The following is a 115,343-nucleotide window of genomic DNA, read 5'->3' as shown; positions in this document are numbered from 1 at the left end:
CAGATTGGTTATACGTACATGATTAACAGCTCCACGTTTGCCAAAAGATACAAGGACGCCCTGAGTAACTTCGAGACGTGGGAGCAGAAGGATCACGCATCCAAGTGGATTCTTATTCCGCAAAACGTAGGTAAGGAGCAAGGCATAGACGAGACCTCCCTCCAGGGCGAACTGTACACTATCGTTCACAACAAGGATGCCCATGGTCGCAAGGGTGCAATCATAGCAGTAGTCAAGGGAACGAATCCTGCTGACGTACTGAAGGTTCTCATGCAACTACCTGCAGATAAGCGTGAAATGGTTGAGAATATCACGATGGATCTCTCAGATTGCATGCGTGTCATAGCCCGAGAGGCATTCCCTAAAGCCACAGTCATACGTGACTGCTTCCATGTCGTAAAACGCGGTGGAGAGGGCTGCGAAGAGATACGCCTGCGCCTGAAACGAAAAGCCGTAAAGGAGGCGAACAGACAGAAGGCAGAGTTTCGCAAATACCTCGAAAATCTGGCAGCGCAGAGAAAGGCTTACCGCGAGCGAATGAGGAAAAGGCATGGGAAGAACTGGAAGAAGAGCAAGCGCGGAAGAAAGCCTATGAGGCTGAACACTCGCTTTGAACCCAAAAGGCTTGAAAATGGCGAGACTCTTGTAGAGGCACAGACACGATGTCGCAAGCAATTGTCCATGAGCCGAGAGAAGTGGAGCGCAACGCAGAAAAAGCGTGCGAAGATACTTTTCGCACTCTACCCAAAACTTGAAGAAGCATACAATCTGATCAACTCCCTTAGAGCCATATTCAGAAACAAGAAACTCACAAAGGAGACTGCCAAACAGAATTTCAAGGGGTGGTATGAGAAAGTGGCTTCCTGCACTCTGCGTGAAATCAAGTCCGTACGCGATACCATCAGATTCTATGAGGATGAAATCCTGAACTACTTTGACGGACGTAAGACTAACGCTTCAGCTGAATCGTTGAACTCAAAGATCAAATGCTTTCGTGCACAAGTAAAAGGAGTCATAGACATACCATTCTTCATGTATCGTTTAGCAACAGTTTTGGGTTAGCATCTGCACGGCCTACTCCACAGGGTTTGTCGGGTGCGCCNNNTGGGCGCACCCGACAAACCCTGTGGAGGGCTGTGCAGATGCTAACCCAAAAACTGAGTTGCCAAACGATACATGATTGCCCAAAAGTAGTACCTTTGCACTATGAATCAGAATGGCAATAAAAATATGTATGAGGGCCTCGCCTCATATTTCCTCCCCGAAGGAGTTCTTAAATATTTCGAGGTGACAGACTTTGCAACACAGCGTACTCTGGACAAGGATGTTCTTTACACAACAGAGCTTCACATCTATCTGGATGAGCGCGACAATCGCACACCAGACATGAAGGATTCCGTGAGCAATGGTTTTGGGGAAGAATCATGTTTACTTGACTATCCAGCCCGAGACAAGAAGGCGGTACTTCACATACGAAGAAGGCGTTGGACAATGCCGGATGGCACAACAAGAAGTGTTGACCTTGACAAGGAGTTTGAACTGAAGCATAAGGGCACTCGATACGCGAAGGACTTCGCGCTTTTTTTAAAGAGGGCGAATGGACTCTGAGACGATAACCGCTCGTCAGATTGGTTATACGTACATGATTAACAGCTCCACGTTTGCCAAAAGATACAAGGACGCCCTGAGTAACTTCGAGACGTGGGAGCAGAAGGATCACGCATCCAAGTGGATTCTTATTCCGCAAAACGTAGGTAAGGAGCAAGGCATAGACGAGACCTCCCTCCAGGGCGAACTGTACACTATCGTTCACAACAAGGATGCCCATGGTCGCAAGGGTGCAATCATAGCAGTAGTCAAGGGAACGAATCCTGCTGACGTACTGAAGGTTCTCATGCAACTACCTGCAGATAAGCGTGAAATGGTTGAGAATATCACGATGGATCTCTCAGATTGCATGCGTGTCATAGCCCGAGAGGCATTCCCTAAAGCCACAGTCATACGTGACTGCTTCCATGTCGTAAAACGCGGTGGAGAGGGCTGCGAAGAGATACGCCTGCGCCTGAAACGAAAAGCCGTAAAGGAGGCGAACAGACAGAAGGCAGAGTTTCGCAAATACCTCGAAAATCTGGCAGCGCAGAGAAAGGCTTACCGCGAGCGAATGAGGAAAAGGCATGGGAAGAACTGGAAGAAGAGCAAGCGCGGAAGAAAGCCTATGAGGCTGAACACTCGCTTTGAACCCAAAAGGCTTGAAAATGGCGAGACTCTTGTAGAGGCACAGACACGATGTCGCAAGCAATTGTCCATGAGCCGAGAGAAGTGGAGCGCAACGCAGAAAAAGCGTGCGAAGATACTTTTCGCACTCTACCCAAAACTTGAAGAAGCATACAATCTGATCAACTCCCTTAGAGCCATATTCAGAAACAAGAAACTCACAAAGGAGACTGCCAAACAGAATTTCAAGGGGTGGTATGAGAAAGTGGCTTCCTGCACTCTGCGTGAAATCAAGTCCGTACGCGATACCATCAGATTCTATGAGGATGAAATCCTGAACTACTTTGACGGACGTAAGACTAACGCTTCAGCTGAATCGTTGAACTCAAAGATCAAATGCTTTCGTGCACAAGTAAAAGGAGTCATAGACATACCATTCTTCATGTATCGTTTAGCAACAGTTTTGGGTTAGCATCTGCACGGCCTACTCCACAGGGTTTGTCGGGTGCGCCATATAGTGCCGTTTCTTTGTTTGTAAGTTATGAAATCTGCCGCTAACGCGGAGGACATAAGAACAAAAGAACATAAGAACAGAAGTGTTTCAAGACATACGGGCATGGACTTGCGTCCATGTGCCCTCAAGAACAGAAGGGCTACGCCTTAGCGTTTAATGCAATTGTTTTCTTGTTTATGACGCTTAAGGTTGTAACGGCGTAGCCCTTCTGTTCTTGAGGGCACATGGACGCAAGTCCATGCCCGTATGTCTTGAAGCACTTATGTTCTTATGTTCTTTTGTTCTTATGTTCTCCGCGTTAGCGGCTCGCTACGGCGTCAGCCCTTATGTTTTACCAGAAAGCAATATATTACTATAGCACTAAGTTTGCAGTTGAAAGCGGCGAAGCGAAGCTGAGCCTGAGCCGCTAAAATGCAAACTTAGTGCTATAATATCAGAGTGGTTTTACCGGACGGCAATAAAATCATATAGGCTTCTCACATCTAATCGAATACACCAATGATGTTACCAAATAAAATACACATCACTTCTTCTTTTACAATAAGCAACAGCCACATCACGTGCCGCTTTTATTCTAGTTTTTTCAAGATCCGCCTCACGTTGTGATTGCCTTTCGATGAGTTCAACTGCCCGCCGAGCTTCTGCATCTTTAGTTTGCTTGATTTGCATGCATAGTTGTTTGGCTTCAGTAGCACAAGAGCTTGTCATGTCTATTTGTTGCAGATATTCGACTGCTGCATCAAAATTACCATTAGAGAATTCAGCCCGAGCTTTCTGAATGACATTATTACATTCCTGCGTTTGGTATTGACGATAAATTGTAGTTATCTCGTTATTGACTTTTGTGTAGCCTGAGATTGTCGCAGGACAAGAAAACAACAGAGCCAGTCCCTCACCATATTGTTGAATATTGGCAAAAGTGCGAGCACGTGATATAACAGAATTAAGATTATGCTGATAGTAATCTATGATTTTATCTTTTGCCTTATTCACAAAGTCTGTTAGACGTTTGTCTTGGGCAGACAATTTAGAAATGGCATTTTTTATTGCGTCATCATCAGAGAATCCTTCCCCACGTACTGTAACGACACAACTTGCAAAAGTTGTACTTGTGGCAAGATTGGTACAGACAAAATTGAATTGTATGTCGCTTGTATGTATATTCCTCATACCGCCTTCAACAACTTGTTTGTTAACGAAACTAATCTCTGGCTTTATGGCAATGGTACTTACTTCGGCTGTTTCAACTCCACTTTCAGTCATGGCTGGCAAGAACTTGCTCCTCAGCATCTTTGCCGTATTATCACTTAATTGGCAATTACCAACAGGAAGAGCAAAGGCTATTTCTATTCCTTGTGCGAAAATAGTTGCATAAGAAGTCAACAAGATTGTCAATGTAAGCAAGACTTTTCTCATAATACACACTCCCGTTATTTAATGGTTACAATTAGCATATTGTTGCTTGTAGTTCTCTCAATCTTGATTCCAAGATTCCTGAAAAATGTCAACAACTTCAATCCAAACTTATTGATATTATACGTTCTTCCGTTCTCGTCTTTTAGCGGTATGCGAATATCGTCGAAGAGCATCTGCTTGTCGGTTGTTCCCTGGATATGGTAATTGCCTTTATAGGCATTTTCTTCCACCCACATTTCCAAGGCATCGGACAAAGCAAGACCGTCTGCGCCAACCTCTTGCGACATAGAGCGAGATGATGCCTCGTCAATGCCGACTGTTACCGCTATGGATTGTCCGTTTTCAGCTATGTCTATCAGTTTCTCCTGCATGGTGTTCAAGAATTTGTCCATCCCTGCCTCGACAGCTCTTGATGTAAGTTTACCATAGTCATCGGTGTAAAACTTACCGCTTTCGCAAACTGCATTGGCAAGCGAATTTGCAGTAGAGGTTTCATAACCAGACAGGATTACTTTCATGGCATTGCCAGAAGGAGATTCCAACAGGTTTATTTCCGCTTCGACATAAACATCTGCATCAGACTGTTGTATAATCATAGTCTTGACATCCTGTTGTTGGGTATTGCCTAATGCGGTTGCTTTTGACAAGGCTTTTACCTTTGCAAAAAAATCAACTGTAGTATACCCCCTTTGATCGAATGCTTCCTTTATTTTGGTTAAAGCGATACGCTTATTCACGTCATTCTCCAAAACGGTACGTATGTCTTCACCTTGCATTGTATATGGTATGACCATAATTTTGGGGCGTGCCGTAGGCAATGAAGTGACTTGTGACTCTATGCTTTGTGCCCATGTGCAGCAGAAAGCACACAGTCCCAATAATATTATTGCTATTCTTTTCAGACTCATTTTTTGATAATTAAGTTACAACGAACTAAATTGTGAGAAGCTTTACTATTATCAATAGCGATAATGACTTTGCGTGACACGCTGCATTCGGCGAATGACTCTCCAGAGAGTTTTGTCACCTTGGCTTTTCCAAGTTCAGACGGATAAGGTTTGCCATCAAGCATCTCTACTGATTCTATCGTAAACGTATCACCGACCTTGATTCCAGCTTCCTTGCCAACGTTGAGAAGTATCGTGCTTTTATCTATCGTTTTCAAGACTTTTCCCTTGACGGGGAAATTGATACGGAAATATTCATATATGTCGGATTGCAGGTTTTGCATGGCTGCTGTAACAGCACTCTCTGGCGACAGCATTTCCTTACTGCATTTTCCATCAAAACTCTGTGCCTCATTGCTTACGCCTGTCTCTACGTCAACAACTTTCAACTGAAATGCTACACTTGCTTTATAACCACGTGTGCTTCCGTCACTGTTCTTCATGCGATAAACTGGTATCTTAACAATATGTCCTGTTACCAACTGTTCGGCAGCAACAGCCGCACCTTGTTCTGCAAGATTATGGCTGTCGAGAAAAGCCTCGCTCTTCTGTAGTTCAAGTTCATCAACTACTTTATCGCGACTTGTTCTGTCAACTACAACAAAGCGGTGAGTGTTAGTCAGCATTTCCACAACTTTCTCTGTTACAAGTCCTGTGTATGGACTATCTTCATCGCAGGTAAACTGAGTTACGCCTACGACAGGGCGGTCATCGGCTGCTAATGAAACTTGCGTATACCCACAAAGGATACACGCAAGTATGACCGCATATAAAATGCGATAATTTCCCATTACAGATTCTTTGCAGTTTTTGCTGTTTCAATCATCTGCTTGATGGCTGCGATCTTCGCCTTTGACTCTTCAAGCAAGACAGGGTAAGCATCTTTTGTAAAGGCGAGAGCTGATGCTATCTTAGCTAATTTCATTGGATTCTTGTTAGTAGAAGATGCCTTGGCTGCAGCTTCTGCACCTTTCGCAGCCTTAGCGATAGAAACACCTTCTGCAGTTAGAGTTGCGCTCAACGCAACAAGTTCTTCTACAGTAGGTTTCTTGATGCTTACGTCTGTAACACCATCCTTCGTCTCGCCAATCTGACGATAATAAAGGTCTTGGAGTTGAGCTGATGACGCAGCGGAACACTTGGCTGCATTGTAAACATCCTGTACATAGGTGTCAACCTCTGCAACTCCAGTTTGCTTTGGCTGCTTAGAGCAAAGTTTCTCCAATTTTGCACAACGGTCGATACTTGCCTTAATGTCCTCTCTGGACTGACCGAAACAGAATGATACCGACATTACGAGCAATGCTGCGGTAACGAATAAAAATCTCTTCATCTTGTGTTATTTTAAAAGATGACTGCCTGGCTACCACAGCAGGGTTAATTTTTTATTGGCGAATATACAAAATAAAAGAACGTGGAGCCAGTCTGTCACTCGTTCCACGATTCGTAGGCCTTCGCATTGCCCTGTCAGTCCGAAACGAGCAACACCGAAAGCCCCACGTATGTGTAAGTATATAAATACCCTTTCTTGGCAACGGATGCGAAATGCAACCGAAGCCAATAAGGGCTGTATACAATACACCCATGAGACGTTTCTTGTTGCTTTGTTCTTGACTGACAAATGAGTTTGCGAAGTTCACGAATCGTCAAAACCAAAGCGTCAGATACGCCTTTTACTATGTATATGTCTGCCCAACCTCTACCCATCAGGGCTTCCGGTATGGATATAGACGTCACAAATGTAACACTTTTATCTCGGAAACCACTTTGGTTGCTTGGTAAAGTATGGTTTTAAGCTAAGATTTAACATTGTTAAATATAAATATGTCAAAGATATTCCACTTTTACGTGATTCCTCCTGCTGAAAAGCTTGCATTATCAATGATTATTCGTATCTTTGCAACACGAGAACCCGCCAAGCCTCTCAACGATGCTCAAATGTGCGGGTCGTTTTTGTTTTTATGGGTATATGGCAACAAGAATTCCGTTTATAAAAACATATGCCACACCCCATGAGTTAGTGCAGCTACTCAAAACAAGAGGTATGGAGATAACCGATGAGGAAAAGGCTCTGCATTATCTTTCCCACATCGGTTACTACCGTTTGTCTGCCTATATGTACCCATTGCTTTCTATTCCCAAGGAACAACATCTATTCAAGCAAGGAGTAACTTTTGGTAAGGTTATGTTTAGAGCGTATAATACTGATAATCAAATAATAATAGATACAGTGCTTGTAAGTTATGAAATCTGCCGCTAACGCGGAGAACATAAGGACATAAGAACAGAAGAGTTTCAAAACATACGGGCATGGACTTGCGTCCTTATCTTCTCCGCGTTAGCGGCTCGCTACGGCGTCAGCCCTTATGTTTCTTGGGCCACGCGGACGTTAGTCCGTGGCCAGCCGCGCAGCGGCCTTTTGTGTATCTTGTGTAAATTAAGATGAGAATTTCCAATCACATGCCCACGAGATAAAAAAGGGACCGCAGCAAAACATAAATCAAGCCCGCTTCAGTTTCCTATATTGGCAAATGTTGCCAAAATCCCGTATATTTGTGGGAAAACAGGCTCTAACGCCTAATTAAATTAAAAGCTTATGAAAACTGTAGCAGGGCTTGATGTGCACAAAGATAGTGTATATCTCTGTATTTTGCGAGAAAACGGGGAGAAAATAGAACGCGTATACGGCGTTTTGACTCCACAACTCGATTCCATGCGCGATTTTATGGCAGAAAACGAAGTCAGCGAAGTCGCAATGGAAAGCACAAGTGTGTATTGGATTCCCATCTGGCGCGTACTTGTTGATTCATTTGAACTCAAGTTGGTTAATCCTTACTTTATTAAGCAACTTCCTGGGCGTAAAAGTGATGTCAAGGATGCTCAATGGATTGCGGAATGCGTCATGAAGGAACTAATTCGTGGAAGCTTTATTCCACCTCCTTTAATCCAACAACTCCGCTTGTACGACAGACGAATATTCGAGTTGAATGCGGAATTAGTAAGAAAGTATTCCAAGATTGATGCGATATTGCAGCGCTGTAATATTCGTTTGAGTAACTATGTGTCCAATACAGATTGCAAGAGTTACAAAAATGTTGTCAAGCGTATATCTGAAGGTGTAACTTCACCGCAAGAACTACTTATGCTCGTACACAAACGCATTATAAACAAGCATGGCGAGGATACGATACTGGCAGCACTTACAGGTGTCGTTTCCGAAGCTGAAATAGACATGCTTGCACAATATGTTGCAGAATCAGCCTTATTGGAGGATAACAAGAACAAATGCATTGAAAAAATGCGGGAAATCTGCAACAGGGAGTTTGAGGAACAGATGAAGAACCTTCAGACAATCCCGGGTGTAAGCGAGCGTTCCGCCCTGACAGTCCTTGCCGAGATAGGTCCAGACGTAAATGCGTTCCCGAGTGCCAAACATCTCGTCTCTTGGTGCGGTTTCAACCCAAGAAATGACGAAAGTAACAAGAAAATCAAATCGAACAAGATTACTCACGGGAACAGATTCATCAGAATTGCCAGTGTTCAATGCGCATGGGCTGCATCAAGAACGAAAGATTGTTACTTCTCTAAGTTTTACGCATTTCACACACAAGTGAGGAAGAAATTCAAGTTGAAAGTAGTGGTAGCTGTGGCCAGAAAAATACTTGTGTGCATTTGGCACATTCTGAAATTCAATGTTTCATACAAGGACTTTGAACCCCAAAAGTCTGTTGCTAAAGATTGTACTCAGCTTGCTTAGTGCAAGCTGTAACAATAAGTTTCCATTGCAAGGCTATTAAGTTTCTGGTAGTTCGACTCCGTCCTTGTAAATTAGCCAAAGCCTTGGATACTTGTGGATGCCCACGTATAGCTTCGAGCTAGAAGAGAAAAATACCTTTTTACATACGTGTCGTCTCTTCAATTTTGGAGAGACTGGATATTTGCGCTGTATAGAAAACGAATATTGGGATTTCGTGTGTTACTTAGGATACTCATAATCCTTTTTTAGAGAAAACTTATGTTGCTTATGTTTTCCGCGGTAAGCGGCTAACACAAGCGTTATATCTTTTGTTCTTCTGTCCTTTTGTCCTTATGTTCTCCGCGTTAGCGGCAAATCTCACAGAGCACCACAATATCCTGATTCCATCACTTTCTGCGCCGTTGAATGACGCGGTCACCATGGTGTTGCGCACCAGTTTGTTCACGAGCACAAACCCTTTGTCCGCCTGGTCGCGCCGTTGCACTTCGGGCGTGCGGTCAAGCACATTATAGCTAATGTCGCACTGTTCGTCCATAAGCGTAATGGCTTGTTCTGTCAGACCGCAGTCAGTGTTGTTGCCCATGCGTTTTTGCGGCTGGGGTGTTTCGGTGTTTTTAGTTTGTGGTTCCGGGTTATGCGCGATAGTGTCAATCAGTTTGTCAACGCCACGTTTCACAATGGCATCGGCATAGCGCAGCATTTTGTTAAGCATTCGTTTCATGGTAGTCAATACAATTTGGTTTGAAACAAAAGTAAAGTGCTGCAAAGGTAACACCAAGACATTGCTCCCATCAAAAAAAGTGTACAATTTGTACACAAATATTTGCCCCCTTGCCCTCACCCCTCTTGTAAAAGGGTGCGTGTGTTTTTACTGCCATCTTACACTTTTTGTACGTAACAAGTTGATATACAGACGTTTCAAGAGTGTAAGATGATTTCAAAGTATCTTACACTCCCCTGCATACATCTTACACACTCCCCCCGCTGCCTCACAGTCGGTTTGGACGTATGCGGTGGGGTTTACGCCACAGGGACGTAGAGAATTCTGTCGGAGCAACAGACTTTTCTGTTCCCCTATTCTGTGATATCGTCCTCCCGTGCTTGTGCTGTGTGGCAGCATGTAGGCTGTGTAGGTTGTGTGTAGGTAGAATTTGTAGTATCTTACACTAATCAAAGTATTGATAATCAATAAGTTGCAGTGTGTTAGTGTAAGATGCAAGATACTCGGTGTGTAAGTTGTTGTAGTATAGTAAAAGCCCCCCAAGTGCAACTTTCTCGTCTTGGCCTTTTTATAAATTGTTGCTGTTCAGTGAAACGTAGCCATGCGAATGGATTCAAGCACCAAGCGCTATCACTCAACGCTACCACCAAACGCAAGCTCTAATGGGGGCGACGCGTCTCGCGTCGGGATAATGAAAGAATACAATACGAACTCTACTAAATAATAGCAGCATATTTCCCCGACGCGAGACGCGTCGCCCCCATTAGTGTTTGTAATTCTTCAGAGTGCAGCCCATAACAAACAATGTGCGAGTGCAAACGTAGTCTGCACTCGCACATAAAAATACTATATAATTCTCAACAGAATGATGCACGAACAAGCCCTGACGAGACTAATACGTGTTCATTCATGAGCATTTACTGCAGTTTCTGCTTAACCTCAATTTCCTGGAAGGTTTCAATCATGTCACCCTCCTTAATATCGTTGCAGTTGGTGAGAGATATACCACACTCAAAGTTGGTGCTAACCTCCTTCACATCGTCCTTAAAGCGTTTCAACGCATTGATTTCGCCGGTAAAGATTACAATACCATCGCGAATGACGCGGGCCTTGTCGCTGCGCTTCACCTTGCCATCGATCACGTAGCAACCTGCCACATAACCAACCTTGCTGATGTGGTAAACCTGGCGCACCTCGATGTTGGCAGTAACCTCCTCCTTGATAACAGGTTCGAGCATACCCTCCATGGCCACCTTGACGTCCTCAATGGCATCGTAGATGACTGAGTACTGACGGATTTCGACACCGTCGCGCTCGGCCAATTTGCGGGCCTGCTGTGACGGACGCACCTGGAAACCAATGATAATGGCCTCTGAGGCAGCTGCAAGTGTTACATCGTTCTCGCTTATCTGGCCCACACCCTTGTTGATAACCTTCACCACAATATTCTCGGTAGAAAGCTTGATAAACGAGTCGGCCAAAGCTTCGACCGAACCGTCCACGTCGGCCTTGACAATGATGTTGAGCTCGTGATATGAACCCATCTTGAGGCGTTTGCCAATCTTTTCGAGCGTGAGCACCTCACGGGTACGCAAGTCTTGCTCGCGCTGCAGTTGTTCGCGCTTGTTGGCAATTTCGCGGGCCTCCTGTTCAGTCTCCATCACGTGGAACTGGTCACCGGCCTGCGGAGCGCCATTGAAGCCGAGCAATGTGGCAGCCATTGAGGGACCTACATTGTCGATGCGCTGGCCACGCTCGTTGAAGAGGGCCTTCACACGACCATAGTTGGTACCTGCCAGCACGATGTCGCCCTGGTGGAGCGTACCGTTCGACACCAAGATAGTGGCCACATAACCACGACCCTTGTCGAGTGACGACTCGATAACCGTACCCGTAGCCTTGCGGTTGGGGTTGGCCTTGAGTTCAAGCATATCTGCCTCGAGCAGCACCTTTTCGAGCAGTTCCTTCACACCCGTACCCTTCTTGGCACTGATGTCCTGGCTCTGGTACTTACCGCCCCACTCCTCAACTAGGAAGTTCATGGCAGCCAGTCCCTCCTTAATTTTGTCGGGGTTGGCGTGCGGTTTGTCCACCTTGTTGATGGCAAACACGATGGGCACATTGGCTGCGGTGGCGTGTGCAATAGCCTCCTTGGTCTGGGGCATGATGTCGTCATCGGCAGCAATGATAATGATGGCGATATCCGTCACCTGTGCACCACGGGCACGCATGGCGGTAAATGCCTCGTGACCCGGTGTGTCGAGGAAGGTGATGTGGCGACCGTTGTCGAGTGTGACATTGTAGGCACCAATGTGCTGGGTGATACCGCCAGCCTCGCCGGCAATGACATTCGACTTGCGAATGTGGTCGAGCAACGATGTCTTACCGTGGTCAACGTGACCCATGACGGTAACAATCGGTGCGCGTGGTTCGAGGTCTTCGGGGCTATCCTCCTCCTCGGCAATGGCCTCTTGCACGTCGGCGGCCACATATTCTGTTTTGAAACCGAACTCTTCGGCCACGAGGTCGATGGTTTCGGCGTCCATACGCTGGTTGATGCTCACCATGATGCCAATGCTCATGCAGGTAGCAATAACCTTTGTCACAGGCACGTCCATCATTTGCGCCAGCTCGTTGGCAGTTACAAATTCGGTGAGTTTGAGCACTTTGCTCTCGGCCTTGGCCTCGCGGCGTTCCTCCTCAGCACGCTGGTGCTGCTGTTCGCGTTTTTCCTTACGGTACTTGGCGCCCTTGCCACCCTTTTGCTTGCTGGTGAGGCGTGCCAGTGTCTCCTTTACCTGCTTGGCCACGTCCTCTTCGCTCACCTCAACCTTTTGCTGCTCCTTGGCGCGGCGGTTGCGGTTCTTGTTGGCACTCTTGCCATTGGCAGCGCCCTGTTGGTTGTTGCGGTTGTTCTGTCCGTTCTGACCGTTGGCACCCTGCTGGTTGCGCTTCTTGCCATTGTTGTTGCCATTCTGCTTGGGCTGGTTGGCAGCATTGTTCACATCGACACGTTCGCTGCCAATGCGGTTACGCTTTTTGCGCTGTCCGCCGGCCTGTGCCTGCCCGTTCTGTCCGGCAGCCCCCTGCTTGTTGTTGCGTTCGCGGCGGCGCTCCTCCTTCGACTTCTTTTTGGGTCGTGTAGTAGAGTTAATGGCACTGAGATCAATGGTGCCGAGCACCTTGGGACCAGTAATTTCAACCTGGGGGTGGAGTTTGAACACACCGTCTTCCTCCTCGCCAATGGCTTTGGCGCGCTCTTCGCGTTGTACTTTGGTGTTTTCGGTAGTGCTTTGGTTCATGTTTTGGGGGTTGGAAGTAGTTTGCTTGTTGGCATGTGCCGGCACTGCTTCCTCGGCCTCAGTCTTTTGGGCAGGGGCTGCGGGGGTGTTTGCAGCAGTGGCTGCGTTAGCCTGGGGCTTATTTATGCTTTTAGCCGGAGCTTTTGGAGCCTCGGCTTTTGTGTTGTTGGCAGATTGTGTGTTGCTCTGTGCCTTGGCGGGTTTGGCATCGAGGTCGATGTGGCCCACAATGTGTGGTCCCTTTACTTCGGGCACCACCGTTTCAACCATGGTTTCCTCGGCCTTGCGCGTTTTGGCAGAGCGTTTCTTTTCCTGACGGTCCTGCATACGTTCCTCAGCCTTGTCGCGCAGCGTTTTGTCGGCGCTGAAGGCATTCTTAAGTAGTTCGTACTGCTTGTCGTCAAGCTTTTGGTTAGGGTCGTTGCTTGCCACGGGTGCTCCTTTTTCCTTCAGGAGGTCGGTGATTGACTGCAAGCCGACGCCAAATTCTTTGATAGCTTTATTTAATCTGATACTCATGCAATAATGTTAGTAAGGTTTGCTAATGCGATTGTCTCAACATAGGTAAGTGAGCTGGCATGCCCCACAGCGGCCATAGCGCGCCGCACGGGGGTGGAGTTTTCAAGGCTCAGGCCTTGCTGGCTGATTATGCTTTGCCTTAAAAAGACTCCACACCGGCTGCGTGATTATGTGCTTTAGCATGTGTGCGCCGCCCGACTTACGCGTTGTGCATTAGCTCTCCTCGCCTGCCGGCTCTGCAGCAGGCTCGTTAGCGTCGGCCGGAGCCTCAGCAGTTGGTTGGGCAGCGGGTGCCTGGGGTGCGTCGTTCTCAAACTCGGCACGCAGCACGCGCAATACTTCGTCGACGGTAGACTCTTCGAGGTCGGCCTTTTCGATGAGCATTTCGCGGGGTGCGTTGAGCACGTCCTTGGCGGTTTCGAGACCGATGCCCTTGATGGCGTCAATCACCCACTGGTCTATTTCGTCGGCAAACTCGTCGAGGTAGATATCCTCGGTCATTTCTTCGCCCTCAACCTCACGGAACACGTCGATGGTGTACTCGGTGAGCATCGAGGCCAGCTTGATGTTCATACCACCCTTACCAATAGCCAGACTTACCTCGGCAGGACGCAGGTACACCTCGGCTTTACGCTCCTCTTCATGCAGCACAACGTTCGACACCTGTGCGGGGTTCAAGGCACGCTGTATGAACAGGGCTGTGTTGTTGGTAAAGTTGATCACATCGATATTTTCGTTGTGCAACTCGCGCACCACACCGTGTATACGGCTGCCGCGCACACCAACACAGGCGCCCACGGGGTCGATGCGGTCGTCGTAGCTTTCAACGGCTATCTTGGCGCGTTCGCCCGGAATGCGGGCAATGCGGCAGAGGCGGATGGCACCGTCGGCAATTTCGGGTATCTCGTTCTCGAGCAAACGGCGCAAGAAATCGTTCGATGTGCGCGAGAGGTAGATTTTAGGATTGCCATTGGTGTTGTCCACACGGTCGATAACGGCTGTCACGGCGTCGCCCTTGTGGAAGAAGTCACGGGGTATTTGCTGCGATTTGGGCAGGTAGAGCTCGTTCTTCTCCTCGTCCATGAGCAGTGTCTCGCTCTTCCAGGTTTGGTACACCTCGGCAGTGATAAGCTCGCCCACGCGGTCCTTATATTTATTATAGAGGGCATCGTGTTCCAGCTCGAGAATTTTGCTGGCCAAAGTTTGGCGCAGCGTCAGTATGGCACGGCGTCCGAAGTCGGCAAAATGAATCTCTTCAGACACATCTTCGCCCACCTCGTAGGTGGCATCAATCTTTTGTGCCTCGCTCAATGATATTTGCTTGTTGGGGTCTTCCACCTCGTCGTCGTTCACCACCACGCGGTTGCGGTAAATTTCGCAATCGCCCTTGTCGGGGTTTACAATCACGTCAAAGTTCTCGTCAGAGCCAAAGATTTTGGCTATCACGCTGCGGAAGCTCTCCTCGAGCACACCCACCATGGTGGTGAGGTCAATATTTTTGTTTTGCTTAAACTCAGCAAAGGTTTCTATCAAGCTTGCTGTTTCTTGTTTCTTCTTAGCCATATATTGAGCGGTATTGTGTATTGTCTTATTTATTCAACTTTCGGATTCAGCCCGTTCAAGTTAAAACCGAAACTTGAGTTATTTATATATGCGTGCGCGCGGCACGTCGGGCAGGCGTTCAAGCTTTTGTTACGAAGGTGCGCCCGCCAGAGTTCTTACTTAAAGTCGATGACGTACTTGGTGCTTTTTACTTGGTCGAAGCTGAAGGGCACTTCGCGTTCTACCAGTTTGGGGCGCTTGGCACCCTCTTCGCGCACTTTTTCCTCGATGGTGAGCGTAAAGCCCTCGGGTGTTACACCGCCCAAGGTTCCCTGCAACTTTTTGCCCTCAGTGGTGATCACCTCGACACGCTCGCCTTGGTGAATTTCGTACTGGCGCAACACCTTGAAGGGCTGTCCTATGCCGGCGCTGCCCACTTCGAGTTCAAAGTCCTCCTGCTCGCGGTCGAGATGGCTCTCGATGTAGCGGCTGAGTTCTACGCAGTCTTCAATCCACACGCCCTCTTCGTGGTCTATCTCTACCACGATGCGGTCGTCGGTACTGATGGTGAGGTCGGTCAGGAAGTAGTCCTTACCCTCCAACCACTGTTCCACCAGACTTTTTACAAAACTTTTGTCAATCATTCGTTATGCTTTCAGATGTATTTTAACACCTGCAAGGTGGCCAATATTCCTCCTTGCCCCCTTGCCTTTGGTTATGCTTTATAGCGTGTTGTAAAAACAAGTGAGGAACTTCTTTCGAAAGCCCCTCACTCAATCTTGCTGCAAAGATACAAATATTTATGTGTGTTTGCCAATAGTTTGGCGTTATTTTTTATGGCAATATGCTAATGCTAATTATGTTGTGATGCCGCCCCCACATAGCAAAACGGGCTGCGCGAATCACTTCGAACAGCCCGTATAATGAAAAAAATTACTTTAACTCGCAGGGCTACCTATTCCCTGCAAGGGGGTAAAGGCCAGGAGCGCAAGGTACAGTTGTTACGCCGCTCTTGCCTCCGGCCTTTATGCTTGTGTACATGTGAGATGCTTGTTATACGCACATCTCACACGGTGAGATTAGTCTTCGTCAGCCGACCAGTCCTCACTGTTCCAACCCTTTTCGTTTGACCACACAGCATCGGTCTTCTTTGCGTGTGTAGCTTCGGTTGAACCGCAGAGAGGCTGCAATGCTTCAAGATAGCAGATTGAAGTGCTTGCGGGAGCTATATACTGTTTCTTCATTGTTACAAACGTTTTAATGTATTTCAGTTAATTACTTTACGATATACTTCTTGCCATTCTGAATGTACAAGCCACCCTTAACAGCCTTCACTACACGACGGCCGGTGAGGTCGAAGATGGGTGCATTGACGTTGGCATTACCAGCAACTACATTGTTTACAGCTGTTACATTGCCAAAGTTCAAAGCGATAGCTGAACCCTCGGCATCAGCAAAGAATGCGCGGTTGGCAGGGATTGATGTAACCGCAGTTGAAGGTTCGAAGAAACCTACCTCTGTTTCATTGGCATTGTTCTTACCGAATACCAAGTACTTAGTCTGTGCGCCGTTGATATCCTTGGCGAGCAAAGTACCCTTCAGAGCGCTTGAATTAGCAGCACCTTCAGCATCGCCAATAGTCAAAACGGCCTTGGCAGCAGCCTCATCGCTAACGAGGAGCACACCAGTTTCCTTGGCAAAGTTTGCAGTCTCAGTCATTACTGTTTGACCGTTAGCAGGAGTAGCAGCAGTGTAAGCCTTAGCACCATTTACTGCGCTTACGCCGAAGGGAAGATAGGCAGTAGCGTATGACTTGCTTTCTACAGTATTGAGAGCTACCTCAAATTCTGTAGCGACATCAATGGTCCATGTTACTTGATTGTAATAACCTTGTTGACCTTCCCATTTGTCAATGCCACCTTTTGATTCCAAATTCATACGGCCATTATTGCCATCACGCAATACGAAGCCCTCTACCGAACCATTTGTATTAACACTGATGCTATACAAACCGCCTTGAGCCAGTTCTGCAGCCATGGGTGTTACAGGTTCCTGAACGGGGGCAGCCAAAGCACCAAGATATGCTTGGGCATTAACATTGTAAAGTTTTACGCCATATTGGCCAGTAGCCTCCTTTACAGCAGGAACGAACTTCCACACGGTAGAGGCATTTCCCATCTTTTCGGCTGCAGCAACACAAGCGGCGCTGGTGGCATCAGCAGCAAGCACAGATTTCGCTCTTGAAGTGTTGCAGTTGGTAATTCTGTAATAGGTTTTGCCAAGATAAGCCTTAGCTGCTTCAGTAAAAGCGTCATCAGTCGCCTGGTTTTTATTTGCCTCCCATGTGGCAAGTTCGCTCGAACAAGCAGCTGATACACCTGGAATGTAGCGGAAAGCTTCCACATTTGTAGTACCCAAGAACATTTTAGCTTCATACTCAGCGTTCGCCAAATCACTCACAGGAATAAAATAAAAGGCATTACCTGTTGTTCCAGTTGTCGATGCGGCATTTTTCCAAAATGACAAATGGCAGCCACCTCCATCAGAATTATTCCACCAATAGTCACCGTCTGATTTGCCATGGAATTTAACGCAATAAGCTGTTGACTTTGCAGTTGAGCTGGCAATGTCAAAACTCATAGCAACATCTTCTGTACTTGAGGCATCATACATTTTTGACCAATTAGATACACCAAGCACTTTAGAGGTTCCTTCGCCCTTATTGTAGAATTTATAACCATTAGTCTCATCGCCTACAATACACCACAGACCTTTGTCGGTTGTGGGAACAGCGTCATTGTTAAGCAATAATCCGTTGCCGTTAGTATAGCCGTCTTCTGTGTTGAGATAACCAGCCTTTGGGTGATAGCCATCTGTAAGAGCGACTCTAATAAGATACCATTGGGTGTTGCTGGCCCAGGTTCCATCACTTGGTGCATCAGAGAACTTAAGACTCTGCGCACTTGCCGTTACTCCCACAAATGCGAGGAGAAGCGACAGCAAGAAAGTAAATTTCTTCATGCTTTTGTTGTTTTTATTAGGTTAATAATGAGTTGTGTTTCTTATTATGTTCTGCGCCTGATACGTATCACCTTGTTGTGGCCATGGTGCAAACTAATGCAGGACTGCGACATACAGAGGTTTACATTATCCAAATGTTTTATACGTATATTTGCGTAATAAGTCCCGTTTGTGGCGCAAATATACGCGCAGTTTGTAAAATTACCAAACGGGTGGGTAAAAGTATGTTAATAGACTAACATTTGTCGCATTTTGCAGTAATTGTGTACCTAATTATGCAACAAGGGCGTGCAACAAAACGATTGCACGCCCTTGTTATTAAGGTTTGGTGAAACAAAAATTAGCTGATGCGGACAGGGAAGGCTGGGACAAACTCTAAACTAATGCAGTCTGGTAAAACGCCAAAGCATAAAAAAGGTTGTAATAGACAACGTAGGGGCGTTATCGTATTCCATGCCTGCTTTTACGTCAATAATAGTTTCTGCAGCCATGTATAGTTGACTTAAGGTGTTTGCTCTTTGCGATAAATCGTCCTAATTATAAAGGGATTTAGACGAAGAAGTAACGCCTCTAACGTTATGATGAATAGTAATGCCTTGATTTATAAGTACTTACGTCGCAAAGTTACACTTTTTCGAGGATAGTTTGTGTAAAATACTACACTTTTTCGAGGATAAAATGCGTGTATTACTACACTTTTTCGAGGATAGTTTGTATAAAATACCACACTTTTTCGAGGATAAGATACGCAGATTGCTACACTTTTCCGAGGATAAAGCGCATTATCTTATTGCGGCATGGTAAAACTGTTTCGATACGATTATCAAATACACCTGACTTCATCATTTTTTTGTGTGATGGAATAGCGCGTATTGAAAATCAATGAGTAGCGTCGTTTGATTGGGTGACGCATTGATGAAGTTAGGAGGAGATAAAGCACTAATGCCCTAACACAAAACGCTACCACCAAACGCAAGCACAAAACACAAGCACAAAACGCTACCACTAATGGGAGCGACGCGTCTCGCGTCGGGGTAGAGAAAGGTACTCTATTAAATGATAGCTGCATCTTTTCCCGACGCGAGACGCGTCGCCCCCATTAGTGGTAGCGTTTTGTGCTTGCGTTTTGTGCTTGCGATACCTTTACCATACTACAAAAACTTTACTTGCCGAGTATCTTACATCTTACACTAAGTTGTTGCAACTCATTGATTGTCAATGCTTTACTCAGTGTAAGATGCTACCAATGCCACCTACACGCGACCTACACAACCCACACACTGCCACACGGCACAAGCACGGGAGGGCGATATCACGGCATAGGGGGGCAGAAAAGTCTGTTGCTCCGACAGATTTCTCTACGTCCCTGTGGCGTAAAACCCGCCGCATACGTCCAAACGGACTGTGAGACAGAGGGGAGGGGCGTGTAAGATGTGTGCAGGAGTGTGTAAGATACTTTGAAATCATCTTACACTCTTGAAACCTCTGTGTACCAACTTGTTACGTACAAAAAGTGTAAGATGGCAGTAAAAGCGCATACATTCATTTATAAGTAGGCAGATGGGGAGGGTGCAAATATTTGTGTACAAGTATGTACACTTTTTTTGTGCCATTGAATGGCGCATGTTGAAAAACGATGCGTTGCGTCATTTGATTGGGTGACGCATTGACGAAGTCAGGAAACACAGAACACGCTGATTGCACGTGGCACGTAGCGAAAAAATCCGTGCGATTGGTACGATCCGTGAACTATAATATCAGAATTGTTTTATCAAGCTGCAATAAATGATATCGCATTTTTTACGAGAGCGTTTACACCAATTATGCGGGCAAAAGCTTAACTTTGCATCAATTCTTCTAACAAACAACCTTTGCCTAAGCAGATGTTCGGTAAAAGGCCTGGAAAGAATTGGCGTAATGCGTTGTTGTGAAACATGAAAATGATGAACGGGCACAGCGGCTGCGCGAGCAGTATGACCCGTAATAATGCGCCATGACATACCAGCAATATAGGAACATGACTTTATCGTTCGTCGAATGTCTGCTTACACCGGCGTACACAGTTCTCCCCCTTATGAAGAGGCATATACTCAACTTTGTGCTCGTGGCGCTTGTGCTGCTCGTGGCAGCATGCAAGGGCCATGAGGCCGACACGTTCAAAATAGGTGTGTCGCAGTGCAGCCAAGATGCGTGGCGTGAGCAGATGAACCGCGAAATGCAGCGTGAAACAATGTTTTACAACAAAAATGTAAAACTCGACATACGTTCGGCTCACGATGACAATGCACTGCAAATAAAACAGATAGACAGTTTGGTAAACGAGGGCATCAACCTGCTGGTGGTGTCCCCCAACGAGGCGCGCGCGTTCACCCCCGTGGTGGAGCGTGTGATGCGCCGTGGCATACCGGTGATAGTGGTTGACCGTAAAACACTCTCCGACAAATATACGGCCTTTATCGGGGCCGACAACCGCAGCATAGGCAAGGATATGGCCGCTTGTGTGGTGCAGGAACTCAAGGGGCATGGCACTGTGGTAGAGCTGACTGCCAACATGGCTGGCACGGCAGCACGCGAGCGTCATGCCGGACTGACCCACATGCTGGCACAAGCGCCGGGCATAAAGGTGCTGGCCAGTGTTGAAGTGGGGTGGGAGGGGGCACGTGTGCCACAGCAAGTTGACAGTTTGATTGCGGCCGGCGTTGTGCCACAAATCATTACAGCCCCCAACGATCGCACTGGCGTGAAGGTGCACCAGGCTTTGGTGGCAGCCGGACACCCCGAGGTGAAGGTGATTGGCGTTGACGGTCTGTCGACCAAGGGTGGCGGACTTGACAATGTGGAGCAGGGTGTGCTCACAGCCACATTCGTCTATCCCACAGGCGGCGACAAGGTGATACAAACGGCCATGCGCATATTGCGGCACGAGCCTTTCAAGCGCGACACGCGGCTGCACTCTGCTGTAATCAATGCCACCACGGCACGCCTGTTCCGCATACAGAGCGACCAGGTGCATGAGAGCGAGCAGCGCATTGACCAGCTTGGCACGCAGATGGACAAATTTCTGTCGCGCTACTCCATGCAAAAGATGCTGCTCTTTGCCTGCATAGCCATTATAGTGCTGATTGGGCTCGTGATGGCCATGGGTATACGCTCGTATTATGTGACCATACGCCGCAACGAGGAGCTTGACAGCCAAAAGCACAAGCTTGAGGCGCAGCGCGACCAGTTGGTAAAAATGTCGAAGGAACTGGAGGAGACCACGCAGAGCAAACTCACCTTCTTTACCGAGGTGTCGCACGACTTGCGCACACCACTCACCCTCATATTGGCGCCTGTTGAGCAACTGCTGGGGGCGGACAACTTGACCGACGAGCAGCGCGGACTGCTGCAAGTGGTGCGCACCAATGCCGACATATTGCTGCGGCTGGTGGGGCAGACGCTCGACTTCCGCAAGTTTGAGACGGGCCAGTTGAGGCTCAATGTCAAGACGGTGCAGCTGAACGAGACCCTCAAGCAGTGGTGCGACCCCTTCCGTGCCCTGGCACGTAAAAAGATGGTGCGCTACCATGTGCAGCAGGCCGATGTGCCCGATGCGGCATGGCTCGACGTGATGCTCGACGATAAAAAGATGGAGAGTGTGTTGTACAATTTGTTGTCTAACGCTTTCAAATATACGCCCGAAGGGGGTAAAATAACGGTTACGCCAAGCATAACCGATGATGCCGAACAGGGCCGGTGGCTCAGCATTGTGGTTGAGGACAGCGGACAGGGCATTGACCGTGACAAGTTGCCCCACATATTCGACCGCTTTTATCAGGCCGACGCGAGCCACGATGGTTCGGGCATAGGGTTGGCCACAGTAAAGGCGTTTGTCGAACTGCATGGCGGCACGGTGAGTGCCGAGAGTATGCGCGGCAGCGGCACGCGCTTTGTGGTGCGCATACCTTGTCAGCACGATGTGGCTGCGGCTCTTGTGTATGAACAACCTGACGCTATGCAACCCGACGGAGCTGGTGTGGTGGCACCGCACATTGATGCCATTGCAGGCGAGGGGGTGCACACGGTGCCAAACGCGTTGGCTGCCTCGGCAGACGCCGCACAGGCGATGGGCGATGCTTCCGAACCGCGTCCCACAGTGCTCGTGATTGACGATAACGAGGACATACGTTCATATCTGCGCTTGCTGCTTGCGGACGGCTATGTGGTAGAGACGGCTGCCGACGGACAGGAGGGCCTGGCCAAGGCGCGCCAACTCATACCCGATGCGGTGGTGTGTGATGTGATGATGCCTGTGATGGACGGCTGGGAGTGTTGCCGCAGATTGAAGGACGAGTGGCAAACTTCGCACATTCCGGTGATGATGCTGACGGCCTGCACCCTCGATGAGCAACGTGTGGCAGGATTTGACTGCGGTGCCGACTCTTATATAGCCAAGCCGTTCAGTCCGGATATGTTTAAGGCCCGATTGCGCAATCTTATTGATAACCGCCGCCGTTTGAAGGCTTTCTTTGGCGACAAGACATCGCTCAAGGCCTCGAACGTGAGTGAGCTTGACAAGGGTTTTGCTGCGCGATTGCGCGACATGATAGAGAAGAATATGTCGAGCGAGAATTTCTCGGTTGAAGACATGGCGGCGCAGATGGGCGTAGGGCGCACGCAGCTTTATCGTAAGGTTAAGTCGCTCATGGGCTTTTCGCCGGTAGAGTTGTTGCGCATAGCACGTCTTAAAAAGGCTGCCGAATTGTTGCGCCGCACGGAGATGACTGTGGCCGAGGTGGCTTATGAGGTAGGATTCGCATCGCCCAGCTACATGGCCAAATGCTTTAAGGAGTATTTTGGTGTTAATCCTACGGAGTATAAGTAGTTATTGCTTCTATATAACAAAGATGATATTTGAACTTTGTTATATAGAAGCAATGGCTGCACGCATACAACGAATAAAGCCGTTGATTATAAGTGAATGTACTTAATAATCAACGGCTTTATTACTTGTCGGGGCGACGGGATTCGAACCCACGACCCCCTGCTCCCAAAGCAGGTGCGCTAACCGGACTGCGCTACGCCCCGTGCAAGATTAGTGCAGAAGTGACTGCTCTTAATCGTTTTGCGAGTGCAAAGGTAACAATATTTATGTAAATGCAAAATAGTTTGCCTGCTTTTTTGTGGTAATGTAGTGGTAATGCCTTTACACTTTGCCATGATTGGGCACGGAAGTGCCGTTTTGCTGCGTGGCAAGGGTGGGGAGGTGGTAAAAAGAAAAAGCTACCACGCCAAAGCGATTGCCAGGTGAGGCATCGCTCGGGAGTGATAGCTTTTTACCTGAACAAGCAGGTAGGAATTTCTGATTAGTTGACGCCAGCAGCAAGTTCGGCACCAGCCTTGAACTTAACCACCTTCTTGGCAGCGATCGTGATCTTTTCCTTTGTTGCGGGATTGATACCCTCGCGGGCAGGACGCTCGTTGATAGAGAATGTGCCAAAGCCGAGGATTGCAACCTTGTCACCCTCCTTGAGAGCACCTGAAATGGCATCGAGCACTGCGTCGAGTGCTTTCTTAGAATCTGCCTTGCTCAAGCCCTGGGCTGCAATGGCATTTACGAGATCAGTCTTATTCATACTGTGTAAAATTATTTAATGATTTTATCTGTTCGTTGGACTTGCGCGTGATGGCATTTCCACTATTAAAAATGCCCACTTGCCGTGTGTTAATGGGGCTTTGTGCGCATTTTCATGGCAAATATAGGGCATGGAGGTTAATGGTGCAAGCAATTCGGTGCTTTTTTTATAAAAATGAGTCAAAATGGCGTGTTTATGCGGTGTGTGAGTGCATGCAAGTGCGCTTTTGGGGACCTTTAGGCCCTTTTTAAGTCCCCTTACTATTCAGGCTTTAAGTAATGTATGGCAAACTTACTTGTCAACCTGTTACCCCGTTAACCAAGAATCCTGTCAAAGGCAGGTCTCGTGGCTTGTTTTATGCGACATTTGCTCAAAATAAGGCCGCACGCTTTGGCCATTTGGCGCCGAATTGCTACCTTTGCGGCCACATACCGATATCCAGATTTCGGGCCAGATTGGATTTGACAGCGGGTTGGAGTGGTATGTAAGCACGCAGTGCGCCTGGAGGTGGGCACTTAAATATCGGCCTTCGACAATTTAACTGGCGAAAACAAGTTTGCTCTCGCTGCCTAATCGAAGTACAGTAGATAGGCTTTATTCCGGCACAAGGTGCTGGAACGAGACATCACCCAAGAGCTGTTGCTCCGAAGCGTCTTGACAAGGTGGTGCAGGTAAATCGGCGCTGGTCAGAGTTGGCCTTGCAACTCTGGCGAGATTTTTAGAGGATAAGGTGCTGGTTGGTGGCACTGGTCTTGCCAGCACTCGAAAATCAAGTCAGTGATAAGCGTGTAGAAAGCATATTATTTCCCCGTTTGGACGAGGGTTCGAGCCCCTCCTGGTCCACAAAGAAACACTGATAATCAGCGGTTTGGGAATATCGCGTGCTAAAATGCGTGCGACAAATTAAAGGTATTAAGGCCATGGCTTTGTTCTGTTGAGCAATGCCATGGCCGTTTTCTTTATGTGGCGGTACCATTCTTTCAGCCAGCATTTTGTGCTTGATGAGTAAGTTATATAAGTAAGTGTACTATATATTTACTGAAGTTTCGGATTTAGCAAATGCGGGCTGAAAGCCCAATGTAATCCATAGCCCAGGGCAACACCCTGGGTGGATTTGAACAAGGAAGTGACGCCCTGTAAGGGCAGAAGTAAAGCCACTTCATCATACTTTTGCCCTTACAGGGCGTAACGTTTCTTCTTGCGGACGACCCAGGGCGTTGCCCCGGGCTATGGATTACATTGGGCTTTCAGCCCGCCTTGGCCAAATCCGAAACTTGAGTATATTTATTATGTTGTATGTTGTTTGATACGTGTGTCTTTTTGTCTTACCTTTGCATACATGTAACGTTACTTGTAATAAAAATACGAATTATGGCTACTTTGACATTTCCTCAAATAACATTGTCTCCAAGCATATTGGAGAGGTTGTCTCAAAAGGCCGCGTGTAGCGGCAAGTCTTTGAAAGCTTACATAGAGGACATTCTTTCTGATAATGCAAAGGAAAGCCCATCGCCATCTGGCGACCCTTGGTTTGATGACCCAGAGAATATTCGTATGGTAGAACAGGGTATAGCGCAGTACAAGAGGGGTAATTGTAGGACCTACTCTTTAGATGAAATTACGAATAAGCTTGGGTTGTGATTTACGAAATATCATATACGCAGATAAATGTGTATATTTGCAAGCCGTTAGTGTGGCATGGTAGTAAGAATGCCACATTGCGCAGTTAAATATGCTAAAATAACGTCATGCTTAACATACCTATTATATATAAAGCCCTTGGCACACTGTTGCTGCTCGAGGCACTGCTCCTTGGCTTGTGCTTCGGCATGGGTTTCTATTTTGGTGAGGTAAACCACCTTACATTCGGTCTGCCCTCGGCCCTGGCTGCAGTGATAGGCGCCTTGTTGCTCTACTTTGGGCGCCATGCCGAAAACCGCATGGGGCGGCGCGACGGGTTTCTGATAGTGTCGCTCACCTGGGTGGTGTTTTCATTAGTCGGCATGCTGCCGTTTATAGTCAGCGGCTATCAGCCTCGTGTGGCGGCCGCCTTTTTCGAGACCATGTCCGGCTTCACTACCACGGGCGCCACAGCCTTTACCGACATTGACGCCCTGCCGCACTCCATCTTGCTATGGCGCTCCATCACCCACTGGATAGGCGGTATGGGTATCGTGTTCTTTACCATAGCCGTGTTGCCCAACATGGGCGGGGGCGATGTAAAGCTCTTTTCGGCAGAGGCCACAGGCTTGAAAATAGGCAAACTCCACCCCCGCATCAGCACCACCGCGCGCTGGTTGTGGAGCATTTACTCGTTGCTCACCATCACGTGCATGGCAGCCTATTTCTTTGGTGGCATGGGACTGTTCGATGCGTTGTGCCATGGCCTGTCAACCATTGGCACGGGCGGCTTCTCCACCCACACCGCCAGCATAGCATGGTTCCAGTCGCCGCGTTTGCAATGGATAGCCACCCTCTTCATGTTCCTGGCCAGTGTCAACAGCACGTTGCTTTATTTGTTCTTTATCAAGCGCCGTGTGCGCGATGTGTTGCACGACGACGAGCTGCGTTGCTTCCTGGTAATATTCTTTGTAGCCGCATTCAGCATAATGGGCATTCTCATGTATGCCGACCACATGGACTTTGCCACCGCTCTGCGCAGCGCATTCTTCAACACCGCGTCATTGCAGAGCACCACCGGTTTTAGTGATGAGGACTTTATGAAATGGCACCCAACCATCTGGCTCATACTCTCGCTGATAAGCATCATTGGAGCTTGTGCCGGTTCAACCAGTGGCGGCTTGAAGAGTGTGCGTGTGCTCATGGTGTGGCGCCTGACCAAGGCCGAGTTCAAAAAGATGCTGCACCCGCATGCTGTGCTGCCGGTGCGCATCAACAATACGGTCATCACATCGCAAACCGCCCGCACCGTGTTCGTGTTCTTTGTAGTCTACTTCATGCTCATCATGCTATCCACCTTTGCCATGGTGGCCATGGGCTTGTCGCTGCTCGATGCCTTCGGGCTGGCCATATCCTCGTTCAGCAATGTAGGTCCGAGCATCGGCCACCTGATAGGCCCGTTGGGCTCGTGGGGAGTGCTTAACGACGCCATTTTGTGGATAAACTCCTTTCTGATGCTTGCCGGACGCCTTGAAATATTCTCACTATTGTTGCCGCTCACACCCGCCTTTTGGCGCGACGAATAGTTCAGAAAGTGCGCAAAATGGCTCCATCATGTTTGTTGGAACCAACCTAAAATTAAACTTACAGGTAACACTTAGAGTGCCACAAACGAAAGTTTTCAGACTTTTGTTTGTGGCATATATATATTTGAGCTATTTTTGCACAATAAAAGACACATTGGCTGCGCTACCTGTTCGCAGCCAAACCTATCTTGAGTTAAAGCGTAATCTCCCAATGTTGCTGACAACCTGCGCCAAGTGGGGAGATTATTCGTCATAAAGTACCAACTATGTGCCATATAGTGCCATAATAGTTACTACACACTATATAGTAATTGAAAAACAAGTAACAATAACATGGAGACAAAATCCATCAATCCGCAAGAGCAACAGGACGAGGAGATGCAGCTTATTCCCTTGTTGAAGTTGTGCTACCACCAATTTATCAACCATTGGGCATGGTTCGCTTTATCGGCCGTTGTGTGCGGTTGCATAGGGTGGTACTATCAGCAGTGCCAGCCCCGCGTTTACCAGCGTCAAGCCGTCATGCTTATCGAGGACTCCAACGGGTCGTCGACAGGCGGTCTGCGCCGTACATCAAAGAACAGCGGCATGAACACCCTGCTCGAGCTTAATGGCGTGAGCGTAGGCGACAACCTTAAAAACGAAATATTCATTATTTCGTCAAAGCGCCTCATGTCGCGTGTGGTTGACAAACTCAATCTTGATGTAGACTACACCACCAAGGAAAAATTGCACAGCATCACGCTGTATGGCAAGGAACTGCCATTCCAGGTATTATTTCAAAAGCAATACAAGGGCAAACGCGGGCAGCATATCGATGTGGTGAAGAAAGGCAGCAACACCGTCACCCTTAAAGGCATGACCGACCGCATGGGCAACGATGTGCCCGATGTTGATGTGCAACTCGGCCAGATGACACAAACGCCCTACGGTCCATTGTGCGTAGTGCGCGGCCCAGGGTTCGGCCGTTGGACAGACGAAACCATCGAGGTAGACCGCTTGTCGAAGGAAAAGGCCGCAGCGCGTTTCTTAAAAATGCTCTCTGCCAGCGAGTACGACAAAGAGACATCGCTCATTGTGCTCAACTGCAACGACACCAACGTAGAGCGTGCCGACCAGGTGCTGGCCACACTCTATGACACGTATAAGGAAGACGTGGTTGAAAACAAAAACCGCGTGGCACTCAACACTGCCAAGTTTATCGACGACCGCATACAAATTATTGGCCGCGAACTCAGCAGCGTCGAAAATCAACTGGCAAGTTTCAAAAAGCGCAACCAGCTTGTCGATTTCGACAAGACACCGCAGGCCATGATCGACGAGAGTTCGACCGCCCGCCAGCAGAGCCTGCAGGCTGAAACGCAGCTCAATGTGGCCAAATACCTTGACGAGTACCTGCACACACACTCCAACAGCCACGACCTCATACCCGCCCTCAATGTGGGAGATGCTTCGTTCAACACCCAGATTGCGGCCTACAACGACCAAATGAACAAGCGCAACACCATGGTGGCCAACTCAAGCGAAAACCAGGCCGTGGTGCGCGAAATGGACCGCCAGCTTGCACAGATGCGTCAAGCCATAGCCTCGTCGTTGCGCAGTTATGTTAATTCGCTCGAAGTGCGCTTGCAGGCTGCACGTGCCAACGAAAACATGCTCACAGGTCGCATGGCAGGTGCTCCCGAACAGGAGAAGCAGGGCCTCGACATACAGCGCCAGCAGTCGCTCAAGGAGGCACTCTACACCTATTTGCTCAACAAGCGTGAGGAGGTAGCCTTGCAGCAAGCCATCAACGAGGCCAATGTGCGATTGGTTGAGGGCCCCATTGGCAATCAGCAAGTCAGCCCCCGCAGCCTTGTCATTCTGCTCGTGAGCCTTATTATCGGACTCTGCATACCGGCCTTCGTGTTGTGGCTCCGCTATATGCTCGATGTAGCCATACATGGCCGCAAGGACATTGAAAACGCAACCACCATACCGGTGCTTGGCGAGGTGCCCCGCATGAAGAATGCCAACAACAACAAGTCGCTCATTACCGACCTCAGCAGCGACGACCCCGTGGTAGAGGCATTCCGCATCATACGTTTCAGCCTTGGCTACATGCGCCATTCAACGCAGGTGATGATGACCACCTCAACCACTCCCGGTCAGGGCAAGAGTTTCGTTGCGCGCAATATGGCCGCCATCTTGGCCATGGCAGGCAAACGGGTGCTTGTAATCGACGGCGACATTCGCAAGCGCACGCTGAGCGAGAGTTTTGGCCACACATTCGGCCTTACCACCTACCTTTCTGACGACCACACACAGGTGGCAGACCTCATTCGCACCGATGCCGTTGTAAAGGGAGTAGACTTCTTGCCGTCGGGCCCAACACCGCCCAACCCCACAGAGTTGCTCATGAGCGACCGTCTGCACCAACTCATGCAGCAGTTGCGTCAGATGTACGACCACATCATCATCGACTCAACTCCAATGTTCTCAGTGGCCGATGCCAGCATCGTCAACCGCGAGTCAGACATCACCATCTTTGTGTTGCGTGCCGGAGTGCAAAATCGCGATTTCCTGCCCGACTTCGAACGCATGTATCAGGAACACCGTTTCAACAACCTTACCGTTGTGGTTAACGATGTCAATGTCGACAAGCGTTACGGCTATGGTTATGGCTACGGCTACGGTTATGGCTACGGACAAAACAAGAAGAAGGGTCGTGTGAAGCGCATCATAAACCGCTTGCACAAGTAATAAATTCAAGACATAAAAGAGAGAAGAGCAAGGTTAGCACAACAACGTAATGTGCCCGCCTTGCTCTTCTCTTTTTTATGCAAAAGTCCAGGCTGAGGCCGGTGTGCAGAAAACCTTGTTCTGTGCTTTAAGGGCTGTTCGCCCTTGTGGTGCTTACCGTTAAGACATAAGTGCAGATGAAAAGCAATGAAGTCAAGAAAAGCGCAAGCTCTAAACGCAAGCTCTAAACGCAAGCACTAAATGCAAGCAACAAACGCTACCTCTAATGGGGGCGACGCGTCTCGCGTCGGGATTTTAAGGCAAAAGTTCACAGACAAGCGTGTAATTAGCGCTGCGTGTGAGCCTGTGTGTATGAACCTTTGCCTTAATGCCCGACGCGAGACGAGGCTGCTGACAAAATAGCGGTTTATAGAGTTAAATCTTCCATTTCGAGCCTATTTTAGGCTCGTATGGGAGACTTTAATCGATGCCTCTGAAATATGAAATTGGGAAAAACATGGCCTTATATGGCTTTGTATGCATTCCTGTAGTTCATATTTGTAATATGTTACTTCTATCCTGTCATTTCCTTATTTTTTGGCGTTAATCAGGCGTAAAATGGTCTTTATATTGCATGCAAAAACAGACAATGCTGTTTGCATCGTCAAACAATGTTTGCCAAATGATTCGGCACGCTCTAAATTGCAGTTGTGCTTGAGGTCTGAGTTCTTTGCTTCAATCTTATATCGTTGCCGCATTTTCTCTTTGAACTCATCTGTCTTCTGGAATTTTATATATTCCCTGTGAAGATCTGACAGCTCTCTCACACTGTACGTGCGTTTCTTAGATCCAGCCTTAAAGCACTTCTCACGCAATGGACATTCCTTGCATTTGTTTATATCAAAGCTGTACTCCCATGCCGCACTACGCCCTCTGCGTTTTTTCTTATACCTCTTGCTTTTTGCCAAGTGCCCGTTGGGACACACTACGGTGTCTGCATCTTTGTTGAATGTGAATCCGTCATCCTTGCGTATGCCGTAGGTTATGTTATTGTGGAGTCGCGAATAAAGGGTGAACTCACCCGCTGGATTTTCTTCTTTGCGTTTCTTTGACATTTCAAGGTTCTCTGTAGAACTGTATGCCTTGTCGCCTACAACCTCCTTGACTTCCATTCCATTCTTTCGGCTTTGTTCCACCACCTCGCCCAGACATTTCTCATCGGGCCTGTCTCCGGAGGTGATATGTGCAGCCGTTATCAGCCTTGTTTCGCTCTCCACTCCCATATGCACTTTTGAGCCAAAGAAGGGCTTTTCCGTTGACTTGTGTCCGACTTTTGCATCACGGTCCATTGAAAGATAGCTGCTCTCCTCAGCGTCTTCCATTGCCTCCTCCAGAAGTTCATACAAATTCATGACAACCGAAACACTGCGTAACGCAGGCTGTTCCTTTATATATGCGACAAGCGCCTTTCCTGCCTGAATCCAGGCAGCAGTGTCGGCATCCTTCTCAGGTCGTGGGGGGAGGTCCTCCACTTTCCAGTCGTGGACTTTTACGAGATGGCGGACAAGCGTGTTCACTCTGTGTATGATATAATCCTTGCTGTCATAACGTACAGCCCTGGCAGTAACATGGGTGGCATCCACAAGGATTGTATTCCCTTTCAGAAGTCCATTATCCTTGGCTATTTTTAGAGTCTTTGCAATCAGGACATTGAGGACATCAACATCTTCAAAGCGAAGTTTGCGAAACTTTGAGAGTGTACTTGCATCTATTATGTTTGTCTCTTCCGGCCTTAATCTGAGAAACCTCTTGAGTGACAGATTTACGAGTGTATTTGCAACTACGCGCCTGTCTGAGAGTTTATCAATAATCTTAATCAGCAAGTACTTGAACATACGGACAGGGTCTTCTGCAAAGCGCCCTTTCTTCCATGAATAGTTTTTGCCTATTTCTTTATAAACGAAAGAGAAATCGACCAGCCTGTCAAGCTGTCGATATATGTCATCTTGCGGTACTACTATATCATAAAGCCCTGCATACGGACTCAGTGGTATTTCTAGTTGCTGCTGTATCATAGAGTATTGTTTGACGTAAAGCTACTCATTTTCAATGAGATACGAAAATATTTATAGCAGTTTCCCTTGCCCAGCATCGGGGCATTTTTCAGCAGCCTCGAGACGCGTCGCCCCCATTAGAGGTAGCGTTTGTTGCTTGCTTGCATTTAGTGCTTGCATTTAGTGCTTGAGTATGTCCCGCGGAAATCAAGTCATAGGCTTACAGACCTCAAGTTTCGGATTTACAGACATGTGTGTAATATTTGCCCCCTCCCCGTCAGCCCCCCCTTATAAATGAGTGTGTGTACTTTTACTGCCATCTTACACTTTTTGCACGTAACAAGTTGATACACAAAGGTTTCAAGAGTGTAAGATGTGTTCAAAACATCTTACACACCCCTGCACACATCTTACGCATCACACCCCGCTGCCTCGCAGTCGGTATGCACGTATGTGGTGGGTTATACGCCACAGGGACGTAGAACAATCTATCGGAGCAACAAACTTTTCTGCTCCCCTATGCCGTAATATCCTCCTCCCGTGCTTGTGTCGTGTGGCAGTATGTGCGGTGTGCAGGTTGTGTAAGTTGCGTGTAGGTAACATTAGTAGTATCCTACACTAAGTAAAGTGTTGATATCCAATGAGTTGTAATGTGTTTGTGTAAGATGCAAGATACTCGGTTAGTAAAGTTATTGTAGTATAGAAGAAGCCCCAAATGCAACATTTCTCGTCTTGATTCTTTTATAAATTAGCGCTGTCCGATGAAATGTAACCATGCGAACGGACTTAACCATCAAACGCAAGCACTAAACGCTAACACCAAACGCTAACACTAATGGGGGCGACGCGTCTCGCGTCGGGAAAATGCAATGCCTATACACGAAATAGCCTTTGCCTTAATGCCCGACGCGAGACGCGTCGCCCCCATTAGTGTTAGCGTTTAGTGTTAGCGCTTGTTGTTTGCGTTTAGTGTTAGCGTTTAGAGGTTGCGTTTAGTGTTAGCGTTTATTGCTTGCGTTTGGTGTTAGCGTTTAGTGCTTGCGTTTGAAGTAGCATTTGGTGCTTGCGTTTTTGCAGTGCGTTTCAGGTAACTTAGAATTCCCCCAAACTATCTCGTTTTAATGTCTATTTTGAACACCCTGCCTCACAACGCGCGATTGCCCCAACACGTGGTATCCGCGGTGTCCCATCGCCTGCTTTGGGTAACATCTATTACAAAAAACACTTCCAGCGCAGCAACTCATACAATAAACGCACATTTTGTACAATCAACGCCAATATGCTTGTGACAGAGTGCGAAGAGTTGTATTTTTGCACCCTGAAGTTACGAAAAGAGTGTAATTTATTGAAAATGAGCGTAGGTTAATTGCTCTTGATAGTAATAGGTTACGATTTAGTTAGTTATCTACTGCATTATCCTTCTGCGCGTCGCGTAACCTTCAAAGAACTCTTTGTATGCAAAAGTAGCTATTTTATCCGAGATTTTGATATAAACTCCCGGATTTTTTATCACCTCATTCATTAGTTTTTCCGTAAAAGCGGTATTGTTCGTCGGAACACCATTGCCCAAAACGAGTTTAGAACAAACGTGTGCCGACTACCGCATAGCCAGAGAAAAGGGCATTGCCTCACGCCTAAACGATGTTTAGACTGATGAAGCAATGCCCCTTTCTTTTGCGTCTATGCCAAGAGGTGCTTTTACGGGCTACCAGATGATTTTTCTTTTTTAGCTGTTTTTTGTGCCGGAAGCGGAAAGTGAATGCAGAGAGTGTCAGCCTGCCCCATAAATGAAACAAGCGGCCACACACAGCGGGCAATCCGGGAAGAATGATTGTTGCCACCCGGCTGGACAAGTCCCGTCGGATCGGAAAACAATCATACTCCCTTTGTTGTGGTTTGCCCTTTTCACGCTTCCGGTGATGTCTTTTTCCTTTTGGTGATTCCTTTTTTACGGATTTTCCCCTGAAGTTTTTTCTACCCAATCTGCCTCTGGTTTCGTTTACCTCCATTTTGCGCCTTTCAGTGAGCCGCATCAGTCAGTCATTTTCGTTCAGGGCGCAAAGGTAATTCCGGGATTGGACGGGAAAGCAAGGTCAAGCCTCCTGTTTTCTGCGGAAATCTCCAGCCCTTCGGGTAGTATTTCCCCGAAAAACCTTGCATTCCCTAATCCCTACCTTTTCAAGCACCCGAAACGAAAACGACCGATGCGACAGAAAGACGCATAAAAAAAATGTCGGATAAACGAGAGGCAGATAAGATAGTTTGAAACTCAACTCCCTCAGCTCTTGAATCCGCATAAAAAACAAAAAAATCAAAAACAGCGAAGATATGACGGCAACGGCAAATTTCAGACAAGTGGCGCAATACATCGGGTTGGCGATATGCGGCTTGATGATGCGCACCGCCTTCGGGGTGTTCGGCATCCTTTGGGACATCATCAGAGAGATTATAAACGGAGTGTTCCGAGTGGCGATAGGTGTAATCGTGGCTATCCTTTCCACCATTGCCTACTTCGGCTTCATCCTTTGGTTATTCACCCTTTAACCCTTACCGACATGGCAAAGAGAAACAGCAAGACGGTAGCGCAGCAGTGCAGATATTACGAGGTGGACAACATCTTCGTGTATATGGTGGAAACGTACATCAACGGTAATTTTGAAACTTTCCGAAGATTGTACCACGAACTGAACAAGGACACACGGAGGGACTTCATGGACTTCCTTCTCAGCGAGGTAGAGCCGACCTATTGGAGAGAGAGACTTAAACAGACAATCTAAAAACGACAGCGATATGAAAGGAACAGACCATTTCAAAAGAACGATACAAATGTATCTGGAACAGCGGGCGGAGGAAGATACGCTCTTTGCGAAGAAGTACCGCAACCCTGCCAAAAACATAGACGAGTGCGTGACCCACATTCTGAACTATGTGCAGAAAAGCGGTTGCAGCGGCTTCACGGACGGAGAGATATTCGGGCAAGCCATCCACTACTATGAGGAAAACGAGATAGAGGTGGGCAAACCTATGAACTGCCAAGTGGTGGTGAACCATGTTGTGGAACTCACGGAAGAGGAAAAGGCGGAGGCACGTCAGAACGCAGCTCGCAGATACCAAGAGGAGGAACTCCGCAAGTTGCAAAACCGCAACAGACCGCCAGCGAGAAAAGTAACCCAATCCCAACCCTCATTATTTGATTTAGGCTTATGAAACCGAAGACCAAGATACAGAAAAAGGTGGCAAGACTTTCAGCCAACCTTCGCCCCATATCAGCGACACAAATAGATTGGGCATACCGCCACTGTATTGAACATATCGGCTACCGCACCAAGAAAGGGAACATTACCTGCTCCGACTGCGGTCACGAGTGGTACAGCAACAGCGTACTGTGCGACACCCTTGAAGGCTGTACCTGCCCCAAATGCTATGCCAAACTCAAAGTGCAGGACACACGCAAACGTATCTACAAGGAAACGCAGTATTTCAGCGTGATAACCACCTGCAAAGGCTATCAGGTAATCCGTGTGGCGCAGGTCAGATGCGAGAGCAGGAAAGGCGAGCCGATGCACTTCTATTGCCACGAGGTTGTGCAGCGTTGGATTTCACCCGACGGTAAGGTTACGGACATGGCGTTGCTCCGTGGCTTCACATTCTATTACTGCGATGTATGGGCATTGTGCAGCGCGATGGAGATAAGACCGCACAACAGCCTATACGATGATGTTGTGGCAAGAAGCTGTGCATATCCTAAGATGAGGGTATTACCCCAACTCAGACGCAACGGCTTCAAGGGCGATTTCCACGGCATTTCCCCCGTGCGTCTTTTCAAAGCCTTGCTTTCAGACCCAAGAATTGAAACCCTTATGAAAGGCGATGAGATTGAGGTCATGAAACACTTTCTTTTCAATGCCCGTACTGCCGATGAATGCTGGGCATCATATCTGATTGCCAAGCGTCACAAGTATCGGATAGACAACTTCTCCATGTGGTGCGACTATCTGCGTATGCTCAACAAACTCGGTCAAGACCTCCGCAACCCGAAGAACATCTGCCCCGAAGATTTCATGGCGGCACACGACAACGCAACTCGAAAGATTGAAGCCATACACGAGAAGGAACGGGCCGAACAACGCCGCCGCTGGGAGATTGAAAGGCGTGAGCGTGAACAACAGCGGCAACTGCAAAGGGAAAAAGATGCGGAGGATTTCATTGCCAACAAATCCAAATTCTTCGGATTGGTAATCACTGACGAGGAAATAATCGTCAAGGTACTTGAAAGCATAGACGAGTATTACAGCGAGGGCAAGGCACAGAACATCTGCGTGTTCGGCAGTGAATACTACAAGAAAGCCGACACCCTCATACTCTCGGCAAGGATTGGCGGTGAGATAATTGAAACCGTAGAGGTGGATTTGCGGACACTCAAGGTGGTGCAGTGCCACGGCAAGTACAACCAAGACACCGAATACCACGAGCGCATCATAGACCTTGTGAACAAGAACGCCAACCTTATCCGTGAGCGGATGAAAGCGGCATAGCATAAACCCTAAAACAACATTGATATGGAAGTAAGAATCGAAAGCATGATTTGTGTGTGGGACGATAAAATCCCCACCTTGTTCCTTGAATTTGTAAATCTCCTCACTCTCTCAACAAGTGAGGAGGGATTAAGAAAGAGCGTAAAGGAGTTTGCCGAGAAGCACGAACTTGACAAGTTTTTCCTTTACGGCTTCGGCTCTCACCATTTCTACCTGCACCAACGCTACACGAGCAACCCCGAAATAGTGATGAAGAACAGAGTTCTGTCAGTACATTTTTAATCATCTAAAAAGCAACATTATGGCAACACGAATGACCATCAACGGAGTAAGCACCTGTACGGAAGCAGGGACGGAGAAATATGAGCGTTTCCAATCGGGTATCGGCAGACGCAAGCGGACACTTGTGCAGTACGACTACCGCCATACGGACGGAGAACTGTTCACTTGTGTCAAACCCACATTGGACGAGTGCCGAACCGCAAGGAACAAGTGGCTGAACGCAAAGCAGGGAAAGGAGGGCAACCGATGAACACGACCTATCAAACGCTGATAGTCAAATTCAGCGAACCTATCGCGGCATTGGACGGTATCTTTGACGATGCCCAAGCGTGGGGAACGGACACCCTCAAAGGGTGGATAGATGATTACGAAAGCACACGTTTCACCGCCACCGACAGCCATACGGCAGTCATCACGAGCGAGTACAATATGGAGTGTGTGAAGGAGTGGCTGCAACGGCAGACACCCATTGCCGAGATGCGAGAATTTTGAACAAGTTGGCGGTGTCCGCACCGCCAGCACTTAAAACCCTAAAAACAACGAATATGATAGCACAGACGATATTACAGCAGATAGGTGGAAAACGCTTTACCGCCATGACAGGTAGCCGAGATTACATCAATATGGGCAACGGCTTACGGATGAGCCTTGCAAGGAACAAGACAAGTGCCAACCGCCTTGACATCATCTATGATGCGGGGGCAGATCTCTACAATATGCGCTTCTACCGCAGGACATTCAGCAAAAAGACATTCGAGTGCAGGACGAAGGACATTGCCGTACACGAGGGTATCTATTTTGATATGCTGGAGGAAATGTTCACGATGGTGACGGGACTTTACACACGCTTTTAAGAAGAGGAACGGGCGGTAAAATCGCCGCCCGCTACTTTTGTCAGTGAGCAGTGGGCGGCACAAAAGTAGCAAAAAGCCCAAGTTCCAATCTGTGATACAATTTACAAAAACAAGTTTTAATCATGGAAGCAATCAGACAGAACGGAAAAATCATCTTGCACAGCAACGACGGCATAAGCATAAAGATGATTTTCAGAAACCTTACGGGAAGGAATTTTCAAGGTCAGGAGTATGCGGACTATATTAGCCACATCGCAATAGGGAGCATGGGGTTTACGCCCGGTAGCATTGAGCATTGCAGGGACGGTGGCGTGATAGACACGGGAACAATCCCGAATGTATGAAAAGCGGAAAATCCAATGAAGTTGGCGGCTTCATCGGATTTTTCCGAAATAATCATTAAGTATTTTAATTTTGAAATGTTTTTTGTAAGAATGTTAGTAGTTTAGACATATCTTCCTTTCGATATATCATTTCACAAACTTTTTGAACAAATACATTTTCTTCTATTCCTTGTTCTTTTAAGTTTTTAATGAGGTAATTATAAAACGCCTTGTCGTCATTCTTTTTGATTAAACTATCCACCACTTCTTTTAGTGATTTAACTTTGAAAAAACGGTCACCTATTTCCTTGAAAAAATCAGCATCTTTATTTACAATAATTTTTTCATGTAGGTATTTTTCCAAACTATGTATTGGCAGAAAATTTATTGTTAAATTAGTATATAATCCCTTTTGCTTATATAGTTGCTCAAAATCCGGTTTTACATCACCATCAAGAACACTTAATACTTTTGTTCCAACCCCTGCTAAATTTGACTTACAAATATCATCTTGCATTTTTAACACATTCTGGCGCACCCGACAAACCCTGTGGAGTAGGCCGTGCAGATGCTAACCCAAAACTGTTGCTAAACGATACATGAAGAATGGTATGTCTATGACTCCTTTTACTTGTGCACGAAAGCATTTGATCTTTGAGTTCAACGATTCAGCTGAAGCGTTAGTCTTACGTCCGTCAAAGTAGTTCAGGATTTCATCCTCATAGAATCTGATGGTATCGCGTACGGACTTGATTTCACGCAGAGTGCAGGAAGCCACTTTCTCATACCACCCCTTGAAATTCTGTTTGGCAGTCTCCTTTGTGAGTTTCTTGTTTCTGAATATGGCTCTAAGGGAGTTGATCAGATTGTATGCTTCTTCAAGTTTTGGGTAGAGTGCGAAAAGTATCTTCGCACGCTTTTTCTGCGTTGCGCTCCACTTCTCTCGGCTCATGGACAATTGCTTGCGACATCGTGTCTGTGCCTCTACAAGAGTCTCGCCATTTTCAAGCCTTTTGGGTTCAAAGCGAGTGTTCAGCCTCATAGGCTTTCTTCCGCGCTTGCTCTTCTTCCAGTTCTTCCCATGCCTTTTCCTCATTCGCTCGCGGTAAGCCTTTCTCTGCGCTGCCAGATTTTCGAGGTATTTGCGAAACTCTGCCTTCTGTCTGTTCGCCTCCTTTACGGCTTTTCGTTTCAGGCGCAGGCGTATCTCTTCGCAGCCCTCTCCACCGCGTTTTACGACATGGAAGCAGTCACGTATGACTGTGGCTTTAGGGAATGCCTCTCGGGCTATGACACGCATGCAATCTGAGAGATCCATCGTGATATTCTCAACCATTTCACGCTTATCTGCAGGTAGTTGCATGAGAACCTTCAGTACGTCAGCAGGATTCGTTCCCTTGACTACTGCTATGATTGCACCCTTGCGACCATGGGCATCCTTGTTGTGAACGATAGTGTACAGTTCGCCCTGGAGGGAGGTCTCGTCTATGCCTTGCTCCTTACCTACGTTTTGCGGAATAAGAATCCACTTGGATGCGTGATCCTTCTGCTCCCACGTCTCGAAGTTACTCAGGGCGTCCTTGTATCTTTTGGCAAACGTGGAGCTGTTAATCATGTACGTATAACCAATCTGACGAGCGGTTATCGTCTCAGAGTCCATTCGCCCTCTTTAAAAAAAGCGCGAAGTCCTTCGCGTATCGAGTGCCCTTATGCTTCAGTTCAAACTCCTTGTCAAGGTCAACACTTCTTGTTGTGCCATCCGGCATTGTCCAACGCCTTCTTCGTATGTGAAGTACCGCCTTCTTGTCTCGGGCTGGATAGTCAAGTAAACATGATTCTTCCCCAAAACCATTGCTCACGGAATCCTTCATGTCTGGTGTGCGATTGTCGCGCTCATCCAGATAGATGTGAAGCTCTGTTGTGTAAAGAACATCCTTGTCCAGAGTACGCTGTGTTGCAAAGTCTGTCACCTCGAAATATTTAAGAACTCCTTCGGGGAGGAAATATGAGGCGAGGCCCTCATACATATTTTTATTGCCATTCTGATTCATAGTGCAAAGGTACTACTTTTGGGCAATCATGTATCGTTTGGCAACTCAGTTTTTGGGTTAGCATCTGCACAGCCCTCCACAGGGTTTGTCGGGTGCGCCCNNNNGGCGCACCCGACAAACCCTGTGGAGTAGGCCGTGCAGATGCTAACCCAAAACTGTTGCTAAACGATACATGAAGAATGGTATGTCTATGACTCCTTTTACTTGTGCACGAAAGCATTTGATCTTTGAGTTCAACGATTCAGCTGAAGCGTTAGTCTTACGTCCGTCAAAGTAGTTCAGGATTTCATCCTCATAGAATCTGATGGTATCGCGTACGGACTTGATTTCACGCAGAGTGCAGGAAGCCACTTTCTCATACCACCCCTTGAAATTCTGTTTGGCAGTCTCCTTTGTGAGTTTCTTGTTTCTGAATATGGCTCTAAGGGAGTTGATCAGATTGTATGCTTCTTCAAGTTTTGGGTAGAGTGCGAAAAGTATCTTCGCACGCTTTTTCTGCGTTGCGCTCCACTTCTCTCGGCTCATGGACAATTGCTTGCGACATCGTGTCTGTGCCTCTACAAGAGTCTCGCCATTTTCAAGCCTTTTGGGTTCAAAGCGAGTGTTCAGCCTCATAGGCTTTCTTCCGCGCTTGCTCTTCTTCCAGTTCTTCCCATGCCTTTTCCTCATTCGCTCGCGGTAAGCCTTTCTCTGCGCTGCCAGATTTTCGAGGTATTTGCGAAACTCTGCCTTCTGTCTGTTCGCCTCCTTTACGGCTTTTCGTTTCAGGCGCAGGCGTATCTCTTCGCAGCCCTCTCCACCGCGTTTTACGACATGGAAGCAGTCACGTATGACTGTGGCTTTAGGGAATGCCTCTCGGGCTATGACACGCATGCAATCTGAGAGATCCATCGTGATATTCTCAACCATTTCACGCTTATCTGCAGGTAGTTGCATGAGAACCTTCAGTACGTCAGCAGGATTCGTTCCCTTGACTACTGCTATGATTGCACCCTTGCGACCATGGGCATCCTTGTTGTGAACGATAGTGTACAGTTCGCCCTGGAGGGAGGTCTCGTCTATGCCTTGCTCCTTACCTACGTTTTGCGGAATAAGAATCCACTTGGATGCGTGATCCTTCTGCTCCCACGTCTCGAAGTTACTCAGGGCGTCCTTGTATCTTTTGGCAAACGTGGAGCTGTTAATCATGTACGTATAACCAATCTGACGAGCGGTTATCGTCTCAGAGTCCATTCGCCCTCTTTAAAAAAAGCGCGAAGTCCTTCGCGTATCGAGTGCCCTTATGCTTCAGTTCAAACTCCTTGTCAAGGTCAACACTTCTTGTTGTGCCATCCGGCATTGTCCAACGCCTTCTTCGTATGTGAAGTACCGCCTTCTTGTCTCGGGCTGGATAGTCAAGTAAACATGATTCTTCCCCAAAACCATTGCTCACGGAATCCTTCATGTCTGGTGTGCGATTGTCGCGCTCATCCAGATAGATGTGAAGCTCTGTTGTGTAAAGAACATCCTTGTCCAGAGTACGCTGTGTTGCAAAGTCTGTCACCTCGAAATATTTAAGAACTCCTTCGGGGAGGAAATATGAGGCGAGGCCCTCATACATATTTTTATTGCCATTCTGATTCATAGTGCAAAGGTACTACTTTTGGGCAATCATGTATCGTTTGGCAACTCAGTTTTTGGGTTAGCATCTGCACAGCCCTCCACAGGGTTTGTCGGGTGCGCCCACATTCTCCCAACCACCACTTGGTAGAATATTAATCAATTTACTTTTATACAAGGCATTTTCATCAATTATATTCTCCAATATATATTTAGCCAACACATCCTCTACTAAAATAAGAAAATCGTATCCCGAATGTTGATAAATATCTCGTGTTGCATATGATGGATAACATGGATTTACAATAGCGATATTATCCAACTCCTTTTGTAAATGAAAAATATTTGAAGGCTTTATTTTCCTAAGTAATTCTATTGAATGACTTGAAAAATATATAGCAAGATTATACTCTGTAGCCAATTTTTGCAAAAAATCAACTAACCTCATGATTGCAGATGGATGCAATGCTAATTCAATTTCATCTATCAATATAAGCCGTACATCTTCAGACTTTGCAGGGCGAACAATGACAACATTCAACATATGCAATAAGCTAATCAACATATTTTCTCCTGCACTCATACAAAACTGATTAACTATTCCATTAGTTCCTTCAATGAAATATGGAATTCCTTTGAACGCTTTAAGTTGTGCTAATGTTCTATTTTTAATGCGTTTAAGATTTGTATAGAAATCATAATTTCCATGCAAAATATAACTTAAATTGCGCGAAACAAACGAATCTGCATCAGTTAAAATTGTATTATTAACTCTTTCAGCTTTTAGTAATGTATCATAATTTGCATCTATAAAACGCATTCCATGTATTATGCTACCTTCATAAAAACCTTTTAGAGATATTATATCAGTTGAACTACAACTCCATCCTCTACTGGCTTTTGTCCAAGAATTTTCTTTTCCATCATAGGATATTGTGATTTTACTATTAGATGAATAATCATGAGGTTGAAAAACATTGAATGCAGAGTTACGTACAACCTTAGAAATGACTGTCATGATAGTACTTTTGCCTGTTCCATTAGCTCCAGTTATAGCATAAAGTCCTGTTTCTATTGGTAGATTTAACTCAATATTATTGATGTTCTTTAATTGTTCTATTTTTATATTTAATTTATTATTCATAATTGTTCTGTCTTTGGACGCAAAATTAGGCATTTTATACTGAATGACAAAATGTTATCATAAAATAATACAACTAAAGTAATATTGAGGTGATACATAATTACCCCTGCTCTTGAATTATAAAACAGAGGTAATTATTTTTTTTACGAATTTTGCATCAATCACGGGATATACAGCAGCGCAAACTCCACCTTTCTCCGTGTGAGCAGCATGGCATGGCGTTTTCCCTTGTAACTGCAAAAAGCAATATATTCATGGTAGATGTTCCTGTCGCCAGCCTCCAACTTCTTTATCAAGGTGCTTTTGGGGATTGTCTTGCTACCCAAAAGCCGGTATGGACCCACGTTGTAGGCAAGCGTGGCGAGTAAAAGGCTGTCTTTCCCGAACTGCCGGAACATCGCGCAGAACTTCCGCAAGTCTTTCCGCAGAAGCACGTCCGCCTGCCGCTTCGTCATGGTTCGTGCCGAATATCTTTCGTCCGGCAGAATTTTGTGACCCCAACCCACGTATGGGTGGTGTTTTTCCGAGTGCCAGCCCTCAAAATATTTCGTGCAGCACACCGCCCTCTCGAAAAGTGGCAAACGGTAGATTGCCGCCTGCCCGTCCATTCCCTCTCGGCGGCTGATCCGTGCGGACACGGAACAGACCGCCATAAGCGAACAGAGCATTACCATGAATACACGCATCATTTCAGCAAGGGGCTGAAGTTGCCGATGGGAACGATGGTCAAACCGTCATCCTTTACATTCCGGTTGTTGAAGTCAAATTCCAGCTCGAAGGAGTTGCCGAAGTTGTCCTCCACCACCACAATAAAGTTGTGCGCCTCTTCGCCCTCCGCCGTGTAGTACAGGCGGAACTTTTCGTTCTCCAGCAGGTAGCGGTCGTTAGGCAGGAAGGTGATGCCGTTATCCATTTTGAGCGAGCCTTCCCCCTCGAACTGGAAATAGCGGATGGTATAGAGCGTACCCGAAAAGTCGCCCTCCTTTTTCAGTTCACAGCGGATTTCCACTGTCTGCCCCTTTACTACCTTGTTCGGCACGGGCATGACCTCCACCGTGAAGGGATAGGACTGCTGGATGTCCATGTCATCGTCACATGACACGAGGGTGAATGACATGGCGGCTATCAGGCATAACGCCACTGCCTTGAATATTGATGTTCTCTTGTTTCTGTTGTTCAGTATGTTCATTGTTCTTCGATTTTTAGATGGTTGTTTTTCTGTTTTTTCGTTGTCAGTTGCAGGTACTCGTTCAAGTCCTTGCAACCGTCATAGAGGGAGGAACGGTCGGTGACACGTTCCCCGTATCGCATGGTAAGTGCGGCAAGCGTCCGCCGTCCGGCTTCGTCACGGTCGAGGAAGCAGCCGATGCGCCCGTATCCGTCCAGCAATCCCGCCGCCTTCTCCACGTTGGCGACTGAGTTCAGCACAAGACAGTCAGCGTTACCGGTTACACCAAGCGTCACGGCAGAGAGAAAGTCCATGAAGCCCTCGAACACGAGGCACTCGTCAGCCGGGATGTCATTCGCCTTTACCAGTGATACAGACTTCGGAGGTATGCAACCCTTGAAATATCGGCTTCTGACTTCATAGCCACCTGCCATGTTCGGAAAGCCAACGGCAAAATACCGTTTCCCACGCACACCGTAGTTCAAGCGGCAGCAGTGACGGGATGCGATGGCGTAAGGGATGCCCCGTTCCTCTAAATACTCCGTCAGCAGTGAGCGGAGCAGCGGAGCGACCTCCACATCCTCAAAAACGGATTCGGTCGGCTTCGAGAGATAGACGGGCTTTTCCCATCCGGCAACCGTCATATTGGCGGCTTCCGCTATGAACTTCGCTTGCTTCATGAAGTCATCGCTTTGCAGAAACTCCCCGGCAAGCGTGAAGATGTCGCCGCCCTTGCCCAAACCGAAGTCGTACCAGAGCTGTTTCGCCACGTTCACACGGAAAGAGGATGTGCGCTCGCCCCTGTACGGGGCAAGATACCACAGCTCGTTACCGCTCCTTCTGACAGGCTCATGCCCCAGCCGTGCGAGAAAATCCGCAAGCGGCATCCTTCTGACAGCATCTATTTCCGTCCTTTCCATGCCCGTGTCAGTTGATGATGAACTTGATACCGACCCCGAACTGCGTGTGGAACTTCCGTGTGTCGCCACCCCAAAGGCAACGCTCCCGCAGGTTGGCAAGCAGGGCGATACGGTCTGCCACGTAACACTCCACATCGAGCGTCAGCGCACCGCCGTAGATGAAGGCGTCCCGGTCGTGCAGCGTGGAGCCGTCATGCAGCACCTTCTTCCCCCAATTTACCGCCTCATATCCGGCGAGAGCCGAAGCCCCGGCATAGACGAAAACAATCTTTCGGGCGTCCGACAGTATCTTGAAGTAATAGCCGCCCTCCGCCGTGAACTGCGCCACGGGTATCTTGGTGTCCTTGTAGGGATTGTTCTTCAACAGGTATTCGCCACCGAACACCCACTTGTTCCCCTTCTTCGTGTAGGTGGAGAGAGCCGCCCCGAAGCTGTACCCGCCGTCCTTGCCGCCGAGATTGAAGCCGTCCGCCATGTCCGCCCTCACCTCGATGCCCTGCATCTTCGGCAGACACCGCTGGGCGTGCGCCTGCCCTGTAAAAAGGGCAAGCGACGCGATGATTATTGCGATGTACTTTCTCATGGTCAGCGTACTTGAAGTTCGTTGATGGTACCCGCGCGTACCAAATCCTCGTTCTCAATCACGAAGGACTGGTGACGGCCGCCGTTCTTCTCGTTCAATTCCACCACGAGGCACTTGTCATCGGGGATGGTGAACTTCGCCATCGTGAAGACCGTGCGCTCGCTCTTTTTGCCCGGCACGAGGGTGGCGTAGTTCTGCGCGCGGAGCGGCAGAATAATCTGCTCCTGCACGGCAGTACGCTTCGCAACCTTCTTGTCCACGATTTTCCAAGTGATGTAGTCCACATCGAAAGGCACGTTGCTCTGGTTCTTTATCTCCGTGTGGAAATAAAGCAAGCCGTTGTGCGTGTAGATGCCTTTCAACAGGTATTGGATGCCGAAACGCTTGCAGCCGATATGCTTCACCTCGCGCTTGTTCTGTTTGTGGATGGACTTCATGATAAGGCGCACCAGCATCGGGCTTTCGCTGCCCAGCTCTTTCAGATAGATTTCCTGCGCGTTGTTCGGGCGGTTCACCGTGCTGCCGTCATGGATGAAGTCGCACATCTCCACGTTGAGCAACAGCGGTTCGGCGGCGTACTTCACGTTGAAGGTGTAGAAACTGCCGTCCTCCGTGATGACGGACATATTCGTTTCGTTGGGAAAATTCCTTACGGTAGCCTTCACACGGATGATGTTCTCCGCTCCGTCGGCTTTCCCGGCAATCAGGTCGGGCGAGCCTAAATCGACATAGCGCACCTCCGCCGGAAAAATGACGTGGACGGTCTTGTCGTAGGTCACTTCCAGACCGTGCGGCGGTATCATGCGGTCGAAGGTCAGCTTGCGTGACAGCCCGTGATATAGGTCGCCGTCCGCCTCCTTCTGCGGATAGACCTCCTTCGTCAAGGTCGGTTGTTCACTTCCGTTGGTCGTTTCAACGGTTACATTCTCCTGCGCGTTGGCAGTTATGATGCCCATAGCGAGGGCAAACATGATGATTACTTTTCTCATTACTTTTGGATTTTAGTGGTAATTTTTATTGTTTTCAATATTTTTCTTGGTAAAGCATGACCCTGTACCCGGCTTTCAGATGCACCTTGACGGTTCGCATCTTTTTGGCGATGTACTGGCTCGTGCCTTGTATCAGCCCCTTGCCCAAGTCGGAGGCGAGCTGCGCCCCGGCATTGGTGGAGATGTTGATGCTGCTTCCCAGCGAGCCGCCCATGTTGGCGGCGACCTCCCGGACGGCGTTCATCTCCATCGAGTTCGGGATGAAGATGCCGGGCTGTCCGTCCGTGTCATAGACCGCAAGCTCCACGGGGATAATCGTGCCGTCGTATTCCAGCGAGGTAATCTCGATGTCGAGCCGCTCACCCTGTATCTTGCCCGTGCCGACCACCACCGCACCCCGGGGTATTGTCCTGCCTGCCACCGCCATAGGCTCCAGCAGGCGCAGCCTTACCGTCTGCCCGTCCGTCACGCTCTGCGCCCCATGCACGCACGCCGGTATGGTGTTCCTGTCCAATACCTCCGCCGTGCCGACAGCCGTGTTGAAACCCCGGTTGCGTTCCTGCGATAAGGCGGCGACAAACTCCGCGTTACTCATAGGCTGTGAGAGTGAAGAAACTACTTGATGCTCCACCTGTCTGATAGGCATTGCCTTGTTCTTCTTCCCTTTCTGCACGGTAGTTGGCTCTGCCCTCTGTTCCGCCGATGGCTGTCCTCCGTTCTGACCGCCCATGTACTTTGCCGCCAGCTCGTAGGACTTCTCCATAAGAGCCACCTGCTCGTCCATAGAGGAAGCCTTGCCCCTCTCGCTTTCCAGTTCCGACTCCAGCGATGCGATGCGCTCCAACAATTCGTCCATCTCCGCATTGTCGTTTTTCGGCTGGTCGTAGAAGTTTCCGAGCGTGGCGTTCAGGTCACGGTAGGCGGCTGCGGAGGACTGGATGGTCTGCGGCGTGGCTGGCTTTGCCCTTTCTTCCTTGCCGCCCGGATTGGCGAGGTCGAAGTCCACTCCGTTCTCCGTTCCCGCTATCTCGCGGTCGAACATGTCGCCCAGCTGCCCGATGGCACGGTTGCGGCTCTCCTGACGCTCTTCCATCTCCCCATGCTCGTAGGCTTTCAGCTTGTCGCCGATAATCTGCCGGTTCGCCTTGTCAGCGTCGGGCATCTCGGTGTTGTATCCGTCCGTTCCCGGCGGTTGCTCCTTGCCGGAGGACGGGGCGAATATCAGCCACATCGCCCCGATGAACACCAACACCATAGCGGGCAGCACGATCATCTTCTGCCGTTTCAGCCGTTGCGCCTCTGTCAGCGGTTCGCGCTCCTTTTTCGGTTTCCCCGTTTCGGGAGCAGCTTTGTTCTCTTTCGTCGGTTCATTCTTTGTCTGTTCCATATAAATAAGGTGTTAAGTGATTGCCTGTTTCCGCCGGGGTCGGCAGTTCCACCCGTCCGGCGTGTCCCGTTTCCATATGTGAGTCGTCGTTCCTGCCGATGTCATAGACGGCTCTGCCGAAGGTGTAAAGGGCAAGCACCGCGAAGGCGGCGAACATCCCCAGCACGATGCGGCGGCGTGTTTCCGGCGGCAAGCCGTCCAGATACCCTTTGAGACTTGCCGCCAAGCGTTTCCGTTTGTCGTGGAGTTTCCAATACATGCCCCACATTGATTTTCTGATACTTTTCATGTCCTGTTACCGTTTGATAGTCTGTAAATCCTTGTTCTCAATGATGGTGAAACCCTCGATGGTAAAACCGTTCGGGTTGTCATCCGACCGCGATGCGTTCAGCAGGCGGCAGGTGGTCACGAGGCTGCGCTCGGTGACGTTGCTCTGCCGGATGATTTTCTGTGTGGCGTAGGTCACGGCACGGTAGGGATAGGCGTTGAAGTCGCACACCACGCTGTCCACCTTCAGCACTTGGTTGATGTTCCCGGCGATGATGCGGTTGTAGTACCCCTTCTCCGCGAAGTCCGAATAATAGTGGTACACGCTCTTGTCCGCCAGCAGCAAGGCACGTTTCACGTTGTGTTCAATCGCGCTTTTTTCAGGTGATAGCGTGAAGAACATCTCGTGGAAACGGCGCACATGTTCCCGTGCCTCCGCCGGGCGGTTCTGCGACAAATCCTGAGACAAGGCGAGCATCAGGCTCTTGCCGTTGTCCAGCACATAGATTTTCTCCCGTTGCTTCTCTGCGAAACGGTAGGAGTTCCACACGCTCCACACCGTCACCACGGCGCACAGCGAGAGGAAGACGATACCGAACAGGCGTATCTGCCTGAACGACGATTCGATGTTTCTAAGTGATTTGAATTCCATTTATATTTTCCAATTTATGATTGCACATTGATTATTTCAGCAATTTGCCGACACGTCCGACTGCGTTTCCTGCGGCTGCACCCGCCACGCTGCCCGCCATGCTTCCGGCTCGTCCCGCCATCTGGTTCACGTTGCGACCGTAACCGCCCATGCCTCCGGCTTGGATAATCCAGCCCGCAACGGTGGGAATGGTAAAGTAGCCGATGATGCCGATGCAGAGGAATACGATATACACCCCGTCGCTCGAATCCAGCGAGAAGTTCGGGTCTGCCTGCATCCGCTCGATGTCGTTTTGCAGCATCAGAACCTGTATCTTCGCCAGTATGGTGCTGAACATGTCCGATACCGGTAGCCACAGATAGACCTGTATATAGCGGCATATCCACTGCGTGAGCGTGTTTTGGAAACCGTCCCATACCGACAGGGCGAAGGCTATCGGACCGAGAATCGCCAGCACCACGAGAAAGAAGGTGCGGACGGTGTCTATCACGAGGGCGGCGGCTTGGAACAGCAGTTCGAGTATCTCGCGGAAGAAGTCGCGGATGCTCTTCTTCATGTTGTACATTCCCCGGTCGATATACATTCCCGCCATCGTCACCATGTCGGAGGGCGACCAGCCGAGTTCCTCCAGTTGCTTGTCAAATTCCTCGTTGGACACGAGGTAGGCGGTTTCGGGGTTGCGTACCATCGCCTCGTATTCCAGTTTGTCCTTCTGCTCCCGGTATCGGTTCATGTCCAGCGTTTCCGCCTCCAGCATCTTTGCCGTGCCCTGTACGACGGGTGAGAGGATGCTGTTTATCGTGCCCAGCACCACAGTCGGGAAGAACATGATGCACAGACCGATGGCAAAAGGACGGAGCATCGGGAATACGTCTATCGGTTCAGCTCTCGCCAGCGACTGCCATACCCGGTAGGCGACGTAGAACAGCGCACCCAGCCCGGCGATGCCTTTCGCCACACCAGCCATGTCCCCACATAGCGGCATCATCTGCTCATAAAGTGAGCGTAAAATCTGATGAAGGTTATCGAACTCCATAGGCTTACCAGTATCTTTCGTTCATGTTCCCGTACAGCCCCATGATGCGGTCGAGGTCGTTCTTTTTCTTCGCACGCAGATAACTCACGGAGATGTTCTTGTTGGTGTAATAGCTCACAAGGTTGCGGTAACGCTTCATTTTGGAGTAGCAGCGTTCCACCACGTCCATGCGCTCCTTGTCGGTCATGGAGAGCGTGGTGATGTTCACCACATTCTTCAGTTCCGTCAATACTTCGTTGCTCTCTTCCAGCAGTTTCGTGTAACCGAAAGCGATTGCCGACAGCTCTTCTGGTCTGAAATTTCCATCACGGAGCATCCTTTGGAAACTGTTTACATAAATGTCGGTGATGTCGCCTACCATCAGGATGGTCTGCTGCACCTTGCGGGCGTCCTTGACGAGATTGTTCACCGATTTGAGGGCATCGTAATACTTTTTGCCCTGCTGATAGATTTTCACCGTTTCCTGAAAGTTGCTCACCATGTTCGTGGCAGTCTTGGAGGTATGGATGATGTTTTTGGAGGCATTGATGATACCCTGCGCCAGATTGCCCGGATCGCTTACGACCCACTGTGCGCTTGCCCTGCCTGCGAAAAGCAGGCACAGGCAGATAATCATTGTTATTCTTGTTCTCATGTTACTTTGGATTTTAGTGGTTGTTATTCTTCTGTCGGGTGTCCCGGCTGCGGTTTCACCCGCACATAGTCGCCGCCCGGCGAGAAGGTCAGCACGTCCGTTGCCTCGTTGTAGGACACGTCGATGCGGAAGCCGGTGTTCATGAACAGGTTGTCGTTTTCCTCCTGCAAGAGATAGGTTTCCGGTTTCAGCTTGCGGCGCAGACCGCTCCGGCGGAACACCGTCACCTTGTAGGCTTCGCCCTCCTTGTAGATAAGCACATCGGGCTTCCCCTCCACGCTCTCCCAGTTCCCGCACAGCATATCACGGCGGTTATCGACCACATCGCAGGATTGCAGCATCATGACCGCCAATCCGATCAGGCACTTGCTGACTTGCAGCATTTTAACTTTTGATAAATTCATACGCATTTCTTGTTTTTAGCTGATGATTAAATGATTAACTTTTGGTTCTCCGCTTCTCGGCAAGTTGCCGGATGGCGGCTTCGATGTCGCCGCCCAACTTCTCCGCCAGACGGTAAACCTCCACTTTCTCCGTTTCCTCGGTGGTGTACGCCAGATATTCTTCTGCACTGACCTCGGTGGCATAGACCGCCGATTGTGTGCCACCCAAGCCTATCCACACCTCCTTGTAGAGCCGTGAAGGGTTGTTCGCCATGTTGATGGAGAGTATCTGCCCTTTCTCCTTTTCCGTCAGTCCGAGCAACGCCTGTATCTGGTCGAACTTGTTCATGTACTTGCGCTGGTCGAGAAGTATCTTGCAGTCGGAGTTGTTGATGATGCTCTCCTTGACCACGGGAGAGGAAATGATGTCGTCCACCTCCTGCGTCACCACGATTGCCTCGCCGTAATATTTTCTGACCGTCTTGTACATATAGCGCAGATATTCAGCCATGTTCGCTGAAGAGAGAGCCTTCCAAGCCTCTTCCACAATAAGCTGTTTCCGTACCCCTTTTAGTCGCCGCATCTTGTTGATGAAGGCTTCCATGATGATGATGGTCACGACGGGGAACAGTTCGCGGTTTTCCTTAATCGAATCTATCTCGAAGACAATGAACCGCTTGCCGAGCAGGTCGATGTTCTCCGTGGAGTTGAGCAGGAAGTCGTAGCGTCCGCCCCGGTAATACTGCCGCATGGTGGTGAGCATGTTGTCGATGTTGAAGTCGGACTTCTCCACCTTGATGTCACGCTGTGCCAGTTCCTTGCGGTAGTCGTCACGCATATACTCGTAGAAGGTGTTGAACGACGGCACGATGCTACGGTCGGATTGGATGCGCTCAATATAGGCACTCACGGCACTGCCCAGCTCGCCGCTCTCCGTCTTTGTCACCTTGTCGTCCTCCGACTTCCAGAGCGTCAGCAGCAGGGTCTTGATGCTGTCCTTCTTCTCCACGTCGAAGATGTAATCGTCGGTGTAGAACGGGTTGAACGATATGGGCTTCTCTTCCGTGTAGGTGAAATACACGCCGTCCGCTCCGCCTGTCTTGCGTCGGATCATGCCGCACAAGCCCTGATAGGAGTTTCCCGTGTCCACCAATACCACATGTGCGCCTTGCTCATAATATTGGCGCACGAGGTGGTTCATGAAGAAAGACTTGCCGCTGCCCGAAGGACCCAGCACGAACTTGTTGCGGTTGGTCGTGATACCCCGCTTCATGGGCAGGTCGGAGATGTCAAGGTGCAGCGGTTTTCCCGTGAGCCTGTCCACCATCTTGATGCCGAAGGGCGAGAGCGAGTTGCGGTAGTTGGTTTCCTCTGTGAACAGGCACACCGCCTGTTCGATGAAGGTGTGGAAACTCTCTTCCGCCGGGAAGTCCGCCGCATTGCCGGGTATCGCCGCCCAGTAGAGTGTCGGGCAGTCGATGGTGTTGTGGCGCGGCACGCATTCCATGCTTGCCAACTGGCTGCCCACGTCGTTCTTGATATGCTTCAGTTCCTCCGCATCGTCGCTCCACGCCATGACGTTGAAGTGTGCCCGTACCGAGGTCAGTCCGTAGGAATGGGCTTCGTTCAGGTATTGGTCTATCCACTCGCGGTTGATGCTGTTGCTCCTTGAATAGCGAGATAGCGACTGCATGTTACGGGCGGACTTCTCGAACTTATGCAAGGTTTCCTCACTGTTGTCTATCAGCACATACTGGTTGTAGATATGGTTGCAGGAGAGCAGAAGCCCCACCGGGGAGGCGAATGACAGTCGGCAGTCACTCCGGTCGGTGGAGAGCTTCTCGTAACGGGTGTCGGTAGCCACCTTGCCCGGCAGGTCTTCCGCGTCGGAGAGGGTGTGCAGACACAGGCGGTTGTCGCCGATGCGCATCTCCCTTGCCGAAAGCTCGATGTCCTGCAAGGTGGTGTCACCTTCCGACATGAGCGAGAAGTAGCGTTCAATAAGTCCCGTATTTCCCTCAGTACCCACAATCTCATCGGTGGAGAGGCGGCGCAGCCTGACAAGCCCGCTGTCGTTCATGATGCGCTCGAACTGTTCGCAGGCTTCCAAGAACTTGGTCGTGGTTTCCCTGTCCAGCTCCTTCGGGATGATATGTCCCCGGCACAGCGTGCTGAAATTGCTCTGCATCCGGTTACGCTCCTTTGTTGTCTTGGTCAGGTAGAGGTAGCAGGTGTGTTTCAGGTACGGACGCTCGTTGAAGTGACGCTCGAAAGAGCGGCTTAAAAAGCTCATGTCGTCCTTCTGAAGCTCCGGTTTGTAGCGTTCCTTGATGAACCAGTCCTGTTTGTGGACGACGGAGTAGTCCGGCAGCACCTTGATAGCCTTGCACCAGCAACTGTGTATCGCCTCGTACTCCGCACCCGTCACGGTGTAAAGTTCCGGCAGTTCCACCTCGAAAGCCACCGTGATGTCGGCGTCCTTTGAGATGATGCAGCCATGCTCCACCGCTAAAAGTGGGAACCTGTTTTCCAGTGTTGTCATTTTCGATGTATTCCTCATTGTCTTTCTTCCTTTCGTTGTCGTTTGAACAGACGGGGTATCCGCCGCCGGTTGATAAGGTATCGGGGATGGCTCCGTGCCGCTCCTAATTTCATCAGCCCGTGTTCGCCGTACCGGGCGTTCAGCGCGAAGGTCTGCCATACAAGGAGGGAGGACGATGCCGCGCCGAAGCCGATACATATCCACTGGTCGATACCGACCATGTAGAGGATGACGAACAGGACGAAGAGAGCCAGCAGACCTCCGCAGAAGATGAAGAGGTACTGTGCCTTCAAGCCCTTGAACTCTACCGGACGGCCGATACCCTTGTTGATTGGGTATTCAGCCATACATTATTTATTAAAGGAAGAATGAGCGCAGGATGGTGGCGGCAACAATCAGGAAGATGCACGCGCCGAACCACGAGGCGGCTGTCTTGCTGGTGTCGGGGTCGCCCGATGAAAACTTGCCGTACACTTTTACGCCCCCGATAAGCCCGACGACTGCACCGATGGCGTATATCAGTTTAGTTCCGGGGTCGAAATAAGAACTCACCATAGAGGTGGCTTCGTTGATGCCCGCGATGCCGTTTCCCTGCGCGAAAGCGGAGGCGGTTGCGGCGATGACAAGTGCCGCGGAGAGGATTGCTTTTCTGTTTTTCAAGATGTTCTTGTTCATAAACTGTTCTTGTTTTTTGCCGTCAAAAGGGTGGATGGTCCTTTGTCGGGCGGTTGATACTTTGTTTCTTTACTTTGGTTTTAGTGGATGCCCGTTTGTTTCCACGGACGTGGGCGTGTCCGTTGCGGATAGGGATGCGCCTTGCGTTTCCTCGCCGCGTGGGTTGATGTCATTCTTTCATGTTCATTTCTTTTATTGTTGTCATACATAGTTGCGAATGTCGAACTCCTCGATGTTGTCCGGCACGACGAACTCCTTTTCAGGTTTCTTCAGCCGAATCTCGATAAGCCCCTTGATGCGGATGCCTATCTCCGAAGAGCCTTCCATCATTTTCTCGTACAACTCCGTGCCCTCCATGTCGGTGAACACCTTCGCCGCCTTTTCACGTTCCGCCTGTGTCGCGTCCGGGTTCTTGGCGGTCTTGCAGGCGTCGTCAATCTCGTCAAAGCTGCTGCCCGAAGCCCGTGGCGTGTCCGAGGCGTCCTCTTCCGGTTCGTCGTCCCCGTATCCCAGTTCCTCCGGCGGTATGCTCGTGAAGGTCTCATCGAGTTTTTCCTCCGGAACTTGTGCCGGGCGGGATGCGTTTCCCGTTTTTCCGTCGTCAAAAGTAGCCTCTTCCTCCGACAGCTCAATGCCTTTTTCCATAGTGGCGGCTTCTTGCGTCGGTATGGCAGCGGTTGTCCGGGTGGATGCCATCCTGAAACGGCTCTTGCCGATGATGTCCGCCTTTTCCGCAGGGACTTCCTCGTGTGCCGCTATGCGTTTAGCCTCATTCCCGTCCAGTGACCGCCATAATCCGACAATGCCCTTGAAGAAGCGGACAATCCGCGTGTCCATGATGCGCTCGTAAAGGAGCAGGAACAGGAACCAGAGGTTGCAGCCGACCGATACCGCCAGCAGAATGTCTGTCATGCTGATTGTGTAATTCATATCCTTCCGTTTTTGGTTAGAATACTGAATTATAATTTCGGGCATAAAGGCTCTTTATCGCATCCTCGCACTGGTTGAAGTGATGCGTCAGCACATGGTCGATGTAAGCGGACAGCATAAGCCGGTCATGCCCGATTACACGGGTGATACACATGATACGCTCGTGGTACTCCGGGCGCACATACGCCATCTTCCCCTCACGTGCCTTTACTTCCGAGTCACGGATGAACAGACGTTCATAGTCCTTCTCGCAGCATTTGCCGCTTACCGGGACAGGCGACAGGATTTCCACACTCGCCTGCACTTGGGCAAACATACCTCCGCAGTCTTGCTGTGGTCTTTTTTCATTCGGTGTCATTTCTTTTTCCATTTTCAAATCAGATCTTCACGTTGTTTCTTGTACAGTTCGTTGATTCTCTCCTTGTGCTGTTCCAGATGTTGGCGCAGCACGGTATCCACATAGCCGCCCACCGAGATTTCACCTCCGGCGATGTCGTTCACGATTCTGAGGATTTTGCCGTGGACATCGCGGCTGATATAGACACACTGGCGGGTCTTTATCTCGTTGCGGCGCAGGAACAGCTCGTTATAGTCCTCATCCTGCCTTTTCCGGCGGCCACTTTCCCTCTGCGCTTTTTCCCGTGTTACTGGTTGCACAGGAGGTGGTTCCGGTGCGGCGGTGTCCTCTTCGGTCGGTGCAGCTGCGGGTACTTCCTGTGCGGGGCGCAGTGTCCCGTCCTGTGTGCGCCGCCCGATGGAAGCTAACAGCAGTTCCTCGTCGATGCCTTCCGTGTTCACTTTCCTGCTGCCCATGCTCACTGCGGTCTGATGATGTCGCTTATCTCTTCGGAAAACTCCCGGATGCCACTCCCTTTCAGCAGTGCCGTGTCCATCGGGAAGATGGTGGAGCGGAAAACGCTCTTGCGCTCTTCCGAAAGGTCACGGCGGAACTTCTTGCTGTCGGGCAAGCGGGTGGAAAGTACCGGAAAGCCCATTTCGGCTATCACTTCCTCGTAGATGCCGTACAGGTCGTTCCTCTCCCTGCCGTCCACCATCGTCCAAAACAGATAAAGCCCCTTTGTTTTCGCCTGTCCGGTAGTCATCAGCCTGTCGCGGAACATTGTGACGAATTTTAGGGTACTCTCCACAACAAAGCGGTCGGCACTCAGCGGAGTGAAGATGTAGTCCATCTGCGAGAGCGTCTTTATCACGCCGTTACTACGGAGTGTGCCGGGCATGTCGAAGAACACCACGTCGGGTTTCACGTCCTCAGTGGCAATCATCCTCTCGGCATCGTCGAGGGCGTTCACCGCATTGCTCTTGACGATGGTGTAGGCGTTCTTTTTCATCCGGCGGAAATGGTCGCAAGCGAGAGCCTTGAAGTAGGTGCTGCTGTCGATAAGCCCCATTTCGTGTTCGCGCAGCCCGTGGATGCTGTGCTGCGGGTCGTCGCAGTCCACGACGGCGACATTGTAGCCTTTCACGTTGTGCAGGTAGCTGGCGGCAAGTGCCGTGACAGTGGATTTGCCGATGCCACCTTTCTGTGTTGCGAATGCAACGAAGATTTCCTTACTCATAGTTCCATTTATTTTAATTGTTGAAGATTTCTTTTTCTATTTATATGCGGATTTGGTTGCTACATTATCCGCTTCAGTGAACAGACACATGGGCGGGTCATCGCGTATCCGGTTCTGTGGTGAAGCGGTGCGGCGAACAAGTGATGAATGACGACACTGCGTCATGAAGTCATTGAATCTGTACTTCACCAGATTGTCGGATAACCGGGGTTCCGACGGTTCGGGTATCCGCTTCGGCAAGTATCCGCCGAAGCGATTGTCCGGGTATTTGAATGTTCCTTTTCTCATATTTTCAAATCGTTCGTTTCTTGAATCATGCTGCAAATAAACAAGTATATTTTGGAACCTGTATCACTTCTCCGGCAAGTGGCAGCACGTTGCGCCGGTTGGCAGTCATTGACCGGGTCAAGCATCTGTCCAATACAGCTTTAAGGGCGTAACTTTGCCCCCCGGACAGCAGGGTTCGCCGATGGTGCGCGGCCCGGAGTCCTGAAAGGTATCTTCCCATCCGTCCCCTGACGGATTTTTATGTTCACCTGAACATAGCAAGGTATGTTTTCAGCCGCTCAAAATATTTTGAGCATCCCGGAAAACGCCTTGCCCTTGCAGGGGGCGGGCTTTCCCTCCGAAGTCGGAAAGCCTTTCAGAACTGCGGTGCTGTGATCCGAAGCGGCGGCTTATGCCGTCAATCCGCTAAATCCAAAGTAATATGAAAGAGAAAAGGAAAAGCAAAGCAGGGAGAAATCCCAAACTTGATCCGGCGGTGTACCGTTACACCGTCCGTTTCAACGAGGAGGAACACAATCGTTTCCTCGCCATGTTCGGAAAATCGGGTGTCTATGCACGGTCGGTTTTCCTCAAAGCGCACTTCTTCGGACAGCCGTTCAAGGTGCTGAAGGTGGACAAGACGCTGGTGGACTATTACACCAAGCTATCGGATTTTCATGCGCAGTTCCGCGCCGTGGGTACGAATTACAACCAAGTCGTGAAGGAACTGAGGCTGCATTTTTCAGAGAAAAAGGCGATGGCGTTGCTCTACAAATTAGAGCAACACACCGTCGAACTCGTGAAACTGAGCCGCCGGATTGTGGAACTTTCAAGGGAAATGGAGGCGAAATGGTCGCAAAAATCAGTGTAGGAAACTCGTTGTACGGCGCGATTGCCTATAACGGGGAGAAGATTAACGAGGCGCAGGGGCGGTTGCTTACGACCAACCGCATCTACAATGACGGTTCGGGAAAGGTGGACATCAACAAGGCGATGGAGGGTTTTCTCACCTTCATGCCGCCACAGATGAAGGTGGAGAAGCCGGTGGTGCATATTTCGCTCAACCCACATCCGGAGGATGTGTTGACCGATGCGGAATTGCAGGATATAGCCCGCGAGTATCTGGAAAAACTCGGTTTCGGCAACCAGCCTTATCTTGTTTTCAAGCACGAGGACATCGACCGCCACCACCTGCACATCGTGACGGTGCGGGTGGACGATAACGGGAAATGTATCAGCGACAAGAACAACTACTATCGTAGCAAACAAATCACCCGTGAGCTGGAGAAGAAATACGGGCTGCACGGCGCGGAGCGCAGGAACCGCCGGCTTGACACGCCGCTAAGCAAGGTGGACGCATCGGCAGGTGATGTGAAGAAGCAGGTGGCTGGCACTGTGAAGGCTCTGAACGGGCAGTACCGTTTTCAGACGATGGGCGAATACCGTGCGCTCCTTTCCTTATATAATATGACGGTGGAGGAAGCGAGAGGCAACGTGCGCGGACGGGAGTATCACGGGCTGGTTTATTCCGTCACGGACGACAAGGGTAACAAGGTGGGCAACCCGTTCAAGTCCTCGCTTTTCGGGAAGTCCGCAGGTTATGAAGCCGTACAGAGAAAATTTATCCGTTCCAAATCAGAGATTAAGGACAGGAAGCTCGCCGACATGACGAAACGCACCGTTCTTTCCGTGCTGCAAGGCACTTATGACAAGGACAAATTTGTATCCCAACTCAAAGAGAAGGGCATCGACACCGTACTGCGCTACACGGATGAAGGGCGTATCTATGGAGCGACGTTTATCGACCACCGCACAGGATGTGTACTGAACGGCTCTCGCATGGGCAAGGAGCTTTCGGCGAATGCCTTGCAGGAACACTTCACCCTGCCATACGCCGGACAACCGCCGATACCGTTATCCATCCCTATGGATGCTGCGGACAAGGCATACGGACAGACCGCATACGACCGTGAAGACGTATCGGGCGGAATGGGCTTGCTCACTCCCGAAGGTCCGGCGGTAGATGCTGAGGAAAAGGCTTTCATCCGGGCGATGAAGCGCAAAAAGAAGAAAAAGCGCAAGGGCTTGGGTTTGTAATCGGAGTATCAACAATTAAAAAATCAATGTATGTCACAACAAGAAGACGATTTGAGGGCATTGGCGAAAATCATGGATTTTCTGCGTGCCGTGAGTATTATTTTAGTGGTTATGAACGTGTACTGGTTCTGTTACGAAGTCATCCGGCTGTGGGGCGTGAACATCGGTGTGGTGGACAGAATCCTTCTGAACTTCGACCGCACGGCGGGGCTGTTCCATTCCATACTGTACACAAAGCTGTTTGCCGTCCTGCTGCTTGCCCTGTCCTGTCTGGGTACAAAGGGGGTCAAGGGAGAGAAAATCACTTGGGGAAGAATATGGACGGCACTCGCCGCCGGGTCCGTGCTGTTTTTCCTAAACTGGTGGATACTGGCTCTGCCGCTTCCGATTGAGGCGGTGATGGGGCTGTATGTCCTTACCATCGGTACGGGCTATGTCTGCCTGTTGATGGGAGGTCTGTGGATGAGCCGTCTGTTGAAACACAATTTGATGGAGGATGTTTTCAACAACGAGAACGAGAGTTTCATGCAGGAAACAAGACTCATCGAAAGCGAGTATTCGGTCAATTTGCCGACACGCTTCTATTACAAAAAGCGTTGGAACAACGGTTGGATCAATGTGGTGAATCCCTTCCGTGCGTCCATCGTGTTGGGTACGCCGGGCAGCGGCAAGTCATACGCCGTGGTAAACAATTTTATCAAGCAACAGATTGAAAAGGGCTTCTTGATGTACGTGTATGACTTCAAATTCAGCGACTTGTCCACCATTGCCTACAATCATCTGCTGAACCACCCTGACGGCTACAAGGTGAAGCCGAAGTTCTATGTGATCAACTTCGACGACCCGCGACGCTCTCATCGGTGCAATCCCATTCACCCGGATTTTATGGAAGATATTACGGACGCCTACGAGAGTGCCTATACAATAATGCTCAACCTCAATAAAACGTGGGTGCAAAAGCAGGGTGACTTCTTTGTGGAATCACCTATCATTTTGTTCGCCAGTATTATATGGTATCTTAAAATCTATCAGAACGGGAAATATTGCACGTTTCCCCATGCCATCGAATTTTTGAACCGCCGCTACGAGGATATTTTTCCGATACTGACTTCCTATCCCGAACTGGAGAACTACCTTTCCCCGTTCATGGATGCGTGGCTCGGAGGGGCTGCGGAGCAGCTCATGGGGCAGATAGCGTCGGCAAAAATTCCGCTTTCGAGGATGATTTCACCGCAGCTCTATTGGGTGATGTCGGACAGCGAGTTTACGCTGGACATCAACAATCCCGAAGAGCCGAAAATCCTATGCGTGGGCAACAATCCCGACCGTCAGAATATCTACGGGGCGGCTCTCGGATTGTATAACTCCCGCATCGTGAAGCTCATCAATAAGAAGGGGATGCTGAAGTCGTCGGTCATCATAGACGAGCTGCCGACGATATATTTCAAAGGGTTGGACAATCTTATAGCTACCGCCCGAAGCAACAAGGTTGCCGTGTGTCTGGGATTTCAGGATTTCAGCCAGCTGGTGCGCGACTACGGTGATAAGGAGGCGAAAGTGGTGATGAATACGGTCGGTAACATTTTCTCCGGGCAGGTGGTAGGTGAAACGGCAAAGACACTATCGGAACGATTCGGTAAGGTGTTGCAGAAACGGCAGTCTATCTCCATCAACCGGCAGGATGTTTCCACCTCCATTAACACGCAGATGGACGCGCTTATCCCGCCCAGCAAGATTTCCGGTTTGACGCAGGGAATGTTTGTCGGTTCGGTGTCCGACAACTTCAACGAGCGTATCGAACAGAAGATTTTCCACTGCGAGATTGTGGTGGATGCCGATAAGGTAAAACGGGAGGAAAGTGCCTACAAGAAAATCCCCGTTATTACCGATTTCACTGACGCAGACGGCAACGACCGCATGAAGGAAACGGTGCAGGCAAATTACCGGCGCATCAAGGAGGAGGTGAAGCAGATTGTTCAGGAGGAATTGGAGCGCATCGCGGGCGATGACAACCTGAAGCATCTGTTGCAGCAGAAGTAACCTATTAAAATAAGGGAGGATAGCTAAAATCCTCCCTTATTTTAATATTCCTCCAAAAGTTTATTTTGACGTAAATCTTCAATGTAACATGCTAAGTTACTTGAAACTTTATTAAATACTTTATCAAGATATGGGATGATATTTTCCAAATTCAATTCCAACTCTAACGGGAAACTATGATATTGATGTAAAAACCTTGTGATGTCATTTCTTTCTGAAACAGATAAAAGCAAAAATGGATTACTGTTTTTATAATATACCATTGCTGAAAGATGAATAAAAGCGCATCCTAATTTATAAACAAAAAAAGGCCAGCCATAAAATTTATCAGCTAAATCCACCATTTGTTTATCGGTCACGACTTTCTTTGTATTGGGATAAGACCATTTTATTCCCTCCAAAGTTTGGTTTATAAAATGCTCTCTAAGGTTTAAGTCGCTAATTGACAACAAAAACATAACTCTTACCATAGAATCTAATTCTTGACGCAGAATAGATATTACCTGCCCATATAATTGTTGTTGCAACAAAATATTTATAGCGCAAGAATGTTCTCCTGACCTTTGAGTAACTATATCGCAAAATAAATTAATATTATTTGTTTTCATTGTTGAGTGATTTCGCTTATAAGATATAGGATTTACTATTGGTTGCCACATATATCTGATGCGGCATTTCTTTTTCGTTGTATATTATTGTATGGTTGTCGCACAAGGTCATTCCCAGCCTTTCAACCACACGGATGGATGCCACGTTTTCCGGTCGGATACTGCAACAGACAGTTTTCAGTTCCAGCTCTCCAAAGGCGTATTCCAAACACGCGCGGGCGGCTTCCGTACCGTAACCGTTATGCCAGTATGTGTTATCGAGTATATAGCCAAGCTCGACAGTCTCGTTCCCGTTTAGGGTACTATTCATCAGACCGGCTTGTCCTATCAATGCGCCGCTTTCTTTCAGTATGACGGCAAAATATCCGAACCCGTCCTTGCGGTATCGGATGAGTTGCCTGTTTATCCATTTGCGCACGTCCTTTTTGGTAAAGCCGTGTTCCCAAGCGTACATGACTTCCGGCTTTCCCATTATGGCAAGGAGTGCGTCCATATCCTTACGGGTTATCCTGCGGATAAGCAGCCGTTCCGTTTCCATGACGACCAGCGATGCGGAATAGGTCTTTATCTCAAATCCGTCCTCTTTCCATTCCTTCACAAGCCTGTTGATCGTTTCTTCCACCAGACTGTCATAAGCGGCATCGGGAATAACCTTTATAAAAAAGGTGTCACGGGTTTCTTTCATGACCCATTCGTTGATGTCTTTCAGTTCCTTGCCTTCGGGAATGTAATTCTTGTGTATCATGAACTCGTTGATGTTGTCCGCCAACAATTCTTCCAACTGATAACGGATGTCATCCTCCAGTTCGGCAAATGGTATGGTTTCCTCTTCATAGATGCCTTCTATTAAAACATCATCCTCTTCCATATCCTCGTCCGGTGTCTGATTGCCCCGTTTCATGTCCAACATATCCTGCGCGAACTGCCCGGATTCCTTGTCCTTGTACTTCTTGGCATATTTTTCCAGCAGTTCCCAGTCCTGACGGCTCATCGGGCATTTGAAAACGGCTCGTTCCACCTCGTTACAGCGCACCATGTCCGCCTTCACATCATCGGGAAGCGACCGGCATTCCTTGCAGATATGCCGCGAGTGTCCTTTGCCGCTGAATTGCTCGTTGGCTTTGTACTCGCTACAAATCCGACAGTAATGCCCCTGTTGTTTCTTCTTTTTCGCCACCATACCCCGTTATTATATCAACAGTTCTTTTCCTTTATCGGTAAGACGATATTTCTGCCGGGGATGTTTCGGATTTTCCGGGTAAATAGGCTCTACCAAATTCTGCCTTATGGCTGGATACAGATATAGTTCTAAAAAATTACTTTTGTCCTTTAATCCTATCACACACATAATCTCTTTGGTTGAAAGTGTCTGTGTGCCGATTGCAGACAACACCTTTTCCACCTGTGGGGTAACTGTGGGGTGACTGTGGGGTAACTGTCGGGTAATTGTCGGGTCGTGCCCCACAGTTTTTCGGGTATAGCGGAAAATAACCCATACACTATTTCCATCTGTATGAAACTCCGGATCGGGAATGCCGACACGCCGGCATTCGCTTATCATAAGCCCGATGCCTCGTCCCCAGCTTTCCAGAACCTCGCTTTTATACAGAACATTCGCAATAATCAGGTTTTGAGGTTCTGAATTATGCCCGCTCAATAACTTTTCCATTGTTATATCCGGCGGAAAAGTTCCACTGTTCTCAATCTCCACACGGTCATCATAGATGGCAATTCCTACCGAACTGCCGGGACGGTGGTATGAGCGGTGGCAAAGGGCATTTGTGCAGCATTCCCTCAATGCCTTGTAAGGAATCTCAAGCTCTTCCTCCCGATACAAGCCTTCAACTTTGCCCGAAAGGGAAAGATGCTTGAAAAAGAACGACATTGCAGTGTCCAGCAGTGTGTAGATATTGCCAGTGGTACGCTGATTGTCTATAAACTCGTCTTTTGTAGTTCCTTTGAAACGCGCCAACCGAAGCAGGCACTGGGGATAGAAGTAAAAATCACGACCGAACAAGACTGCGGAAGCATTATTCAGTTTTCCGTCATGTAACAGGTTGAATTTTTCGAGTATGGTCGGCAAATCCTCCCTTATGGTGGCTTCGGGTAGGCGACCGCACCGGATGCCTCCACGTACCGCTCCCATAATGGCATGTTCATCAAGGTCAGTAACTTTGATGTCGGGATTCGTCATCGCCTCCCAAGCGTATTTCCCACCTCGCTGCATAAGCAGTTGGTTATATACGTCTTGCGGCATGGAGGATGTCACGCTCTCCAATCGAAGATAAGCCCGTCCCTTATAGGAGAACGGACGCATATAACGTTGGCTGTCCGCAGACAAGGCTATCACACTCTTGTCTGTATTTTGGATACTGATATACGAAACTTCGAGTGTGGCAAATGGTTCAAAACGCCGGATGGCTTCCGCAATATCACGCTTCGTCTTGTCGCTCACTTCCTGCCCGATGATCTTTCCTTTGTCGGTCACACCGAACAACACCGTGCCACCTTCGCTGTTAAGGAAAGCGCAGAGCGTTTCCATGCCGCGCTCCAACTGCCCGGTGGTTTCCTTGAACTCCACCTGCCCGTTTTCCTTTTCGGCTATCAGTTGTTTTACTATATCGAGGTTGTCTATGTTCATATTCAATTCGTAACAATTGTACAAAGATAGCGTTTTTCGCTGAAATTCGGGGCAATAGCGCGCCGAAAACGCCCTTTTTCGTATAGATTTTACTCAAACGGGAGAACAGCATGATACCATTCTCCCGCTTATACCTGATTTTATCTTCTCATACGTTCCAGCTCTTCATCGCGCAGCATTCTCTCGTTCAGTTTCTCCTGCATCTTGTCGAGGAAATAGGTACGGCTTTCGTTTTTCCGACGTTTGATGTCGGTATAGAAGCGGTAGCAATCCTTCGACTCAATACCGAATATCTTGTAGAGAATCGGGGCGAGCTGTTTTAGCGGCATATTGCCGTTGTTGATACAGCCCATCTCGTCTATGCCGTAGATAAGTTCCACGAGGTCGATGGCGTTGCCCGTCCAAAGAAGGCTGGCGGTGGTTTCTGTTGCGTTGTTGGCGGATATTAGTGGTGGCACTTGGGGCGTGGCAAGGAATTTCTGCATCTTTCTTACGAAAGACAGAGCCTTGCTGACGTAGGCGGCAATCTCTCTTCTTTCTTCTGACAGATTACGCACCGGATGGTGCTGCAACTCGATTTCGATGTAGGCAAGCGCGATGACGGTAAGGTTCATGTCCATGCCGCCGTTGCACAGTTCTATTACTTGGGTGGCGAAAGCCGTGTATGCTTTTTCCATATTGCAGTCTCCGGCTTCGTTTATCCGGCGGAAGAACTCGGTTTCCGCCAATAAAAAATAATTCATGTCCTGTCAATTTTGAAATTTTACACTCTGTTTTCGGTATGCGCACATGAATATAATTGGCAAAAAACGCGGCAGAAAACAAAAAATCCAACGCTCAATTTTACAAAGTGTTGTATTTCAGTGGTATAAAATTCAATATTTTTTCACAGGGACAAATTATCTCCGACTTAAATTGTTTGTAATCAGAACATTTATTCTATTCTTGAAAATAAAAATGTATGCTTGCCGCACATTTTGGCTATCTTGCTTTTTTATCAAGGATGTAGATAATGCGGCATACACCGTTGGGAAAACTTTTCAAAGAGGAAAGCGTCCAGTGTTGCTCTGGCAGAGCCGACTTAAAAAAATGTCGTCCGCTTCCGGATATGAAAGGAACGGTGTATAGTATGATTTCATCCACAGCGTGCATACGCAGTAGTCCGTTTATATAGTCTGCCGTGTCCGGTGTGGCTTCCGCGAGGTAACGGATGTTTGTGCCGTCTTTTCTCCATTCGTGCAGCATTGAAATGGAATAGTCTGGTGTCACGCGGTAAAGGGCGTTCTTCCTGATTTCATCAAGACCGCAACGGTCAAGGCACAAATCCTGATGTGCTTTATAATATAACTCTGAAGAAAGACATCCGTCCATCGTCAGTACGGCGAGAATCTGAACTTTACCCATAATCGTTACCTTTCATTAGGCAAGGGCAAAAAAGTAGCGTGCAATTCACACTACCTTCAAGCGATGGCTCTGGTAAAGCCTTTACGGAGAGTACGTGAATGCACGCTATGCGTAAGCATAGCATAAGCATCACGCAATCGTCTCCGTAGTTCCAATTTACCAGATTTTCGCTTGAAACGCCTTGCGGTCTTATCCTATATGTTGGCGGCGAAAAGCTCCTGCCAATCGCCGTTTTTCTCAAATGTTATGCAAAGATAGCCAAATTCAGTGAATTACAGGCTATGATTGCTTGAATTTATATTTAAGTCCATACTCTTCAAGTTTGCTGTATAGTGTTGTCCTGCCTATTCCGAGCAGTTCGGCGGCGACACTCCGGTTGCCGTTTGCCTGTTTCAACGCACGCAATATCCGCTCCTTATCCTCCGCGTCATTGCGCAGGGCGAAGTTGACAGTAGAGGTCGGTTTCGTCACGGCAAGTTCCAGATGCTCTTTCATGACAACACCTTCCTGCGCCTGCAATACAGCACCCATAACTTTCTGCCGAAGTTCCCGCACGTTGCCCGGCCATGCGTGTGTCAGCAACGCTTTACGTGCTTCGGAACTGAACCCGCTCACGCTACACTCCAGCTCTCTGTTTGCCATATCACGGAAGAACTCTGCCAGCGGCATGATGTCTTCCTGACAGTCACGCAACGGAGGAACGGTTATCCCGAAGTCGTGCAGGCGGTACAGAAGATCCTGCCGAAAACGCTTTTCACTCACTGCCGCTTCCAGATCCTCGTTGGTGGCGGCGATGATGCGGACATTGAAACTCCTGTCTGCCTTGTCTCCGACCGGGCGATACCGCCTCTCCTGTATGGCGCGGAGCAACATCTGTTGGGTTTCCAACGCGAGGTTTCCTACCTCGTCCAGAAACAGCGTGCCGCCTTCCGCCTCATGGAAATATCCTTTCTTGGCACAATCTGCTCCTGTAAACGCTCCCTTGACGTGTCCGAAGAAGGCCGAGGGCGCAAGCTCTTTGGTGAGTGAACCGCAGTCCACCGCCACGAATGGCTTGACTGCCCGCTTGCTCTTGTCGTGCAGGTGGTGGGCAATATGTTCCTTACCCGTGCCGTTCTCTCCGAATATCATCACGCTCATATCGGTAGCGGCTACCAGCCTTATACGGTGCATGATTTTCTGAAATGCGGAACCGTCACGGGCGAACACAGGCATACGGCGTTGTCCTGCCTGACGTTCTTTCAGTATGGAACGGATCAGGGGGACAAGTTTATCCTCCACAAGCTGTTTGGGAATATAGTCTATCGAGCCGAGTTTCATGCTTTCCACGGCGGTATTAACTTCGGCGTAGTCGGTCATAATGATGAAGGGCTGCATCTTTCCCTCCTTTCGCATCCAGCGCAAAAGGTCAATGCCGTTACCGTCAGGCAGGCGCAGGTCGGCAACCACGATGTCATTATCTGTCGCCTGTTGTAGATGTTTCTTCGCGGTTGAGAGGTGGTAAGCCTTCACGGTGCGGTAGCCCTCCCGCGCCAGCATGTTGCAGACAAACTCGCAGTACACGATATTGTCTTCTACCACAATTATTGTTGTCTTATCCATCTTCGTATTTTCTCCTTTCCTCTTCTGCCAACCGGATTATTTCCGCTCCCTTATCCAGCACGGCAGTCACGGCATGGCTTAACGCTTCACCATCCGGGAGTACATCGCCATGAAGCAATCTGTAAAGTACATTTAGCGGTTGGTCGGCACGTAGCACCTCCCACGAGCTGCGCAGGTGGTGTGTCAGGGAATCCAGCTTTTGCAGGTCTTTTTCTGTTGCCGCTTCCCGTATTGTCTGCATCTCTTTTTCAGTTTCCGTCATCAACTTTTCCAGCATAACGGCTTCATTGCCGTAAGACAGCAAAGCTGAAAAATCCGGTTTCCCGTCCGGTGTTTCTTTTATGGCACACCTGTCGGAAACCTCCATCAACTCCGATATGGAGAACGGCTTGAACAGGCATCCGGCAAAGCCTTTTGCCAATAGTTCCCCTTTGTTACAACTGCCCGAAGCGGTTGCCACAACCACCGGGATTGTTGGTGAATTGCCCACGTTGGACGAACGCAACAGTTCCAGTAATTCGAAACCGTTTATACCGGGCATATTCAAGTCTGTCAGCAACAGGCTGTATTCTTTCTGGCGTATCATTTCCATCAGTTCCGCAGCATCGGTGCAAGTGTCGCAGTGTATTCCTTCTTGGGAGTACATCTCTTTCAGCATCAGAAGTAATACCTCATCATTGTCAATGGCGACAACATCATGGAATTTATTGTTATGATAAACAGGTGTATTGCTTGTATATCCAAGCTGTTCTTCAGCTTCCTGCATAGAAATTTCAACTGTGAAACGACTGCCTTTCCCTTTCTTGCTGTCCAAACGGATTGTTCCGCCAAGCATCGACACAATATTACGCATTATGGCAAGCCCAAGCCCGAAACCCTCCTTTGCGGCGGCATTTGATAGACGTTCAAACGCACCGAACGCTTGTTTCTGTTCCTCTTCTGTCATGCCTGTACCTGTATCTTCAACGACCAGTGTCAGAACTCCATTATCATATTCAGTAATCAAAGAAACACCGCCTTCTTCTGTGAACTTGACTGCGTTTGACAGCAGGTTATTCCCGATTTGTATTATTCGCTCTTTGTCGGTCAATACAATGGCATCGTGTCCAGTCTTCACGGACAAGGACAACCCTTTGTTCACTGCAACAGGAATGAACTCCGTTTCAAGTGTGTGCGTGATTGCAGAAATCCGGCAGGGTGACAGACGGGGCTGTTCCTTGCCGTTGTCCAGGCGGAAGAAGTCAAGCAAAGTGTTGAGCATATCCCGCATACGGTCGGAGGATTGCAGTATATTTCGGATATATTGCCCATTATTACCGCTATTGCATTCTTTCCGCAAAAGTTCGGTATAGCCAGTTATTGCCGTCAGTGGTGTACGCAACTCATGGGTAATAGTATGTACCGCTTTCTTTCGGGAGGTTATGAGTACCTCATTTTGTTGCACGGACTGTTCCAATTGCTCGATCAAATCCGTTGTCTTGCGTTTGTATCGTTTAATGTTCTTTGCATCACGGTGTATGATGATATAGGAAATGACCAACAGCAAAAGAACAAATCCCATCAAGCCGCCTATCTGCATAAATGATTTTTTACGCATCGCTGTTATCTCGCTTTCTCTATTTTGTAAATCAGATTGTACCTTCTTTTCGATTTGGCAAATCAATCCTTGCAGTTGTCTGTTAAGTTCTGCATTACGGGCAGCAAGACTATCGGCTTGTTCTGACAATCGACGGCTCTGCGCTTTCTGTTCGTTGACCATGTTTCTATTGGATGAACGGAGCGTAGTCGTTGTTGTCGTTGGCTTCGTTCCCTCTTTTTTGCCAAAGATGCCCAAGAAACCTTTTCGTTTTGGCTTTTTGGACTGTTCCTGCACACTTTTCTGCACAATAACCGGAATTTGATTGGCTATCTTCTTGTTAATAGATTGTTGTTCATCCATTAACCGGACTATCTGGAACATCTGTCGTTCCTTATCCTCTAAAAGACTGCGCACACTATCGATGCGCTCTGCTGGATAGGTGGCCTTGAAACGGCAGAGCATACTGTCCATTGCCATACGCCGTGCATGGTAATGCTCGATATCTTTATCGTTCCATTCCAGTATTGTTTCACCCAATAGAGAAAATTTTATCATTTGAATATTGATATTGTTTATTTCTTTTCGGAGCTCGTCTATTTTTTTATTGCCAAGTTCTAATGCTTCTATCTCCTGCCATTCATAGAGGCTATTATATGCCATACATCCGATAAGAATGGAGATAAGTATATATCCCAACTGTATTGCCTTATAGAAATTTCCTGACCGCTCCATTATTTTGATGACATTGATTTTTGGAACATGAATAAAAGTTTATCTTTTTCGTTCATGCGGATATTATCAGAATAATCGCCTTTTGTTATTTGATAGGGTGTCCAGTTCTACGTTCCTAAAAACGTAGTATCAAACGCCCTTGTCATTGTTAATATAACGTTCTAATATTTAACGCTTTAGCAAGCAAAATAGTTCTTTGAAAATTTGTATAAGTCGTTAGTTTTTAGTAACTTAGTAGCATAATTAAGCAACTAAAAACAATGAAAAAGTTTGATTCAAAACCCAATAAAGAAACCTTAGAAGAGGAAGTTAAACGTCTTCGTAAAGAGAATGCCAAACTTAAATCTCAAAAAGAGGCCGACAAGGCTAAACTTGAAGAGGTAAGGAAGGAACTTAAAAAAAAAGACGTAAAGACCGTGACTGTGACCGAAGAACAAAAGAAATTGTTATCGACCCTATTCCCGGACATAGATTCTCTCTTCTGATTGTTCAACTTTGCGTATTGATTTACATTCGTACCAACTGCGGCCTTCGCACTGTAGTGAAGATTCTTGAGATTTTCAATGAAGCACTTGAAGGCAAATGTGGAAAGATACCATCTTATAATACCGTAGAGAACTGGATGAAGAAGTTAGGCCTATCTACTTATGAGAATGACAGCAAACCTACTGATAAGAAGTTTGCATGTATCATTGACGAAAGCATTATGGTTAATCGAGAGAAACTTCTTCTGATTCTAGGTATTCCTGCCAATCATCTCGGACGTCCCATTAAGCATGAAGACGTTACTGTTATCGGCATGAAATCCAGTGGTGGCTTTAAAGGGGATGACATCAAGCAAGAGATTGAAAAATCCATTGAAGGAATTGGGGCTAAGCCTGAATATATCATCAGCGACCAAGCTCATAATCTTACAAATGGAATTAAGCAATCAGGTTTGCTGCACCATATCGATATCAGTCATGCCATGGGCACATGCTTTAAGCATGCTTATGGCAAACAACCTGATTTTATGAACTTTACTGCACTTCTTGGGAAAATCAGATTGCAATATCAACTTACAGATAAAGCATATCTTTTACCTCCCAATATGCGTAGTATCGCCAGATTCATGAATTTCCATTCATGGGTTGATTGGGGCAACAAAATGCTTGAAAGTTTCGATAAACTCCCAGAGAAAATGCAGGAGGCGTATGCCTTCATTCTTGATTACAAGGAGCTATTGGTTGAATTGAAAGTCGCTGTATGTGCTGTAGAGTATATAGAAGCCGTCTGTAAAACAGAGGGATTCAATCTTGCGACCTGTAACAAGTGCAAGAAATATATCATGCAGCACGTCATCGGTAATGCAAACAACCGCAGAGCTATGCTTGGAATCGAGATTTTAGAGTACCTCAAGGAGCATGAAGCGAAGTTGAATGCTTCTTATGAATCACGCAACATCTCTTCTGATATCATTGAATCAACCTTTGGTGTATTCAAGCAAAAGAAGTCGCCAAACAAATTGTATGGCATTACTCCTTTTGTCCTGTTTATACCGTTACACGCAAAACTCGAGAACAAATCTGCTACTAAATCATTTAATTTCAAAGAGCGCTTATGTAATGTTAAACTAAAGGACATTGATGCTTTTGCAAAAGAGCATATGTCCATAAACTGGGTTACAGAACGTACCAAACAGCTCAGAAAAGTGAGCTAATTTAGGAACGTAAAACTGGACACCCTAGTTATTTGATACCCGCATGGCTTGACCATAAAAACGCCTAAGCCCTTAGTGTATGAACTTACTTCTGAGGCGTAGTCTTTACTTGTATTTAATGGAACTTTCCCTTTAATATGACACCACTCATTATTGCAACTGATGTCTTCAATCTCAGACATCATTTTTTGCAAATCTGTAATAGCTTTGGAACTTGCCGCTTGGGGTATCTGCAACTCAAAATAGAGCATCGGTTCGAGAATGTCCACACCTGACTGTTGCAAGGCCAGCCTGAAGACATAAGGGGTCAGCTGTCTGAAATCAGCAGGTGTACTTACCGGGCTATAATACTCGGCTTGAGTAAAAGTTACTTTCAGATCAGTCACTTCCCATCCATGTAAACCAGATTGGCAAGACATACGAATCCCTTCAAAAACGGCATTTTGAAAAGAATGGTTCAGATAACCATAGGAGATGTCACTTTCGATTTGCAACCCTGCCCCTAACGGTAAGGGTTCAAGAGTCAGCCCTATTGTGGCCCAGTAAGGGTTGGGTGGTACTTCGATCTGAATAATCTTATTGACCTTTTTTATAGGTCGTTCTTTGTAGATAGTCTTGATCTCATCAAAATGGACCTTTACGGAAAATCGTTCTTCCAGCAATGTCTGTATGATTTCCTTTTGGGTCAAACCATATAACGAGATTTCCAATTCATCACTATATGAGTTTATGGAAAAGGACAAAGACGGGTCTTCAATCCACAATGTATTCAGAGCGGATATCACCTTGCTTCTCTCTTCGGGCTTATTTGGCCGGACGGAGGATTTGAGAGCGGGATGCTGATGAGATAATCCTTGAATCAAACAAGGTTTAGCACCTAAATAATCTCCGATTCGAAAATCTTCTATATCTTCTACAATCGCGATATCATTGGCACCCACTTCATCAACATTTATCTCTCTGCCCTGATAAATAGTCTTTAGATTTTTAATCTTGATGAATTTTTCCGAATCGTTGATTCTTACAACGTCTCGAAGTCTCAGACTTCCGTCAATTATTTTAAGAAAACTTCTTTTATGCCCTTTGGGGTCATGCTCTATCTTATAGAGATAAGCTGAAAGTCTGTTTGAGACTGATGCCGGAGGAAGTATAAAAGAAGAAATGGCGTCCAACAACTCATTGATACCGATATTGAACATTGCTGATCCATGTAGCACCGGATAGACTTTGGCTTTTGCCACAAGAGCGATTATCGTATTCCAATAATCAGCCGGTGAAATTTCGCTATCCGCCAAATATCGTTCTAATATATCGTCGTCATGGTTGCATACAAATTCTTTGTATTCTTCCTTTATATATGTTTGGGAGCAAACCGGATAAACCGATCCATCGACAACAGTTTGCATAAACAGGACATCTTGCGACAGATTTGTTTTTATATCCATATACAAACGCTCCAAATTCACACCGGCACGGTCAATCTTATTGATAAATATAATTGTCGGGATTTGCAGCTTTTGTAAAGTACTGAACAGCAACTTTGTCTGCGCTTGTATGCCTTCCTTTGCGGATAAGATGAGGACTGCTCCATCAAGCATTTTGAATGTCCGCTCCACTTCCGCAATAAAATCCATGTGTCCCGGAGTGTCAATGATATTGCATTTCACTCCATTCCAGATAATAGATGTCGTAGAAGCCCGGACAGTAATTCCTCTACGTTTCTCTATATCCATAGAGTCCGTTATGGTGTCACCATTATCCACACGGCCGCACTTTTCCGTTGCTCCACTGGCAAACAGCAGATTCTCGGTTACGGAAGTTTTTCCTGCATCAATGTGAGCAAGAATTCCTAAATTTATAATATTCATTTGGATTAAGCAATAATATACTACAGTAGATGCATTGTCGAAACGCACCTTTTAATACCTCCTCGTAGCATATGAGAACTACAGGATTACTAACTCGTATTAATATGTATATTATTACTGCCGCATAACGATTACAAAATTACACAAAAAAATATATCTAACAAAAGTGGGAGGATTTTTTAACTTTCTACCATAGACATTTTATTAGGGAAGCGTAGGTTCAACTGGCAAGTACAAATAAGTAGAAATGTTTGAACAACACCGTTTTAGGAAGTTGAAAAATCAAGTTTCTCTCTCGGTATAGCGTTTATTTTGGCCAATATCTTCTTTAGTTTAGCATTTGTGTATTTCCCATTCGTGTTCTATTTAGCTCCTTATTATGAGTATGTAGCAAGTTACTTATCAAATTCAGCCTCTTTGAGGGTCAAATATGGTTTTGCAAATGGTGACTGACAAGACATAAACAAGGTCAGCAGGAATTTTTTACATAAATGGACATGAATGTATATAACCTAAAATAAGAATAAATTTTAATAAGGGCTGCCCAAAAAGAAAAAAATGCAGTTGCCATCCTATAGATACTTGCAGAAAGGATAAAATTTACTTTTAGACCTTTTGGGATAGCCCTTATTAATACTTCAGATAAAATTCCTTAGGTTATATTTTCAATCCTTTGGACCGGGTTTCCTCCTTGGCATACAGTCCCGGACGCCCGATTATGACATGGTTGGCAACGATACTATCCGCCGGACTGCGTATCTGCGGCGGTGCATTTTCGGGATATTGCGCCTGCCTGTTCCTCACATCTTCCGCTTCCGGCTTGAGCTGTTGCCCTTCATTCTCCTTTTCTGCGACTTCGGGCGTGGGTGGCGCAAGCTCCAGCTGAATTTTTCGGTCAAGGGCGGCAAGTTCGGACTTCAACTGCTTCAGCTCGTCCTCCTTCTTCCACACCTTACCCGCTATCTCCTGTAACTGCGGTATCTCCATCTCCAGCACCTCGTTCTTCGCCTTGTACTGGTCGATGATGGAGGGTATCCTCTCCATCGCGTTGAGGAAGTTGCGGGCGGCGGCCAACGGGTCAGCCATCGCCAGATGCCCGTTGTTGTAGGTGTACTTGTAGTTCCCCTCGACCACGAAGCGGTTGTCGGTGAACTCCAATCCCTCTTTGAGTATCCTTTCGCTCACCACCTTTATCGGAAAACCGTAAAGTTCACCGACCTGCGTGTACAACCCTCCGGTCGTGGCATTCTTGGCTATCTCCTGCAAACGCTTTCCGATGACCTTCTCATCGGCGGAATCCACTCCGTCCACCTTTATTATATTAAGGCGGTTGCCCTCCTTGTCGGTCTGCACCACCGACAGGAAGCGGTTCCAGTCCTCCGTCATGGCATCTATGAAAGCCGTGTTGTTGCGCAACTCGCCGGTCTTTGACTCCAGCTTGAACTCCGAATCACGCTTGCCCTTGTTGAACGACTTGCGTTCCCCTTCGAGCGATGCGATCCGCTTTTCCAGTTTCGCCTTGTCCAACAGGTCGGTATTGCCGGAGAGCAACGCCATGTATTCCGAGAAATTCATGCCCGATTTTTCGTCCATTGCCCCCTCGTCGATGGTACGCGCACCCATCGCACCGCTTTTGAGCTGGCTTATGAAAGTCTGCTTGCAGTGCAGGAGGTTGAACTTGTAGCTGTCCAGTGACTTCTCCACCGCGTAGATGATTACATCCACGTTGTTCCCGGCGAAATGTTTGGCAATCTCATTACCTGCCCTAACTCCGCGTCCGTCACGCTGTTGCAAGTCGGACGGTCGATCGGGTAGGTCAAGGGCATTGCTGCCCTCTTCCCCCCTAAGAACCGTACATGAGAGTTTCCCCTCATACGGCTCAAGCTTTTCTAAGCCTCTGTTTGTATGCAGAGACCGGCTCAAACTACTTCTTGTTTCCATTTGATTTGCGGGATAATTTAAAACATTCATCATGAACCAACAGATTGCATTTCTTTCCGTTTTGAACGGTTGGCATGACATTCCATGCCTTGTGCGTATCAATAGGCTCACCGCATATAGGACATTTGCGTCCTTGCTTTTCCCATAGGTACAGCAGTGACTTGCGTCCTTTTAGCGTAACAAGCATTTTCGACTTCTTTCTTTTATAGAAGTACAGACGACAGTCTGCATCAAACGGGTTCATGTCTCCTTTAATCTGCGTGTATTGCAGGAATGGAAACGATGAAGTCAGAGACAATAATGTCAATTGGTCTTCCTTTCCGTTTGGTTTCTTGAATTTTGAAGCGAAAGTCCATTTGTTCCCTCGAATGTCATGCCAATATCGGTCTTTTATCCACCGTTTCCCTTTCTTGGAATGACGGCGTTTTGCCCATTGCCATAGTGAGAGGAATATCTGATGGTCGATTCTGTGAAATGAATCACGTGTCGCTCCATGCTGATAATAACCTCCCCATCCTCGGATTTTAGAGTTCAACATTCTGATTAACGACTCCTGTCTGCAACCCTTGTTCTCCTTAATTACCTTACGGATATTCTCCATAAAGCGTTTCTCGGATTTCTTTGTCGGCTTGGTCAATATGTCCTTGCCGTATTTGCGGATATTAAAGCCAAGAAAATCAAAACCGTCATGCACGTTGGTTATCACCGTCTTTTCCTCTGATAAGGTCAGACCTCTTTCAGACATAAATTCAGCAACCAATGGCTTGATTTCATTTTCAAGAGTTTCCTTGTTCTCGCAAGTGATGATAAAATCATCCGCATAACGTACAAGGTTCACCATTGGTGAATACAACTTACCATTAACATGATGGCGCTTATATCTATCTGCAAGAGCTTTCTGCAATCCGTCCAAAGTCATATTGGCAAGTGTCGGAGAAATTATACCACCTTGCGGTGTTCCTTCCTCGGTCGGGAACATTTGCTTGTTGAAAACATAGCCACATTTCAACCATTTTCGGAGTATTGCCTTATCCATTGGGATATTGGCAAGTAACCACTCATGGCTGATATGGTCAAAACACCCTTTTATGTCACCCTCCAAAATCCATTCGGGAGAATATCCCTTTCGGAGAATGTTATGACATTGCTGTATTGCATCCATACAGCAGCGTTCCTTGCGGAAACCGTATGAACGAGTATCAGCTGTAGTTTCTGATACAGGCTCCAATGCCATAAGATAGAGTGCTTGCATGGCTCTGTCTTTCATTGTCGGTATTCCCAACGGTCGCAGTTTGCCGTTGCTCTTCTTGATATGAACTCTTCTCAGCGGCATTGGCTGGTAGCCTCTGCGTTTGAGTTGGGTTATTGCTTGCATTTTAGCTTTAGGGGTATCCCATATTTCTTTGTCAACCCCAGGAGTACAACCACCCCCGTTAGAAGTAACCCTCTTTACGGCTAAGGCTTTTGCGTAAAAAGAGTGGGTAAGCGTCCATTGCAAGGCTTTCACCTTGTTATGTCTGCCTTCCTTCTGAGCCTTTACAATACGAGCTTGAAGCTTCTTAACAGCTTGCTCCGCCTTAGTCCAGTCTATTCTGTCCCAATTTGATTGCAGGTTGTCAGTCGGCGCACACGATTGGTCGAGGAGATTTTCTTTGATTTTATCGTTCATTTGCATTCCTACTTTAAAAAGTTCTAAAAGTTTATTGTAAAGAATTACCATTTGGCTAATGTTGGGTATTTGCCTCCCAAACATTACCACAGAAGTCTGCCCACTTTCGTGGTAGGTTGATGTTGTCCCTTGTCAACTCGTGATAAGTGGCTCAAACCCTATCCGTCCCATTACAGAACGGCATTCGCTTTCTCTGTTATCTTATACCTGCACATCATTCAGCATCCATTACTTTCAGCTTACCTGTCTTTTGTCTGACAGGAGATGTACAGGCTTACCATGTTCCACATAGATAACTAACGGATAGGTTAGGTCCTGTCTCATCCTCCGACGGTCTTTACATCCGTGTAATCCTACCATGGAGAGGATTATCTGACCGCATCCCATTTTGGGTAGAGTGTATCAGTATCTTGCACTCTTTTACGACATTACGAAGTTTACTAACAGTTCGCTTACGCTAACCATACTATCCAGCCTCGCCACTCTACGGTATGATACTAACCATACTTGACTTCCCCTCACGGTTCTGTCTTGTCTTGTGAAAGTGTACTTTGTCCCGACCGCTTAATACAACATTAAGGTGCATCGGTCGGTAGGCTACCGCTGACGGAACAGCGGGTTAAAACTGATACTTAAAGTATCATTCCAACAATTATCTATGCGACTTCATGTCGCACCCACGGCGTATCAAGATGATGGATAGCCACACACCGTTTCTGGGCGTTCACACCCGTTCCGAGCATAGAGGTAGAGCCGAACAGCACACGCACCGTCCCGGCGTTCATGGCGTCTATCACCGCCTTCCGCGCCTTGTCGGTCTTGCACTCCTGAATGAAGCGCACCTCGCTTGGCGGTATACCGTAGTCCTCCGTCAGTTTGCGCTTGATTTCCGAATAGACGTTCCACCCGTCGCCCGGCTGGTATGTCCCCAAATCAGAGAAAACGAACTGCGTGCCTTTCTGGGCGTCGTATTTTTGATAATACTCCGCGATCATCTTGGCACAGTGACTCGCTTTGTTGTCGGGATGATCTTCGTAATTCGGGTCTATCATGCGCATGTCGAGTGCCATTTTCCGGGCATAGTCCGTGGCGATGAGCATCTTCGCCTTTTCTTCCGTTTCCGAAAGCGGCAGCCTGCCCAACAAGGTGGCATCGCCCGTCTTGGCGAACTGCATCAGTTTCTGTATGAAGTCCTCCTGTTCCGGCGTGGGCGGTATATGGTGCAGTATCTCGTTCTTGGCAGGACGGTCAACGCCCACATCCTCCGCCGTGCGGTAGTCCGTGATTTCATTATAGAAGGCGGCAAGCTCCGGCACTTTGATGAAGTAGCGGAAACGCTCCTTCTGGACCACATTGTTCGTCACGTTAAATTCAAAATCCGTCGTCTTCTTGGCAAATATCGCCGCCCAAGCGTCGAAACACCTTATGTCCTGCCGTTCCAGCTCCTTCGGGCGCAGGTACTTGAACAGCAGGTACAATTCAGTCAGTGAGTTGCTGATAGTCGTGCCGGAGAGGAAGGTCGCACCCAAGTCTTTTCCTGTGCGCTCCTGTATGGTGCGTATGGCAAAGAGCATGTTAAGTGCCTTCTGGCTTCCCTCGCTGTTTCCCAATCCCGCCACACGGTCGTGGCGCGTGTTGAAAGTCAGATTCTTGAACTGGTGGCTCTCATCTATGAAGATGTGGTCGATGCCCATCTGCTTGAAATCCACCACGTCGTCCGTGCGTGACTTTATGGCGTGTTCCACCTTCTCCAGCTTCGCTTCAAGGTTGTGCTTGCGCTTCTCCAATCCTTTCAGCATCGCCCGCGACACGTTCTTTCCCTGCTGCCGTAGCACTTCGAGGTTTTCCTCCACCGTGTCAAGCTCTGCTTGCAGGATGCGCTGCTGCAATTCCGGCGACTGCGGTATCTTGCCGAACTGGTCGTGCGACATGATGACGCAATCGTAGTCGTTGTTCTTTATATTATTGAAGAAGCGCACACGGTTGGCGGTCGAAAAGTCCTTCTCCGAAGCGTACAGAATACGTGCGTTGGGATATGCCGCCTGATAGGTGGCTGCAATCTCCGCAACGTTGGCTTTCAGCCCGATAATCATCGGCTTGTGTGCCAAATTCAGACGCTTCATCTCATGCGCGGCGATGCACATTATCAGCGTCTTACCGGTTCCCACCTCGTGGTCGCAAATTCCGCCGCCGTTCTGTTTCAACATCCAGACGCAATCCATCTGTGAGGGATAGACGCTCTTGATACCCCGGCTTGCCAGCCCTTTCAGGTTGAGGTCGGGAAAGGTCTGATGGGAGCCGTCGTAGCGCGGGCGCACGAAACAGTTGAACTTGCGGTTATACATCGTCACAAGCCGCTCCTTGAACTGCGGCGACTGCTCTTCGAGCCATTCGGAGAAGCCGTTTCGTATCTCGTCAATCTTGGCGTTGGCGAGTTGTATTCCCTCGCTGTCGCGCATCTTGATGTCGTTGCCATGCTCGTCCTTGCCGATGGACTTCATCATGTCAGGGCAGGTGTTGTGCAGGGCGTGTTTTAGGAGGTGCATACCGTCATAGTTCCGGTAATACCCCTTCACCAGAAACTCGTCCGTGATTTTCATGGTGCGGTAGCCGCACACCACCGAAAACTCGTCCATGCTTGCGGAATAGGCGATTTTCACCTCCGTGTCGAACAGCCGGCTCATGTAGGCGGCATAGACACCCGTCGGAATCCAGCGTTCCCCGAAATTGAAGTCCAGATCCTCGAAGGCGATGCGCTGCGGCTCGGCATCTTTCAGAGCCTCCAACGCCTGCTTCACCTCCGGCATACGCTCATTTTCGGGATTGTCACCCATCCATGCCTCTATGCGTTCCGCTTTCTCTATGACATTTCCGGCGATGAAACGGTCTTTGATTTCGTAACCGGTCACGAGCGGATTGTAGTAGATGCGCCCTTGCAGGGCAGTGAGCAAATCCTCCGCCGTGCTGTCGGTTATCTCCCGCATATAGTCGAGATTGACCGTACCATATTTGTTGAGCGACGCAGACAGGGCTTCTTCGGGAGAGCCTACGTTGGCATGGCTCTCCACCGCGAAGGAAACAGGATGCTCGAAGATGTCCGCCTTGACGAACTTTCCGTTTTCCATCCGTTCCAGCGAAAGGATGTCGCGCCCGCCCGCATCCATCATCACTAACTTCACGTTCTGCTTGGCGTTGAGGTTGCCGTAGCGCATGACAAACTCATCGTAACAGGTATTCAGATGCTCTCGCCACGGAACATTTGCCTCGCGCCGGAGCGATTCATAACGGTACAGACGCTCGTAGGCGTCACGCAGCGACACATACAACAACGCCTTTTCCTTCTGGTATCCTTTCAGGTCGAGCGGCTGGAATGTCGCCCCGTATGGCGTGATGTCTTTCAGGTAGCCGATGTTATGACGCCCCCGGTCAGCCACCAGCGACCCTTCGCGCAGGTGCATCTCCGGCGTGCGGTGGTAGGCACGCGGAGAAAGGTCCACGACTTCCTCCTTCGGCTTTTCCGCTTCGATGTCGGGGAAAAGGAAAGTCCCCACCGCTTCCGATGGGGTATCTGTAACGGCAGGTGCGGCGACTGCCTCCGGCTGTGTTTCCTCCTGTCGTGGCTGCTCACGGGAAGTTTCCGGCACGGCTTTCACTTCCGTCTTTTCCGCCACTTGTTTCTCGTTATGCTGCCTTGCCAGTTCCCGAAGTTCTTTCCTACGCTCCGGCGTCAAACCCATCATCATTTCATAGAAACCGTTGATGGGAGGATTGGTATCCCAGTCCAGTGTGGCATAGATGTCGTCCGGGTCGGCAGGCTTGGCGGTGTTCTCCGCTTTCACCTCCTTATTCTCCATTGCGGGTTTTGCAGTTGGAGCTGTCGGTGTAACCGTGACTTTCGGTTTGGGCGGAGTGGACTTTGCCGTAACTGCCTTTTTCACCGTCTTTTTCTTTTTGGAGGTTTTCGGTTGGCTGACCTCTTCCGTCATCCCCCAGAGGTCAAGCAGGGTGAGCTGCACGCCTGCGGAATATTGCGGGCGCGGTTCTATCTCCGGCTTTTCATCTGCGGGTTGCGGCTTTTCTGTCGGAGTTTCCACCGTCTGCGCCGAGGATACTGTTTCCAATTTTATGGCAGGACGCTCTACTTTATTTTGAACGGCAACTTTTTCTTCCGTTCCTGCCTGCCGGATTGAACCCGAATACAAGCGCATGGCAAGCCTGTAATGGAAATCCTCGTCGAGCATACGGCGCAAATCCCCGGCGATGCCTGCTGCCTTGCCCTCGTGCAGATAAACCATAGCGGGCTTCCCGTAGGGGTCTGTGTCAAGTTTCGCCATCGTATGCACGATGCGTTCCGGGTGGTGGATGAAATAGGCGTTGTCGGTCAGGGCGGTTTTCGTGTCCGTCTGTATCACGGTCATCAGCCGCTCGTCCTGCGACATTTCCTTCTTGCTGAGGTTCTTTTGCAGGACAATCAGGTCACTGCCCACCTCCGTGCCCGCGTTGTCCGTGAACAGGTTGTTGGGCAGGCGTATCGCGGATACCAGATTGGCCTGACTGAACAGCTCGTTACGCACGGAGGTCTTGGTGCTATTCAATACCCCTTGCGAGGTGATGAACGCCACGATACCGCCGTCACGCACGGCATCCAGTCCTTTGAGAAAGAAATAGTTGTGGATGGTTTTCTGGGCGGAGCGTCTGCCGAAAGAGTCGCTCCGCTGAAACTCCGCGTCGAACACGGCAATGTCACCGAACGGAATGTTGGACACCGCCAAGTCGAAATAATTGTTGAACGGTCTTTCGATTTTCTCAAAACCGCAGGTGCGCATTTTCTGGTCGGGATAGAGATGCCTCAAGATTGTACCCGTGAGCAGATCCTTCTCGAAAGCCATCACATCCGCATTGGGGCTGTGCCGCAGCATGGAATCCACGAACACGCCGACACCTGCCGACGGTTCGAGCATACGGGCGGGGCGGACGCTGTAATCTGCCAGCACGTCCGCGATGGTGTCGGTTATCTCTTTGGGGGTGTAGAAAGCGGTCAGCACGGACGCTTTCAGCGAATCCACAAACCGCTTGTACTCTGTTTCGTCCTTGCTGTTCTCACGGATAAGCCTGTGCAGCTCCACCGTCGGGGCGAACAGTTCGAGGTCGGATTTCGCCCACCGGACGGCATCCGTCAGTTCCTTTGCAGGGTTGAGGATACATTTCAGACCGCCGAAACCGCAGTACCTTTGAAGTATGGCACGCTCTTCGGTTGTCGCTGTCCTATTTTCCCTGTCAAGGATGAATGCCGTCCGTATCGCCTCGATGTTGTCCCGCAGTTTCTGTTTGCGGTTAAACGCCATATTCGTCTAAGTAAAGGACGGTTGCTCCCGTCAGCTCCGTGTAGAGCAGGTCGTAATCGGAAGACAGGGCGAAATTGTCATCCGAGAGGTCATAGACGGAGAACACGTTGCCGACAAGCGGCAGCAGTTTCAGGACAAAGGCTTCACGCTTCTCTTCCGGCACTTCATCGGCAAACTCGTTTTCCACGACTTCGCGGAGGATGGCGTAACGGGAATAATGCAGCCCGCGCAGCAGCGTGTCCATCGCCAGTTCCTGCGCACCATCGGCGGGATAGCCTTCAAGCCGTGCCCTCTCATACGTTTCGGCGGCACGGTCGGCCCGTTCCCGTATGAAAGCGGTGTCGTCAGCCTGTTCAAACTTGTTCGTGCGGAGATAGTCCAGCAGGTACAGACCGTAATAGGAAAAGTCGGTCTGACCCTCGTTTTTCTTCTTGTTGTTCATTACTTTGGATTTAGCGGATTGATAATTAACGGGATAATCGGTTGGAAAAAGGAAGAAAAAGGCACTCGGTATCCCTCCGAGTGCCACCACTAAATCCAAAGTATGAGTGTAATCCGGTATCGAAGAACAATTCATTACTCTGAACAAGTGGCAAAGTTAATACTATTTCTTCCGTCCTGAAAATTTCTTGTCCTTTTTAGCCTCCGGGAACACAAAAGTCGTGTTATATTCCCCGTCAAAGGCGACAACAGCATCGAAACTCTTGCCCTGTTTGCTCTTGAACCCTTTGAGCAGCTTGGTATGCCCTTCGGTGAGCAGGTCTTTGATTTCATCGTCGGACAGGGTGCGTCCCGCTTTCAGCCGGAACACGGGCAGTCCGCACTCCGTGTTGTCGCAGCGTACCACCTTGCCGTAGAACCGCATCCTGCCCGTGCCACACTTGGGACACGCGCAGCCGGAGTCACGGCTGCCGAAGAGCTTGTCGCACGAGATCAGTTCGGAGGTTATCTCACGTGTGTACGCCTCTATCTCCTTGCGGAAGGTGTCGTCGGACAGTTCCCCGCGCTCGATACGCGCCAGCTCCTTTTCCCATTCGCCCGTCATGGCAACATCGGCGATGCGCATCGTCTTGACGACGGAATTGAGGGCAAGTCCTTTTTCGGTGGGAACAAGCGACTTCTTGCAGCGTTCCATGTAACCGCGCTTGAAAAGCGTTTCGATGATGGAGGCGCGTGTGGCGGGAGTACCGATGCCACAGTCCTTCATCGCCTGCCGCAGTGCGTCGTCCTCAATTTCCTTGCCCGCCGTTTCCATTGCCGAGAGCAGGGTGGCTTCGGTATGCAGCGGCTTGGGTTTGGTCTTTCCTTCGGTAATGGACGAGCCTTTCGGTGTCAGCGTGTCGCCTTCCTGCCAGCCGGGGATGGTAATTTCCTCTTTTTCCTCGCCATAGACGGCACGCCATCCGGTTTGCTTCACGACGCTGCCTTTTACGGTAAACTCCACTCCGGCACATTCCGCCGTGACAGTGGTCACATCCTTGACGCATTTCTCAGAGAATGCCTCGACCATGCGCCCGGCAATCATCTGATAGATGGTATTGTCCTCTTTGGAGAGGAAGAGCGGTTTCTCACCCGTGACGAGCAGGGCATGGTGGTCTGTCACCTTGCCGTCGTCCACGCTGCGGCGTGTCGGGGCGGCTTTTGCCCGCACCTTGTCTTTCCATTCGGGCTGTGTGCCGATGAAAGCGAGCAGTTTGGGAATTTCGGCAAACACGTCTTCGGGGATGTAGCGGCTTCCCGTTCTCGGATAGGTTATCAACTTCTTTTCGTAGAGTTTCTGCGCGATTTCAAGCGTCTGTTCCGCCGTGAAGCCGTGCTTGGCGTTGGCTTCTTTCTGGAGCGTGGTCAGGTCGTAGAGCAAGGGAGTTTCCTCCGTCTTCTCCTTGCGCTCGGCTTTCGTGACAGTGGCGCAACCTGCCGCCTTTACCTTATTATATAGTTCCATCGCCGGTTCTTTCTCTTTCCATTTCTCGGAGGATGAGAATTTCACGACTTCGCCGTCGCAACCGTCCGTTGCGATATGGAGCTGCCAGAATGCTTCGGACGTAAAGCGGCGGTTCTCCCAGTAGCGTTCACATACCATAGCCAACGTTGGTGTCTGCACCCGCCCCACGGAATACGTGCCGTGTCCGGCGGCGATGGATAACGCCTGTGTGCCGTTGATGCCCACGAGCCAGTCGGATTCGCTCCGCGCTTTGGCGGCGAGGTAGAGGTTGTCGTATTTGCTGCCGTCTTCGAGTTTCCGCAGTCCCTCGCGGATAGCTTTGTCGGTGAGAGAGCTGATCCACAGGCGCACGAAAGGAGTGGTGCAACCCGTATAGTGGTAGAGGTAGCGGAAGATAAGCTCTCCCTCGCGTCCGGCATCGGTCGCCACGATGATATGTTCGCTTGTGTCGAACAGTCTTTTGATGACTTTTATCTGCGACACCACGCCGCTGTCGGGCTTGTAACCTTTCTCCGTCCTGACCTGACGGGGGACGAGCGTGAATGTGTCGGGAATAATCGGGAGGTTGTCACGGACAAATCCGCGCACGCCGTAGCCGTCGGGCATGGCAAGCTGAACGAGGTGTCCGAATGCCCATGTCACGGCATAACCGCCTCCCTCGAAATATCCTTCCTCTCTCTTTGTCGCGCCCACGATGCGGGCGATTTCACGTGCCACGGAGGGCTTTTCTGCAATGATTGTCTTCATGTCTTCTTCTTTTTTGTTGATACTTTGGATTTTATTTTGGATTCAGTGGCGGACACGGGATTACATTTTCATGCCCTTGCCCGTTTTCTTCTGCGGCTTCTCCTGCTGCTGTTGCTGGCGGGCGTCCTTCGGGTTGGTCTGACCTTTCTGCAACGGCTCTCTCAGATTCTTTGTAGCCTCGTTGGTCTTGCCATCGTTGTTCACCGCCACCTGCGTGCGGCTCTCGTTGGACGGAGCAACCTGCTGTGCATTGTCAGGGTTCGTGTCGTAGCGGTACGGGCGTCCCTTCTCCGGGTTGAACTTGATATACATCGTGGCATGGAAGCCCTGCTTGTCGGTCACGTTCTCCAGCTTCACGGCTTTACCCGCCACATAGTCGGCTTTCTGCTGGTCGGTGAAGCTCACGCCGCTCCATTTGCTGATGGGGCGGATGCTGCCGTCCTCGTTCGTCCACGTGTTGCGGCGTTGCTCCTTCTTGGTCTGTGCGGCATTTTCCCCGCCCTGCGCCTGACTTTTCGATGTGTCGCCTTTGGTTTCCTGTGTCTGTGCGGTACGGGGCGACTTGCCGGTTCCCGGCACGAACTCCACGCCGCGCTGCTCCACGTTCACTTGCAGGGTGGTGACGAACTTTCTGCCGTCGTTGCGCTCGATGAGCTTGTCGCGTACGGGCAGTCCGGCGCGGAGCATGTCCCGCTCCTGCGTGGTGATTTCCGTCTTGCCGATGCGCTCCGGGATGCGCACCCTGCTTGCCGGAATGTCCGTGATTTCATTCGTCTTGCGGTCGATGCTGATGTAGGAGGGGATGATCTCGCCCGTTTCCCTGTCCACAATGTCCACGACCCTACCGAGATTGCCCGTTTCGCGGAGGTTCTTCCGGTCATTGTCGGAGAATTTGTGTTCCTTGTACTCATCCAGCTTCTGCTCCTTGCGGATGAAGTGCGGCACGAGGCTGATGTTTCCCTCACCGTCCTTCTTGAAGGAGAGGCGGGCGTCCAGCTCGAATGATTCGCCGCCGAAGGTCGGTTTGACCTTTACCAAGTCGGACTTGCCATAGTTGAGCATCTTCGTAAGGTCGCCGGACTTTTCAAGGTTGTCCCGCTTTACGCCCCATCTGTCCTCCAGCTCCTGCCAGTTGATTTTACTCTCGTCGATGGGCTGGTAGCCACGTTTGCCCTGCATCTGTTCGGATTTGTCCTGTTGCTGTTCTTTCCGTTGTTCCATGTTCTCCTGTTTTTGAGGTTCTTGTTTCTCTGTCTGTTGTGCTGCCATCTCTTCCTGCACCTTCTTCTCATAGTCGGAGGTGTCCACCTTGTGAGGGGCGAGCAGCTCCTTGTTCGCTTCGGGGTCTTTCAGCAGTTGCTTCATCACCTCTAAGAGATTTTCAGCTTGGTCTGCCGCAATGCGGTAGAAACCGAAGCGGCTGGGTTCCTTGCACTGCCGGAAGAAGTTCTTGAAGAAGTTGTCCAGCACGTCGCCATGTCGGTCGAATTGCAGGAAACTCTGCGCGTTCTCCGCTTTTGCGGGGGTGCGCTTGGGTGTGCCGTCCGCGTTCAGCCCGGCTACCACGCTGATCTCGCCTGTCTTCTCGTCACGGACTACCAGCACGTCCTTTTCGTCTTTTTTCTTTGCCATCTGAAAAATGTTTTAATGGGTTATTTATGAAAGAAATTATGGATACGAGCCTTGTAGAAGGCTATATCTTCCTTTTTGAAGTCCTTGATATGGTTGGAAAGGAATGTCAGCACGTCCTCCTCGCTGTAATAGGTCTTCTTGCCCAGCGTCTTGTAGGGCAATGCGCCTACGCTGCGGTAGCGTTGGAGGGTGCGTTTGCTTATCTGGAGCAACATGCACAAATCCTGATTGTCGAAAAGGCGGATGCTTTCCGTGATAGTGGGCTGTTTCCCCTCAGCCTTCATCGCCAGCAGCAGTTCGTCCTGACGGTCGAGCCGTTCCATCAGCTTCTGCATCCAGCCCTCGAAGTTGTTTCGTGTGAGCAGTTCCATGACCTATGTCCTCCTTCCTTTTGGTTTGCCGCCCGTGCGCAGCGTGTGGTTGTGGAACAGGGTGTCTATTGTCCCTTCCTCGTTCCTTACTGTGTTGTCCTCCAATAGCCGCAGTATCTCGGAAAGGCGGTAGCGGCAGCTTCCGCGTACCACCACATACTCGATACGGTGGTCGGTGCGCATACGCTGCATGGTGCGCTTGCTCACGTTGAGCATCTTCGCCGCCTGTGCCGTGTCAAGCAGCTTGTCTTCGGTTTCCCGCTTCCGTTTCTTCTCGTCCCTTGCCTCGCGGATGTACCCTGCGATGTTCGCAATCTGCGCCATCATCTCCTTGTAGGCGGAACTTTCCATTGTTATCACTTTCATGTTCAGTCCTTTCTTTTTGTTTCTGCGACAAAATTCGGCAATAAACAAAAGGGGCTTTAACAACTCACTACGTGACTCACGTAAGATTTTTGCGGAAGATGGCTCCGTAACCCGGTCAAACGGCGCAACAGGCAGCCTTTCAGCGGAAAACGATACGTCTTGTATGCCGTTTCGTTACCTTTGCGGCAAACTCTAAATGACATGAATATGGAAATAGTATCTATCGAGAAAAAGACTTTCGAGATGATGGTGGCGGCATTCGGCGCACTCTCGGAGAAGGTCGCCGCCCTGAGGCGCAAAAGCGACACGGGGCGCATGGAAAGATGGCTCACGGGCGAGGAGGTCTGCGGGCAGTTGAGAATAAGCCCGCGCACGTTGCAGACGCTGCGTGACAGGCGGCTTATCGGCTACTCGCAGATAAACCGCAGGTTCTATTACAAGCCAGAGGAGGTGAAGCGGCTGATACCGCTTGTCGGCACGCTCTATCCGCACGGCAGATGATTTGATTTATTCACCCACTGAATCCGAAGTTATGATGAACGAGAACAACGATGTTTTTACGATGGAAGACGAGCCGATAGCCTCTGTGGTGCAGGATATGCGCAAAGGCTCGAAATGGCTGTCCGCATTTCTGGAAAGCTACCGTCCTCCGCTGGACGGGGAACGTTACCTGACGGACGGCGAGGTGTCGGAACTGCTCCGTGTGAGCCGGCGCACCTTGCAGGAATACCGCAACAACCGCGTGTTGCCCTTCATACTTTTGGGAGGGAAGGTGCTTTACCCGGAAACGGGGCTGCGCGGGGTACTGGAAGCGAACTACCGCAAGCCGCTGGAGTGAGGCGGTTTCATGAAAAAGTAAACGGGTGACACCTTTTGTGGTGCTACCCGTTTACTTGTCTTATGGGGTATGTGCAATCAGCAATACCCGGCTTTTCCGTTCTGTATGAACATCACGTATGTCTGCCGTTTCTCTTGTGAGAGTGCCTTTCCCACCAGCCATGTGCGGAACAGGTGGGTGTTGTAGGTATTCACCCTGAAAGCGACCGGGATGATGATTTCAAGGGCGTACACGTCCGCGTGCAGCCCGTTTTCAAGCTGCATGTAGCGGCACACCTCGTAGTCGTTCAGCACGTCCGACTTGCGGACGGCTCTGATGGCGGCGTTCACTGCCGGGACGGTCGTATGGAACAATCCGGCTATTTCGGTGGCGGTCATCCACACGTCGTTACCGGTTACGCTGACTGCCTTGTCCTCGATGATGATTGTGTCACGTTTCATGGCTTTTCTTTTTAGATGGTGCAACCTGCAAATTCCTCGACGCCGTTCAATCTTGCGGCAAGGTTCTCCATGTCCTGATTGAGCTTCTCTTTGGTTATCTTTGCGTAAATCTGCGTCGTCTTTATGCTCTTGTGTCCGAGCATGGAGCTGACCGTTTCGATGGGAACACCGTTGGAGAGGAATATCGTCGTGGCTGCCGTGTGGCGGCTCTGATGCCACGTGATATGCTTGGTGATGCCGCAACGCTTGGCGACGGCACGGATACCGGCAAGGCACGTGTTATAATGCGGAACGGGAAATATCCTGCCGTCCCCGCACAGTCCCCGGTATTTGCCGATTATGCGGTTGGCGATGTCGAGCAGGCGGATGTTGGACACCACGCCCGTTTTCTGGCGGTTGATGTTTATCCACTCGTGTTCGTCGAAGTAGGTGCGGATATTCTCTTCCGTAAGGTTGCGCATATCCGCGAACGACAGCCCCGTGAAGGCGCAGAACAGGTAGAGGTCGCGGTACAATTCCTGTTTGGCGTTTTTCAGTTTCCCCTCCATCAGCAGGCGGATCTCATCTTTGGTCAGGAAACTGCGTGTTGTTTCCTCCTTCTTGATTTCATACTCGCGGAACGGGTCGCGCGTCAGCCACTCGTTGTTGATGGCGATGAATACCATCGTCCGTAACGGGCAGACGTACAGCCACACGGTATTGGTGCAGCAGTGCTTGTCCGTGCGCAGGAACATCTCGAAGTCGGAGATGAAAGCCGGGGTAAGCTCTTTTAGGGCGATGTCCTTCACATGGTAGCGGATGTCGAGGAACTCTTGCATGTGCTTGTAAACGGTGCGGTACTTCAGCAGCGTGCCTTTGGCTTTCATGCCTGCCTCCACCTGCTTCTCGTAGTCCTCGTTGTGCTGGCGGAACACCTGCATCAGCGTGTGGTAGCGGTGTTCCAGTCCGAGAAAGGCGTTCTTCACCTTCTCCGCCGTGACGAAGTTGTCACGCTCCATGATTTCCTGATAATGCCTGTTGATGCGTACCCGCATCTTGTCAAGCATACGGTTCGTTTCGAGTGCCGCCGTGCTTCTGCCCGTGACACGTCCACCTTTGGTGTCCCACAGTTTCGGATCGACAGTCAGTTTGCAGCTGAACTGTGTCTGGCTGCCGTCCACCGTGATGCGTCCCATGACGGGAACTGTCCCGTCCTTTTTCACTACCTGACGCTTGAGGTAGTAGATTACTGAAAATGTACTCTTCATTGTCCTTAATTTTTGGATTTCAAAATTAGTTGGTGAAGAGTCCGGTGTCGGTACGCAAAACGGGGAGGAACGGCGCAATCTTTTTTCCGTAACCGTATTTGTTACGTGAGTTGTGGGTAACTCACTATAACATAGTGTCTTGTTTCGCCATTCGTACCCGTTTGTCGCATTTTCGGACATGGTTACGAACAAGTAACGTTGCGGCGTCAAGATTTGGCTTCGGCAAGGATTGTAATGGCTTCACGAATTATCGCCACTTTAACTAAAACCCTTGTAACTCAATTCTATCACTATATCTTTCCGCATTTCACTTTTTTGTAGTAACTTTGCAGCGTCAAAATACATAATGACAAGTAAAGTAAGCAAAATAGAGGCATTGAGCAGCTACCGTGAAATAGCAATGTGGAAGTTCTTATTTTTCAGTTGAGGTACTGTTTGATGCCTTTTTATATGCTTCATATATGCATCACCCTAACCCCTAAATTTTATGGTAGAAAATGGCATTGTCTTAAGGGTGGTTCTAATAATTCTGAAATAGGGATTTGGCGCTATCAGAAGTGCTTTTTTGAAAGTTTGAGAGGGAGCATGGCGGGCTGTGTGACCGAACAAACTTTCAGAAAGACACTTCCGAGAGTGTGCAAATCACATTTCAGAATAGCCGAATTCAAAAAACAGAATTCTTAGAACCACCCTTAAATAATAAATACTTAACTTTGCGCTTAGGATCGGAGCTGTTGGAAATGACCAACTGCTGTGAAGCGCCATAAAAAGAGTAAATGAGCCAAAGTTTGTATAAGACTTTGACTCATTTATTCTTTTAATATCGTCTGGTGGTGCCACAAAACCAACAACTAAAAATAGCTCTTGATTATACCAAATCTTTTTGTGGCATTATAACCAAAGTGTATACTTCCAGAAATATGGAGTAGAAACTCTGGTTTACTTAAATCGCGTAAAATTCTTCACCCTATCTTTCCCTTCTTTTGGAGAAATTTGTGTACATGAAAAGAAGTCGTTTGAAAAATTTGTTACGGTGTACACTTTTGTCCATCTTTGATAGTCTTCTACAGGTTCTTTTACATCATCATACCAACAATACAACTGTTTGTATGTTAGGATATTGTTAGAGTATGACCAAGTGCCTGCATATCCTCCAGCTTCTTTATCTCCAAATTCTTCAGGACTTTCATAAGTATACCACGTACCATCAGAGTTAAAGATGAAGATATCGTTGTCACCATCTTGTGCCCATGCACCTCGAGTGATAATCTTCTCGAATTCGCTCTGTTTCTCATCATCATCACTGCACGACTGTAGAAATGAAAAAGGAATACAGAGTAATAAAGCCGTTAACACGACCTTGCTATACATTTTAATGTTATTGATTTTCATTGTTGATAGTTTTAGTATTTAAGAACTGTTTTGTAAGAGAACAATTGTAGAATAGGGCTTGTGATGCGGCATAAACCTTACTACACCCCCTACTAAAAGAGATGGAACTCTCAGGTTTAATTTATCATTTCTTGTTTGTTGCTGATTTATCTTTTGCGGTAATAAAAGTCTATAGCAATCTCAGCAGCAATATTTACTAATAGACTTGTTACAGGATCAGGTATAAAACAACAAGCCACTGTAACAACCGCCTATATAAGTTTTTTCTATTTCATAGGCTTTCCTTGTTAGTGTTTGACATACGGAACCGCATTTCCACGCATATGCTATTACCCTATTCTCGGTAAATCATAGAACCATATGCGATTTTAAGTAGCCTATCCTTCTGAAAAGACAAAAGGATAGGCTTGAATAATTAAGCGAAGAAACCGCACAAGATATGAATCCATGCAAGAATTTCTTCAAGCTTGATTTCAATCTTAAAATGGGATTCAATCATCATAGTGACCTCCTCTTTTTTAAGATCAGTTTGATATAGGACTTCTCCCGCTAACAGTATCTATACTGTACACTTAGTTAGCCATACATGTACAGGAAGGCAAATATCTACTCTCCCACAGAATGTAGTACCATCGATGCTAACGAGCTTAACTTCTCTGTTCGGAATGGTAAGAGGTGTACTCCTCGTCGCTTGATTACCTTCATTTATGTTTCTTCATGAGGTCGATGTTCTTAATGGGTGTGCTCTTCTTTATCATTCACAAAGTAATGAGTTGTGTCTTGATTTTCGGCAGTTGCTATTGTATTGCGGAAACTGGTGGCATCGAACTCTACAATGTTTTCAAAGTATCTAAATTGTGATCGTGAATACGCATCATATGTACCTATAGGGACGTAAACTTTGCATTTTTTCGAGTCGCAACCTTCAAAAGCACGACTATTATAAGGTAAAATAGGAACTTTTTCTGCATATACGTAAATAGCTCTTAAGCTCTTACAATCGTGGAAAGCACTATATCCTATCTTAGTAACATTTGAGGGAATGTTTACACTTTCCAAAGAACTACAGTTTTCGAAAGTGCCTTCTTTTATCTCTGTCACACTTGATGGTATGTTTATATTTTTCAAAGATTCGCAATACTGGAAAGCGTAGTCTCCTATCTCTGTCACACTTGATGGAATGTTTATCTTTTTCAAAGATTTGCACTCACAGAAAGTGCCTTCTTTTATCTCTGTCACATTTGATGGTATGTTTATATTTTTCAAAGATTCGCATCCTCTGAAAGCCCCTCCTCCTAGCTCTGTTACACTTGATGGAATGTTTACACTTTTCAAATGATCGCAATACAGGAAAGCTCTCTCTCCTATCTCTGTCACACTTGATGGAATGTTTATGTTTTCTAAAGGTGTGCAGCTTAAAGCTCTATCTCCTATTGATGTAACACTTAATGGAATATTTATACTTGTTAAAGAGAAGCAACCATCGAAGGCATAACACCCTAATTGGTTATTGCTGCTATAGTAATAATTACCTTCTTTATGACAATAGGCTTCACCTCCTTCGACAATCCAAGCTTTTGAAAGGTCTAATTTGGAAAGGTTACCATTCCCTATAATGTTACCTGCCATCTCGCGTATAAAGCGCAAATCAGTACCATTAATGTCGCCGATTATCTTCAGATTTGTAATTTTGTTTTTATTGCTACTCGAAATTTTGTCGGGTAATGTTCCAGCTTCTGTAAGATTGATGGTAACCGTTTTTAATATCATGTTATCATCTTCAGAACAGCTCACAAAGCAATTAAGCAACAAGAACATGAGAACTGTTAATTGTTTGTTTAATGTATTTCCTTTCATAATTGTTTTTGTTAATTTAGTTATTGTTGAGCAACCATTGTGCCTTTTTTATATTGCCGAATTTGTTCGAAACGTTCTTCAATAAAATCACTTATTGTGTCACCTGTTAGTGGCTCTTGCTGTTCTTTGTGTTTCATGATGTATCAAATGCTGTCCTTGGCCAAACGTTTTTCTGAATACGAAACCATGGGTAGTCTGTTCCGCTCCGAGCGTGATCAGCTGCAAATGCTCACACTATGGAGCAGAACATTGGAAGAAGTTAGGCATCTTTTGGAAGTTTTGTCGCAAGAAGCTGGCGTTGATCTATTGGAATGTCTATCAACTGTAGCTGCACAGCAAACGGCAGACTTCTCCACAAAGGTATGGGCACATCTCCTATGCGATTCGGATGATTTGGCTATGCCCGATTTGTGCTAAACATTTTTTAAACACGCGTTAATCGATTCGGAATGCATTGATTTTCAAATGGAATATCGAAATGGTTCCTCGCTCAATTAGCTAAAATAAGGGGTGGGGAACTTCAGTAATCTAATATTCTACATCTTTATCTTTGCTGATTTTAATTTTTCCATTAGCAACTGAAATACTTTTTGATCTATAATTCCCTCCATTGTTTTATTGTCATTCTTACTAAAATCATCGAAACGTAATTTATTCCTTCCACTTTTGATAACATGGCCATGAGCGACAGAGTTGCGCACATGACGAAAAAGATGGTGAACCACATCATTACGTTTACCCTTTGGTTTTTTTTGTTCAAATAGTAAATAATATTTGTGTTTGATGATTTTCTTTCTATTTGTTTTATTATATGCTCCAATGTAAATATCATGATCAAACAAGAAACGTTGCAATTTTTTATCATTAAAATCATAGCAACCAAAATGTTGTTTGATTTCATTTTCGAATTCACAAAGGTAATCATACAAAAACACCTTGTCTTGTTTTGATATTTCCATGTAGTTTATCTGAATGACAGTTTAATGAACGCTATACTAAAGTCTCTCTCCACAATTTTCTATAGGAGGGAAACTTTAGTCAAATCGCGATATCTTTTGCTACATAAATCTCATCAAAGAACAATCTTAAAAGTTTTGGCACCTATAGTAATAAGATAGGCACCTTTAGATAATCCATTTATTACACCTTCATGTGACTTGGCAATTAATGTGCCCTGTAAATTATATACTTGTACAAGAGTATTACGAGGAGCATTGTTTACTATGATTGAACCTTTTTGGGTGGTTATTGTTATGTTTCTTTGATTGTCGATAACATTCGCCACTGCTGCAGTAGAACTATCATCCTCAAATTCTCTGATGTCCCAAAAAGTGCCCCAGCCTGAATCATTGCTATAAGCTTCTTTACAACCTTTAGGGACATACAATGTCACATCTGTATATATTTTGGCAGGATAACAGGAACTAGACATTCCCGAAGGAGGAATTGTTGATTTGCAAACAATTGTCTTTAAACTATCATAGTATAAATTTTCTACAACAAAAGACATTATATTGGATCCTAATACGAGAGTATCTACGTCTTGATAGAAATATGGATTTTCTGTACACATACCGGCTATTTCAAGTTTTTTGATATGCCCTATTTTTTCAACGTGTTTTATCCTATATTTTTTATCATCTACAACCCAGGAGCGAATGTCCGTCAAAGGACGTCCAACGTAATAATAATCCAAATCAAAATTGGAGAATGATGGCAAATATGCGTCATACAATAAATGCCCAGATTCTTTTTCTCCTATATAATAACCACGTATACTGAAATCTTCATTTGTATCTTCTATGATTACTGTTTTAAGCTTAGTCAAAAAACTTTTATCTTGGGTTATATCTTTAACCATAGTATATTCATTCGTAAGTGTTTCAGTAGCAAAACATTGTTCAGGTCTTAACCAATAACTTTCGTAGACAGTATATACCCTTTTACAGAAAGGAAGACCATTCAACCCTTTTCCTATAGTTAATTTTGTAATATTGGGACATTCCCAAATAATTGAGGGAGATATATCTGTGACACTTGATGAAATGGTGAATTTATCTAATGATTGGCAACCACGGAACGCGTCCCTACCTATAGATTTCACATTATCAGTCCATCTGATATTTTTCAAAGAGTCACAATTTGCAAAACATTCTGACGGAATTTTTTCTACATCCACGTCTATATTACGAACTTTGGTATTTTCAAACGCACCAGACCCAATAGACAATAATGACTTTGATAACTCAACATGAAGGAGTTCTGAACTCATAAATGCTTTCTCTCCAATATATGTTAATGACTTTGGAAAATTGATTTCTCGGATTTTGGAGTCTTCAAATGCATGTGCACCAATATCACTTAACGACAACGGAAGTTTTAACTCTTTTATCGAAGTTCCATAAAAAGATCCGTCTCCAATGGTTCTTACACTATCATTTAGTGTAACAGAAATAAGACCACTGCAACCCCAAAAAACATTATCATTTAAGTCAACAACCTTTTCTGGAATACGAATAGTCTTCAAACTTGTACATAGGATGAAAAGCTTTACTTTCTATTTCCAATAAGCTATCAGGTAGCACAACACCAGTCAAAAGGCTATCTTTCTCAAAAGCAGAGTTACCGATTGATAAGACAGTCTTAGGGAATGATACAGATTGTAAATTTTTATACCCTTTAAAAGCATTGTCCCCTACGCTGGTAACTGTAAGTGACTTGTTTTTATAAGCAACGGTTTGAGGTATAACTATTTTATCCGTGTCTTTGTTTACGGCTCCGTCTACACTTACAGTTAGGTCCTTAAGGGAGGTTATTGTAAAGTATAGACCATCTGCCTCGAAATCATAAGCAGATGCCGATAAGTAAGAAAAGCATGCTAGTACGACCAAGTATATTTTATGACAAAATGTTTCATGTTGAGTAGTATTAAATGGTTCTCTAATGTGTTCTTTTTCGAGACGTATCTATCACTTTCTATACTGTTCTTGCGAAATGATGTCTCTCTTTGATTTGCCAGGACTACGATAATGTTTTTGAACGAACAGTGACAGAAACAGAAACAACAATGATCATAACTTCCTGCCCGTAGCTACTGACTCTGTAAATAACTAAATTAAGTGCAATTCATAGGATAAAAGCGTTTTTGCCAACGTACCCTATTGACATGGTTAATAAAAGCAATGACTGTTGTACGTTCATGAAAAAAGCGTGGTACTATCGCCCATTGCCGAAATAGAGGTTGTGGAAGAGACCTATTCAGTATGCAACAGACAATAGCCCACGCTTGTAGAGAGGTATATTGTGAAAAACATACGTTGCCCCACGCCGCCTATAAAGGGAGGGCGTGAGGAGCGTATACAATGATACCAAAGTATGCGTGAGCGATAATGTACCGTGTGCCCTACTGAATATCGAAACTTCCACATTTCTATTTCAAGACAACGTTCAATACGCTCATTCATTGAGAGTCTTCACAGCTGATGGGCATTTCCACCAGCTCCAACTCTAGATGCAAAATTAAGCATTATTTCCGACAACAATACTTTTTGTCAGATATTTTGATTGTTCAGATAAACCAAACGACAATAAGAGACAACGTCCATTGTGCCTTTGTAGGGGCACATCATGGTTCGTTGTCTCTTATTGTCGTTTGATATATTCCCAATCCCTTATATAGGTAGTCTGTGCTTATGCTCTTAATAAAAGGATAAAGTGCTTTGTTCTGGGTTAGCCCAGTCACACCTCCTCGCGCCGTCTTTTCAACTTCTCCCTTGCCTCATTTATCAGCGTGGCGCAGCGTACAGGGTCTGCCTTGCGCTCCATGGCGTAACATTCTGCCAACTGGGCAAAAAACGCATCATCGCCCGACAACTTGGCCAAATTGCGGCAACCTGCCTCAATGCTGACACCCGACCCACACTTCATGCTGTTAGTGTCAACCAGCGAAAAGTGGTAACGCCCGTCTATCACATCATACAAAATGTTAGATGATGAGAAATCGCGGTGTAAAAAACCGTCCTCATGCAAACGGGCCGCATAGCGGGCAAAGTTAGCTATCACCTCGTGTTGCACATCAGCCGTCTTATTACGCAGCGTGTCCATGCTGTAGCGGTAAGTAGACAGCAGACTCACAAAGTAAGTGTTTGTGCGCAACAACCCGTGGCGGCAGCGCACAAAGGCTATCGACTCCGGACTCTCAAATCCGCGCTCACGCAGCAGCAGCGGACTCAGATATGCCAGTTTACCCTTCGACTTTTTGTAAAGCATTTGTTGCACTTTGCGTCTGAAGGAGGGAGGTCCAAAGCGTTTCACGCAAATGGTCAGTCCATTCACTTTAAGGCTGCGTATCACATTGCGTCCTGAGTGAATGTCGCGTCCTTCGTGTTCAAAGTGTTCTTCTATGTTTTTCAGATAGTCGCGCAGAGCTTCGTATTTAGGGTTGAGTATGATTTTCATGGGCAAGTGCCTCAACGGCAGTTGTAGTTAGTAATATACGTATATTATATATGATGCAAAGATAGTGCAAACCGAGCGCAATACAAAACGAAAGGCTTAAAGACTTACGTTTTTATGGCCGAGGCGCATACTTGTTTACTTCATGTATAACAAACCTCTTCCTAAAAGCCACACCTTTATTTCACCAAAACGATATCATTGTAAGTATGGCGCCCTCCGTCACACTCAATGTGCAGCAAATAAATACCCCGCTCCAACTTTCGGAGTGATAGCACACCCTGTCGTCCGTTAGCAGACAAAGCACGCTTAACCAATCTGCCGCTTACGTTGTACATGCTCACACCGAACAAATCGTGGGCCGAAATAATAAAATCGTCACCCTTGCGCCTCACACTGAATGGCTTAGTAGTGGGCAAACAAGTTGAGGTTGATGAAGACCCTGTCACCACATCTTGCTGAAAGAGTGTGAGCACATCGCCCTCGCGTTTCAGGTAATAGGGGGCCGCCTCGGGATTGTTCAACTCAACGTCTTGCCCGTCAAGCTTGCCCATAACTATAAGGCGATAGGTGTGGCCATCGTACCATGGCAAATTATCCTTGCGCAGCCAATAGCTAAATAATGGTACGTCGTAAGATGACGACACGTCAACCTCGTCATCAATGCCTTTCACATAAGTCCTTTCTTTTGTCTGAGTGTCTTCGGCCAGCATCGTAATATGTCCGCTGTAACACTTGTCTTCTGATGTGCGCAACGACACGGCAAGTTTGAAAAGAGACGTTTGCGAGAGGTCAACACTGCCATTCTCAATCTTGTCGTTAGAGTCGTCGGCCATGAACACTTCAACCTTGGCCATGAGCGGTTTGTCCTCTGCTTCAGCTATATCAATGTAAGGCACCTCCTTGTCGTGTATATTATTGATGGGGTAAAACAGAGACTCCTCCGCGTCGGCCGAAAGCAGCAGTCTCGCTTCGTAACGCCCCGGCACGAGATTGGTGGGGAGTGAAAGCGTGATGGGAATTTCAGTTTCAGAGAATCCTTCTATTTCAGTACATTCGTCCACCCGGGTATCTAACACAACCGCCTGGTGCTCATCAAGCAGCTGTACCCTCATGTAGCAGTCGCGCGGCACACCATTAAGGTTTTTAACAGTAAAAAATGCCTGCACCCTGCCACCCTGTTCGGCCGCACCGCTGAGGCGTGGCTGTGCCATGAGCTGAAAGTGAGCCTCGTCGGAGCACACCTCAGACACGCGACCTGCATCGTCGTTCAGTTCCACCTCAATGATGGGGGCCTTTTTCATTCTGAACAGGTCGCCCCATGTGCCATCATCGTTACGTGCCACACACACGGGGGTGAGGCTATAATATCCGTTGGCAAGGCCGGCCAAACTCATCTGCACGTGCTGTGGCTGATTTACCAAATAGTCAGTCCCCATAAAGCCATCATGGTCTGCCCCATAAATGCGCTCCGTAAATCCGCCGTTGTCATGGTCGTCTGAATAGGCCACGCGCACAAACTTGCCACTGTCGTTGCAAACGGCTATGCCAATGTCGCCCTTAAAGGGAGTGCCTCTGTTTACAAATGAGTTGATCACAACAGTTTGGGGCTGTGAGGTGCTGAAACTCTTGTCGTCAGCACCCTTGAGCGTGACAGAGCCTCCCTCATTAAACATGAGCTGGGGCGAACCCTCCAAAAGGCCGCGGTCAATATCGGGATATTTACCATTGTTGGGGTGTGCAAGAATGGCCGTTACGGCACGGTTAAAGGCCAGGGGCTTACCCTGGAACTCACCACCGGTTTGTGACAAACTGAGATTGGTGAGCGAATAATAAGCATCGCCTTGCCCCTCCCAACCAAAATTCATGTGGAAAAGGCCATTCTCGTCAAAGCCATCGGCCACCCAGGCGTGTCCCGAAGCAGTATTGGCGGGGCGCCCCTCAAGGTAAACGGGACAGCCATTCAGCAACTCCTGCCGCAATATGCTGGCAAAGCGACTTGGACCCTCCACAGCCCTCGTCACGTATGCCGTAGTATAGTCAAAGTACTTTTGCAGGGCTTGGTATGCAAAAAGCCCCTGTGTGCCGCTCGAACTGGGAGTGTACTGCATAGATGAGGCTATGCCCACATCGCTCATGAGTTGTGCCACGGCATGCTCCTGTGTGGCGGTGGCGCGCACGGGATAGCGGTAATCGGGCAGCATATCAGCCCAGTCGTAATATGATTGGCTAAAGTCGGCACTTTTGGTAGTTTGGTCGTAGGTAACGGTATATTCATGCTTGCCAAAGCCGTGTGCAGGCCATTGGTAGTAATACATCATTTGTGCCACGGCAGTGGCCACGCAACCGCTGTATGGATACCCCGTTTGAGCATTGAATGGGTGCGATTGTCCCCACTTGGTTTTGAGCAGAGGCTGCACTGTTTGGCTGAAAGTTGCTGCGCGAGGGCTGGCTTGTGTAGCTGCCTTTTCACTCTCAATGTCATAGTATGCTTGTCTGTACCCCTCTAATAGCCATTTTACACACGGGTTAGCATTCAGCGTGTCAAGCGTGTTTTCGGTATCGTAAGCCAATATTTCGCCCATGGCGTCATTGCCTGCAACAATTACAAAGCCGTGTCCGTGTGCATCATTAAATATATAATAAGGTGCATTGCCGGTGCTATGTCCTTGTTGTTCCGCTTGTGCCTTAATGCTTTTGTTGTTACGCAGCGTAATATACTTTTGGGCAATTTTTGCAGCCCTTTGGTGGTCAACCCGTTCAGCGTCGGCCGCAAATGTGGCAGACATAAGCAGGGTTACGACTATCAGCAGTCGGGTAATAGCATAGGGGTGGTAATGAGCCTTTATCATCGTGTTGAGTACGTTGTTATTTATGCAAGAATAGTATCAGTGCAAAGATAGTCGGTTTTTCAGACAATCGCAAATGGACTGGCTGCATCATGCGGGTAGGGGGGGAGGTAAGTACTTTTTGTGTATGTAGTACTTGCCTCCCCCCCTATAGTTAGGTGTCTGAATTTAGTTGATTCTAAGACCGACCAGTAAGGGCTAAAACATAACAGAGCCAACTGCACTCAACAGTCTTAAACCTCCGCTAATGACCATGACGAGGCGCACCCGACAAACCCTGTGGAGTAGGCCGTGCAGATGCTAACCCAAAACTGTTGCTAAACGATACATGAAGAATGGTATGTCTATGACTCCTTTTACTTGTGCACGAAAGCATTTGATCTTTGAGTTCAACGATTCAGCTGAAGCGTTAGTCTTACGTCCGTCAAAGTAGTTCAGGATTTCATCCTCATAGAATCTGATGGTATCGCGTACGGACTTGATTTCACGCAGAGTGCAGGAAGCCACTTTCTCATACCACCCCTTGAAATTCTGTTTGGCAGTCTCCTTTGTGAGTTTCTTGTTTCTGAATATGGCTCTAAGGGAGTTGATCAGATTGTATGCTTCTTCAAGTTTTGGGTAGAGTGCGAAAAGTATCTTCGCACGCTTTTTCTGCGTTGCGCTCCACTTCTCTCGGCTCATGGACAATTGCTTGCGACATCGTGTCTGTGCCTCTACAAGAGTCTCGCCATTTTCAAGCCTTTTGGGTTCAAAGCGAGTGTTCAGCCTCATAGGCTTTCTTCCGCGCTTGCTCTTCTTCCAGTTCTTCCCATGCCTTTTCCTCATTCGCTCGCGGTAAGCCTTTCTCTGCGCTGCCAGATTTTCGAGGTATTTGCGAAACTCTGCCTTCTGTCTGTTCGCCTCCTTTACGGCTTTTCGTTTCAGGCGCAGGCGTATCTCTTCGCAGCCCTCTCCACCGCGTTTTACGACATGGAAGCAGTCACGTATGACTGTGGCTTTAGGGAATGCCTCTCGGGCTATGACACGCATGCAATCTGAGAGATCCATCGTGATATTCTCAACCATTTCACGCTTATCTGCAGGTAGTTGCATGAGAACCTTCAGTACGTCAGCAGGATTCGTTCCCTTGACTACTGCTATGATTGCACCCTTGCGACCATGGGCATCCTTGTTGTGAACGATAGTGTACAGTTCGCCCTGGAGGGAGGTCTCGTCTATGCCTTGCTCCTTACCTACGTTTTGCGGAATAAGAATCCACTTGGATGCGTGATCCTTCTGCTCCCACGTCTCGAAGTTACTCAGGGCGTCCTTGTATCTTTTGGCAAACGTGGAGCTGTTAATCATGTACGTATAACCAATCTGACGAGCGGTTATCGTCTCAGAGTCCATTCGCCCTCTTTAAAAAAAGCGCGAAGTCCTTCGCGTATCGAGTGCCCTTATGCTTCAGTTCAAACTCCTTGTCAAGGTCAACACTTCTTGTTGTGCCATCCGGCATTGTCCAACGCCTTCTTCGTATGTGAAGTACCGCCTTCTTGTCTCGGGCTGGATAGTCAAGTAAACATGATTCTTCCCCAAAACCATTGCTCACGGAATCCTTCATGTCTGGTGTGCGATTGTCGCGCTCATCCAGATAGATGTGAAGCTCTGTTGTGTAAAGAACATCCTTGTCCAGAGTACGCTGTGTTGCAAAGTCTGTCACCTCGAAATATTTAAGAACTCCTTCGGGGAGGAAATATGAGGCGAGGCCCTCATACATATTTTTATTGCCATTCTGATTCATAGTGCAAAGGTACTACTTTTGGGCAATCATGTATCGTTTGGCAACTCAGTTTTTGGGTTAGCATCTGCACAGCCCTCCACAGGGTTTGTCGGGTGCGCCANNNNGGCGCACCCGACAAACCCTGTGGAGTAGGCCGTGCAGATGCTAACCCAAAACTGTTGCTAAACGATACATGAAGAATGGTATGTCTATGACTCCTTTTACTTGTGCACGAAAGCATTTGATCTTTGAGTTCAACGATTCAGCTGAAGCGTTAGTCTTACGTCCGTCAAAGTAGTTCAGGATTTCATCCTCATAGAATCTGATGGTATCGCGTACGGACTTGATTTCACGCAGAGTGCAGGAAGCCACTTTCTCATACCACCCCTTGAAATTCTGTTTGGCAGTCTCCTTTGTGAGTTTCTTGTTTCTGAATATGGCTCTAAGGGAGTTGATCAGATTGTATGCTTCTTCAAGTTTTGGGTAGAGTGCGAAAAGTATCTTCGCACGCTTTTTCTGCGTTGCGCTCCACTTCTCTCGGCTCATGGACAATTGCTTGCGACATCGTGTCTGTGCCTCTACAAGAGTCTCGCCATTTTCAAGCCTTTTGGGTTCAAAGCGAGTGTTCAGCCTCATAGGCTTTCTTCCGCGCTTGCTCTTCTTCCAGTTCTTCCCATGCCTTTTCCTCATTCGCTCGCGGTAAGCCTTTCTCTGCGCTGCCAGATTTTCGAGGTATTTGCGAAACTCTGCCTTCTGTCTGTTCGCCTCCTTTACGGCTTTTCGTTTCAGGCGCAGGCGTATCTCTTCGCAGCCCTCTCCACCGCGTTTTACGACATGGAAGCAGTCACGTATGACTGTGGCTTTAGGGAATGCCTCTCGGGCTATGACACGCATGCAATCTGAGAGATCCATCGTGATATTCTCAACCATTTCACGCTTATCTGCAGGTAGTTGCATGAGAACCTTCAGTACGTCAGCAGGATTCGTTCCCTTGACTACTGCTATGATTGCACCCTTGCGACCATGGGCATCCTTGTTGTGAACGATAGTGTACAGTTCGCCCTGGAGGGAGGTCTCGTCTATGCCTTGCTCCTTACCTACGTTTTGCGGAATAAGAATCCACTTGGATGCGTGATCCTTCTGCTCCCACGTCTCGAAGTTACTCAGGGCGTCCTTGTATCTTTTGGCAAACGTGGAGCTGTTAATCATGTACGTATAACCAATCTGACGAGCGGTTATCGTCTCAGAGTCCATTCGCCCTCTTTAAAAAAAGCGCGAAGTCCTTCGCGTATCGAGTGCCCTTATGCTTCAGTTCAAACTCCTTGTCAAGGTCAACACTTCTTGTTGTGCCATCCGGCATTGTCCAACGCCTTCTTCGTATGTGAAGTACCGCCTTCTTGTCTCGGGCTGGATAGTCAAGTAAACATGATTCTTCCCCAAAACCATTGCTCACGGAATCCTTCATGTCTGGTGTGCGATTGTCGCGCTCATCCAGATAGATGTGAAGCTCTGTTGTGTAAAGAACATCCTTGTCCAGAGTACGCTGTGTTGCAAAGTCTGTCACCTCGAAATATTTAAGAACTCCTTCGGGGAGGAAATATGAGGCGAGGCCCTCATACATATTTTTATTGCCATTCTGATTCATAGTGCAAAGGTACTACTTTTGGGCAATCATGTATCGTTTGGCAACTCAGTTTTTGGGTTAGCATCTGCACAGCCCTCCACAGGGTTTGTCGGGTGCGCCCATGACGATGCCCGCAATATTACAAGCCAGCTTTATCCATTGTCGCGTTTTACGACTGCCTTGGGTGATCCAGCCAGGCACGAATAACCATAGCAGCAGCCCCATAGCAATTTGTATAATACATTTTGTAACCATCGCTAACAAACCGAATCCGTTTCGATGTAGACGGAATCACTTTTAGAGTAATCTTCGGACGGGCTTTCTTCAGCATCGTCAGATGGATATACGTCCTGTTTTCCGCATATTTCTTCAAGCCCTTGTACAAATCCATCAGCCTCATTCGACGATTTTTTCGCAATATGCTCAAGATATCGGCTGAATGCTCCTACGCAAATGCCCTTGAGACGTCCGATTTCGTGGAGTTGTTTTGGGGTGAAGTCTTGGTAATTTTTGGCAATCTCCTCGTCTATTTGTTTGAATTCTTTGGCAGCGCGCTGCCATTGCGTAATAGAGTAATCATTGCCTTGACGCTCAAGCTTTTTGCTCAGCTTTCCAAGGCGTTTTACAACTTTTTGTTCACGGCTGGTACACGACGTGGTTAACGACAATGAGCAAATAGCAATGATTATAAATAGAATGTGTGTCCTCATGGAATGTCTGTATTGTTGGTTGATAAAGTAGTGGAAGAATAATTGTTAGAAGTTTTATGTTCAATCATACCGGGCTTAGGTATGACATGAATTAAAAATCGTTGGTTCTTCGCATTAGTCGGCACATCGGGCATCATGCGCATTACCCCCTTGTCGCCGCTTCCGCAAACAAGCAATTCGCACTTTTGAGCATGGTTGGCATCACGCAGACTGACATCATGCGCTTCCCAAAAGTTTACCAAGGCCAGAGCGCGTTCATAGCTCAGCACATCGTTGTTTTCGTGCACATTGCGCCAGTAGGGGCCTTTTGATGATTGTCCCTCCACCACGACAAGAAAAGGCGATTCATACACAGCATAGATGCTGTCAATAAACTGCACGATGCGCGAGCCAGCAGCCAAAAGTTTGTGCTTGGCTGCAGGGTCAATGCTCTCAATGTTTGAGTCGTAAATGGGGAATTGCACATCAATTTTTAGCACATGCTTCTTAAACTGCGAGTTATATTCAAAATAACGCGAGTCAATAGCCTGAACCGAGTGTTCCAGTTGGTGTATTTTGTTCAGCTCCTCCTCGTTTGCCTTGCCATGGGCGTACATCATGATGACTGTGGTAACAAATAGCAGCAACATCACAAAGAACAGGCTGGTCATGAGGTCTGAGTAGCTGGTCCAGAAAAACGATTTGTTCTTCATAATTTCATGTGTGTAGTTTGGTTCAATCAGTTCGCAGCTGCTGTTTCTTGCGGTGTTTGTGGATTGTTGGTCACTTTCAGTGTATTGCCTTGATTGGGAAGTTTCGTGTTGGTGATAGCGGCAGGCTGCTTGGCATCTTCTGATTTGTCAGTTTGCTCGGTAGTCTCGGTTTGGCGTTCAGATTCTGCATTATGATAGGTTATCCATGCGTTAAATCCATTCACCGCGAGCAGCAACACAAGTGCTGCGGCAATCACCATTTGCCAAATGTTCGCTTTGCTACGCACAACTACCTGGCTGCCGCCCTTGCCATCGGGGCGGGGCATGGCATCGATGGTTTGCACCAATCTGTTCAATTCTCTGTTTTGCACTTGCAACTCCTTTCGCCAGTCCTTGAGCCCATCGATCACAGGTTTAAGGTCGCGCAGTGTGTCATAAAAAGCATCAATCTTGCCCGCTTGTCCCGCCACGAGTCGCTTTTCGTTTTCAACCAGGCGACTCATTTCGTCAGACGACATGGCCAGTGATTCTTTCAGAGCTTGCATCTGTTCATTCACAGATTGCTTCATTTTATTGAGTATGCTTTTAATGCCGTCGTCCACTGCGATTGTAGCAACTTCTACTGCATCGTTGCGCTTTTTCAACGCTTCGAGCTGTTTGTTCGCATAGGTCAGATATTCGTGGAATTTGTCAAGTTCGCCAATCGACTCCTTAAATGCCGTGAGCACCTCCACGTTAGCTGTGGCCATTTGTTTAAGGTCCAACTTGTTGACAGTTTCAATCAATTTGCTTTGGTCGGCAGCAGTTTGGGCAATGTCGCCAACCGATTTGTTAAGTCCGCTGACATTACGGGTAAAAGTTTGGTTGAATCTGTTGAGGTTCTCCTCAAGCCGGCGCACCCCTTCGCTGGCATTCTCTCGCGAAATGATAGGCATGAGTTCGGCTTGGAACCAGGAGTAGAACGTGTTCTTGCGTTCTTCAAGACACTTTTTGCTTTTCTTGGCCATGAACGAAATGGTCGAGGTAAAGCCAATGCCACAAAACGAGGCGGCCATGGCTAATGCTACATCGCCCATTAACGACCCAATATGCTGCTCCGGTTTGTCTACGAATGCTGCAAAACCACCGTCGCCTAAAGCGATGCATCCAATACCTATGATGATGCCGAGCATAGTGCACATCAATCCGATATAGAGTGGGAAAGGCGTCTGCGTATCAATCTCGTCCTCAAGCATGGTGCAGTTGCGCTCCACTGTGTCTTTGATTGTGCTAAAGTCACTTGCAAGTCCCTTGTTGCGTATAAGGTAGTTGTTGATAGATGACTCTATTCTTAAGCCAATAGGGTTGCTTGATGAGATGTCTACAAGGCTTATTTTATCTTTCTTTCCTCGGTCTGTCCAATCAAGGTCAGAGCTATAACTTGGGTCGGTGTAAAAAGCTTCCTTATACCGAATCTCTTCATAGCTTGTATTGTCAAATTCGTTAGCAGGTATATAATAGTCTGTGGAATGGTAGCTTTGCTTTTCTGAGAATATGTTTTTTAGCTGGTTTATCATCTTGATGCTATCCTTCAGGAAATAGAATTGCCAGTAGATAGCAAACAAAATAACAGCTATGATGAAAATCGTTTCCATTTTAATTTTAAGTGTTTTTAATCAGCATCTAATGCCCGTTCGATGTGGCACTTTTGTTAGTAATGGTTATAGGCTTCAGCACTTCGGCCGTTTGTCCGTTAATACGCACTCTGCCGGCCTCCTGTTTGAAGTTAGTTGCATTAACTCCGGCATCAACGTAGCAACATTTAATGTTGTCAGAGTTGCCCAGGCATTTTGCGGCATTCTCTTCCACAAGTTCAAAACAGCCTTCAGTATCCGATCCATTGTCAAGTGTGATGACAAAGATGTGTTCGTAGGGGTCGAATTTCTGGCTGAGGTTTATTAGCCTGTTGGCATCTTGTGCATCTTGTCTGGCGTAAAGTTTGCGCGGTGGGGTCGGGGTAATGTCAAATTCGATGGTTGGTGAGCATTGAGGGTCTTGTGGAGCATCATTTGCAGAATGCTCATCGTCCTGTGGCGCATCATGCACGTCTGTATTTTTCGACTTCTGCATCTCTGCCTTGGGTGCTTCCTGCGGCTTATGCTTTAGTGCTTGATACCATTGTTGGCACACATCCCTATCACGCTCCGCTTTTTTCGCGCGGCGTTCCATCTTCGCACCAAAGCGCCACAGCATGCCAATCAGCACGATGCATATCGCCACTGCAACCATGAGTCCCACCTCAAGGTATGTGAAGCTGGCTACACCCACTTGCAGACACTCATCGCTTGTGTGTGCCATGGCTCCCCAGGGGCAGGCAAGCCATGGCATCAAAATAGCAGATAACTTCTCCTTTGTCATACCTTTAGCAATTCGTTGGTCAGTTTGTGCAAAATGCCCTCAATTGGCAAGAAAAAGAGCGATGAGGCCACCTCGTAGTTCGGGTTCGCCACTTGCGCGCAGCCATCTTTCACATACTTTTTGATGTCGCGCTTGAAGGCTGTCATGTCAAAAACCTTTTCCATGTCGGCAGGCAGTTTGATGTATTTGTTAGCTTCGCCTTCGGTGAGAATTTTGCGGCAAAGTGTCACAAACTCTTCCACATGATTGGCAACCTCTTGTTCTTGTTTGTCACCCACATCGGCATATTTCTTCACGGCATCGTCTGTGCCTATCCATGTAGTGGCGTGTTGGCTCACATAATCAATGTCAATGCTATCATTGTCATAATTTCCTGAAGCAAGCACAATACCTCCCTTGGCTGTAGCTGCTTTGGGCGAGTTGCCCGGAGGCATCAGCAAATCCAGACCGTCTGCGTCATATTCGTGTCCCAACACGTGTTCAAATATCTTTTGCGTGATATTCACGAGTCGTTTTCTCGATACAGGGTTGTCAAGGAATATGTCGAATATCTTCGAGCCGTTGCCGCTGAAGCCTATGTAGCGTGGTTCTTTCAGGTGGTGCATTCGTGTTACCTGTGCTGCATAGTATGCAATGGCCATGTAGTAGATTAGTATAACCATGTTGCATTCTTCCGATTTGGAAAGCTTCTCCTTAAAGTCATTCTGCCGGCGTATGCTTTCATCGCTGATGATGGTGCTTTCGGCAATGGAGAAAAAGAACGATGCCAAGTTGGCCGACGCATTTGCGCCACGGCTGATTTCATCAAGCACAGCATAATAGACGCCCGTAGCTTGCACGGCCTCGTACTGTGGCTTGAAATATTTGATAAAGCCATTGTCGGCACTGTCAAATGCAGAGTTTGAACCAAACAGACTGTTCGAGGCAAAGCGTGCCGATGAGATGCACACAACATCTTTACCGTCGGCAAACAGGAAGTCGGAGGTGCCACCGCCAATGTCAATGGTGATGGCAGACGAAGAACCTGTTTTGAAAGCGGGGAGCGGGGCAATTGCCTCGGGCATGTACTTGATTTGATCGTGTGTGGCTCCGTCGAAGTAGCGGCTGAACACATTGTCCCATGTTTTTGAGAACTCGCCAACCATTTGTGAAACCATGCTGGTAGGGTAGAACCATACCACTTTTGTAGCACTTAGGTCACCATTGTTCATCAGCACCTTGTTGCGCATGATGAGCGCCAGTTCCGACAGGAAACACTCTATCTGTGCTTGTGCCGTGTCCGCATCATTCCATTTTAGGTTGGTTGTAGGTTGCTCGTCGTAAGTGGGCATTGTATCGCGTTCGTAAAAGAACGGAATGTTGGCATCGACAAGTGGCTTGGCCCGTAACCAGTCCACCTTTTTGCACGAGGTCAATGCTGTGCGGATCGGGAATGAGGCCGACAGATTGTCAGAGCGACACTGCCCTATGATGGGTGGAAACATGTCACCGCGCATCATTTGGGTCCACGACGTGTCGCTCATCATGTCGTTAGACGGACGCAGTTGCGCGTCGTCAGCTGTGGTGTCGAGCGGTCCGGGCGATGAACCGTCAACAGAGTATTCAATGTGTGTGTTGGTCGTGCCGAAGTCAACTGCAAACACAAACTTTTTGCTGCCGCCGCCTTCATTCATCAGTGGTATGAGCAGATTGTCGGTGCCTTTGTAGTTGACAGCTATGGCTGTAAAGTTATGTGCAATGTCCCATTGTTTGGTTACACAAGTAATATCGTCAATACGGTTGCCCAGGGTGTCAAAATTGCGGCACATTTCAGGTGTATGGTCAATGAATTTGCATTCGTCAACGAATGACAGTGTGGGCAAGTCGTTTTGAGCCTCCGTATCCGATATCTTGTTGTCAATAGAGAGCGTAACACGATAGTCGGGGGCAACGCCCTCAGGAAATCGTATGTGTGGCAATATAGTAAGTCCGGTGCTTCTCATGTCTATGATGCGCCCAAATTGGCTGTTTAACATCGAATCGGTCTGCGTTTCCATATAGCTGCGCTTAAACACCACCTTGTCTCTGCTGCCGTCACCCCTGATTGGAATAGACAGTTCAACTTTTATTTGCCCCATACCGCCTTTCTCGGCACGCAGGCAGCGTTTCAAGTCGGCAAGGCTGAAATAGCGGAAAAACTCTTTCTTTATAGGAATGAGGTAATGCCTCAGCTCTTCGTCTGTGCCAAGGGGCAAATAGTCGTCGTTGCCCCCGTCAAAAGGTTTTAGTGCATAGCTTGTGCGCAATATGTTGGCACACAGAAAGTCGCCTGCGGTCAGATAAGGGTACTGTACATTTATACCTGGCAGAATACGTTGGGCGAGTTCTGCCTTTTCTTCAAATGGTACAAGTTTGACCAGGCTGCCGTCCCACTCTGACGTGGTATAGGACATTCCGTCGCAACTGTGGTCGTTGGGCAGCACAAGGGGCAAGTCGCCTTCAATGGCTTTCGTGGCGTTGATAACCAACTGGCTGTGTTGGCTTACTTGTGCGGCATCAAAGCGTTTGTACATCACGGGGTAACCACCGGCCAGTGTCACGGGCTTGCCATTGTCTGTCGTAACGGGGGCAGTGTCGGTGTGTGATGCAGCGGTCATGTTGGCCAACTCCTGTCCAAAAGCATTGTCTATGCTGTTGAGTTTGGTAATGGTGTCGCTGATGTAGGTGCTGACCTCAGGGTACCCCTCGGCAAAGCCAGGTTGCTTGCTCAGCCACACAAGGTAGCGCACAAAGTCCGCATCACGTTTGTAGAGCGGGTTGTAATCTCCGTCAAAGGGGCGGTCGTTATTGCCATCAAACAGTATTTGGTTTGTCACGTATCCCAGGTCATTGGCCGGTGTGAAGAATAGTGTACACGGGCTGGTAGCGCCAATCACGTGGCCGGGTAACGCACTCGTACCCGGTGCACCAGGTCCGGTGTATTGCAGTATGAAGATGCTCTTCATGTTGTGCAGATTGTACACATTGCCATTGGCCGCATCTGATTGTATGTAAAGCTCCAGTGTCTTGCCCAACAAGCGCAATTGCTTGTCTGTCGAGGCTTTGAGATTTTGTATCTCGCCCACGTTCCACTCGGTAATCTTTACCAGATTGCCGTACTTGTTGATATTGAAAAATATTTCGCCCACATCGAGCGCGTCCGACACCATGCGGTGATATATGGTTTTACCGTCAAAGTCGTGTGTGTCATTGACATATTTGAAGCTTTGCTTCACAAGGTCAAGACGCGCAAATGGACTTGGTATGGAGGTTATCTCTGATTGTGCGCAGTTGCCTTGGGGGTCGGTGATGGTTTCAACAGCTTTTTGCGAAATCACTGTGCTTTGTCCCCAACCATTTATATTGTTTGTGGCACCCGATGCAGTGCCATCATGAAGTCTGAGTACTTTCATAGCAGGTTGTGTCAGATTTTGAGTTTTTCTTCAATAAGGTTGCTGGTCACTAACGAGAACAGATTGAGCCAATATGCTGCAGGTGTCTTTAGTGACTCTGGCAATTTGCCGAAGTCCTTCTTTTTCTTAAAACTGTCAAGCTTGTTGTTGAACAATTTGAAGTTGTCGTCCATGATGTATGACAGTACCTTGATCTTTTTAGGCTCTTTGTCGCTTACAATGGCAAATACGTCTTTCTCGCCCGTAGTCAGTTTGAACGGGCCGAACTGACGCTTGTTGTTTGCCATGTCGTTCAGCCATTGTTTGTAGGCGGTGGTAAAGCTCGTCAAATGTTCCCAAAAGCCTTTCTCTTCAAGCACAGTGCGCGAAAAAATGGGTTCGTGCGTACTGGCCCAAGCCAGTTTCCATGATTGGTCGAGAGCCTGTGTAAAGTAGTTGTGCGCCAGCAGCATTTTGGCCATAGGCTTGCGCACGAGCGCAACGCTTTGTTCGGAAAGGTTGCTGAAGTTGAATTCCTGCTTGTCCTCCTTAATGCCGTATTCATGATATACCGTACGGCTATTGGCATTGTGTGTCATGCCGTCACAAGCTTGGTTGGCAAAATCAAATATCGAGAGCGCGGCAACAAATTCCACAAAGTTGGGTTTGTTCTTTTGCTGCGCACCGCCGTCGTGGTTGTCGTAGGTGGGACGTGCATCATCGCCTATGTAGTACATATGATCCAATTCGGCCAAATTGCGCTCGTAATATTTAAGCGCGGCACGCGTCTTTTGTATAAAGGTGCCGCTGTCTATTTGGTCATCGCGGTTGGGGTCAACATTGTCAAGAATGAAGTAAGGCAATACGCTGATGGCACCGATTGGAGCTTGGGCTATAAGATTGGCGTTTGGAACGTTGGCCGTGTCATTGGCGCGCAGGTTCTTAAGCAAAATAGGAAAACCGCTCGCACCTGTGCCGCCAAATATCGAACTGATAATGAATATGGCATCACCTTCAGCAAAAGAGTTGGCAAACGCTGCAAAGTCTTCGCTGCCAATAAATTGGTTCAGCACCACACTGCCAATGTTGGGGTTGCCCTTGAAGCCTACCGACATATCAGCTTCGAGATTTTTCTCGCTGAATAGCATCTTGACAAGGTCGCGGTTGGCATTGTCAAGGCTGCTGAAGTGCATGTAGTCCTTGAACTTTTGTGCTGTGCCGCCGGGTATGTTGAGCGTAAAACCATCGTGGCAACAACTTGACATGCTGGTGGCAAAAAAACCGTCTGGGTCGGCAGCTGACGTATGGTCGGTAAATTGGTAAAGACGTTGGTAGTTTTCCATCAATTGTACGGTCTCGGTTTTGTCGCCTGATGTGCTGTCGGCATCAACCACAATTGGTACAACCTCTGAAAAACTGGGTAGCTTGACGCCTGCGCCAAGCAAAAACGTTAATGAACGTAGCACACGCGAACCTGTGCCGCCTATGCCAAATATGTAAAGCTTTGCCATAATGCTAATGTAAGTAGGTGTTCAAAATAGAATATCATTTCTTGAATGAGCCGCAACTTTGGTTATCGTCACATCTTAAATGGAACTTTGTAATTGTGTGTGCTGAAAAAGCACAAAACAAATGAGCAAAGCACGAACAGCAATAAGCTAATGAGGCCGCTGGACACTCCTGTGCCAAACAGATCGGCGTAGCTGCAGTCGCTTACTTCGTCGCTGCCAGCTTCGTTAAACAGTGTGCAGCATTCGGCAACTGTGGTCAATGCTACAACTACAAAATTGATGCCGCCAAATATCAACCACCATTTGCGGCCGCTACACCTCACTGTGGGCAATAAATAAAATAACAGTGCTATGAACAGCGTGATGCCAACAGTAGTGCAACCCAGCATAGTATAGCCGTTGCAGTCGTACAGATAGCTGTCCCAGGAATCTCCATAACAGTTTACATAACCGTAAATAGTCGAAAAGAAATCGTTCATGATATAAATGTGTTTGTGTTAAGGGTGGTTTTAATAATTCTGAAATAGGGATTTGTGCACTATCGGAAGTGTTTTTTTGAAAGTTTGTGAGGGAACATAGCGGGCTATGTGACCGGACAAACTTTCAAAAGGGCACTTCTGATAGCGTGCAAACCACATTTCAGAATAGCAGAACTCTAAAAATAGAATTTTTTAGAACCACCCTAAAGTAAGCGTTCAAAAGGGTTATTCAATGCAGAGCCTCATTCGGGCATAGCACGCATCAGTGCTTGAAAAGGCTTTTTGCACACCTCGCATCAATGGCAACAGTCCGAACGTTTTTCCCGGTAATGGTGCTGTGCCCTCAGCGTCATTGCACTGCTCGATCCATGCCGGAAACAACTTTTTCAACAAAATATCGCATGATGAGGCGCATAGGTGTTTGCTGTCGTTCGCTGTCAGTGTGATGCAGTGTGTGTAGCCATCTGCTGAGGCATTCAGTGGCGCTACGCTTGTTACCTTGTAGCTACTTGTGTTGGTGGCATAATTGCTGGCGTCACATAAATATTGGTCGGTCAATGGCAGACATGAATAATCTACGTATACCTTAAATGTAAAGTTGCCGCTGCGCTTGTTAGCATGGCAGTCTTTCAGATGGTGTCTTAGGCCATTCTTGCTTTTCTTGCACAGTTTGAAGGTGCCATACTTGGCACTTGTATTTTTCACAACTTCGTACCTCACGGGCGACAGCCCAGCCTCTGTAAATGAATTTATAAAATGTGTATCGCCCTTCATTGCTGAGTGTAACAACAGCGCTACAGCTGAGCGATTGCCTGCCAGCATCACATAATAAGGGCGTTTGCCATGATAGGTTGATTTAGTGTTGCTTACATTCCAGTAGTAGCCAGCGTAGTCCGAAATGCCTTGTAGTATTACGACACAAAAGTGACTGTCTTGTTTGAACCTGCTGCCCATGGTATTGCTGATGTCTTGCTGCTGCATACTAAGGTATTCCTTCACACTTTGCGCATCAGTTGGCGGTGAAAAGATAAAATCAGATGCCAGCAATGCAACTTCTTTCGGACTGTCGCCCAGCACGCGCTCAATCACTTCTGAAATGTCGGAGAAAGCTCTGTTGCCACCTTGTTGCTTAAATGTAGACGGTGTAAGCTTTAATATAAAGTTACGGGCATCGCAGGATTGCCTGTATATGCTGTCGTTCACATAGCTTAGTTTGGGCGCTTTTACGTGCTCATTTGTGAGTAGTGTGTAAATGCCAGTCTTGAATGAAGTGCCACTACTTACGTAACCATCAATGCTTCCAGAGTTTTCAATGTATGCGTTTAGCGAAACATTGGGGCATGCTTTGTCTGGTTGTTCCACTGCTTCGTCTTTGCAAAAGTCTTTTTTGAAGAACGAACATGAATTTAGAGTAAGTAGAAGGGATATTAAACTCGTATAAGTTGTTAGTTTATTCAGAAACATGTAGCAAAGGTTATTTCATATTTAGTGTGGTGGCGCATTAGTGTTGAGTTTTAACCTTGTAGGTTGCGGGTTAGTAACTCTGTTCCGGCTCCGATATTCCTCAATTTGTTAAAACATCTACAGTAATTCTGCGAAATGACTGTCAGGGCGCAAAGATGGCGCGAAAACCATAGATTATTTGCACGCGATGTAAGTTCAATTAAATTTATGCAAATATAGGTATTTAAGAAACACCCCCCATTTTATACAAATATTAACGCGACAGTACGCAAGGTATATATCGTATGCACAAATTCTTTATTAAGTCGAGATCTAACACGGCAATAATCCAGGCCATCTCTCATAAACGTAGCTTGTGTAAGGTAAAAGTGCATTTTGTCTACACCCTACACTTTCGTTCGTAATATATTGAATATCAGCGTAAAAAAGTGTGTAGGTGGTATCAGCACGCTACCTACACTGCCTGCACTGTCTACACCCTGTCTGCACTATTTGCACTATTACTTCGTCTGCACTCTGCACTATTGTTCGTAATATGCTGAATATCAGCACAAAAAGTGTGTAGACAGTGTATGCACTTTGTCTGCACTGCCTACACCGTATCTGCCTGCGCTTTAGCCATCGGTTTTACAACCTGCATTGTCAGCACGCATGAGTATGCATTTCCTGTAATGGCAGACAGAAAAATCTATCATGCCAGACAGAAAAATCTGTCGGAGGTGCCAAACATTTTCTCTCCCTATACCGGAAATCCGCCCTCCCGTAGTTGTGCTTGCAACTCCGCACCTGCCGCGTGTAGTTTCCGTGTAGATAAAAATTTCATCTGTCTACACACTTAAATGCCTTGATTATCAGATAGAAACGCTTCGTTAGTGCAGGATGCACACAATATTGCCTCAAAATGCAGGACGTGCGCGCGTGTGCGTGCGCGCGTATACGTATATATAGTAACATTCCCCGTGTCCCTCGGCGTCTGCTTATTTGCATACCAGCACATTTGCACATCTGTACATCAGCGAGCGCATAACGAGCAAATTTTCCCGCCCGTCTGCGCCCCGGCAAATCAGCACTTTTGCCCGCCAGCGGGGACAAACGGTCATGTCCGCCGCCCGAGAGCGCAAAATTGCGCGATTTTTTTTGCACGCCGCAACGCGCTGGCATTCAGCGAGTTACGTCCGTTTCAAGAGAAATTCCCGAAAATTTCTCCAAAATTTCTTCGCCAAAAATTTGGTGTGTGTGACAAAAGTCCGTACCTTTGCACTCGCAAAACAGAAATGAGGCCTACAACACCTCACAAATCTGAAGCAATTCGATCTTTGAAAACATTACATAAAACTATTTTGTAGAGAAGTACAAGAGACAAAATGAGCACTCTTTTATAAAGAGCTGTTCGGGTTAGAAAGTCACTTGTCAATTCCTGAAAGAAATTTCAAGGACAGGTAATGACGGAGTCTTGAGCAAAAAACAGAGAAAACAAAACATTAAGATATTACAATGAAGAGTTTGATCCTGGCTCAGGATGAACGCTAGCTACAGGCTTAACACATGCAAGTCGAGGGGCAGCGGTATCGAAAGCTTGCTTTCGG

94 protein-coding genes, 1 tRNA gene, 2 rRNA genes, 1 other RNA gene and 3 pseudogenes are annotated in these 115,343 nt (G+C 47.9%); 26 read left to right on the top strand and 75 right to left on the bottom strand.

Annotated elements, in window-relative coordinates; all coding sequences use genetic code 11:
* Positions 1 to 18 precede the first annotated feature (18 nt).
* From BQ5453_RS04595 to BQ5453_RS04585, 3 genes are all read left to right on the top strand, one after another.
* Complete coding sequence (locus tag BQ5453_RS04595) at positions 19 to 1,062, top strand: transposase (protein ID WP_074027632.1); 1,044 nt, start codon at positions 19 to 21, stop codon at positions 1,060 to 1,062.
* A gap of 168 nt (positions 1,063 to 1,230) precedes the next feature.
* Complete coding sequence (locus BQ5453_RS04590; RefSeq protein WP_143033257.1) at positions 1,231 to 1,608, top strand: ISAon1 family transposase N-terminal region protein; 378 nt, start codon at positions 1,231 to 1,233, stop codon at positions 1,606 to 1,608.
* Positions 1,609 to 1,642: 34 nt separating this feature from the next.
* Complete coding sequence (locus BQ5453_RS04585) at positions 1,643 to 2,686, top strand: transposase (RefSeq protein ID WP_074027632.1); 1,044 nt, start codon at positions 1,643 to 1,645, stop codon at positions 2,684 to 2,686.
* Between the two features lie 546 nt (positions 2,687 to 3,232).
* On the opposite strand, the gene BQ5453_RS04580 is transcribed toward BQ5453_RS04585, so the two are convergent.
* From BQ5453_RS04580 to BQ5453_RS04565, 4 genes are all read right to left on the bottom strand, one after another.
* On the bottom strand, positions 3,233 to 4,144 hold the full coding sequence (locus tag BQ5453_RS04580; protein WP_071122319.1) for a hypothetical protein: 912 nt from the start codon (positions 4,142 to 4,144) through the stop codon (positions 3,233 to 3,235).
* A gap of 14 nt (positions 4,145 to 4,158) precedes the next feature.
* Positions 4,159 to 4,938: a DUF6175 family protein gene (locus BQ5453_RS04575; protein WP_262503121.1), complete on the bottom strand. Its 780-nt coding sequence runs from the start codon at positions 4,936 to 4,938 to the stop codon at positions 4,159 to 4,161.
* A gap of 110 nt (positions 4,939 to 5,048) precedes the next feature.
* The gene (locus BQ5453_RS04570; protein ID WP_071122317.1) at positions 5,049 to 5,882 is read right to left on the bottom strand and encodes a CsgG/HfaB family protein; all 834 of its coding nucleotides are present in this window, start codon (positions 5,880 to 5,882) and stop codon (positions 5,049 to 5,051) included.
* Positions 5,882 to 6,424 carry a hypothetical protein gene (locus tag BQ5453_RS04565; protein WP_071122316.1) on the bottom strand — a complete coding sequence of 181 codons (543 nt, stop codon included), beginning with the start codon at positions 6,422 to 6,424 and terminating at the stop codon, positions 5,882 to 5,884. Before BQ5453_RS04565 ends, BQ5453_RS04570 begins: the two co-directional genes overlap by 1 nt.
* Positions 6,425 to 7,060: 636 nt before the next feature.
* Here BQ5453_RS04565 and BQ5453_RS04560 point away from each other — a divergent pair.
* Both BQ5453_RS04560 and BQ5453_RS04555 read left to right on the top strand, forming a co-directional pair.
* On the top strand, positions 7,061 to 7,351 hold the full coding sequence (locus BQ5453_RS04560; RefSeq protein ID WP_235860026.1) for an Abi family protein: 291 nt from the start codon (positions 7,061 to 7,063) through the stop codon (positions 7,349 to 7,351).
* 336 nt (positions 7,352 to 7,687) lie between these two features.
* Entirely contained in the window at positions 7,688 to 8,848 is a 1,161-nt protein-coding gene (locus BQ5453_RS04555; protein ID WP_071122046.1) for an IS110 family RNA-guided transposase, read from the top strand.
* 265 nt (positions 8,849 to 9,113) lie between these two features.
* Here the strand turns inward: BQ5453_RS04555 and BQ5453_RS04550 are convergent, their stop codons facing one another.
* From BQ5453_RS04550 to BQ5453_RS04530, 6 genes are all read right to left on the bottom strand, one after another.
* Positions 9,114 to 9,569 (bottom strand): hypothetical protein, encoded by a 456-nt coding sequence (locus BQ5453_RS04550; RefSeq protein ID WP_143033292.1) that lies wholly within the window; start codon positions 9,567 to 9,569, stop codon positions 9,114 to 9,116.
* Positions 9,570 to 10,486: 917 nt separating this feature from the next.
* Positions 10,487 to 13,390, bottom strand: coding sequence for a translation initiation factor IF-2 (infB, locus tag BQ5453_RS04545; protein WP_071122313.1), 2,904 nt, complete (start codon positions 13,388 to 13,390; stop codon positions 10,487 to 10,489).
* Positions 13,391 to 13,603: 213 nt separating this feature from the next.
* Positions 13,604 to 14,953, bottom strand: coding sequence for a transcription termination factor NusA (gene nusA, locus BQ5453_RS04540; protein WP_022102784.1), 1,350 nt, complete (start codon positions 14,951 to 14,953; stop codon positions 13,604 to 13,606).
* Positions 14,954 to 15,108: 155 nt separating this feature from the next.
* Positions 15,109 to 15,576: a ribosome assembly cofactor RimP gene (rimP, locus tag BQ5453_RS04535; protein WP_071122312.1), complete on the bottom strand. Its 468-nt coding sequence runs from the start codon at positions 15,574 to 15,576 to the stop codon at positions 15,109 to 15,111.
* 435 nt (positions 15,577 to 16,011) lie between these two features.
* Positions 16,012 to 16,176 (bottom strand): hypothetical protein, encoded by a 165-nt coding sequence (locus tag BQ5453_RS14325; RefSeq protein ID WP_154668737.1) that lies wholly within the window; start codon positions 16,174 to 16,176, stop codon positions 16,012 to 16,014.
* A 31-nt stretch (positions 16,177 to 16,207) separates the two neighbouring features.
* The gene (locus tag BQ5453_RS04530; protein ID WP_071122311.1) at positions 16,208 to 17,953 is read right to left on the bottom strand and encodes a hypothetical protein; all 1,746 of its coding nucleotides are present in this window, start codon (positions 17,951 to 17,953) and stop codon (positions 16,208 to 16,210) included.
* Positions 17,954 to 20,027: 2,074 nt separating this feature from the next.
* Here BQ5453_RS04530 and BQ5453_RS04525 point away from each other — a divergent pair.
* Entirely contained in the window at positions 20,028 to 22,817 is a 2,790-nt protein-coding gene (locus tag BQ5453_RS04525) for a hybrid sensor histidine kinase/response regulator transcription factor (protein WP_071122310.1), read from the top strand.
* A 128-nt stretch (positions 22,818 to 22,945) separates the two neighbouring features.
* On the opposite strand, the gene BQ5453_RS04520 is transcribed toward BQ5453_RS04525, so the two are convergent.
* A tRNA-Pro gene (locus BQ5453_RS04520) sits at positions 22,946 to 23,020 on the bottom strand.
* 278 nt (positions 23,021 to 23,298) lie between these two features.
* Positions 23,299 to 23,568, bottom strand: coding sequence for an HU family DNA-binding protein (locus BQ5453_RS04515; protein ID WP_022102788.1), 270 nt, complete (start codon positions 23,566 to 23,568; stop codon positions 23,299 to 23,301).
* Between the two features lie 447 nt (positions 23,569 to 24,015).
* On the opposite strand from BQ5453_RS04515, the gene ssrA reads away from it, so the two are divergent.
* From ssrA to BQ5453_RS04495, 3 genes are all read left to right on the top strand, one after another.
* Positions 24,016 to 24,414: a transfer-messenger RNA gene (gene ssrA, locus BQ5453_RS04510) on the top strand.
* A gap of 902 nt (positions 24,415 to 25,316) precedes the next feature.
* Positions 25,317 to 26,774, top strand: a complete 1,458-nt coding sequence (locus BQ5453_RS04500; RefSeq protein WP_071122308.1) for a TrkH family potassium uptake protein — start codon at positions 25,317 to 25,319, stop codon at positions 26,772 to 26,774.
* A gap of 333 nt (positions 26,775 to 27,107) precedes the next feature.
* Complete coding sequence (locus BQ5453_RS04495) at positions 27,108 to 29,516, top strand: GumC family protein (protein ID WP_071122307.1); 2,409 nt, start codon at positions 27,108 to 27,110, stop codon at positions 29,514 to 29,516.
* Positions 29,517 to 30,085: 569 nt separating this feature from the next.
* Here the strand turns inward: BQ5453_RS04495 and BQ5453_RS04490 are convergent.
* Positions 30,086 to 31,570: an IS1182 family transposase gene (locus BQ5453_RS04490; protein ID WP_071122306.1), complete on the bottom strand. Its 1,485-nt coding sequence runs from the start codon at positions 31,568 to 31,570 to the stop codon at positions 30,086 to 30,088.
* A gap of 2,307 nt (positions 31,571 to 33,877) precedes the next feature.
* Here BQ5453_RS04490 and BQ5453_RS04480 point away from each other — a divergent pair.
* The 9 genes from BQ5453_RS04480 to BQ5453_RS04440 all read left to right on the top strand — a co-directional run bounded on the left by BQ5453_RS04480 (position 33,878) and on the right by BQ5453_RS04440 (position 37,564).
* Positions 33,878 to 34,093, top strand: coding sequence for a hypothetical protein (locus BQ5453_RS04480; RefSeq protein WP_002560959.1), 216 nt, complete (start codon positions 33,878 to 33,880; stop codon positions 34,091 to 34,093).
* Between the two features lie 11 nt (positions 34,094 to 34,104).
* Positions 34,105 to 34,326 carry a hypothetical protein gene (locus BQ5453_RS04475; protein WP_002560960.1) on the top strand — a complete coding sequence of 74 codons (222 nt, stop codon included), beginning with the start codon at positions 34,105 to 34,107 and terminating at the stop codon, positions 34,324 to 34,326.
* Positions 34,327 to 34,339: 13 nt separating this feature from the next.
* Positions 34,340 to 34,756, top strand: coding sequence for a PcfK-like family protein (locus BQ5453_RS04470; RefSeq protein WP_002560961.1), 417 nt, complete (start codon positions 34,340 to 34,342; stop codon positions 34,754 to 34,756).
* Positions 34,753 to 36,084, top strand: a complete 1,332-nt coding sequence (locus BQ5453_RS04465; RefSeq protein ID WP_002560962.1) for a PcfJ domain-containing protein — start codon at positions 34,753 to 34,755, stop codon at positions 36,082 to 36,084. The genes BQ5453_RS04470 and BQ5453_RS04465 overlap by 4 nt, the downstream gene beginning before the upstream one ends.
* Positions 36,085 to 36,108: 24 nt before the next feature.
* Positions 36,109 to 36,366 carry a hypothetical protein gene (locus BQ5453_RS04460; RefSeq protein WP_002560963.1) on the top strand — a complete coding sequence of 86 codons (258 nt, stop codon included), beginning with the start codon at positions 36,109 to 36,111 and terminating at the stop codon, positions 36,364 to 36,366.
* Positions 36,367 to 36,385: 19 nt separating this feature from the next.
* Positions 36,386 to 36,616, top strand: a complete 231-nt coding sequence (locus BQ5453_RS04455; protein ID WP_002560964.1) for a DUF3873 domain-containing protein — start codon at positions 36,386 to 36,388, stop codon at positions 36,614 to 36,616.
* Positions 36,613 to 36,858: a DUF6956 domain-containing protein gene (locus BQ5453_RS04450; protein ID WP_002560965.1), complete on the top strand. Its 246-nt coding sequence runs from the start codon at positions 36,613 to 36,615 to the stop codon at positions 36,856 to 36,858. Before BQ5453_RS04455 ends, BQ5453_RS04450 begins: the two co-directional genes overlap by 4 nt.
* A 53-nt stretch (positions 36,859 to 36,911) precedes the next feature.
* Positions 36,912 to 37,220 (top strand): hypothetical protein, encoded by a 309-nt coding sequence (locus BQ5453_RS04445; RefSeq protein WP_002560966.1) that lies wholly within the window; start codon positions 36,912 to 36,914, stop codon positions 37,218 to 37,220.
* Positions 37,221 to 37,342: 122 nt separating this feature from the next.
* Positions 37,343 to 37,564, top strand: coding sequence for a DUF7688 family protein (locus tag BQ5453_RS04440; RefSeq protein WP_004356138.1), 222 nt, complete (start codon positions 37,343 to 37,345; stop codon positions 37,562 to 37,564).
* Positions 37,565 to 37,628: 64 nt separating this feature from the next.
* Here BQ5453_RS04440 and BQ5453_RS04435 read toward each other — a convergent pair whose 3' ends face one another.
* The 24 genes from BQ5453_RS04435 to BQ5453_RS04320 form a co-directional block, all read right to left on the bottom strand.
* A complete protein-coding gene (locus tag BQ5453_RS04435) occupies positions 37,629 to 38,060 on the bottom strand; it encodes a hypothetical protein (RefSeq protein WP_071122305.1) in 432 nt (143 codons plus the stop codon).
* Positions 38,061 to 38,114: 54 nt separating this feature from the next.
* The gene (locus BQ5453_RS04430) at positions 38,115 to 39,158 is read right to left on the bottom strand and encodes a transposase (protein WP_074027632.1); all 1,044 of its coding nucleotides are present in this window, start codon (positions 39,156 to 39,158) and stop codon (positions 38,115 to 38,117) included.
* A 34-nt stretch (positions 39,159 to 39,192) separates the two neighbouring features.
* Positions 39,193 to 39,570 (bottom strand): ISAon1 family transposase N-terminal region protein, encoded by a 378-nt coding sequence (locus tag BQ5453_RS04425; protein ID WP_143033257.1) that lies wholly within the window; start codon positions 39,568 to 39,570, stop codon positions 39,193 to 39,195.
* 168 nt (positions 39,571 to 39,738) lie between these two features.
* Positions 39,739 to 40,782, bottom strand: coding sequence for a transposase (locus tag BQ5453_RS04420; RefSeq protein WP_074027632.1), 1,044 nt, complete (start codon positions 40,780 to 40,782; stop codon positions 39,739 to 39,741).
* A gap of 34 nt (positions 40,783 to 40,816) precedes the next feature.
* Positions 40,817 to 41,194, bottom strand: a complete 378-nt coding sequence (locus tag BQ5453_RS04415) for an ISAon1 family transposase N-terminal region protein (RefSeq protein ID WP_143033257.1) — start codon at positions 41,192 to 41,194, stop codon at positions 40,817 to 40,819.
* Positions 41,195 to 41,275: 81 nt separating this feature from the next.
* Positions 41,276 to 42,337, bottom strand: coding sequence for an ATP-dependent nuclease (locus BQ5453_RS04410; RefSeq protein ID WP_235860025.1), 1,062 nt, complete (start codon positions 42,335 to 42,337; stop codon positions 41,276 to 41,278).
* A gap of 161 nt (positions 42,338 to 42,498) precedes the next feature.
* Positions 42,499 to 43,026 (bottom strand): glycoside hydrolase family protein, encoded by a 528-nt coding sequence (locus BQ5453_RS04405; RefSeq protein ID WP_002560969.1) that lies wholly within the window; start codon positions 43,024 to 43,026, stop codon positions 42,499 to 42,501.
* Positions 43,023 to 43,526, bottom strand: a complete 504-nt coding sequence (locus BQ5453_RS04400) for a DUF3872 domain-containing protein (protein ID WP_071122304.1) — start codon at positions 43,524 to 43,526, stop codon at positions 43,023 to 43,025. The genes BQ5453_RS04405 and BQ5453_RS04400 overlap by 4 nt, the downstream gene beginning before the upstream one ends.
* The gene (locus tag BQ5453_RS04395; protein WP_004291524.1) at positions 43,523 to 44,425 is read right to left on the bottom strand and encodes a toprim domain-containing protein; all 903 of its coding nucleotides are present in this window, start codon (positions 44,423 to 44,425) and stop codon (positions 43,523 to 43,525) included. Before BQ5453_RS04395 ends, BQ5453_RS04400 begins: the two co-directional genes overlap by 4 nt.
* A gap of 7 nt (positions 44,426 to 44,432) precedes the next feature.
* A complete protein-coding gene (locus tag BQ5453_RS04390) occupies positions 44,433 to 45,008 on the bottom strand; it encodes a conjugal transfer protein TraO (protein WP_004291523.1) in 576 nt (191 codons plus the stop codon).
* A 2-nt stretch (positions 45,009 to 45,010) separates the two neighbouring features.
* On the bottom strand, positions 45,011 to 45,997 hold the full coding sequence (gene traN, locus BQ5453_RS04385; RefSeq protein ID WP_004291522.1) for a conjugative transposon protein TraN: 987 nt from the start codon (positions 45,995 to 45,997) through the stop codon (positions 45,011 to 45,013).
* Between the two features lie 34 nt (positions 45,998 to 46,031).
* The gene (traM, locus tag BQ5453_RS04380; protein WP_004291521.1) at positions 46,032 to 47,384 is read right to left on the bottom strand and encodes a conjugative transposon protein TraM; all 1,353 of its coding nucleotides are present in this window, start codon (positions 47,382 to 47,384) and stop codon (positions 46,032 to 46,034) included.
* On the bottom strand, positions 47,365 to 47,652 hold the full coding sequence (locus BQ5453_RS04375) for a TraL conjugative transposon family protein (RefSeq protein ID WP_458692636.1): 288 nt from the start codon (positions 47,650 to 47,652) through the stop codon (positions 47,365 to 47,367). The genes traM and BQ5453_RS04375 overlap by 20 nt, the downstream gene beginning before the upstream one ends.
* Positions 47,653 to 47,679: 27 nt before the next feature.
* The gene (gene traK / locus BQ5453_RS04370) at positions 47,680 to 48,303 is read right to left on the bottom strand and encodes a conjugative transposon protein TraK (RefSeq protein WP_004291519.1); all 624 of its coding nucleotides are present in this window, start codon (positions 48,301 to 48,303) and stop codon (positions 47,680 to 47,682) included.
* 31 nt (positions 48,304 to 48,334) lie between these two features.
* Entirely contained in the window at positions 48,335 to 49,339 is a 1,005-nt protein-coding gene (gene traJ, locus BQ5453_RS04365) for a conjugative transposon protein TraJ (RefSeq protein ID WP_005796925.1), read from the bottom strand.
* Positions 49,340 to 49,343: 4 nt separating this feature from the next.
* The gene (locus BQ5453_RS04360; protein ID WP_002560978.1) at positions 49,344 to 49,973 is read right to left on the bottom strand and encodes a DUF4141 domain-containing protein; all 630 of its coding nucleotides are present in this window, start codon (positions 49,971 to 49,973) and stop codon (positions 49,344 to 49,346) included.
* A 23-nt stretch (positions 49,974 to 49,996) separates the two neighbouring features.
* Complete coding sequence (locus BQ5453_RS04355) at positions 49,997 to 50,377, bottom strand: DUF3876 domain-containing protein (RefSeq protein WP_002560979.1); 381 nt, start codon at positions 50,375 to 50,377, stop codon at positions 49,997 to 49,999.
* Between the two features lie 34 nt (positions 50,378 to 50,411).
* A complete protein-coding gene (locus tag BQ5453_RS04350) occupies positions 50,412 to 52,916 on the bottom strand; it encodes a TraG family conjugative transposon ATPase (protein WP_004356142.1) in 2,505 nt (834 codons plus the stop codon).
* Entirely contained in the window at positions 52,913 to 53,245 is a 333-nt protein-coding gene (locus tag BQ5453_RS04345) for a DUF4133 domain-containing protein (RefSeq protein WP_008764731.1), read from the bottom strand. Before BQ5453_RS04345 ends, BQ5453_RS04350 begins: the two co-directional genes overlap by 4 nt.
* Before the next feature lie 10 nt (positions 53,246 to 53,255).
* Entirely contained in the window at positions 53,256 to 53,573 is a 318-nt protein-coding gene (locus BQ5453_RS04340) for a DUF4134 domain-containing protein (RefSeq protein WP_002560983.1), read from the bottom strand.
* Positions 53,574 to 53,774: 201 nt separating this feature from the next.
* Complete coding sequence (locus BQ5453_RS04335; protein ID WP_008764732.1) at positions 53,775 to 54,503, bottom strand: hypothetical protein; 729 nt, start codon at positions 54,501 to 54,503, stop codon at positions 53,775 to 53,777.
* A gap of 16 nt (positions 54,504 to 54,519) precedes the next feature.
* On the bottom strand, positions 54,520 to 54,873 hold the full coding sequence (locus tag BQ5453_RS04330) for a DUF3408 domain-containing protein (RefSeq protein ID WP_025880727.1): 354 nt from the start codon (positions 54,871 to 54,873) through the stop codon (positions 54,520 to 54,522).
* A gap of 2 nt (positions 54,874 to 54,875) precedes the next feature.
* Positions 54,876 to 55,316, bottom strand: a complete 441-nt coding sequence (locus BQ5453_RS04325; protein ID WP_002560986.1) for a DUF3408 domain-containing protein — start codon at positions 55,314 to 55,316, stop codon at positions 54,876 to 54,878.
* A gap of 2 nt (positions 55,317 to 55,318) precedes the next feature.
* The gene (locus BQ5453_RS04320; protein WP_002560987.1) at positions 55,319 to 56,080 is read right to left on the bottom strand and encodes a ParA family protein; all 762 of its coding nucleotides are present in this window, start codon (positions 56,078 to 56,080) and stop codon (positions 55,319 to 55,321) included.
* Between the two features lie 709 nt (positions 56,081 to 56,789).
* Between BQ5453_RS04320 and mobA the strand changes: the two genes are divergently transcribed.
* From mobA to mobC, 3 genes are read left to right on the top strand one after another with little or no spacing between them, the layout of a single operon-like run.
* A complete protein-coding gene (gene mobA, locus BQ5453_RS04315; RefSeq protein ID WP_002560988.1) occupies positions 56,790 to 57,218 on the top strand; it encodes a conjugal transfer protein MobA in 429 nt (142 codons plus the stop codon).
* The gene (gene mobB, locus BQ5453_RS04310) at positions 57,197 to 58,444 is read left to right on the top strand and encodes a conjugal transfer protein MobB (protein WP_002560989.1); all 1,248 of its coding nucleotides are present in this window, start codon (positions 57,197 to 57,199) and stop codon (positions 58,442 to 58,444) included. The genes mobA and mobB overlap by 22 nt, the downstream gene beginning before the upstream one ends.
* 30 nt (positions 58,445 to 58,474) lie before the next feature.
* Positions 58,475 to 60,484 carry a conjugal transfer protein MobC gene (mobC, locus tag BQ5453_RS04305; RefSeq protein WP_002560990.1) on the top strand — a complete coding sequence of 670 codons (2,010 nt, stop codon included), beginning with the start codon at positions 58,475 to 58,477 and terminating at the stop codon, positions 60,482 to 60,484.
* Between the two features lie 41 nt (positions 60,485 to 60,525).
* Here mobC and BQ5453_RS04300 read toward each other — a convergent pair whose 3' ends face one another.
* From BQ5453_RS04300 to BQ5453_RS04270, 7 genes are all read right to left on the bottom strand, one after another.
* Complete coding sequence (locus tag BQ5453_RS04300; protein ID WP_002560991.1) at positions 60,526 to 61,092, bottom strand: hypothetical protein; 567 nt, start codon at positions 61,090 to 61,092, stop codon at positions 60,526 to 60,528.
* 16 nt (positions 61,093 to 61,108) lie between these two features.
* A complete protein-coding gene (locus tag BQ5453_RS13690; protein WP_002560992.1) occupies positions 61,109 to 62,272 on the bottom strand; it encodes a GNAT family N-acetyltransferase in 1,164 nt (387 codons plus the stop codon).
* Positions 62,273 to 62,281: 9 nt separating this feature from the next.
* Positions 62,282 to 63,733 (bottom strand): ATP-binding protein, encoded by a 1,452-nt coding sequence (locus BQ5453_RS04290; protein ID WP_002560993.1) that lies wholly within the window; start codon positions 63,731 to 63,733, stop codon positions 62,282 to 62,284.
* A gap of 140 nt (positions 63,734 to 63,873) precedes the next feature.
* Positions 63,874 to 64,476, bottom strand: coding sequence for an RteC domain-containing protein (locus tag BQ5453_RS04285; protein ID WP_002560994.1), 603 nt, complete (start codon positions 64,474 to 64,476; stop codon positions 63,874 to 63,876).
* A gap of 238 nt (positions 64,477 to 64,714) precedes the next feature.
* Positions 64,715 to 65,137, bottom strand: a complete 423-nt coding sequence (locus BQ5453_RS04280; RefSeq protein WP_002560995.1) for a dihydrofolate reductase family protein — start codon at positions 65,135 to 65,137, stop codon at positions 64,715 to 64,717.
* A gap of 279 nt (positions 65,138 to 65,416) precedes the next feature.
* A complete protein-coding gene (locus BQ5453_RS04275) occupies positions 65,417 to 66,739 on the bottom strand; it encodes a sigma-54-dependent transcriptional regulator (RefSeq protein ID WP_002560996.1) in 1,323 nt (440 codons plus the stop codon).
* Positions 66,732 to 69,050, bottom strand: coding sequence for a hybrid sensor histidine kinase/response regulator (locus tag BQ5453_RS04270; RefSeq protein WP_002560997.1), 2,319 nt, complete (start codon positions 69,048 to 69,050; stop codon positions 66,732 to 66,734). The genes BQ5453_RS04275 and BQ5453_RS04270 overlap by 8 nt, the downstream gene beginning before the upstream one ends.
* Before the next feature lie 260 nt (positions 69,051 to 69,310).
* Here BQ5453_RS04270 and BQ5453_RS14440 point away from each other — a divergent pair, with 260 nt between their 5' ends.
* Complete coding sequence (locus BQ5453_RS14440; RefSeq protein WP_071122302.1) at positions 69,311 to 69,535, top strand: hypothetical protein; 225 nt, start codon at positions 69,311 to 69,313, stop codon at positions 69,533 to 69,535.
* Between the two features lie 56 nt (positions 69,536 to 69,591).
* Entirely contained in the window at positions 69,592 to 70,749 is a 1,158-nt protein-coding gene (locus BQ5453_RS04260; protein WP_235860024.1) for a hypothetical protein, read from the top strand.
* Between the two features lie 23 nt (positions 70,750 to 70,772).
* Here the strand turns inward: BQ5453_RS04260 and tet(Q) are convergent.
* The 9 genes and pseudogenes from tet(Q) to BQ5453_RS04215 all read right to left on the bottom strand — a co-directional run.
* Positions 70,773 to 72,617 (bottom strand): annotated as a pseudogene (tet(Q), locus tag BQ5453_RS04255) (tetracycline resistance ribosomal protection protein Tet(Q)); the annotation flags it as partial.
* A gap of 657 nt (positions 72,618 to 73,274) precedes the next feature.
* A pseudogene (locus BQ5453_RS04250) lies at positions 73,275 to 74,438 on the bottom strand (DNA methylase); the annotation flags it as partial.
* Between the two features lie 103 nt (positions 74,439 to 74,541).
* The gene (ltrA, locus tag BQ5453_RS04245) at positions 74,542 to 76,227 is read right to left on the bottom strand and encodes a group II intron reverse transcriptase/maturase (protein WP_049702337.1); all 1,686 of its coding nucleotides are present in this window, start codon (positions 76,225 to 76,227) and stop codon (positions 74,542 to 74,544) included.
* A gap of 677 nt (positions 76,228 to 76,904) precedes the next feature.
* Positions 76,905 to 81,572, bottom strand: a pseudogene (locus BQ5453_RS04240) (N-6 DNA methylase); the annotation flags it as partial.
* On the bottom strand, positions 81,562 to 82,014 hold the full coding sequence (locus tag BQ5453_RS04235) for a DUF1896 domain-containing protein (protein WP_004304266.1): 453 nt from the start codon (positions 82,012 to 82,014) through the stop codon (positions 81,562 to 81,564). The pseudogene BQ5453_RS04240 and the gene BQ5453_RS04235, both read right to left, overlap by 11 nt.
* A 162-nt stretch (positions 82,015 to 82,176) precedes the next feature.
* Positions 82,177 to 84,264: a type IA DNA topoisomerase gene (locus tag BQ5453_RS04230; RefSeq protein ID WP_004291456.1), complete on the bottom strand. Its 2,088-nt coding sequence runs from the start codon at positions 84,262 to 84,264 to the stop codon at positions 82,177 to 82,179.
* Between the two features lie 60 nt (positions 84,265 to 84,324).
* Entirely contained in the window at positions 84,325 to 85,896 is a 1,572-nt protein-coding gene (locus BQ5453_RS04225; RefSeq protein ID WP_004291455.1) for a DUF3945 domain-containing protein, read from the bottom strand.
* 20 nt (positions 85,897 to 85,916) lie between these two features.
* Positions 85,917 to 86,267 carry a helix-turn-helix domain-containing protein gene (locus BQ5453_RS04220; RefSeq protein WP_004291454.1) on the bottom strand — a complete coding sequence of 117 codons (351 nt, stop codon included), beginning with the start codon at positions 86,265 to 86,267 and terminating at the stop codon, positions 85,917 to 85,919.
* Positions 86,268 to 86,270: 3 nt separating this feature from the next.
* Complete coding sequence (locus BQ5453_RS04215) at positions 86,271 to 86,696, bottom strand: helix-turn-helix domain-containing protein (protein ID WP_004291432.1); 426 nt, start codon at positions 86,694 to 86,696, stop codon at positions 86,271 to 86,273.
* A gap of 138 nt (positions 86,697 to 86,834) precedes the next feature.
* Between BQ5453_RS04215 and BQ5453_RS04210 the strand changes: the two genes are divergently transcribed.
* Both BQ5453_RS04210 and BQ5453_RS04205 read left to right on the top strand, forming a co-directional pair.
* Positions 86,835 to 87,134, top strand: coding sequence for a helix-turn-helix domain-containing protein (locus BQ5453_RS04210; RefSeq protein WP_004291426.1), 300 nt, complete (start codon positions 86,835 to 86,837; stop codon positions 87,132 to 87,134).
* 31 nt (positions 87,135 to 87,165) lie between these two features.
* Entirely contained in the window at positions 87,166 to 87,471 is a 306-nt protein-coding gene (locus tag BQ5453_RS04205) for a helix-turn-helix domain-containing protein (protein ID WP_004291424.1), read from the top strand.
* 77 nt (positions 87,472 to 87,548) lie between these two features.
* Here BQ5453_RS04205 and BQ5453_RS04200 read toward each other — a convergent pair whose 3' ends face one another.
* The 22 genes from BQ5453_RS04200 to BQ5453_RS04090 all read right to left on the bottom strand — a co-directional run bounded on the left by BQ5453_RS04200 (position 87,549) and on the right by BQ5453_RS04090 (position 113,655).
* Positions 87,549 to 87,911: a hypothetical protein gene (locus BQ5453_RS04200; RefSeq protein WP_004291423.1), complete on the bottom strand. Its 363-nt coding sequence runs from the start codon at positions 87,909 to 87,911 to the stop codon at positions 87,549 to 87,551.
* Positions 87,912 to 87,922: 11 nt separating this feature from the next.
* The gene (locus BQ5453_RS04195; RefSeq protein ID WP_004291422.1) at positions 87,923 to 89,158 is read right to left on the bottom strand and encodes a site-specific integrase; all 1,236 of its coding nucleotides are present in this window, start codon (positions 89,156 to 89,158) and stop codon (positions 87,923 to 87,925) included.
* 939 nt (positions 89,159 to 90,097) lie between these two features.
* Positions 90,098 to 90,550, bottom strand: a complete 453-nt coding sequence (locus BQ5453_RS04190; RefSeq protein ID WP_071122299.1) for a hypothetical protein — start codon at positions 90,548 to 90,550, stop codon at positions 90,098 to 90,100.
* Between the two features lie 593 nt (positions 90,551 to 91,143).
* Positions 91,144 to 91,253 (bottom strand): 5S ribosomal RNA (gene rrf, locus BQ5453_RS04185).
* Between the two features lie 29 nt (positions 91,254 to 91,282).
* Positions 91,283 to 92,407, bottom strand: coding sequence for a leucine-rich repeat domain-containing protein (locus BQ5453_RS04180; RefSeq protein WP_071122298.1), 1,125 nt, complete (start codon positions 92,405 to 92,407; stop codon positions 91,283 to 91,285).
* Between the two features lie 536 nt (positions 92,408 to 92,943).
* Positions 92,944 to 93,366 (bottom strand): hypothetical protein, encoded by a 423-nt coding sequence (locus tag BQ5453_RS04170; protein WP_071122296.1) that lies wholly within the window; start codon positions 93,364 to 93,366, stop codon positions 92,944 to 92,946.
* A gap of 113 nt (positions 93,367 to 93,479) precedes the next feature.
* On the bottom strand, positions 93,480 to 94,934 hold the full coding sequence (locus BQ5453_RS13680; RefSeq protein WP_074027639.1) for a leucine-rich repeat domain-containing protein: 1,455 nt from the start codon (positions 94,932 to 94,934) through the stop codon (positions 93,480 to 93,482).
* Positions 94,900 to 95,298 carry a leucine-rich repeat protein gene (locus tag BQ5453_RS04160; RefSeq protein ID WP_071122294.1) on the bottom strand — a complete coding sequence of 133 codons (399 nt, stop codon included), beginning with the start codon at positions 95,296 to 95,298 and terminating at the stop codon, positions 94,900 to 94,902. The genes BQ5453_RS13680 and BQ5453_RS04160 overlap by 35 nt, the downstream gene beginning before the upstream one ends.
* Positions 95,299 to 96,145: 847 nt before the next feature.
* Positions 96,146 to 96,865, bottom strand: a complete 720-nt coding sequence (locus tag BQ5453_RS04155; protein WP_071122293.1) for a hypothetical protein — start codon at positions 96,863 to 96,865, stop codon at positions 96,146 to 96,148.
* 176 nt (positions 96,866 to 97,041) lie between these two features.
* A complete protein-coding gene (locus tag BQ5453_RS04150) occupies positions 97,042 to 99,714 on the bottom strand; it encodes a thiol protease/hemagglutinin PrtT (protein WP_071122292.1) in 2,673 nt (890 codons plus the stop codon).
* Between the two features lie 297 nt (positions 99,715 to 100,011).
* A complete protein-coding gene (locus BQ5453_RS04145) occupies positions 100,012 to 101,055 on the bottom strand; it encodes a transposase (protein ID WP_074027632.1) in 1,044 nt (347 codons plus the stop codon).
* Positions 101,056 to 101,089: 34 nt separating this feature from the next.
* The gene (locus BQ5453_RS04140; protein WP_143033257.1) at positions 101,090 to 101,467 is read right to left on the bottom strand and encodes an ISAon1 family transposase N-terminal region protein; all 378 of its coding nucleotides are present in this window, start codon (positions 101,465 to 101,467) and stop codon (positions 101,090 to 101,092) included.
* A gap of 168 nt (positions 101,468 to 101,635) precedes the next feature.
* On the bottom strand, positions 101,636 to 102,679 hold the full coding sequence (locus BQ5453_RS04135; protein ID WP_074027632.1) for a transposase: 1,044 nt from the start codon (positions 102,677 to 102,679) through the stop codon (positions 101,636 to 101,638).
* Positions 102,680 to 102,713: 34 nt separating this feature from the next.
* Positions 102,714 to 103,091, bottom strand: a complete 378-nt coding sequence (locus BQ5453_RS04130; RefSeq protein WP_143033257.1) for an ISAon1 family transposase N-terminal region protein — start codon at positions 103,089 to 103,091, stop codon at positions 102,714 to 102,716.
* A 260-nt stretch (positions 103,092 to 103,351) separates the two neighbouring features.
* Positions 103,352 to 103,804, bottom strand: a complete 453-nt coding sequence (locus BQ5453_RS04125) for a hypothetical protein (RefSeq protein WP_071122291.1) — start codon at positions 103,802 to 103,804, stop codon at positions 103,352 to 103,354.
* Complete coding sequence (locus BQ5453_RS04120; protein WP_071122290.1) at positions 103,801 to 104,496, bottom strand: hypothetical protein; 696 nt, start codon at positions 104,494 to 104,496, stop codon at positions 103,801 to 103,803. The genes BQ5453_RS04125 and BQ5453_RS04120 overlap by 4 nt, the downstream gene beginning before the upstream one ends.
* 26 nt (positions 104,497 to 104,522) lie before the next feature.
* Positions 104,523 to 106,130 carry a hypothetical protein gene (locus BQ5453_RS04115; protein WP_071122289.1) on the bottom strand — a complete coding sequence of 536 codons (1,608 nt, stop codon included), beginning with the start codon at positions 106,128 to 106,130 and terminating at the stop codon, positions 104,523 to 104,525.
* A gap of 28 nt (positions 106,131 to 106,158) precedes the next feature.
* On the bottom strand, positions 106,159 to 106,893 hold the full coding sequence (locus tag BQ5453_RS04110) for a hypothetical protein (RefSeq protein ID WP_071122288.1): 735 nt from the start codon (positions 106,891 to 106,893) through the stop codon (positions 106,159 to 106,161).
* On the bottom strand, positions 106,890 to 110,324 hold the full coding sequence (locus BQ5453_RS04105) for a hypothetical protein (RefSeq protein ID WP_071122287.1): 3,435 nt from the start codon (positions 110,322 to 110,324) through the stop codon (positions 106,890 to 106,892). The genes BQ5453_RS04110 and BQ5453_RS04105 overlap by 4 nt, the downstream gene beginning before the upstream one ends.
* An 11-nt stretch (positions 110,325 to 110,335) precedes the next feature.
* A complete protein-coding gene (locus BQ5453_RS04100) occupies positions 110,336 to 111,814 on the bottom strand; it encodes an FtsZ/tubulin family protein (protein ID WP_071122286.1) in 1,479 nt (492 codons plus the stop codon).
* Between the two features lie 68 nt (positions 111,815 to 111,882).
* On the bottom strand, positions 111,883 to 112,293 hold the full coding sequence (locus tag BQ5453_RS04095; RefSeq protein ID WP_071122285.1) for a hypothetical protein: 411 nt from the start codon (positions 112,291 to 112,293) through the stop codon (positions 111,883 to 111,885).
* Between the two features lie 225 nt (positions 112,294 to 112,518).
* A complete protein-coding gene (locus BQ5453_RS04090) occupies positions 112,519 to 113,655 on the bottom strand; it encodes a hypothetical protein (RefSeq protein WP_071122284.1) in 1,137 nt (378 codons plus the stop codon).
* Between the two features lie 1,593 nt (positions 113,656 to 115,248).
* Between BQ5453_RS04090 and BQ5453_RS13915 the strand changes: the two genes are divergently transcribed.
* Positions 115,249 to 115,343 (top strand): 16S ribosomal RNA (locus BQ5453_RS13915); the annotation flags it as partial.

Source organism: Prevotellamassilia timonensis, assembly GCF_900106785.1.
Taxonomy (GTDB): Bacteria; Bacteroidota; Bacteroidia; order Bacteroidales; family Bacteroidaceae; genus Alloprevotella; species Alloprevotella timonensis.
Note: the sequence above shows the minus strand (reverse complement) of the source record. Positions and strands in the feature narration are given on the sequence as shown.

Excerpts from the sequence above, each read along its gene's own strand:
- traM (WP_004291521.1), bottom strand. The coding sequence starts at position 47,384 with ATGGAACAGACAAAGAATGAACCGACGAAAGAGAACAAAGCTGCTCCC.
- BQ5453_RS04455 (WP_002560964.1), top strand. The coding sequence starts at position 36,386 with ATGGCAACACGAATGACCATCAACGGAGTAAGCACCTGTACGGAAGCA.
- BQ5453_RS04220 (WP_004291454.1), bottom strand. The coding sequence starts at position 86,267 with ATGGAACTGCTCACACGAAACAACTTCGAGGGCTGGATGCAGAAGCTG.
- mobB (WP_002560989.1), top strand. The coding sequence starts at position 57,197 with ATGGTCGCAAAAATCAGTGTAGGAAACTCGTTGTACGGCGCGATTGCC.
- mobC (WP_002560990.1), top strand. The coding sequence starts at position 58,475 with ATGTCACAACAAGAAGACGATTTGAGGGCATTGGCGAAAATCATGGAT.
- BQ5453_RS04205 (WP_004291424.1), top strand. The coding sequence starts at position 87,166 with ATGATGAACGAGAACAACGATGTTTTTACGATGGAAGACGAGCCGATA.
- BQ5453_RS04140 (WP_143033257.1), bottom strand. The coding sequence starts at position 101,467 with ATGTATGAGGGCCTCGCCTCATATTTCCTCCCCGAAGGAGTTCTTAAA.
- BQ5453_RS04145 (WP_074027632.1), bottom strand. The coding sequence starts at position 101,055 with ATGATTAACAGCTCCACGTTTGCCAAAAGATACAAGGACGCCCTGAGT.
- BQ5453_RS04565 (WP_071122316.1), bottom strand. The coding sequence starts at position 6,424 with ATGAAGAGATTTTTATTCGTTACCGCAGCATTGCTCGTAATGTCGGTA.
- BQ5453_RS04530 (WP_071122311.1), bottom strand. The coding sequence starts at position 17,953 with ATGAAGAAATTTACTTTCTTGCTGTCGCTTCTCCTCGCATTTGTGGGA.
- BQ5453_RS04390 (WP_004291523.1), bottom strand. The coding sequence starts at position 45,008 with ATGAGAAAGTACATCGCAATAATCATCGCGTCGCTTGCCCTTTTTACA.
- BQ5453_RS04360 (WP_002560978.1), bottom strand. The coding sequence starts at position 49,973 with ATGAGAACAAGAATAACAATGATTATCTGCCTGTGCCTGCTTTTCGCA.
- BQ5453_RS04490 (WP_071122306.1), bottom strand. The coding sequence starts at position 31,570 with ATGATACAGCAGCAACTAGAAATACCACTGAGTCCGTATGCAGGGCTT.
- BQ5453_RS04135 (WP_074027632.1), bottom strand. The coding sequence starts at position 102,679 with ATGATTAACAGCTCCACGTTTGCCAAAAGATACAAGGACGCCCTGAGT.
- BQ5453_RS04575 (WP_262503121.1), bottom strand. The coding sequence starts at position 4,938 with ATGGTCATACCATATACAATGCAAGGTGAAGACATACGTACCGTTTTG.
- BQ5453_RS04555 (WP_071122046.1), top strand. The coding sequence starts at position 7,688 with ATGAAAACTGTAGCAGGGCTTGATGTGCACAAAGATAGTGTATATCTC.
- BQ5453_RS04465 (WP_002560962.1), top strand. The coding sequence starts at position 34,753 with ATGAAACCGAAGACCAAGATACAGAAAAAGGTGGCAAGACTTTCAGCC.
- BQ5453_RS04200 (WP_004291423.1), bottom strand. The coding sequence starts at position 87,911 with ATGAAACGTGACACAATCATCATCGAGGACAAGGCAGTCAGCGTAACC.
- BQ5453_RS04595 (WP_074027632.1), top strand. The coding sequence starts at position 19 with ATGATTAACAGCTCCACGTTTGCCAAAAGATACAAGGACGCCCTGAGT.
- traK (WP_004291519.1), bottom strand. The coding sequence starts at position 48,303 with ATGGAATTCAAATCACTTAGAAACATCGAATCGTCGTTCAGGCAGATA.
- BQ5453_RS04170 (WP_071122296.1), bottom strand. The coding sequence starts at position 93,366 with ATGGAAATATCAAAACAAGACAAGGTGTTTTTGTATGATTACCTTTGT.
- BQ5453_RS04435 (WP_071122305.1), bottom strand. The coding sequence starts at position 38,060 with ATGCAAGATGATATTTGTAAGTCAAATTTAGCAGGGGTTGGAACAAAA.
- BQ5453_RS04150 (WP_071122292.1), bottom strand. The coding sequence starts at position 99,714 with ATGATAAAGGCTCATTACCACCCCTATGCTATTACCCGACTGCTGATA.
- BQ5453_RS04125 (WP_071122291.1), bottom strand. The coding sequence starts at position 103,804 with ATGAGGACACACATTCTATTTATAATCATTGCTATTTGCTCATTGTCG.
- BQ5453_RS04290 (WP_002560993.1), bottom strand. The coding sequence starts at position 63,733 with ATGAACATAGACAACCTCGATATAGTAAAACAACTGATAGCCGAAAAG.
- BQ5453_RS04280 (WP_002560995.1), bottom strand. The coding sequence starts at position 65,137 with ATGGGTAAAGTTCAGATTCTCGCCGTACTGACGATGGACGGATGTCTT.
- BQ5453_RS04120 (WP_071122290.1), bottom strand. The coding sequence starts at position 104,496 with ATGAAGAACAAATCGTTTTTCTGGACCAGCTACTCAGACCTCATGACC.
- BQ5453_RS04355 (WP_002560979.1), bottom strand. The coding sequence starts at position 50,377 with ATGAATTTATCAAAAGTTAAAATGCTGCAAGTCAGCAAGTGCCTGATC.
- BQ5453_RS04130 (WP_143033257.1), bottom strand. The coding sequence starts at position 103,091 with ATGTATGAGGGCCTCGCCTCATATTTCCTCCCCGAAGGAGTTCTTAAA.
- traN (WP_004291522.1), bottom strand. The coding sequence starts at position 45,997 with ATGAGAAAAGTAATCATCATGTTTGCCCTCGCTATGGGCATCATAACT.
- BQ5453_RS04345 (WP_008764731.1), bottom strand. The coding sequence starts at position 53,245 with ATGGCTGAATACCCAATCAACAAGGGTATCGGCCGTCCGGTAGAGTTC.
- BQ5453_RS04275 (WP_002560996.1), bottom strand. The coding sequence starts at position 66,739 with ATGGATAAGACAACAATAATTGTGGTAGAAGACAATATCGTGTACTGC.
- BQ5453_RS04180 (WP_071122298.1), bottom strand. The coding sequence starts at position 92,407 with ATGAAAGGAAATACATTAAACAAACAATTAACAGTTCTCATGTTCTTG.
- BQ5453_RS04330 (WP_025880727.1), bottom strand. The coding sequence starts at position 54,873 with ATGGAAAAAGAAATGACACCGAATGAAAAAAGACCACAGCAAGACTGC.
- BQ5453_RS04410 (WP_235860025.1), bottom strand. The coding sequence starts at position 42,337 with ATGAATAATAAATTAAATATAAAAATAGAACAATTAAAGAACATCAAT.
- BQ5453_RS04105 (WP_071122287.1), bottom strand. The coding sequence starts at position 110,324 with ATGAAAGTACTCAGACTTCATGATGGCACTGCATCGGGTGCCACAAAC.
- BQ5453_RS04225 (WP_004291455.1), bottom strand. The coding sequence starts at position 85,896 with ATGGCAAAGAAAAAAGACGAAAAGGACGTGCTGGTAGTCCGTGACGAG.
- BQ5453_RS04430 (WP_074027632.1), bottom strand. The coding sequence starts at position 39,158 with ATGATTAACAGCTCCACGTTTGCCAAAAGATACAAGGACGCCCTGAGT.
- BQ5453_RS04350 (WP_004356142.1), bottom strand. The coding sequence starts at position 52,916 with ATGAGGAATACATCGAAAATGACAACACTGGAAAACAGGTTCCCACTT.
- BQ5453_RS04300 (WP_002560991.1), bottom strand. The coding sequence starts at position 61,092 with ATGAAAACAAATAATATTAATTTATTTTGCGATATAGTTACTCAAAGG.
- BQ5453_RS04270 (WP_002560997.1), bottom strand. The coding sequence starts at position 69,050 with ATGGAGCGGTCAGGAAATTTCTATAAGGCAATACAGTTGGGATATATA.
- BQ5453_RS14440 (WP_071122302.1), top strand. The coding sequence starts at position 69,311 with ATGAAAAAGTTTGATTCAAAACCCAATAAAGAAACCTTAGAAGAGGAA.
- traJ (WP_005796925.1), bottom strand. The coding sequence starts at position 49,339 with ATGGAGTTCGATAACCTTCATCAGATTTTACGCTCACTTTATGAGCAG.
- BQ5453_RS04320 (WP_002560987.1), bottom strand. The coding sequence starts at position 56,080 with ATGAGTAAGGAAATCTTCGTTGCATTCGCAACACAGAAAGGTGGCATC.
- BQ5453_RS04440 (WP_004356138.1), top strand. The coding sequence starts at position 37,343 with ATGGAAGCAATCAGACAGAACGGAAAAATCATCTTGCACAGCAACGAC.
- BQ5453_RS04195 (WP_004291422.1), bottom strand. The coding sequence starts at position 89,158 with ATGAAGAGTACATTTTCAGTAATCTACTACCTCAAGCGTCAGGTAGTG.
- BQ5453_RS04395 (WP_004291524.1), bottom strand. The coding sequence starts at position 44,425 with ATGGAAAGGACGGAAATAGATGCTGTCAGAAGGATGCCGCTTGCGGAT.
- BQ5453_RS04585 (WP_074027632.1), top strand. The coding sequence starts at position 1,643 with ATGATTAACAGCTCCACGTTTGCCAAAAGATACAAGGACGCCCTGAGT.
- BQ5453_RS04525 (WP_071122310.1), top strand. The coding sequence starts at position 20,028 with ATGAAGAGGCATATACTCAACTTTGTGCTCGTGGCGCTTGTGCTGCTC.
- BQ5453_RS04450 (WP_002560965.1), top strand. The coding sequence starts at position 36,613 with ATGAACACGACCTATCAAACGCTGATAGTCAAATTCAGCGAACCTATC.
- BQ5453_RS04480 (WP_002560959.1), top strand. The coding sequence starts at position 33,878 with ATGACGGCAACGGCAAATTTCAGACAAGTGGCGCAATACATCGGGTTG.
- BQ5453_RS04210 (WP_004291426.1), top strand. The coding sequence starts at position 86,835 with ATGAATATGGAAATAGTATCTATCGAGAAAAAGACTTTCGAGATGATG.
- BQ5453_RS04340 (WP_002560983.1), bottom strand. The coding sequence starts at position 53,573 with ATGAACAAGAACATCTTGAAAAACAGAAAAGCAATCCTCTCCGCGGCA.
- BQ5453_RS04230 (WP_004291456.1), bottom strand. The coding sequence starts at position 84,264 with ATGAAGACAATCATTGCAGAAAAGCCCTCCGTGGCACGTGAAATCGCC.
- mobA (WP_002560988.1), top strand. The coding sequence starts at position 56,790 with ATGAAAGAGAAAAGGAAAAGCAAAGCAGGGAGAAATCCCAAACTTGAT.
- BQ5453_RS04495 (WP_071122307.1), top strand. The coding sequence starts at position 27,108 with ATGGAGACAAAATCCATCAATCCGCAAGAGCAACAGGACGAGGAGATG.
- BQ5453_RS04500 (WP_071122308.1), top strand. The coding sequence starts at position 25,317 with ATGCTTAACATACCTATTATATATAAAGCCCTTGGCACACTGTTGCTG.
- BQ5453_RS04515 (WP_022102788.1), bottom strand. The coding sequence starts at position 23,568 with ATGAATAAGACTGATCTCGTAAATGCCATTGCAGCCCAGGGCTTGAGC.
- BQ5453_RS04285 (WP_002560994.1), bottom strand. The coding sequence starts at position 64,476 with ATGAATTATTTTTTATTGGCGGAAACCGAGTTCTTCCGCCGGATAAAC.
- BQ5453_RS04550 (WP_143033292.1), bottom strand. The coding sequence starts at position 9,569 with ATGAAACGAATGCTTAACAAAATGCTGCGCTATGCCGATGCCATTGTG.
- BQ5453_RS04095 (WP_071122285.1), bottom strand. The coding sequence starts at position 112,293 with ATGAACGATTTCTTTTCGACTATTTACGGTTATGTAAACTGTTATGGA.
- rimP (WP_071122312.1), bottom strand. The coding sequence starts at position 15,576 with ATGATTGACAAAAGTTTTGTAAAAAGTCTGGTGGAACAGTGGTTGGAG.
- BQ5453_RS04580 (WP_071122319.1), bottom strand. The coding sequence starts at position 4,144 with ATGAGAAAAGTCTTGCTTACATTGACAATCTTGTTGACTTCTTATGCA.
- BQ5453_RS04470 (WP_002560961.1), top strand. The coding sequence starts at position 34,340 with ATGAAAGGAACAGACCATTTCAAAAGAACGATACAAATGTATCTGGAA.
- ltrA (WP_049702337.1), bottom strand. The coding sequence starts at position 76,227 with ATGAACGATAAAATCAAAGAAAATCTCCTCGACCAATCGTGTGCGCCG.
- BQ5453_RS04110 (WP_071122288.1), bottom strand. The coding sequence starts at position 106,893 with ATGACAAAGGAGAAGTTATCTGCTATTTTGATGCCATGGCTTGCCTGC.
- BQ5453_RS04190 (WP_071122299.1), bottom strand. The coding sequence starts at position 90,550 with ATGAAAATCAATAACATTAAAATGTATAGCAAGGTCGTGTTAACGGCT.
- BQ5453_RS04325 (WP_002560986.1), bottom strand. The coding sequence starts at position 55,316 with ATGGGCAGCAGGAAAGTGAACACGGAAGGCATCGACGAGGAACTGCTG.
- BQ5453_RS04560 (WP_235860026.1), top strand. The coding sequence starts at position 7,061 with ATGGCAACAAGAATTCCGTTTATAAAAACATATGCCACACCCCATGAG.
- BQ5453_RS04590 (WP_143033257.1), top strand. The coding sequence starts at position 1,231 with ATGTATGAGGGCCTCGCCTCATATTTCCTCCCCGAAGGAGTTCTTAAA.
- BQ5453_RS04405 (WP_002560969.1), bottom strand. The coding sequence starts at position 43,026 with ATGATGCGTGTATTCATGGTAATGCTCTGTTCGCTTATGGCGGTCTGT.
- BQ5453_RS04335 (WP_008764732.1), bottom strand. The coding sequence starts at position 54,503 with ATGAATTACACAATCAGCATGACAGACATTCTGCTGGCGGTATCGGTC.
- BQ5453_RS04460 (WP_002560963.1), top strand. The coding sequence starts at position 36,109 with ATGGAAGTAAGAATCGAAAGCATGATTTGTGTGTGGGACGATAAAATC.
- BQ5453_RS04420 (WP_074027632.1), bottom strand. The coding sequence starts at position 40,782 with ATGATTAACAGCTCCACGTTTGCCAAAAGATACAAGGACGCCCTGAGT.
- BQ5453_RS04115 (WP_071122289.1), bottom strand. The coding sequence starts at position 106,130 with ATGGAAACGATTTTCATCATAGCTGTTATTTTGTTTGCTATCTACTGG.
- BQ5453_RS04570 (WP_071122317.1), bottom strand. The coding sequence starts at position 5,882 with ATGGGAAATTATCGCATTTTATATGCGGTCATACTTGCGTGTATCCTT.
- infB (WP_071122313.1), bottom strand. The coding sequence starts at position 13,390 with ATGAGTATCAGATTAAATAAAGCTATCAAAGAATTTGGCGTCGGCTTG.
- BQ5453_RS14325 (WP_154668737.1), bottom strand. The coding sequence starts at position 16,176 with ATGAAGAAACAGTATATAGCTCCCGCAAGCACTTCAATCTGCTATCTT.
- BQ5453_RS04475 (WP_002560960.1), top strand. The coding sequence starts at position 34,105 with ATGGCAAAGAGAAACAGCAAGACGGTAGCGCAGCAGTGCAGATATTAC.
- BQ5453_RS04445 (WP_002560966.1), top strand. The coding sequence starts at position 36,912 with ATGATAGCACAGACGATATTACAGCAGATAGGTGGAAAACGCTTTACC.
- BQ5453_RS04425 (WP_143033257.1), bottom strand. The coding sequence starts at position 39,570 with ATGTATGAGGGCCTCGCCTCATATTTCCTCCCCGAAGGAGTTCTTAAA.
- BQ5453_RS04400 (WP_071122304.1), bottom strand. The coding sequence starts at position 43,526 with ATGAACATACTGAACAACAGAAACAAGAGAACATCAATATTCAAGGCA.
- nusA (WP_022102784.1), bottom strand. The coding sequence starts at position 14,953 with ATGGCTAAGAAGAAACAAGAAACAGCAAGCTTGATAGAAACCTTTGCT.
- BQ5453_RS04155 (WP_071122293.1), bottom strand. The coding sequence starts at position 96,865 with ATGAAAATCATACTCAACCCTAAATACGAAGCTCTGCGCGACTATCTG.
- BQ5453_RS04100 (WP_071122286.1), bottom strand. The coding sequence starts at position 111,814 with ATGGCAAAGCTTTACATATTTGGCATAGGCGGCACAGGTTCGCGTGTG.
- BQ5453_RS04415 (WP_143033257.1), bottom strand. The coding sequence starts at position 41,194 with ATGTATGAGGGCCTCGCCTCATATTTCCTCCCCGAAGGAGTTCTTAAA.
- BQ5453_RS04235 (WP_004304266.1), bottom strand. The coding sequence starts at position 82,014 with ATGAACAACAAGAAGAAAAACGAGGGTCAGACCGACTTTTCCTATTAC.
- BQ5453_RS13690 (WP_002560992.1), bottom strand. The coding sequence starts at position 62,272 with ATGGTGGCGAAAAAGAAGAAACAACAGGGGCATTACTGTCGGATTTGT.
- BQ5453_RS04375 (WP_458692636.1), bottom strand. The coding sequence starts at position 47,652 with ATGTGGGGCATGTATTGGAAACTCCACGACAAACGGAAACGCTTGGCG.